We start from the raw sequence: 115343 nt of genomic DNA, 5'->3' as shown, positions 1-115343 counted from the left end.
CTTGTATTTAAAAGAACTGCCTGTAGATGAACTGAAAATTGACCGTGAGTTTATCCGCAATTTGAGCGTCGGTTCTAAAGAAGAAATTATTTTAGAAAGTATTATTCACTTGGCAATTCGACTGGGTTTAACGGTCACTGCAGAAGGTGTAGAGACAGAACAACAAGCAGAAATTTTAAAACGTTTAGGTTGCCAACAGTTGCAGGGATATTTGTTAGGAATGCCGATGCCAGTGGCACAGCTTGAAGAAAGCATGAAAATGAAAGTTGAATAAAGTCATTTGTAGTCTGATCGCATTGCCAATGAGTGAGAAAAAAAGACAGAGAAATGCTTTATATCGTCGATAAAAACAGGTCGTCATCCAATGTAAAACATCAAGACACACCACGCTAAGATTTTGACTCAACCCGATGTGGTTGATTATTTTTAATGGTCAATCTGATACAATATCGCCAATTTTCCATATTGATCAGATCTGATCTTTTGCACTGCGAGTTTTGCAGTAGGTGTCTTTCATGAGTTTTAAAGAAGAATTAGCGACACAGGTCGCTCAGCGACGTACTTTCGCTATTATTTCCCACCCCGATGCCGGTAAAACCACAATGACAGAAAAACTGTTGTTATGGGGACAGGCGATTCAGGTTGCAGGTATGGTAAAAAGCCGTAAATCTGATCGTGCGGCAACGTCTGACTGGATGGAAATGGAAAAAGAACGTGGTATTTCGATCACCACTTCTGTTATGCAGTTCCCGTTTAAAGACAAGATGATTAACTTGCTCGACACCCCAGGGCATGAAGACTTTTCTGAAGATACCTACCGTACATTAACCGCTGTTGACTCTGCGCTTATGGTGATTGATGGTGCAAAAGGTGTCGAAGACCGTACGATCAAATTGATGGAAGTGTGTCGTATGCGCGACACGCCGATTATTTCATTCGTCAACAAAATGGACCGTGAAATTCGTGAGCCATTAGAACTGCTTGATGAAATCGAAAACGTTTTAAAAATTAAATGTGTTCCGATTACTTGGCCACTGGGCACAGGTCGTGACTTTGCCGGTGTATTTAACCTACTCGAAGAAAAATTCTACGTTTATAAGGCAGGTTTCGGTTCAACTATTACGGATATTGAAGTCCGTGATGGCTATGACTATGCAGATTTGCGTGAAAAAGTCGGCGAACTCGCTTGGGCTGCATTTGAAGAATCATTGGAATTGGTTCAAATGGCCAATGAACCTTTAGACCGTGATGAATTTTTGGCAGGTCGTCAAACGCCAGTGTTGTTTGGTACGGCACTCGGTAACTTTGGTGTAGACCATGTTTTGGATGCATTTAGTCAATATGCGCCTGAACCTAAAGCACATCCAACTCAAGACCGTAAAGTTGAAGCGACTGAAGAAGGCTTCACTGGTTTCGTCTTTAAAATTCAAGCCAATATGGATCCAAAACACCGTGACCGTATTGCATTCATGCGTATCTGTTCAGGTAAGTATGAAAAAGGCTTAAAAATGAAACATGTGCGTCTAGGTAAAGATGTGCGTATTAGTGATGCTTTAACGTTCCTTGCTGGTGACCGTCAGCACCTTGAAGAAGCATGGCCGGGCGACATTATCGGTTTGCATAACCATGGTACGATTCAGATCGGCGATACCTTCACTTCGGGTGAAGATTTACACTTTACCGGTATTCCTCACTTCGCCCCTGAAATGTTCCGTCGCGTGCGTTTAAAAGATCCTTTGAAGTCAAAACAGCTACAAAAAGGCTTAAAAGAACTTTCAGAAGAAGGGGCGACTCAGGTCTTTATGCCGCAAAACAGTAATGACTTAATCGTGGGTGCTGTGGGTGTGCTTCAGTTTGAAGTGGTGGCATATCGTCTGAAAGAAGAATACAAAGTGGATTGTATTTATGAGCCTGTAAGTATCAATACCGTACGTTGGGTATCGTGTGATGACGAGAAAAAATTCAACGAATTTAAGAAAAAAGCACACGACCAATTGTCTGTCGATGGCGGTGGTCATTTAACTTATCTTGCACCAAGTCGTGTGAATTTACAGTTAATGCAAGAACGTTATCCGGATATTGTGTTCAGTAATACACGTGAACACTAAGTTGTTCTTTTACAGAAATAAAACAGCTTCTTCGTGAAGCTGTTTTATTTTGTGGTAGAGTTTTTAAATCCATACATTACGCAATCATTTGGTCGTTTAGGACATCATGAAAAAATTCAAGGATGCTACAGTTTTTGCACTTTTGGGGAGTGTTTTGCTGCTCAGTGCATGTGATTCAGGAAAAGAAAACAAAGCGACAAAGCCGGCCGACGGTGGTGCTTCTGAAGCGGCTGTGATTAATCCAGATGTTTTGCCTTATTTAAATATCCAAGAGCAAGCCGCAAAAATCGCCAAACCGTTTTGTGAAAATAAAAGTTGTATTGATTTAGAGATACAAACCATTCAGACCGTAGATACGTGGTTGAATGGTTGGATTGAAAAAAATCAGGCCAGCGTCGTACAAGATCAGATTGCATTAAAGCAAAATATGAATCTCCAACAAGCCGTCGATGCGTATGTGAAAAAATCAGATGCTTGGCAGGCAGAGTTTAAAACCAATAAAGCCTATGAATTGGCCATGTACACACGAGTTCCATATCAACGGAATCAATATGTGTTGCTGCAAATCGGTGTTGATACCAAACAGGAAAATATCACGGTCAAAGAGCGTTATTATTTTTTTGTGGCAGACCGCCGTGCGAAAAAGAATCTTAAACCTTTAGATATTATTGAAGCAAAGCAACAGCAAAATATGGATGCTATTGTGCAGCAAGCCTATAGCAAATGGTTAGATGAACAAGAGGTAGATGTCAAAAAATCGGCACCGAAAAAACTCTATTGGGGCCAAGCAGATTGGTTCTTTGATCAAGAAGGCGTTGGTTTGCATTACCGTACAGATGAAATTGTCAAAGATGGTAAACAACTGGATATTTATCTCAGCAAAGCGCAAACACAACAAGTATTGAAAGCTGACGTTTATCAGCATATGTTCTAATCAACGAAAGTATTTAATTTGATAAGATATTTACCAAAATAAATATCAATTATTCAAAATGAAAGGTTGAAGCAATGGTGCAAAAAAATAAAATTTGGGCAAGCTCAATATTGGCAGTTTCTGTTGCATTCACGGCGTGTCAGCCACAACAAGCTGAACCTGAAAAAAAGCCGGATCAAGCAAAAACTGAACAGCCAGATTTGAGTGCAAAACTGATTGGTGATGCGGAAAAATTACAACTGAATTTACCTGAATGTGATGGCGGGGTTTGTCCTGAAATTTCAGTTGAACGCTTAAACAGTAATCAAGCCTTTATTGATGAATTTATTGATGCGGAAATTCTAAAACAGTTAGGCGAAATTCTATCTGTATCGCCTTTAGAAGATAAAACGCTGAGTACTGATGCTCCCGCTGCAAGTGAAGTTGCTGCAGCGTCTGAAGCAAAATCTGCTTTGGCAAAGGTTGAAACGCCCAAATTAAAATTGGAAAAAGCCACGCAGCCTTACATGCAAGCGTTCTTAAATTTAGATAAAGAGTTGAAATCTTTAAGTGCCAATCAGCAAATCAGTTTGATGATTAAACCTAAAATATTAAATGCTGAAAAACCCTTGGCAACAGTGGTTTTAAATACCAGTTCATATTTAGGTGGAGCGCATGGTTCTTCTGCACAGCAATATTACAACTTTGATTTAAGCACTCAAAAATTGGTGCAGCTCAACGACATATTATTGCCAAATCAACGTGCTGAGCTTGAAAAGCGGGGCTATGAAGTATTTAAAACTTGGGTGAAAGATGCCAAGTTGGCAGACAATATTCAAGAATACGAACAGATTTGGAAATTTAAACTGTCTGATAATTTTTATCTGAGTCAGCAAGGTTTAATTTTGCAATATGCCGAATATGAAATTGGGCCGTATGTGGTGGGTTTACCACGTTTGACCATTCCTTATGATCAATTGCAAAGTGTATTGAAAAAGCAATATCTACCTCCAGTTGAAGCTGCTGAAGCCTCAGCCGCAAAAGCAAATTAATTAGTTCAATGACTTACTCACTGTTTGATACGCATACGCATTTTGATGTTCCCGATTTTGACGCTGATCGGGAACAGTTGGCGTATGCTGCCAAACAGGCGGGTGTCGATGCGTTAGTATTGATTGGTTTTGTACAGTCACGTTTTCAAGATTTGCTGCATACTCAAGAGTTTTTAGCTCGTTTATCCAATGTTCCAAAAAGCTATTTAGCTCCCGGCTTACATCCGTTTTATATTGAGCAACATCGTACAGAACATTTGCTCGATGTGGAGCAGATGCTAAAGCAGCATGATTGTGTTGCTGTCGGTGAAATAGGTTTAGATACCTTTTTGAAACAGCATAAACAGCCCGAACTTTTTCAAAAGCAGCAGCAGTATTTTTCTACACAACTTGAGTTAGCACAGCAGTTTGATAAACCGATATTGCTGCATATTCGCAAATCCCATGCGGAGGTGCTTTCGATGTTGAAAAAGCATCAATTTAAGCTCGGTGGTATTGCACATGCATTTAGTGGTGGTGTTGAAGAAGCGAAGGCATTTACCAAGCTAGGTTTTAAAATTGGTGTAACAGGGCAAATCACTAATCCCAATGCAAAAAAATTACATCAAGTGGTTCAGACTTTGGGTGTAGATCATTTGGTCTTAGAAACTGACTGTCCAGATATGACACCCTTATGTTGTCAGCATTCGACGGAAGGGCGTACCCGTAATACGCCGGTCAATTTGCCCTATGTATTGCAGGGGCTAGCTCAGAGCTTAAACCGTACTGAATCTGAGATTGCACAGATCTTATGGACTAATTCATTACAAGCATTGCATCTGGACGCTTAAGCGGCAACAAATATTGACGCCGCTTGATTGAATCTGATTTTATTCGCATCGTGCATGCAATGATGGTTTTCTAAAAAAAAGGCGCATTATGCAATTTCTAAAATGCTTTAGACTTGGCATTATGCTGTTAAATTATTTTGAGTGAGTTTCACATGGCACAAGGACTATTGGCTGGCAAACGCTTTTTAATCGCGGGTATTGCAAGTAAGTTATCAATCGCATTTGGTATTGCGCAAGCTTTACATCGCGAAGGTGCAGAACTGGCTTTTACATATCCAAATGAAAAATTAAAAAAACGTGTAGATGATTTTGCTGAACAATTTGGTTCAACTTTAGTTTTCCCATGTGATGTCGCAGTGGACGCTGAAATAGATACCGCTTTTGCTGAACTTGCTAAACATTGGGATGGTCTAGACGGTGTTGTGCATTCAATTGGTTTTGCACCGGCGCATACTTTAGATGGCGATTTCACTGATATTACAGACCGTGAAGGTTTTAAAATTGCTCACGACATCAGTGCATATAGCTTTATTGCGATGGCTCGTGCGGCAAAACCTTTATTGGCTGCACGTCAAGGTTGCTTATTGACGCTGACTTACCAAGGTTCTGAACGCGTAATGCCAAACTATAACGTTATGGGTATGGCAAAAGCGTCACTAGAAGCAGGCGTACGTTATTTGGCAACAAGTCTTGGCGCTGAAGGTATTCGTGTAAATGCGATTTCAGCAGGTCCGATTCGTACCTTAGCGGCTTCAGGGATTAAATCTTTCCGTAAAATGTTAGACCTAAATGAAAAAGTCGCACCACTTAAACGCAATGTCACCATTGAAGATGTCGGTAATGCAGCATTGTTCCTTTGCTCGCCTTGGGCAAATGGTATTACAGGTGAAATTTTGTATGTTGATGCTGGCTTTAATACTGTAGGTATGAGCGCTGATCTAATGGCAGATGCTGAGTAATTCTCTTTAAGTTCCCTCTCCCTTTGGGAGAGGGCTAGGGTGAGGGAATAAAAACCTCTCCCCTTGGAAACAGTGTTTCTCATCTCCTGGAAGGAGAGGGAATAAATAAAGCATAAAAAAGACCGCAAAAGCGGTCTTTTTTAGATTTGAAGATAAGCGATTAAGCTTGGCCTTCAGCAGCAGTTTGCGCACGTTGCAAATTCGCTTCGAATTCAGCATCGAAGTTAATTGGTGTAAGCAATAATTGTGGGAAGCTGCCTTTAGTAACCATATCGTTCACAGCTTCACGTAGGAATGGGAACAAGATATTTGGGCAGTAAGCACCAAGAATGTAAGGAAGACGTTCTTCTTCAACGCTATCGATTAGGAAGATACCTGCTTGAGTAACGTCAACGATAAATGCAGTGTCACCCGCATTGTTCGCTTGAACGACAACTTTCAGTGAAACTTCGAAGTGTGTTGGATCAACTTTTTCTGCAGAAGAAGAAAGGTTGATATTTAGTTCAGGCTGCCATTCTTTAGTAAATACTTGAGCCCCAGGTACTTCGAAAGAAATATCTTTAGTATAAATACGCTCTAATGCCAATTGTGGTTGAGCTTGTTGTTCTTCACTCATTGTTTATTCCTTAATATGAGGTGACGATTTATGTTTAAAATTAAGATAGCATGCCGTCGAGTTTGCCTTCACGCTCTAAAGCATAAAGTTGGTCAAAACCGCCAATAAACTGATCATTAATAAAAATTTGAGGAACGGTACGGTGGTTGGTGCGTTGCATCAATTCAACACGTACTTCAGGCGCTTCATTTGATAAATTAATTTCTTTATAAGCCACGCCTTTACGCTCTAGGAGCTGTTTTGCACGAATGCAGTAAGGACATACAGTTGTTGAATAAATCGTAACTTCAGCCATGTTAATCTCCTAAGAAGCGCTTATTTGCTTTTAACTAGAGGTAAGCCTTGAGCTTTCCAGTTGCTAATGCCGCCGTCTAAACGGTATGCATCTGCATGACCGACTTGTTGCAATGCAGAACCTGCCACTTGACCAAGGTTACATACAAAAACCAACGGGCGATCAGAAGTTTTTAACTCTTCAATGTGTTTTGTAATTTGGCTATATGGAATATTACGGCTACCGCTAATATGACCTTCGCGGAAGTCTTTCGCATCACGTAAATCAATCAATTGAGCATTTTTAGCTTTAACTAAAATCCCTAAAGATTGAGGTGAAATTTTGCGACCATTACGCTGGCCTTCAAGAATAAAGAACAGCACGACTAATACAGCCAGCGTTCCAAATAAGAAGGGGTGATTCCCCATAAATTCGAACCAACGTTCCACAATTCACCTAACTACAATTTTAAATTGCCAAGAGTATAGCCCATAAATATGGTGATCAAAATCACCCCTTCAAGGGCATGAACAGAATAAAAATTAATTTTTTTGCTGCGCTTCCGTGATTTCGTCGATCAGACGTAAATAACTGTCTAATCGGCGCGGCAAAATTTCGCCATTTTGAGCCGCCATTCTAAGCGCACATTGCTTTTCGTGTTTATGCGTACAGTTACGGAACTGACAATAACCCAAATGTGATTCGATCTCAGGGAAACCTTGCTGAACTTTTTCCAATTCTAGGTGCCATAAACCAAATTCACGGATTCCTGGTGAATCAATCAATGCAGAACCTTCACCAAACGCAATTAAGCGCGTAGAGGTGGTGGTGTGCTGACCGAGCGCGGAGTTTTCCGAAATAATATTGGTTTTTTGCGCAGCATCCGGAACAATGGCATTAATTAAAGTGCTCTTACCAACCCCAGACTGACCTACAAATGCGACAGTTTCACCAGAAAGCCGAGCAGAAAGTGTGCTTAAGTCACCATCGGATTGGGTTTGCATGACTTCATAGCCCAAGTCACGATATTCTTGTAATAGCGTTAAGATCGGATCGTTGTCTTTAAGTAAGTCTGATTTATTTAAGACCAATAAAGCTGGAATATCGGCATCTGCACAGGCCACCAAATAGCGGTCAATCAGGCCTGGTGCTGGCTCAGGAAGCGGTGCAAATACAATCACAATCAGGCTGACATTGGCTGCGACAGGTTTCACTTTGTGATAACGGTCAGGGCGTGTCAGTAAAGATTGGCGTGGATGAATCGCGGTAATAATCCCTAAACCTGTAATCGGGTCAGCTTGCCATTTGACACGGTCACCCGTCACCAATAATTCGAGATTGGTACGGGTATGGCAGCGCCAAACACTGCCTAATTCGATGGGTTTCCAATGGGGTTCAGGTTCACCTGCTTGCACAATGGGTTTTTCAGGATGTTGGTCGGGTGTAGACAGCGCTTGAACTTCAAGTTGACGACCATAATGTTGGACGACCAAGCCTTCCAAATCTGCAGAAGTATCGATTTCTTCCTGACGAGATTTATGTTGCTTCTGAATGCGACGTTGCTGCTGTTCAGTCAGTCGGCGCTTACGAATTAAAGCCATTCATATCCTAAAAAACCATGAAAACTAGATGGCAAAAATAGCATGAAAGCAGGGTCTATTTACAGCGCAAGCCCAATAAATTTGCTACTATGTTCATTTTTACAGCCTAATAAGATTGCACATTTATGAGCAGCACACCTGATACACGCCTGATTTGGATTGACCTTGAAATGACAGGTTTAGATACAGATAACGACCAGATTATTGAAGTTGCAACAATTGTGACGGATGATAATTTAAATATTCTGGCGGAAGGGCCTGTGCTTGCGGTACATCAGTCTGATCGTGTGCTCAATGCAATGGATGAGTGGAACACTCGCCAACATGGTCAATCAGGTCTGATCGAACGTGTACGTCGTAGTAAATTGACAGCACAAGATGCTGAACAGCAAACTTTAGAATTTTTGAAAAAATGGGTGAATCCAAAATCATCACCAATGTGTGGTAACTCAATTTGCCAAGATCGTCGTTTCTTGCATCGTTTAATGCCTGAAATGGAACAATACTTCCACTACCGTAATCTCGATGTATCATCAGTGAAAGAATTGGCGAAACGCTGGCGCCCAGAGATTATGGGTGGCTTGAAGAAAAATGCCTCGCATTTAGCAATGGATGATATCCGTGACTCGATTGCAGAGCTTAAATACTACCGTGAATATTTCTTTATTATGAATAAAGACTAAGGTTATAAGATCGAAAAAGAGGCGAAAGCCTCTTTTTTTTATCCAAGATATTTTCTCTATCGTTGATAGATGTTGGCTTGATGAATCTCGAGAAAACTTGCAGGCTGAGCCAAATCAGTGAAGCCAAATTGACGATATAAACCATGTGCATCCGCCGTTGCAAGTAACATGCGTCTTAGATCTGCGGCGCCACATTTTTCAAATAAAGTACTCACAATTAATTTTGAATAGCCTTTGCCTCGATGCTCATCGGCGACATAAATATCGGCTAAATAAGCAAAAGTTGCATAATCCGTAATGGCACGACCAAAACCGATGAGTTCATCATCGAGAAGTAAGGCTACGGCCAAAGAGTTTTCAATCGCTTTTTTCACCACATGTTTTGGAATATCTTTTGACCAATAGGTATGGCTTAAAAAGCGATGCACGGTGTCTAAATCCATTTCATTTTTGTCATCGGTAATTTTTAAATTATTTGGCAGAGGATGGATGTCCATGGCAATACACACTTGAGTTTGAGATCTATGGTTATACTTTTTAAAGCAGACCTCCGTTTGCTGTAAATGTTTATTTTGATGGATTTAGACCTGATGCGAATGCCGCTCTGTTGCGCTGACTGCTGAATTGCGTTTTATCAAAGAAAATAAGTAGCAAATTTGCTAAAATGGCGGTTGATTTAACACTGCCTCCAAACCTATGACTGAACTGCTCCAAGATGATGAATATGACCGCCGTTTTGCTGGCGTAGCCAAAATATATAGTGATGAAAGTTTTCATCATTATGAAAAAAGTCATGTCATGGTGATAGGGATTGGTGGTGTAGGCTCATGGGCGGTCGAAGCTTTAGCGCGTACTGGTATTGGTGAGCTGACCTTGGTCGATATGGATGTCGTTGCTGCATCGAATATTAATCGACAATTGCCTGCCATGAGCACGACATTGGGACATGAAAAAATTGAAGTGATGGCAGAGCGATGCCGTGCGATCAATCCCCGAATCAAAATAAATTTGATTGATGATTATCTCACACCTGAAAATGTGAAAGAAATATTAGCCGGCAATCCCGATTTAATTTTAGATTGTATTGATGACGTGAAAGCGAAATTCGCCCTCATGTTACATTGTCGTTTTAATAAAATTCCGTTGATTGTCTCGGGTGGTGCAGGCGGTAAACTCGATCCGCTGAAAATCCGAGTCGCGGATTTATCTAAAACTGAGCAAGACCCGATGTTAGCGAAATTGCGTACACAATTACGCGGCAAAGGCATTTGTAAAAAGCCGAAAGAAAAGTTTGGGATTACCTGTGTTTATTCGATTGATAATCCATTTTCCAGTGCTGATGTTTGTCCAAGTGCGGGCTTACGTTGTGGTGGATATGGTTCAGCAGTAGTCGTGACGTCCAGCTTTGCGATGGTGGCTGTGTCAGAGGTGCTCAAAAAACTTGATGCAAAACGAGCAAAAGCATGACAGCTATCTCATTTTGAAAAAAATAAAGCACCGAATTCGGTGCTTTTTTTGTATATAGAATTAAAATCAGACACAATGTTGGAATAATTAAAATATTGATTTTTTTGGGGCGAGTATGTGGTTTTTACTGATACTAATTTTGGGGATGGGAGCACTTGCGTTTTGGATGTGGAAAAGACCCGATCCAGTAAAACGCGATCAGGCTAAAGCGGTTGGGCATGACTTGTGGATAGACCAATTAGATGCACAGCTGAAATTTGCAGAACGTTTAATGCTTGATGCACCAACCGACTATGCGCGTGCCTATGAGTTGTATCAAAATTTGGCCAAACAGCATGAAATTCCACAGGCCTATGTCGCTATGGGACAGATGCATTTACAAGGTTTAGGCCGAGAAGTCAGTGTGGAAAATGCGCTGGCTTTATTGGAAAAAGCCAATAGTTTAGGCAGCGATGATGCTGCATATGTATTGGGGCAAGTTGAAGAAGGTATCTATGGCGGTGTACCCAATCTTGAAAAAGCGCAATACTGGTATCGACATGCGATTTCACGCGGTCATTTGGATGCACAATATCGACTCGCCGAACTAAACCCAGAAGATCAGACACATGCCGAGCAGCAACATTTAGATTTGTTGCAAAAAAATGCGGACAATGGACATGCCAATTCACAGTATCAATTGGCACAGTTCTATTTAAAACAAGCCACGCCAAATATTACTCTGGGATTGGAATATTTACTGAAAGCTGCCCAACAAGACCATATAGCGGCTATTCAGCAATTGCAGCAGTTCTATGCTCAAGGAAAGTATCTTGCACAAAATGATGAAAAGTCATTGCAATATTTAAAGCGAGGATTGCTACTCGGGCACCAGCAGCAGTTGTATGAATATTATCAAGCAGTATTGATGGGTAAAATCGACGTCGATCAGCGTCAGCGGGTTTATCATGATCTTTTGCAGCAGGCCAAAGAGCACAAAGTTGCAGCAGCCAGCCGATTATTAGGCATTGCACATTTTCATGGTTGGTATTTGGAGAAGCAGGAAACTTTAGGTTTTCGCTTTCTGACCGAAGCTGCTCAACTTAAAGATGCTGATGCAATTAGTCTTATTGCAGCGCTGTATTTTGAAAAGTATTTGGTTAGTGATGATCCGCAAAAAGCATTTGAGTTATATCAAACAGCGTATCAATTCAAACCATTATTCATTAACCAAGTTGGTTTGGCCCTATGCTATCTACACGGCGTCGGTGTTGAGCGAAATATCAAGCAAGCGCAGCAACTTTTAGTTGAAGCGGCAAGACACTTAAATGATATGTCCATTACTTGTGTCGCCGATCAGAATTATGTGATTGGACGTTTTTATGCATTGCCAGAATATCCTTTACCACATCGTGATCAGTGTCTGAGTTATCTGGAAAAAGCCGCAGAACAAGGTTCGCAGGATGCTGCTTGGTATCTCTACCGTTTAGCCGTGGACAATATCTTGCCTGATCTACAGTTTGATGAAGCTCAAAGCCAGCGGGCATTGTTGAAAGCGGCAAAATTAGGTCATCCTGATGCACTCACGCAACTAGGTCTAGTTAATTTAAAAGGACAATGGGGAACACAAGATTTCCAACAAGCATTGCAGTATTTCTCGCAAGCGGCAGCATTGGGTAATGTGACTGCCTTGTACCAACTTGGTGAAATGTCAGAACATGGTTTAGGTGTACAGCAAGATTTAACCCAAGCGCATAGCTATTATGCACAAGCGGCTCAGGGGATGAGTGCTGCGGCGTTAACGCGATTGGGCTATTTATATATTCATGGCATGGGCGTAGAGCGTGATCTTAAAATTGCACAGCAATATTTGGAAAAAGCGGCCTTGCAAGGCTATGTCGAAGCACAAGAACAATTGGAGAATATTCACGCATTTTTAAATACTAATTAATCGTGATGCAAGGCAGTAAGGTGGTATGAAGAGACCTGAAGTTTAGTTTGATGGTCTCTACATTTTTTTAATGCAGAAATAAATAGAGTAAAAATAACATAAAGAATTGATGTAGAAATTTGAATTTTTACTTACATAAAACCCAAAAAAGCAGGCAGATTATGCCTAGAAAAATATGAGTTTTCTTGATTAAATACCGCCGTATTTTATAAAAAATCGATTTTTGATAATAAACATGCTGAACAATATTTATTCTGCACTTGAGAAATTGGGCATTAGTCCACAAAAACGTGCCTTGCATATTCAATTTTCCAATACCACGCTGAATGAACAAGTATTCTTGCAACGTATTGATGGGGAACATGCCTTAAGTGAAGGTTTGAATGTTCAGCTCATCTGTCTCTCAACTTCTGCCACCTTAGAACTCAAACAATTTATTGGTACACAAGTCGCAATCGATCAGGTAACCGATGCGGGTCAACTTTTTCGTATTACCGGGATCATTACAGAAGCATTTCAAGGCCAAAGTGATGGTGCATTAACGCTATATAAGTTGACCTTAGAAGATGCAACGGCATTGTGGCATAAGCGTCGTAATAGCCGTGTGTTTATGAATAAATCGGTCAAAGATGTGGTCGAGATTATTTTTAAGGAATGGCAAAAAAAGAGCCCACTTTTTGCAGCGAGCTTAAGTTTGGACTTAAGTGGCTTAAAAAAAGAGTATGACGTTCGACCATTCATGATGCAAAGTAATGAAACCGACTATGATTTTATTACTCGCTTACTACGCAGTGAAGGCATTCATTGGTTGGTTGATGAAGCTCAATCTTTTGTAACATCGTCTGCGGCACCCATCGCAGCCCAAAAGCTACGTTTGATTGATGATAATAGTCAATATCAAGCTTTGGAGCGACGTAATATCCGTTTTCATCGCAGTAGTGCGACTGAAAAAAATGACAGTATGACCAGTTTTATCGGTCAGCGCAGTCTGCAACCGACGTCGGTACATGTACAACGATGGCAAGCGGATGTGCTTGAACAGGACGAGGGTGGTGGTGCAGTACAAAGCAAGCACCTACATAGTCAAAATCAAGATAATGCGAGCTTAAGCTTAGAGCAGGCATGGCATGTGAGCCCTGCATGGATGCAAGATCTGAATGGTGAAGATGCTGCAACTGCCTCTAATAGTGCTCAAGTTGAACGTCTCAATCAAAATTTTAGTGATTATTATGCAGCTCAAGCCAAACAATTTATTGCTAAAAGTACCGTGCGTGATACACAAGTTGGTTATTGGTTCAAATTGGATGAGCATCCAGAGATTGACCAGCATCGTGGTGCAGATCAAGAGTTTTTGATTTTATCCAAGTCTTTTTATAACCAAAATAATTTACCCAAAGACTTAACCGATCAAGTTACACAACTGATCCATCAAAGTCAGTGGCAAGTCAAACAAAGCGATACGGATGAACGCCAAGCCAATACCTTGGCTTTGCAACGTCGAAATATTACGACCGTTCCTGAATTTAATCCACTTACACATCGACCAGTAACACATCCGCAGCGTGCCAAAGTTGTGGGGCCTGCCGGTGAAGAAATTCATGTTGATGAATGGGGGCGGATAAAAGTCCGTTTTCTGTTTACCCGTTCTGATGATCATGGCCATGATGGAGGTGCAGGTGCCAATAACAACGATACTGACTCGGCTTGGGTTGATGTACTGACGCCTTGGGCCGGCGAAGGTTATGGCGCACGCTTCTTACCTCGCATTGGTGAAATAGTCGTCGTTGATTTCTTTGATGGCAACATTGACCGACCTTTTGTCGTGGGTCGTATTCATGAAGCGCAGCGTAGTCCCACTAAATTTGACAATAAAGGACAATTACCCGATACCAAAAAACTTGCGGGAATTCGTTCCAAAGAAGTGGCGGGAGAGGGTTTTGGTCAATTACGCTTTGATGACACCACGGGGCAAATTAGTACCCAGCTGCAAAGTAGTCATGGTGCGAGCCAACTGAACCTCGGTAAGCTCAGTCATCCAAAAGATAAAGCAGAAAGTGAAGATCGGGGTGAAGGTTTTGAGCTGCGGACCGATCAATGGGGGGCGCTACGAGCTGGACAAGGTTTATTGGTGTCGACTTATAAACAGGAAAAGGCCAATGGTGAACATTTAGATGCAGAGATTGCAAGAACACAGCTGGAGACGAGTCATAGTAATAGTAAGTCTTTAAGTGATATTGCAAAACAACAAAAAACAGATGAAATTGAATCTGTTGAACAGCTAAAAGCTTTTGCCAGTGAAATAGAAAAAGATATCGCTAAATTTAAAAAAGCCATTCTTTTACTTAACTCAGTGGATGGTATTGCACTGAGTACACCGGAGGATATTCATTTATCAGCAACAGGCATGATCAACCAAATTGCCGGTGATAGCATTAACCTGAGTACGCAAAAAAATATTGTGGGCCAAGCACTGGGCAAAGTCAGTTTATTTGCAGCACAAGGTGGCATTAAAGCCATTGCAGCGCAAAGCAAAATTGAAATTCAAGCACAGTCAGATGCACTGGATATCTTGGCGAAGCAAGGTATTACCATTTCTTCGACTGAAGATAAAATTGAAATCAGTAGTCCCAAAGAAATCGTGATTACGGGTGCATCTTCCCAAATTACTTTAAATGGCTCAGGCATTCTTTCCAAAACAGGCGGAAAGTTTGAAGTGAATGCGGGGCAGCATCTATTTAAACCAGCATCGAGTGCTAGCAAGTCTGCACAACTTCCTGCTTCTAATCCGATGAAAGGGGCCTTAGAGCTGCTCAAGAGCTATGGTGGTCAAGATTTCTTTAGCGGAACTGGATTTAAAGTGATTGATGCTTTGGGCAAGCAAGTTACAGGAAAATTAGACGGCAATGGCTTTGCTCAAGTAACGGGTATTGCACCAGGACCAGCTAAAGTTGAGTTTGACAAAGATCCTCGAAGTGCTTGGGATTCAGCGAGTCATTTTAAGCGTGACTATCAATGGGCAGAAAACGTTGTACCAGGCGCTTCAGACTTGATTCAGAATGCACTCGGGTCGTTGGGGCAAAATTTAACTTCACAGCTTAAAGATAACTTATTCAATTTAAATGCAGATTCTTTAAAAAATATCGGAAAAAATGCATTAAAAGATCTAGGTGGACAGGCATTAAATCAATTTAAAGACCAAGTCACCAACTCTGCACTATCTGCAATTTCATCGAAACTCAACTTGGGACTTTCTGCTTCACAAATGGCAAGTTTGGGTCAGGGTGCACAAGGCTTATCCAGCGTATTAGGTGGAAGTGGAATGAGTAACGGCATCGTTTCTGGGTCAACTGCTGCCGCAGTTCAGAACTCACAAGCAACCATTGATAAGGATATAGTGGGCCGTAAAATTTCTTATTCCACACGCGCATTGACTTATACGGAAACCATTCGAGAAGGCTCTGCAACGCCTACGAATGTGACAGCTGCACCAGTCGCAGTGCCTAAAGTGCCTGAAATAAAAGTAGCGGAAGCTGCACCAGAAAAAGCGATACCTGTCCTTGCCAGTGACGATGATTGGGTAGATAGGAAGCAATATTCAAGTCCTTATCTCACTTATAGCGAAACTACACGACCGAAAAAGAACAATGGTTAGCGTTTGCTAAAGCTAGCGCCAAACACAGTTTTAAATATTTAGAATTTGAGTAATAGGTTTTTACATGACAACTGATCAAAATGTTCAACAAGAACAACAGACAATAAATAAGCCAGCCGTAGAATTGGCAATTTTCAATTTAGAGAGTGTGACGCATACTGAAGATCATAAGTTTATAGCACATCAAATTCAGGATTATTTAAAAGCGTGTGGAAATACCAGCCTTGAGCAGCTAAAAGCTAATGCAAATGTTCCGACTGTAGCGAATATCTTTGCATTATCTGGGGCAGTTTTAGACTTGTTATTATTTGCCACCGAGCAAGAACAAGGGGATGCCGCTGTACAAAAAATAGCAGTGCTGAGTATGAACCTGATAGGTTTGTATTTAGAACCCAAAGCCGAAGCTCATGTACGAATGGCTTTACGTCCTTTATTGGGACTCATGGCTGAATGTTTATATCCGCAAAATGGTAAAGTCAAAGAAGCCGATATCCGTCGCATGTCTTTGCATTTAAATGCACAAATGGCAGGAGATTTAGAAAAGTTTCTGACTGAAACACAGGCCAAACTACCTAGCCTGCTTTCAGGTGCGACAAATTTAGGAACATCAATATTAAACACTTTTGCAGCACCTATTCAGTCGGGGCTGGTTTCACCGACTATTAGCTTTGGTGCAAGTGCTGAAAAACGAGATCCGGCAGAACAATTTAGCAATTGGGCAAAACCGCTGATTGATTTAAGTAAAACAAGCGCACTTGCCAATATGCTACCTAAAATAAGGAAAGAACAAACAGGCACGCTGCTACAAACTCAAGCAACTCAGGCATTGAGTTCATTTCCAAATGAAATTCAACGTCAAGCTAACGCAAGTCTAAAATACAGTTTGGCATGGCTAATTCAAGAAACCTTAAAAGCCATTAAAACTCAAGGTAACAAAGCCAATGCCAGTGTGCCGATTAATCAAACTGGGGAACATGAGCAGCACACCACAGGGGATACTTTAGAGTTTTTAGCTTTACAGGCTGACGCATTGAATGATTCGACTTGTTCGATTCCAAATGAGGATGCTACACCTAGTGATTCAGCAACTGATAACAGTATTAGTTATGCTATAGGTGCTGAACGGGTCAATCACACCGATTTTAATTTACCTAAAGTGGGTTTTAGCTTTAGCCGTCAATATAATTCGCAAATGCATGAGTTTGATGGCAGCATGATAGGCGCTCGTTGGATGATGCCTTTTTCGAATGTCATCATCCAAAATAGAAACGGCTATTTGTTTATTGATAGTAATGGGCGCAAGCATCAGCTACCAGATTCAATTACCTATGAAGCATACACGGTGCCTTATGAAGGCTTTACGGTAGAACCTTTAGAAAATGAAGATTTGCTACTAAACTTTGGTTCAGCGTGGAGTTTCCATTTTCACAGCTTTAATGGCGGAAAACACTATCAGTTGATTCAGCAATTCAATGAAGAAACAGATGAAAAAGTTGCCTTAAGTTATCTGTTGTTTGAACAGCAAGCTTATCTGCAAAGTATTGATTTTCAATTAAAGCGTGGCAAGCATCAACTCAAGTTTGCCTTTAATGATCAAGTAAAAGTTATCGCTGCTTTTGTGGATGAACAGGCAGAGCCAGTGTCACGTTATGAATATGATGTGCAAGGCAATTTAATAAAGGCGATTGATCAAAATGGTCACTTGCGCAGCTATGAATATAATGATGCGCATCAACTGACCCGTTATACCGACCGTACAGGGCGTGGGCAAAATATCCGCTATGAGTCAAAAGAAGCGAATGCCAAAGCCATAGCGGAATGGGCAGATGACGGCAGCTTTAAGACTCGTTTGGAGTGGCATCCGAGACTGCGCCAAGTTGCTGTCTATGATGCTTATAATGTGCCAACCTATTACTATTTTGATTTAGATGGTTTTACCTATCGCACACGCTTAGCCGATGGCCGTGAAAAATGGCTATCGCGTGACAGTCAAAAACGGATTACCCGTCAAATTGATTTTGCAGGCCTAGAAACAGAACAAGTTTATAACGATCAAAATCAGCTGATTAAAATTGTACAGCCAAATGGCGGCATCATCCGTTTTGCCTATGATGAAGCAGGGAATTTGACGGAAACCAAAGATCCTGAAGGTCATATCTGGAAAAAAGAATATGATGCAGACGGTAATGTAACAAAGGAAATTAATCCTTTAGGTCATAGCACGCAATATAAATACAACAACGATAATCAAGTTGTAGAAGTCATTGATGCCAAAGGCGGCGTTAAAAAAATGCAATACAATGATTTGGGGCAAATGACCGCATATAGCGATTGTTCAGGTAAAGAAAGCGCATGGGAATACGATGAAGAAGGCGCACTGACGGCCCAGCAATCTGCTGATGCGCAGCAAGTAACATATATCTACAGCTCAGAAGGTAAAGACAAAGGCCAGCTTAGAGCAATTGTTTATCCTGATGGTTTAAAGGAACAATTTGAGCATGATGAAGAAGGGCGCTTGCTGAAGCATACGGATACCAAAGGTTTAAGCACGCAATACCGTTATAATGCTGTTGGTCTACTTGAACGGCGTATAGATGCGAATCTCCACCAAATTGACTATCAGTGGGATAAGCAAGGTCGAATTCAAAAGCTGACAAATCAAAACCATGCAGAGTATTTATTTGAATATAACCGTTATGGCCAATTGGCGCGTGAACAGGCCTTCGATGGCGAAGAAAAGCATTATAGTTACAATGACAATGGACAGCTGTTTCAAATACGTCAACCGAATATCCTGACCCAATTGGGTTATCATGCAGACGGTTCAATTGCTTCAAAAACCTATACGCATGTGCAAACACGACACAGTCAAACTGAAGAATTTGAATACAATCTAAATAATCAACTCAGCCAAGCGACAAATAAAGAAAGCAAAATCAACTTTTATCGAAATCCGCTCGGGCAGTTGGTACGCGAACATCAGCACTATAACGTGCCAAATTTAAAGCCGCTGACTGCAGTGTTGCGTTACGAATACGATGAGTTGGGCAACTTAAGCAAGACTATCCGCCCAGATGGACAAGTCCAAACCAATCTGACATATGGTTCAGGGCATATCTATGGCATCGCCTTTAACCAACAAGATATGGTGGCATTCCAACGTGATGATTTACACCGTGAAACTGCGCGGATGCTCGCCAATGGATTGGTTCAAACCAAAAATTATAATGATGTGGGTTTACTCAGTTCGCAGCTGATTCAGCCAGAGCACGAGACTTTAGGGCGAGTACAGCATCAGGCGGAACGGCAGTATTATTATGATCAAAATTATCTACTCACGCAGGTGAACGACAGCCGTTTAGGCAAGCTGAATTATCAATATGATGCGGTTGGCCGTTTGATACAGAGTCAAAGTGTGCATAAAACGGAAAGCTTTGCTTTTGACCCTGCGGGGAATTTAATTGACCCGATTGCCACGCAGGCGTCTCAAGTCAAAAGTAATTTGATTGCTCAATATAAGGGTAAAAACTATAAATACGATGCGCAAGGCAATGTGATTGAAAGCAGCCATGCAGGTAAAACATTAAAATTGACTTGGGATAACCTGAATAGATTGATTCGTAGCGATCATCAGGGGCAGGTGACTGAATATGGTTATGATGTGTTTGGCCGACGCTTGTTTAAGAAAAACCAAAATGCGCAAATCCTGACTTTATTTGGCTGGGATGGTGACCTGATGATTTGGGAGTCACAGCAATCTAATAAAGCGGAACAAAACTACACCAAGCATTATGTCTATGAACCACAGAGTTTTGTGCCATTACTACAAACGGGCTATACAGGTTTTATCAAGCTTTTAGAAACCCCTGACTATGCTCAATTTCAGCATGAAGATTATTCGGTTTATAAAGATCCGCTATGGAAAACGGAAACACGAAAAAATAAAGCTGAATTGGAGCGGGTGCTTTTTTATCACTGTGACCAAGTTGGTACACCACAAACGCTTAGTAATGAGCGAGGTGAATGTATTTGGGAAATTAAGCAGAATGTATGGGGTGACGCTTTAGAAATAAAGGCTTCTCATAATTTACTTGAGCAAAGCAATCTTCGCTTCCAAGGGCAATATTATGATGGAGAGACTGGCTTACATTATAACCGTTACCGTTATTATGAGCCGCATAGTGCAAGGTATGTGAGTAAAGATCCGATTGGACTAGCTGGCGGACTTAATAATTTAGCTTATGTAAGTGATCCGAATCAGTGGGTAGATCCGATGGGGTTGGCGAAAGTATTTATTCATCCCGATGGGACATATTCCGATAGGTATGTGCCTGGAAGTAAGGGTTTAAATTCTGAAGCTCAGGAATACATTGCCAAACTTAACCAACGTTCAAGTACACAAGCTATATCTAAAAATAATTCATCATCTTATAAATCATCAGATTATAGTAATCAAGCTAGTCAAGATTATCGTAATGCTATACAACAAAATATAGTAGCATTTGAAACTTTGGATCGTGGAACTAAGCAACTTGCGCAAATATATACTCAAAAGAACACTCAACCATATGTCTATCAAGTTTCATCCAAACCTAGTTTTGTGGAACGTATAAATGAGCAAGCAAAAAGTAATGCTCAAATGTATCCTAGTAGAAGGACGGAACCATATAAAAAGCAGAATTCTACTTTTGGAGAGGATCCACGTAGAAAAGGGTGCCAATGTAAAATTTATGATTATCTAGCCTGTGGTGGCGGTCTTCTTGGCCATAACGTAACTTTAGTTAAAAATCTATGGGCAGATGAGTCAGAAGGATGGTATTTAGCTGGATCCAAAGGAGCATTAATTACACAAACAGTGCCTAAATCACCTAAAGATTTAGTGGGTGCTAGTTGTTCGGCTGGGATTATTCATAATTTAGATAAAGCTGTAATAGATAGATTTGGTATGAAAGATCTTACACATGAAGTCGTAAATGGCGCTTCGGCATCATTTGGGGCAATAGTTGGTCCAGGTGTTGGCGTTGGATTAAATTACGTAGTACCGATGTTGACTAAAAAAAGTCCTGCATATGGAGCTAAATCAGTTGAATTAGTTATAGGCACAGTAGGTGTAAACGCAGATATTGGTATTACTTCGAAGATGTCGCGAGAGTCTTATGATTAAAAAAATTAATATTGTATATTTCTTTATTTTGTTGGTTTTAATTGGCTGTACATCACAGCATGATAAAAAGCATGATTTATCTAAAAGTCCAAAAAATATTTATTTTACTCAGCAGGCAGAATTATTGTTTGGGAGCGTTTTACTCAATAAAATGAGCTTCTCATCTTACAGTTCGGATAAAGTTTCATATATTATTTATAGTAATAATTTTAAAATTGAAAATTTTAATAAGGATAAGAATCAGTTGTTAAAAAACAATTCATGGGAGTTTTATAAGAAAATAAATTCAAGTTATATATATTGTAATGGAGTCGATGAATTAGAAATAATTACTCCTATGAGTATTTATGGTAATGAAAAGCTACATACAGGTTCTACTGGTATGCAGTTAGAGGATGAATGGAATATTTTGTTTTCACATCCAAAAAATTCTACAACTTATGAATGTAATAGGCGTTAAAATAAGAAAAAATTGGGAGCAAGGTAAAATATTAAGATTTAATTGGGTGGTACTCATATAACGCCAATAAAATCACTAAACCCTGACTTTATTCGGCTAGGACGGGGACTTGATGATTTGGGAGTCACAACAATCAAATAGCAAAAACCCTGAAAATAATGAAAACTACACTAAGCATTATGTCTATGAACCAAAGAGCTTTGTGCCACTACTGCAAACGGGCTATACAGGTTTTATCAAGCTTTTAGAAACTCCTGACTATGTCCAATTTAAGCATGAGGATTATTCGGTGTATAAAGATCTGATTTGGAAAACGGAAACTAGAAAGAACAAAGCTGAGTTGGAACGAGTTGCCTTTTACCACTGTGATCAAGTGGGTATGCCGCAAACATTGACTAATGACTTAGTGAGTGTGTTTGGGAAATTAAACAGGATACTTGGGGCACAGCTTTATCAATTGAGGTTTCAAGTAGCTTGCTTGATCAAACCAATATCCGATTCCAAGGACAATATTACGATAGTGAAACAGGATTGCATTATAACCGATATCGTTATTATGAGCCACATAGTGCAAGGTATGTGAGTAAAGATCCGATTGGGTTGTTTGGTGGGTTAAATAATTCAATTTATGTGAGCGATCCGAATCAATGGGTCGATTCGATGGGGTTGATGGCACAAGGGGAAAGGGAAAAAGTTGCTGCGAATAATGCGTTAGTTGAAAAGCATGCAGCTGAAAGATTCGCTCAACAAAAAGCTGCTTGGCAAGTTTCAAAAATAAAAGATGCAAGATCCAAACAACAAAATAGACCAAGTACTGGAATATTGGGTGCATTATTGCCAGGAACTATGTCAAGTGTTGCGAAAAATAAGCAAGATGCAAATGTTTTAAGAAATCAGCAAGGAATGAGAAATGTAGGTACAGTTGGAGCTGCCGCCGCTACTTTACCATATGGAGTTACAGTAATTAGTGGCGGTTTTGGAGCAGGTGCAAAGGCACCAATAATGGGTGCTGTTGGTTCTGCTGCAGTAGACGGTGGTTTTCAAACATTTGATAGTGTTAGATGTAAATGCAATGCCTATAATTATAAGCGAACTCTTGGTGTAGCTGGTGTGGGAGCATTAGCAGGAGGAGTTGGCGCAAATCTTGCAAAAGCAAATGGAGTAGAATATGTTACAGCTATGAATTTCTATAAAAATACTACAAATACTATTGGAAAAAGAATATTTTATGGTCAAACAGCAGTAAAATCTATTACAACAAAGCCTATTAAAGAGAATCCGAGTCTAAAGTTAGATGAACCACAGTACAGTAAATAATAAAGGAAGTACTTTTATATGTTCAATATAATTATTGAAATTGTGTTAGGTACATTTATATCTAATCTGAAAGCAGATAATCATCCCTATTTGTTTTGTTTTATAAAGGGGGTTTTACTGGGGTTGACAGGATTTTTTTTAGCCGTTATTTATAATTATTTTAATGATGATTATATAATGCCTTTTAATGATCTAATGTTTTTCTTTTTAATAACTCAAACGATAGGTATTGTAGTTTCAGTAATTTTTCTTATAATTGAATATTTGTTTCCAGATAAAAAAAACGAAGACTTTTAAAATATTTTAGGTGTAGGTGTTTGAAAAATATGTGTATTAAATTTACCAAAAAAATGTGATTGAAACCAGCCAAATAAGCAGAAACCTTAATCGCTTAATCCAAAGTGATCACAATAGTCAAATCACCATTTATGGTTATGATATATTTGGAAGACGAATATCTGAACAAAGTCAAATAGTTAATCAAAATTAAGTGGAACACAGCCTGACATTATTTGGTTGGGATAGTGATTTGACGATTTTCGAGTCGCAACATTACACTCAAAGCAATAATAAAATACAAGAGAACTTACAGCATACAAGTTACACCAAGCATTATTTTTTGAACCAAATAGTTTTACCATTTTTTCAAACAGGCTATGCAGGTTTTATTAAGTAGATTGAAACCTCAGACTATTCACGTTTCCAAACAGAACCTTATTCAATTTTATAAAGACCCGATATGGAAAACCGAAAAGAGAAAAAACAGAGCTGAATGGCTTTGTTGCACAAAGCTGTTCTTGAGGGCTTTTTCAGCGATATAATTTTCAAATGAAGAAGCCTACATACAAAATCTACCGCACAACCAATTGGCCCGCATATAACCGAGCACTCATGAGTCGCAGAAATATTGCCATTTGGTTTGATTCTGCTACGCAATGGTATGCGCCATCAAAAGGCAAACAAGGGCGAAATCAAACCTACTCCGACGCAGCCATCCAATGCTGCTTAATGATTAAATCCTTATTTCGTCTGTCTTTACGTATGGTTACTGGCTTTGTGCAAAGTCTGATTAAACTTTGCGGATTAAATTGGATAGCTCCAGATTACACCACGCTTTGTAGAAGACAAAAGCATATTGATATTGTAATCAGCTACCAAAAAAGTAGCGATGGGCTGCATCTACTCATAGACTCTACAGGCATGAAGTTTCTAGGTGAGGGCGAATGGAAGCGCAAGAAACATGGACCTGAATATCGTCGCCAATGGCGTAAACTTCATATTGGTATAGATGCTAAAACCCTACAAATACGAGCAGTTCAGCTTACAACCAATAATGTCAGTGATTCACAGGTACTGGAAGATTTACTTGCTCAAATCCCTTTAGATGAACAAATCGATTCTGTCTATACAGATGGTGCTTATGACACAAAACGATGCCGTCAGGTCATTGCAGATCGGCAAGCGCATGCGGTGATTCCACCTAGAAAAAATGCGAAACCATGGAAAGATATAAAGAGTAGCTCGCTAGAGCGAAATGAATTACTTCGAACAGTTACACGTTTAGGCAGGACACTATGGAAAAAATGGTCAGGCTATCATCGGCGAAGTTTGGTTGAAACTAAGATGTACTGCATTAAATTATTAGGAGATAAACTCAGTGCAAGGAGTTTAGATAGCCAAGTGAATGAGATTCATGCACGTGTAGCAGTGCTCAACAGATTTACGGAATTAGGTCGACCACTTACCCAGGTTACGCCTTAAATTTGGCTCAATTAGGGGCGCTTTGCATTTCAAATCTTTGTGCAACAAAGCCATTCGAAATATGAATATGTGGTTGATGAGGCTGGAAGTTTAAAAAGAAACAAAATTATTGACTATGCTCGATCTTTCTTTTTCTTTTATTATCTTATTTCATTATTAGGTAATCTATTTATTCACGTGTTTAATAGAAATTATTCTTTTAAAAATGATCATGATGCTCGTGAGGTTGAAGGTGTTAGCTTAAATTCAACTAAATTTGGACTCACTCACTATTTAATATGTATTCTATGCGCTTATATAGGGTTATTGTGTTTTACTTCGTTTATTGAATTTATTATGCAAACACGAGGTCGTGGGTTTGATAATTATTTGAAGTTTTGGAATTTTCTATAATAAAAAGCCCTTTCGGGCTTTTTATTATATTAATCAAGGCAACTGCTGAATCGGACTACCGCCTAATGCCTGCATCAAGGTCACATAAGCATTGTATTGACTCTGCTTGGTTTGAACCAAGGACAAACGTGCATTACGTGTGGTCTCCTGTGCATCAAGCAAGTTTTTCAACGCAATTGCACCATTACGATAACGCACTTCAGTCAAACGCTCAGTCTTTTCTGCAAGCTGCACATTACGCTCTTGCAAAGCAACTTGTTGACTTAACTCAGTACGATTGGATAGCGCATTTTCCACATCGGCAAAAGCTTGATACAAGGTCTGACGATATTGAATAATAGATTTTTCATAATCTAAATCGCTAATCGCAAGGTCTTTCTTCATATCGTTATATTGCAAGAAAGGTAAGCTTAAACTTGCACCCAAAGCCAAAGCGGGGTTTTGCAATAAGTTACTCAAAGACGTACTGCTCGAGCCTAAACTGCCAGTCAAACTAATCGAAGGGTAGTAACTGGCTTTCGTTGCATCTTTATTTGCCAAAGCTTTACGTAATCTTAATTCGCTCGCTTGTAAATCTGGACGGCGAGACAACAACTCGGCTGGTAAACCCGCTGCAATCGTCGGTAATGCAATTCGAGGTAGGCGCTGCGGCTCTGAAATATTCAGTTGTTGCACAGGTTGATGCAATAACACAGCCAATGCAGTACGTGTTTCCACTTTTTGTTGGTCAATTTGGCTTAAGGTTGCTTTTTGACTTTGGACCGACTGTTCCGCTTGGGTTAGATCTAAACCTGACACAGCGCCAGCTTTATATTGCACCTTGACCAAGTCATAGGTTTTTTGCGTACTGGCTAAGTTTTGCTGCGCAATACTGTAGCGCTCATTTAAATAACCGAGCTGCCAATATAGATTAGCTGTTGTTGCAATCAAGCTTTGGGCCGTGGCTTGCAGGTCTTGTTCAGTCGCTAAAGCTTCCCACTTTGCTGCCTTAGTCTGGCTGGCCAAGCGACCAAATAAATCTACTTCATAACTAACGCCACCGCTGAGTGATACACCTTTTGATGAGTCATCACCTGAGTTAAGGTCAAAGCTATGTCCAGTAGAGACACTTGAACTCACGCGTGGCCCTTGTTTATTTTCAGCCAAACCTGCTTGTAGTCGAGCTTGCTGTAAATTAATACCTGCTACAGCAAGGTCTGTATTGGCCGCTAAAACTTGATTCACCAACTGGTTTAATTGAGCATCATTAAACAATGTCCACCATTGGTCAGCATAAGTATCTGCATGAACTTGCTGACTCATGGCTTTCGCATTTTGAAATTGCGTCGGGATTTGTGTTGCAGGGGCTTCATAAGGCGTCTTAACCACAGCGGCACAGCCGACTAAGCTAGTTCCGAGAATGAAGGCACTTGCAAGTTTAGTTAAGGTCATTTGCATCATTATTTCCTTATTCGCGAGAAAGCGCATCGACAGGGTTAAGCTGTGCGGCATTACGTGCAGGAATAAAGCCAAACACAATACCAATCATACTTGAGCAGACAAATGCAGCAATGATAGACGTCGTTGAATAGGCCATTTGGAATGTTCCACCGGCAAAATGACTAATCAATTGTCCAATACCTAAAGATAATAAAACCCCAAGCACACCGCCTAAGATACACACCAACACCGCCTCAATCAGGAACTGCTGTAAAATATCACTTTGACGGGCACCCACGGCCATACGCACACCAATTTCTTGAGTACGCTCAGTCACAGAAACCAACATAATGTTCATGACCCCGATACCACCGACGATCAATGAAATCACCGCAATCGCAGACACCAATAAGGTCATTGTTGCAGTGGTTTGTTGAATGGTTTCACGGATACTATCGGAGTTTTGTGTAAAGACATCTTGCGCGCCATGACGTTGCACCAACAAGTTCAATATGGCGTTCTCAGCCGCAGCACTTGGGTATTCATCTTTTACGCGGACAATGATGCTGCGTACATTCGACTGACCTAACATACGACTCATGACCGTTGAATAGGGCAAATACACATTCAGGCTATCTGAGTTACCCATCATGCTTTTTTGTTCTTCGATCACGCCAATGATACGGCTCGGCACACTGCCTAATAAAATGACTTGACCCACAGGGTTGGTGCCATCGGCAAAGAAGGTATTTTTAGTATTACTATCAATCACCACATCTTGCGCTTGCTCAGTCACGCTTTCTTTATCAAAAGGCTGACCCGAAGCGAAGTTCATTCCTTTGACATAGAAGAAATCTTCACTCACGCCATTCACTGTGGTCGACGCTTCTGTATCTTTAAAACGTGCTGTAACAGATGAATTAACCGAAGGACTAACGCCATCGACATAAGGTTGCTCAGCAAGGGCTGTCGCATCGGCTGGAACCAATGTTTTTACTTGGGAGGATCTGGAATTATCACCAAAGCCTCGACCTTGATACACCGTGATGGTATTGGTACCTAAACTGCTGATATTTTCTAAAATTTGCTTTTGTGAACCATTCCCAAGAGCCACAACAGAAACCACAGAAGCGATACCAATAATGATCCCGAGCATGGTTAAAAATGTACGCATCCGGTGTGCATTCATGGCAAGGATCGCCATACGGAAGGCTTCACCAAGGCGGTCAACGGCTGAGCGCCAGCTCGAGGTTTTTTTCTGGGTATTTGGAACGAGTTGTTGCTTTTCTAAAGGTTCATCATCTGTTTCAGGCACATTGGGCAGATCTGAGATGATATTACCGTCAGAAATTTCAATAATTCGAGTCGCATTTTTTGCAACATTATGGTCGTGCGTGACCAAAATAATGGTATGACCTTTGGCATTGAGTTCGCGCAAAATCCGCATCACTTCAATACCACTATTCTTATCCAATGCACCGGTGGGTTCATCGGCAAGAATAACATCGCCACCATTCATGAGGGCACGCGCAATCGACACACGTTGTTGCTGACCACCCGAGAGTTGGCTCGGACGGTTTTGGGTTTTTTCACCCAGTCCTAAGTCAGTCAGCAGTTGCTTGGCACGTGCATTGCGTTCGGTTGCATCTGCACCGGCATAGATTGCAGGAACTTCGACGTTACCTGCAGCATTCAAATCACCGAGTAAGTGATAGCGTTGGAAAATAAAGCCAAAATATTCACGGCGTAACTGTGCCAGTTCATCTGGTTCAAGTTCACGGGTTTCACGCCCTTTGACTTTGTAGCTGCCATTGGTTGGCTTATCAAGGCACCCCAAAATGTTCATGAGAGTTGATTTACCAGAACCGGACTGACCTACAATTGCTACCAGTTCACCTGGGTAAATCTCAAGATTGACCCCTTTTAGAATCTGGACTGTGCTTTCACCGGCAGGGAATTCACGAGTCAGATTCTTGACCTCGAGTAGAGGCGTCTGATTTTGACTCATCATTACATTCTCATTGGGCCGACAGCACCACCACGGTTGCTGCGTTTCGCTGAATCATTAGAGGTATCTGAACCGTCGGCAATTACGACTTTGTCACCTTGTTTTAGGCCACGGATCACTTGTGCGGTCACACGGTTATTTAAACCAAGTAATACAGGTTGAGGTTGTGCAGAACCGTCCGCTTGCAATACACGTACCATAGCAACGCTCGCTTTACCTTGTTTGACCAATGCTTTTTCAGCTTCGGTTAGTTCTAAACGTTTAGGACGGTTTGGATTATCTTTATTCGATTTAGCTTCTGCGTTGGTATTTTTATCAGCAGATTGACCATTTGCAGATGCATTATTACGGCTACGTTGTGGACGGTTCGAGGTTTGAACGGCTGCGGCAGGTACAGTCAAGACATTCTTGGCTTCATCTAAAATGATATACACCTGAGCAGTCATATCGATACGCAATTTACCGTCTTCATTTGGGACATCAAATAATGCATTGTAGTAAACCGCAGTACTTGAAGACGAAGAGGTATTGTTGTTACTTTCGGTGTTAATTGAGTTCGGCGCAGGTTCAACTTGGCGCAGGGTAGCATAGTGTTTTGTTTCACTGTCACCCAAGGTTGTAAAATAAACGTTTTGACCTTCTTGGACTTTCATCACATCGGCTTCAGAAATTTCAGCTTTAATGGTCATGGTGTCGAGTTTTGCCAATTTCACAATGGTTGGCGCACTTTGGTTGGCATTTACGGTTTGGCCTTCTTCAGTCACAATCGCCACGATGGTTCCATCCATAGGTGCAACAATTTGTGTATAGCCTAAGTCTTCTTTTGCAGTCGCTAAAGTTAAACGTGATTGTTCGATTTGTGCATTAATGGCTGCAATATCAGCTTGCGCAGTTTTATAACTTGCTAGCGCAGATTCAAGTTCTGCACGACTAGTCGCGTCTTGAGCGTACATTGCTTGTTGACGATTATATTCAGCTTGGACTTTTGCAAGATTTGCTTGTTTAACTGCCAATTGCGCTTGTTGGTTTTTGATGCTAGCTTCTGCAGTTTTTAAATCATTTTCCTGACGTACCGAGTCAATACGGGCAATCAGCTGACCTTGTTTAACTTCATCGCCGAGCTGCACATACATCTTTTTCACCTGACCAGAAACCTGTGCACCAACACTCACCATTTTGGTTGCTTCAAGTACACCTGTTGCAAGCACAGAGTTTTCAATGTCACCACGACTCACTTCAGCAGTAATATATTGCGGCTGAGTTTCTTTAGGTTTTAGGAAATGCCATGCAGTGACAGCGATTGCCAAAGCAACGATGATGGCTACGATCAATTTTGCTGGTTTTATTTTTGTCATGATTGGCAGTTAAAAGTTTATAAAGATGATTGAATTATAAGATTTAAATACGGATAAATTGTGAACTTTTTGAACAAATAGTAATGATAATTATTCTTTTATACTGCAATGCAAGTTATTACAGCCTTTTATTAGACTAGAAGAGTCTGCGCCCACACAAGCTGGCAATAGCTTGTTGTACCAAGTGCTCAGGATTTTCATGACCTAAACCTTTTATTGACGCGTCTAAACGAAGTAATAGGGCAGGCCAAGTCAAAAAATCGTTCGCATTTAAACGGCGTAACGCTTGTTGATACAGCCCGACTTTGGTTTTCCAAATACCAATTTGCAAGGCATTTTGTGGCTGCTCAAACAGTTGCATCAGCAAACGCATTTCCTTACTGATACTCCATAAAATCAGCGACATCGGCTCGCCTGAAGCGATTAAGTATTGAAAAATTTTAATTGATTGCGCCAAATTGCCTTGCAGCATGGCATCATTTAAATCATAGGTGGTGTAGCGTGACTGATCTTGTAAGCAAGAGTACAGATGATCAATCTGAATCATCTCTGCTTCAGGAAAAGTATCTGCGACACGCATTAAACTATTTTTTGCCGCCAGTAAATTGTGCTCATGATGCTGTTCTAGCCATTGCCAAGCATCATTGGCGAGTTGAATGCCAAGCTTTTGTGCTTCAACGGCCAAAATTTGCTGACGATCTTTAGGGTAGTTTGCAGTCAGTGCAACATTGACTCCATTTGCATCAATGGTTTGGAAAAAACTGGTCTTTAAACTCGCACTGTCTTGCTTCGGCATGACCACGAGCAGCAAGTTACTTTCATTTTGCTGCAAATAGCTTTTTAACAGTTTTAGTCCATTGGCATCGGGTTTAATGCTGCCATGTGCCTCAATTGCCAGTTGACTGGAAAATAATGACAAGCTATTTAAAGCATTAAAGACATTTTTCCAATCAGCAGCAGAGCTAATGTCATACCGTTGACGCTCGATTTCTCTAGCGTTCCAACTCTTACGAAATGCATCGAGGAGATTTTGTTCAAGTAATGGCTCTTGACCATGTAGCACCCAGGCACCTTGCGCTTCGTCTACACGTTTTAATGCCTGAAGATAGTCAAGTTTCATGGATGGTTCTTACTCAGCTTTGGTCGGTGCAGTTAGTGGATTCGCTTTTGGTAAGCGGTTTGATGAAATTTGGCGCACGATCTGTTGTGCAATGTCATCAATAATCACTTGTTTTAAATATTTTTCTTCTTGGTCATCAGTGTTCACGGTTGCTACGTCGTATTGGTAGCTACGTGTTGCCATCAATGTACGTGGTTCTGTCACAGGGTTACCTTGAGCATCTTCAATTTGGAATGTCACATTCAAGCGCAGTAAAGTTTCAACCAATTTACCATTGAGTTCTAAACGTCGTGGAGTGTAATCCAACACATGTAAGACATAGGCATTTTGATTATTGCTCAATTGCACGCCTGCAGAACCTAAATAAATCGCTAACTTTTCATGTAAATCATCCGTATCTTCAGGAAGTGCCAATCGCATATTGGAATAGGCTACAGGTACAGCAGCAGGGTTGGTGCCTTTTAAATGAAAACCACAACCGACCATGCCTGCGCTCAGGCCCATAGTTAATACAATTGCAGCAACACGTTGAACCAAGTGCATAAAGTGTCCTCTGTTTCCCGAAGGGATAATGTTGAAATCCTGTGTGGATTGTAAAGTCAAAGCCCGTTGACTCGCAACGGGCTTTGTTTGGGAATTGTGAAATCCTTTTGTTCCCTCTCCTCATAGGAGAGGGTTAGGGAGAGGTTAATTACCCTCATCCCAACCTTCTCCCAAAGGGAGAAGGAAATATAAGGAATTTAAACCACCAAATTCACTAATTTATTCGGCACAACAATCTCTTTCTTGGTTGGACCAGTCAAGAATTGCTGAACTTCAGGTAATGCTTTTGCTTGTGCCAAAATGTCATCTTTAGAGGCATCGACAGACACTTCTAATTTGCCACGAAGTTTACCGTTCACTTGCACTACAATCGTCTGTGTATTGCGAGTCAGCGCAGATTCGTCTACAGCAGGGAAGCGTGCTGATGTTAATTCGATACCAAACTCAGCCAATAAGGTTTGGCTTAAATGTGGTGCAAAAGGAGCAAGTAAAGTTAGAAGGGTAATGATTGATTCACGTGCAACGGCAACGTCATTGTCATCTTTGGCTTCAAACTTATTGTTTGCATTCAAAAGTTCCATCATCGCAGCAATTGCGGTGTTGAAGGCGTGACGACGTGCAATGTCATCACCCACTTTTTGAATGGTTTCGTGTGTTTTACGACGCAAGTCTTGTGCAGCGGTAGATAGTGTCGCTTTGTCGATGTTTGCAGCAGAGTTGCCTTGTTCAAGGAAACCAGATGCTAGGCGCCATACACGTTTTAAGAAACGGTTTGCACCTTCAACACCTGCGTCAGACCATTCTAGTGATTGATCTGGTGGTGCCGCGAACATCATGAATACACGTGCAGTATCTGCGCCGTATTGATCAATAATCGCTTGCGGGTCGATACCGTTATTTTTCGATTTCGACATTTTTTCTTGACCGCCAACCACGACATCTTGACCATCACCTTGATATTTCGCAGAAATGATACGGCCTTTTTCATCACGTTCTAAATCGATGTCAGCAGGGTTAAACCAAGTCTTCTTACCTGAATCAGCTTCACGGTAGTACGTATCAGCCAACACCATACCTTGTGTTAAAAGGTTAGTGAATGGTTCGTTACCTTGAACGACGCCTTCATCACGCATCAATTTGTGGAAGAAGCGTGCATAAAGTAAATGAAGAATTGCGTGTTCAACACCACCGATGTATTGGTTCACAGGTAACCAAGTTTGACCCGCTTCAGGTTTCACCATACCGTCAGTGAAATCTGGAGATGCATAGCGTGCATAGTACCAAGATGATTCTACAAAGGTATCCAATGTATCTGTTTCACGACGAGCATCGCCACCACAGCATGGGCAAGTGGTTTCATAGAACTCAGGCATTTTGTTGAGTGGATTGCCTGAACCGTCTGGAACCACGTCCGTTGGCAATACAACTGGAAGTTGTTCTTCAGGTACTGGAACCTGACCACATTTTTCACAGTTGATCATAGGAATTGGACAACCCCAATAACGCTGACGAGAAACACCCCAGTCACGTAAACGGAATTGAACTTTTACATTTGCAAGCTTTTGAGGCTCAAGTTTTGCAAGGAATGCATCGAATGCGCCTTGGAAATCTAAACCGTCAAATTCGCCTGAATTCACCAGTTTGCCTTCTTTAGAACCGTACCATTCTTGCCAAGTGGTTGCGTCAAAGTCTGCATCGTCTGCACCTTTGGCATCAATCACTTGCTTGATGGTTAAGCCATATTTGTTGGCAAATTCGAAGTCACGTTCATCGTGTGAAGGCACTGCCATCACCGCACCTGAACCGTAAGACATCAAGACGTAGTTTGCGATCCAAACAGGAACTTCTTCACCTGTAACTGGGTGCTTCACAGAAAGACCAGTTGCCATGCCTTTCTTTTCAGCAGTCGCAAGATCAGCTTCTGCAACAGAACCCATACGGCATTCTTCAATAAATGCAGCAAGCTCTGGGTTGTTTTCCGCAGCTTTAAGTGCCAGTGGATGCTCTGCTGCAACCGCAACATAAGTCACACCCATGAGTGTGTCAGCACGAGTGGTAAATACAGTTAAACCATCTGTATAAACGTCTGGATTCGCTGAAGGGAAGGTAATTTCCATACCCTGTGAGCGACCAATCCAGTTACGTTGCATGGTTAAAACTTGCTGTGGCCAGCCGTCTTTTAATGTTTCTAAATCGTCAAGTAATTCTTGCGCATAGTCAGTGATGCGGAAGTAGTACATTGGAATATCACGTTTTTCGACCAATGCACCAGAACGCCAGCCACGACCATTTTCAACTTGTTCGTTTGCTAAAACAGTTTGGTCTACTGGGTCCCAGTTCACTGTTGAAAGCTTACGGTAAATTAAACCTTTTTTATAAAGCTGTACGAATAACCATTGTTCCCAGCGGTAGTATTCAGGTGTGCAAGTTGCAAATTCACGATCCCAATCTACAGACAAACCAAGCTTTTTCAACTGGTCACGCATGTAGGCAATGTTTTCAAAAGTCCATTTTGCAGGAGCGACTTGATGTGCAATTGCCGCGTTTTCAGCAGGCAAACCGAAAGCATCCCAACCCATGGGTTGTAGCACAGTTTCACCTTGTAAACGGTGGAAACGGCTGATCACATCACCAATGGTGTAGTTACGCACATGACCCATATGCAGTTTGCCACTTGGATAAGGGAACATAGAGAGGATATAACGACGTGGTCCTTCTACTTGGTCGGCAACTTTAAAGGCTTTGCGATTTTCCCAGTCTTGTTGGACTGTAGGTTCAATCGCACTGGCTTGATATTCAGGGTCAATGTGAGTAGTCATAAACGTAAATAGAAATAACGGTTAAAAAGTTTGTGCTACAGCATAGCGCAAAATACGCCTAGAGTGAATTTTGCGATGCTGTGTAGATGTAAATAATTTAAGTCAAAATTGCAGACTTTGGCGTAAATTATTGTGGTGCGGAGGCTACGGCTTGACCTTGGCGGAGCGCTGCATTGGCTTCGCGTTGTTGTTCCGCCAGTTGCTCATTTTGTTCATTCGACTGTTCGGCTTCACGTGAAACCTCTTCTTGGTTTTTTGCTGGAGTTGATTGCGTAGTCGTTGTTGCACCATAGGTATTCACTTTACCTTTACGCTGCGCATTTTTTGGCGGTGGCGTGGTGGTGTAATGCGTTGAACCTTTTGCATCCACCCACTTGTAATATTCTTTCGCTGAAAGGTCCAAACTGGTCAGGCAAAATGCCATGCTAGATAAAATACAGGCAGTGCGAGCAATCGTCGTCTTCATCATAAATTCAGTCCCAAAGTTAGAGTGATCATGCAAAATTATGCTGAAAATTTTGCGCTTTTTTGACAGCAGAATCTATGCATTTTTTAGCACAAAGGATAAAAGGGGCATCGTGTGGGATGAATAACTTTGTGAATGATGAATTGGGGGATTTATAAGCAATCAAAATATTGTGTTTTTATCATTTAATCCATGCCTTAAGTTGAAAGTGAGGCAATTGAATTAAAAATCCACAGCAATTCATTTAATTTATTTATTAGATTTATAAAAGTATTTTATTAAATACATGCTAACTGGTTATAAATAAACAAACTACAAAGAATGCAAAGAACGGGAGTGTGCTTAAAAAATAAACGGTCTGTAAGTAATCAGAAAAAAGCCCATTTTTAAACTTGACTTTAATGGTTGAAACTACAAAAATGCTGTCTTTAGTTTTATATGCCTTAGATCGATCACCCTTCGAATGAGTGCATTTTAGCAATGGACTTCTTCTCTAGCCGAGAGGTTGAACAAAGCCAACAAAATATGTTTATCCCAACATGTTTTAGACCCCATATTGCTCAAACAGCAAGCAGGTCAGATTTTTTTCTTATTGCTATGAAAACTATGAAATTTGTGTGCTATAACAGAGCACACAGTTAATGAATTAACCACGACAAATGCCCTCCATTTGTGCGTGAAAAAAGATTAGGGTGAATCACGTTGGAACTTTTATCTGGTGGTGAAATGCTTGTTCGCGCTTTAGCGGACGAAGGCGTTGAACATGTTTTTGGATACCCAGGCGGCGCAGTACTGCATATTTATGATGCGCTATTTCAACAAGAAAAAATCAATCATTACCTAGTGCGCCACGAGCAAGCTGCTGGTCATATGGCTGATGCTTACTCACGTGTCACAGGTAAAACAGGTGTCGTATTGGTGACATCTGGTCCTGGTGCAACAAATACCGTAACTCCAATTGCAACTGCCTATATGGACTCAATCCCAATGGTGATTTTGTCAGGTCAGGTTGCAAGCCATCTTATCGGTGAGGATGCGTTCCAAGAAACGGATATGGTCGGTATTTCGCGCCCAATCGTAAAACACAGCTTCCAAGTACGTCATGCAAGCGAAATCCCTTCGATTATTAAGAAGGCATTTTATATCGCTTCAAGTGGCCGTCCGGGTCCTGTTGTTGTTGATATTCCAAAGGATGCGACGAATCCTGCAGAGAAATTTGCTTACGAATATCCTGAAAAAGTGAAAATGCGTTCGTATCAACCGCCGCATCGTGGTCACTCTGGTCAAATTCGTAAAGCAATTGATGAATTGATTCATGCTAAACGCCCAATTATTTATTCAGGCGGTGGTGTGGTTCAAGGCAACGCTTCTGCACAGTTGACAGAACTTGCACATTTATTGGGTTATCCAGTAACCAGTACTTTAATGGGTCTTGGTGCGTATCCGGGCAATGATGAACAGTTCATCGGTATGTTGGGTATGCATGGTACTTATGAAGCCAATATGACGATGCACAATGCAGATGTGATTTTGTGTGTAGGTGCGCGCTTCGATGACCGTGTAACCAATAACCCAGCGAAATTCTGTCCAAATGCGAAAGTCATTCATATTGATATTGACCCAGCAACGATTTCAAAAACAATTATGGCGCACATCCCAATTGTGGGTGCAGTAGAGCCTGTATTGACTGAAATGTTGGCGCAATTAAAACAATTGAATGTGTCTAAACCAAATCCTGAAGATATCGGGGCTTGGTGGAAACAAATCAATGAATGGCGCCAAGTTCATGGTTTGAACTATGACAAACCAACTGATGGTTCGATGAAGCCACAGCAAGTTGTTGAAGCGTTGGATAAAATTACCAATAGTCAAGCCATCATTACTTCAGACGTTGGTCAACACCAAATGTTTGGTGCGCTTTACTACAAATACACACGTCCACGTCAATGGATCAACTCAGGTGGTCTAGGAACCATGGGTGTAGGTTTGCCATATGCTATGGCAGCTAAACTTGCCTTCCCAGATCAGCAAGTAGTGTGTATTACTGGCGAAGCATCGATTCAGATGTGTATCCAAGAACTATCTACATGTAAGCAATATGGCTTGAATGTAAAAATTCTATGCTTGAATAACCGTGCATTAGGTATGGTTAAGCAATGGCAAGACATGAACTACGAAGGTCGTCACTCAAGCTCGTATGTTGAGTCACTTCCAGACTTCCCTAAATTAATGGAGGCGTATGGTCATGTAGGTATTCAAATTGACCATGCAGATGAACTCGAGTCGAAGCTTGCTGAAGCGATGGCGATCAATGACAAGTGCGTGTTTATTAACGTGATGGTTGACCGTTCAGAGCATGTATATCCAATGTTGGTTGCTGGCCAGTCAATGAAAGATATGTGGTTAGGCAAAGGAGAGCGCACACAATGAGACATATTATCTCTGTACTTGTAGAAAACGAAGCAGGTGCGCTTTCACGTTTGGTAGGTTTATTCTCTCAGCGTGGTTATAACATTGAGACATTAAACGTAGCGCCAACAGAAGATCCGACGCTTTCGCGTTTGACTTTAACCACGTATGGCGATGAGCATAAAATTGAACAAATCACCAAACAACTCAACAAGCTTGTCGAAGTTGTTAAAGTTGTTGATTTGTCTGAAGGTGCTCATATTGAACGTGAATTGATGTTAATTAAAGTCAAAGCACTTGGTTCAGCGCGCGCAGAAATTAAACGTACTGCGGATATTTTCCGTGGACAAATCGTAGACGTAACACCAACGACATATACCATTCAAATCGCAGGTACAACTGAAAAGATAGATGGTTTTATTGATGCCTTAGCTGAAAATACAATTCTAGAAGTTGTACGTTCAGGTGTTTCAGGTATCGCACGTGGCGAAAAAGTTTTAACTATCTAATTTTATATTTTCACCTCACTCCTATGGGTGAGGTACTTGAAACGTGAATAATCAAACAGAATCACGTTATCAAGTTAAAGGAAACAAAAGCATTTTAGCGGAGACAGCAATGCAAATTTTTTACGATAAAGACACAGACTTATCTATCATCCAAGGCAAAAAAGTAGCAATCATTGGTTATGGTTCACAAGGCCATGCTCATGCGCTTAACCTTAAGGATTCAGGCGTTGATGTAACTGTAGGTCTACGTGCTGGTTCTACTTCTTGGAAAAAAGCTGAAAATGCTGGTCTTAAAGTTTCAGAAGTTCCTGCTGCTGTAGCTCAAGCTGACTTAGTTATGATTTTGACTCCAGATGAGTTCCAATCACAACTATACCGTGACGTAATTGAGCCAAACATCAAGCAAGGTGCAACGCTAGCATTTGCTCATGGTTTCTCTGTTCTTTATAACCAAGTTGTTCCACGTGCTGACCTTGACGTAATCATGGTTGCTCCAAAAGCGCCTGGTCATACTGTACGTTCAGAATTCCAACGTGGTTCAGGTGTACCTGATCTTATCGCTGTTCACCAAGATGCTTCTGGTAATGCACGTAACGTTGCGCTTTCTTACGCTTCAGGTGTTGGTGGTGGCCGTACTGGTATTATCGAAACTTCATTCCGTGAAGAAACTGAAACTGACCTTTTCGGTGAGCAAGCAGTTCTTTGTGGTGGTGCTGTTGAATTGGTTAAAATGGGTTTCGAAACTCTTGTTGAAGCTGGTTATGCACCAGAAATGGCTTACTTCGAATGTCTACACGAACTTAAATTGATCGTTGACTTAATGTTCGAAGGCGGTATCGCGGACATGAACTACTCAGTATCAAACAATGCTGAATATGGCGAATACGTAACTGGTGTTGAAGTAATCAACGAACAGTCTCGTGAAGCTATGCGTAATGCACTTAAACGTATTCAATCTGGTGAATACGCGAAGATGTTCATCCAAGAAGGTGCGTTGAACTATCCTTCTATGACTGCTCGTCGTCGTCAAAACGCGGCGCATGGTATCGAAGTAACTGGTAACAAGTTGCGTGCGATGATGCCTTGGATCCAAGCGAACAAAATCGTTGATAAAGAGAAAAACTAATTTTTTGAATCAATTGATTTGAATACGAAGACCCACTCATTTTGAGTGGGTTTTTTAATATCTAAAGTTACTTGCCTTAAAAATAGAAAAGCATACTTTTCTATTTTTGCGTACCTTGGATCCAAGTGAACAAAATCGTAGACAAAGAAAAGAACTAAGTTCTGATATCTAAGTCAAAAAAGCCCTTGTTTTTAACAGGGGCTTTTTTATCCCTTATAAAAGACGGCATCAAGGCTACGTGCCTCAAATGATGTAAGCGATACTTACATCATTTTCGCGCCTTGGATCCAAGCGAACAAAATCATTGATAAAGAGAAAAACTAATTTCTTGAATCAATTTATTTGAATACGAAGACCTACTCATTTTGAGTAGGTTTTTTAATATCTAAAGTTACGTGCCTTAAAAATAGAAGAGCATACTTTTCTATTTTTGCGTACCTTGGATTCAAGCGAACAAAATCGTAGACGAAGAAAAGAGCTAATTTCTAAGCCAAAAGGCCCCTGATTTTAACAGGGGCTTTTTTTTCCTCATAGAAGAGAAAATCAAGGCTGCGTGCCTCAAATGATGTAAGCGATGCCTACATCATTTTCGCGCCTTAGATCTAAGCGGACAAAATCGTAAATGTATATATCATCAATATTATTCCACTAATTTCAATTAAGAGTAGTCCAGTAATTTCAATTCAGTGTGATCTATTAGGTTCACAAAAAAAGCGAGATTCTAAAATTCTCGCTTTAATGTTAGTTTTGAAGCAGCTTTAATGATTTTAAAAACAAAATCTCTAGGTTTTTCACATTTAGAAGATTTTAATGACCCATTTGAATGCACTGGTTTTGGTTTTTATGATTCGGATGTACCGACATCCTTAGCAATAGGGGCATTCCGTAATCAGTTTTCTAGAAAGTATGTGATTTAAAGTTTGACTAGAACCGCTTTAAATCCACTCATGTGGTCACATTATGGGGATAGTTACAAAGGTGTTGTGATCGGAATTGACACATGCAAAGCAGGCCTTGAAGATGGTGATCAATTTATTATTCCTTCAACAAAAGGGGAGTTGAGATATTTAAAAACAGCGCCGAAGCAGGCCAATGTGGCAAGTGTTGAAAAATTAATGTCGGTAGGAAATTCAAATATTTTAAATTGGGATAATGAAGAGGTTTTAATAAAGCATAGTTTGCTTTATACAATGCAGGAATGGGCATATGAAGAGGAAGTACGTATTGTAAAAATATTAGCGATGCTCAATTCGGGTATCACTTTTCTACAAAAACACATGCATATATCAATGACCAACTTTGGCAAAGAGTCCAATTGCAAACGCGTCCAATTTATACATTAAAATTGCCTGAAGAAGCCTTTGTTGAAGTATATGTTGGGAAAAATGCATATATTGATCTTAGAAGAAAGCAAGAGCTTGTGAAGCCCGTAATTGATCATAAGGTAGATCAGTTTGAATTGCTGAAAGATCTATGTATTGAATCTAATATTGGTTTGAAATGCATTTCATTAGATTTGGAAACATGGTCTTTAAAAGTGAATCAAATTTAATTTGATGGTTTTGAGTCATGGGTGGTTTCAAAACTCCTATATTTGTGTCAGCTGTGTTGAATTTAGGTTGTGATAGAGTAGGCATTATTCATGCTGCATGGAGTGTGTAATTGCAATGAAAATATCAAAACTCTCTCTTTTACTCGCTCTTTGTCTACCAGTGGTGAGTTTTGCACAAGATGCTGAGATAGCACAACCTGAGTTAAAGCCTTTACCTGAGGTTCGGATATCCATGCAGCGGATGCTTCGTTCGACTGAAGGGCGCTATTTCTTAGATTTGTATGCTGGCATTTGGAATCCGCATGGGACTTTAACTGATCTACAAGAACCAAAACAAATTAACTTTAAAGGGACTCAAAAAGCTGATTTTATTGACATGAATTCAGTCAATGTTGTGACTGAACAAAGTGCTGCAACAGCTTATCGATTGGCAGGAACCTTGAATGCCAATACAGGCTCGTTTAAAGCTGAACTGATGGAAAAAACGGCATCACCATCTACAAGTTATCTACAGTTTGAACCTGCATTTAAAGCAGTAGATAAACCTATCCTGCTGTTTAAGTTTTATGGGGTGCAATCCGCAGACCAACCTTATGGGAAGTCTCTAAAACGCGTAGATGTGATTAATAAATCAAATGGCAAAGTTTTGCAGTCGTTACAAGGCTTTAATGCCTTTGGGAATAGTATGGGATTCTTAGATGTAAACTTTGATGGATACTATGATGTTGTACTTTCAGATACCTCTGATGGTCGAAAAATAGAAGATAAGCGATTTATTTATTGGATGTACAATCCTAAAACGAAGAATTTTCAACGTTCACCGCAATTGGAGAAAATTGCTGGCTTCCCAAAATTAAAAGGAGAGTTGCAGCAGATCGACTTTGGATCAGGTCAAATCTTTCGAGTCGATCAAGGATTGCTTTATCCAGTCAGTGAGTAAGTTAAATTTTTTTAAAAGCCCCATAACTTGGGGCTTTTTTTATTTATAGAATTTTCTAAAGAAGAATTCAGGCAGTTTTAAAAGAGGTAGTCCGTATTTTGAATAAAAAAGCAAAGTAAAATGAGTGTTGAAAGAGAGGCGGTGAATTTCTATATATGTGATAATTCACGTAATAAATGAGATTCTAAAAATTTGAAAAACAAAAACTGAAATCTCAAGAAAGAAAATATGATTTACAAAAGCTTAACATTGGAAACTAAGACGTGTTTCAAAACCTGTAATTAATACAAAGGCTCAGTATTTGGTGACGTAATTCTTGTATTGCGTTTCAAAAGACATACCTGAAAGTAGTGATTATATATTTAAGATTCTATTTAAAATTTAAATTTAATCGGTCTTTACTATTAATGTAGTTGAATATTCACGTAATATTGTTTTGTTTGAAAATTATTTTGAACTATTTCACAAATATTTGGTGAAATATGTAACAGCCTATATTATTTTTAATGTTACTAAATTTAATAAAAACAATAAGATATAATATACCAAAAAATAGGGATATGAAAAAAATCCCCAAAATTTGGGATAAAGAGAAAAATTAAATGAAAATATAAAAATTAAAAATATTTAATATATTACAAACACATAATTTAAATATTTGTAAAAAATAATATTACATGAATATTCGTGTGAAATTTCCATATTAGGTTCTTTTTTTCTCAACATGATTAAGAATGAATCAGCACCTAGGGAAAGTAAGATTAATTAGTTTTTCTTAAAAATATCCTTTGATGCACATACTAATAAATCTCATATGAGAATGGAGAAGTGAAATGTCTACATCTAAAATTTTAACCGCAGTACTATCTGCAACATTGTTCGTAGCACTTCCAGCAACATCTGCAATCGCTGGTGGTAAAAAAGAATCTAAACAATGTGGCGGTGCGCCGTGTGAAGGCGAAATCGACATCGAGTTACAGATTCTGAAAGCATGTGAGCTTTTGGTAGGTAAAGACATCAAACTCGTTGAAGACAGTTATACAGGTGCTAGTAGCTTTCAAGTTACAACAAACACTCCATATACACTGAATTTATCTACAATGAATGCAGGCACAAGTGCAGATACTTTTGTAAAACATGAAACGACTACTGATAAAGTAGCTACAAAAATCACGACTACAAAAGGTGGTGTGAATTATCCAATCGGCTCTACACCTGTAGCTGGTATGAGTGTTGATAACTTCACAGTATCTGTTGCTCCAAAAACTGCAATTTCAGCGACTCAACGTGCTGGTACATACAAAGATACTTTATATATCAAAGTAGCTTACTAATCCAAATTTAGGGAGTTGATTCTACACAGTTAGGGTCAACTTCTTTTTATTTTGAATTGATAATAATATTTAAATGTACTGGGGTGAGTATATGAAAAGTTTATTCAAAGTCGTTTCATTAAGTTTAATGACTTGCTTATTGAGTGCTCAAATATTTGCAGGTATTTCAATTAGCCCTGTGCAATTATATTTAACCGATAAATCTAAACAACGCAGTGCGACATTTACTTTGGAATCGAAAGGGGATGATGAGACACCACGTATTTTTGAAGCTAAAGCATTTAAATGGACTCAAAATGCTGCAGGTGAAGATATTCTTTCACCTGAATCCAATATTATTATCAATCCGAAAAATTTCATTCTAAAACCAAAATCAAAACAAATGGTTCGTGTGGGTTTTACTCAATCTGTAGAGAGTATGAATCTACAACAAGAAGAAGCATGGCGTATTATTTATACTGAGCTACCTCAAGTGACGAACTCTGAATCGAAAATTGCACTGTTATTAAGTATTAATGTGCCATTTTTTGTCGGCAAACAAGAACCAGCTTATTTAAAATTTATTGCCAAAAAAATGAATGGTCGCACCATTATTCAGGTTGAAAATTTAGCAAAATCACACATTCAAATCCAAAAACTTTATGTCATCGATAAAAGCAAGAAAACAGTCGCTGAATCTTCCGATATGAAATATTTATTGGCATTAGGTAAAAACCAATACGACATCGGGAATGTTTCTTTACAAGGCGCTAGTAATTATAAAGTCGTTGTGGAAACAGATAAAGGTGACACTCCTTTGGAGTTTAATTTAGTTGAGTAGTGGCTATGAACAGAATTACATTGCTTCTATATTGTATTTTATGTGCTAATTCTGCTAATGCAGAAGCCGTTGATATGCCTGATGATTTGTTTCCAACCAGTATTTGGGTAAACGAAGTAGACCGCAAGAGCGAAGTATTATTACTGACTGAAAATAACAAGTTTTATATAGAGTGCGCAGATCTTGATAAGCTGCAAATCAAAGTAGAAATTCTGAAACGACATGCAACTAAAAATTCATTTTGTTTGGTAACGGATCAAGATATTCAGTCTGGATTTGATCCTCAATTGCAAGCCGTCAAAATTAATCTTCCATCAAAATATTTCTTTGGGCTAGAAACTGATACCTTAATCAGCCAGCCGATGCCTGCAAATTTTGGTGCATTTCTTAATTATGAAATGCATTTTGAAAATAATACTCAACATAATAATTTTGGTGTGCTACCTGAACTGGGCGTGTTTAAAGACAATTGGATTTTAAGAAATAATGCCTTTTATCGAAATAATAAAGGGGATGATTATCGTGAAGAAAAATTCGTCAGGTTAAATAGTAGTCTTGAGTTTGATTTTTCTAAAAGTGCGACCAAACTGATTATTGGTGATACGACCTCTGCATATAGTGCATTAATTCATGGTGTGCGATTTGGTGGTTTGAGTTTTGGTACAGACTATACATCACGTCCAGATTTCGTGTATTGGAATATTCCAAGTCTAAAAGGTAGTGCGGTTTTACCTTCGACTGTTGATTTATATATTGATGGCGTAAATATTTATCAGAAAAAGATTTCACCTGGAGATTATAACTTACAAACAGGTGCCAATATTGAAAGTGCCGGTACAGCGCAAATGGTTGTACAAGATGTATTGGGGAATACTACTGTTAGAAGCTTCCCGGTATTAATTAGTAGTAAATTGCTTAAAGAAGATTTAAATGATTACAACATATCATTAGGGAAACTACGCTTCAGTTATGACGAAGAAAATAGTGATTATCGCGATTTTTTTAGTTCAGCCTATTGGCGTAGAGGTGTCACCAGTCGTACCACGTTGGGTGCAAGTGCAACCTATAGTGACAAAGTAAAAAATGCAGGACTGCTATGGACGCAAGCGGTCAATCGATGGTTTGTTTTAGACAGTATTTTTTTAGGCAGTAAAACCGATAATGACGATGGCTATTCTGCTGGTTTGGCTATCAGTCGTAATTTCGGGAAACTCAATTTTGGTGTGAGTTCACGCTACGCTACAAATGATTATCGGGCGTTGGGCTATGAAGATAATCATATTTTTCCAAAATTTGAAAATATGGCGTATTTAAGTTTTGCTAATTTTCCATTCTTTCAAAATTTAAACCTGAACTATATCGAACAAACCCAGTATGAATCTAATGATCCTTTATTTGAATTAGAGGATCGCAAAATGCTTACAGTGGGTGTGAGTCGCGAAATTACACAGAATTTAATGTATACCGCCAATTATTTTAAAGAATTTGGTGATAGCGATGACTCAGGTGCCTTTATTACATTTTCTTATAATTTTGGTGGTGGTAAACGTATTCAGGCTGATGTAGGTATCAATAAATCCGGCAGTGTACGTTTCATCCAAAATGCATTTGGTGAATATGGTGCAAATTATGCGCTCGGTGTGGATTATCGTAATGATGAAACGGTATTAAATGCCTATGGTGGTTTGTCCACTAATGTTGGTGATTTAACCTTGAGTCATCTCTATAGTGAAAATGATTCAACAACACAGGTTGGCTACCGTGGTGCTATGGTGTGGTTGGGCGGTCAATACGCATTGACCAGTTTTGTAGATAATGCCTTTGCTTTAGTGAATGTTGGTGGTCGTGAAGATATTGATGTCATGCGATCAATGTCTCCAGTCGCGAAAACCAATAAAAAAGGCTATGCCTTTGTACACGATATCGTTCCTTATATTAATTACGATATTTCATTCGATGAAAATCAATTGCCGATCGAAAGCAAAGTTCCAAATGCTGCACATCGTTTAGTTGCGTTAAGACAGCGTGGTTATAACATTAATTTTTCAGTATTTGATACACAACAAATATTGGTCAAAATATTGGATGAACAAGGTCATCAATTTGTGGCTGGAAGTGAGGTTGCAATTGATACCCCAGAAGCTGATGTTTATCCAGTGGGTTCAGATGGCACGGTGATGTTATATGGTTTGGTTGAAGGCTACTACAAGTTGACGGTGAGGACCAGTGGTGGTCGATCTTGCCAAACAGCATTAACAGTGCCGAAAAAGGTAGAAAACCAAACTCCTGAATTAATTACATTGCAGTGTAAATAAAGGAGTATTTCCAATGAAAAGTATTTTACTCATCTCAGCAGCGTTATTTAGTTCAATAACATTTGCAGCACCGAGTCGCTGTGAAATGGGACGAATCAGTGAAACCAATATGCGCTTGGCGAATTACTATAATAGTCAAGCGGCGAGTTCATTTAGTGTCGATTGTTCCGGTAAATACCGCATACGCTTTAATAGCCGAAATTTGCAGGATACTTCGGGCAGTAGTTTTGTGACGAATGGCCCGATTAAGCTCAAAACACGGATGACTGTTTCTGGTGCGATGGAAAATCTGTGGAATGTTTCTACCGAGCAAGGCGCTGGCAAAAATAACTATGTGATCGCTGTGCGCTTGGTGGAGCGAGTGAATGCAACGACACCTGCAGGAGTCTACCGCGATACGGTCTTTGTAAATATGGTGTTTTGAGAGGCTTAGCGATCGATTTTTTTCATGGCTAAGGTGATTATATGTTAAATGCTGAATTTATACCGTTAGATTGAAGCTTGAGGATAGATATTTAGGTGAATCTTGGGCTTCAATCTAAGAAGCTTAATTTTCTGCTATGCGTATAAAGTCAGAAATGAAGGAAATTTGATTTCAGCATATGCTTCCCCGATAACAACTTTAGACACCGTTTTAATCAGTTATTTGATGAGCTCGATATACACGCTAAATGGTCAGTTCCTGCGAAATGGGAAGTGGATGTTACTCCATTGGAATGTCTAAGCTTACAGCGTGTAGCCGAAGAAGCATTAACCAATATTGTGAAGCATAGTCATGCGACCGTGGTGCAGATCCGAATTTATTATGAAAACACGGCATTGGTAATGGAAGTAGAAGACAATGGCGTGGGGTTTGATGTGGATCTGGTCAATCAAGCCGGTTTGAGTGTGGGGCTTCGTAGTATGAGTGGGCGTTTAGAGCTGATGAACGCAGATATGCAAAACACTTCTCGTGTGGGTCAGACGATTTTAAAAGTGATTAAAAATTACGGATAAATCATGATTTTGTAGAAGAAATTAGTCAATTTTTTCAATAAACTGTCATCAAATAATCATCAAAATGAAAAAAACTGCTGCTTAAACTGTGACTATACATTTATAAGAAGCATGTAAGATCATGACAGAATCGGCTATCAATTTAGGGCATATGCAGGATGAACCTGCACGCTTTCAATTTCAATTTAAGCATATGCAATCACGAATGGATGTGCAAACGGTCTCAACTTTAATCCGTCCAGGTCTAAAAATCGCCATTGTTACAGATACGTGGGCGCCAGAAATTAATGGTGTTGCACATTCTTTATTGCAGTTGTGTAAAGGCTTGCAGCAACAAGGCAACTCAATTTTTTTAATACGTCCTGAACAGTCCGAAAGTTGTCATGATTTCAGACCTGATCAAGAGTGTTTGGTTCGAGCGCAGTCGATTCCTAAATATTCAGGTTTACAATTTGGCTGGCCGCAACTAATTAAACTGAGTAAAGCTTTAAAAAAAGCCCAAGTCGACATTGTGCATATAGTCACTGAAGGGCCTTTGGGTTTTGCCATACTTCAATTGGCGCGTTCTTTACACATCCCTGTGTCTAGTGGTTTTCACTCGGCCTTTCATGACTTTAGTCGTTTCTTTGATTTAGCGTTTTTAATGAAGCCTGTACAACATTATTTACGATGGTTTCATAACAATACTCAACTCACCTGTGTCCCGAGCCAAGATACTGCGGATGCCTTGCATCGATTAGGTTTTAGTTGTCCATTGGTGGTGGTGGGGCGAGGTGTGGACCATAGTCGATTTTCTCCCTCACATTATCGAGCAGAACTGAGACAACAGTGGCAAGCAGATGAACATACCCGCGTGATGCTCTATGTCGGTCGGCTATCTCCTGAAAAAGAGGTGGATGTTTTAATTTCAGCCTATCGTTCGATGTTGGCCATGGATGCACGAACGAAATTGGTCATTGTGGGGGATGGGCCAGATCTTGAACGATTAATGCAACTGGCAAAATCCCTAGATGTTATTTTTATGGGAAGTTTAAGTGGTCAGGCTTTATCGGAAGCCTATGCCAGTGCGGATGTTTTTGTTTTCGCAAGTCAGGTTGAGACCTTTGGTAATGTGGTTTTGGAGGCAATGGCCAGCGGATTGCCGGTGATTGCATATAATGCCGCATGTGCCCAACTGCACGTGAGAAATCAGCAAACGGGATGGTTATGTCACTTATCTCGAACCGATGAATTTATTCGTCTCATGCAGCAATTGCCGCAACGGGCTAAATTAAAAACCATGGGCATCGAGGCGGCAAAAGACGCTGCTAAAATCGGATGGCAATATCCCGTACAGCAATTTGAGCAAGCGCTATATCGCGTGGTGGATCAAGCCATGATGAGCCAATGGAGCTAGCGCTATTGGTTATATAGAGTAGTTGTGAATCCTCATAACCAATATTCATTGAACTGTCATCAAAGCATCATTGCACTGTCAAAAAGAGAACCTAAGCTGAGTCGAACACAGATCTCAACTTGTAAAAATAACAACACAAATCTAGCTCAACCCCAACACAGTCAGGCTTTGACTGTAGATAGGAGATTAGCGATGAATTTTAAAAATGCAAAAACAAGAATACTGCACCTCGATTTAAAAGGCTGTATTTATCTCAATCATTTTTCACATCAACAAGTTGTCGCTGACATATTTAAAATGGTGAGTCGACTTGGTGATGGTGTGTTTTGGTATGTCATGTTGGCGACGGTCTGGATCGTGCAGGGCATGTCTTACAGTGTACAAATCGTCTATGTATTACTGGGTGGTTTCGTCGGCACCTCGATCTATAAACTCCTCAAAAAGAAAACTGTGCGCCCAAGACCGTACCAAGTGCATCAAGTGATTCGCTTAGGTGAACGCCCTCTAGATCATTTTAGTTTTCCATCGGGGCATACTCTACATGCGGTCATGGCAACAACAGTGCTGGGCTATATTCAACCCATGTTGTTGGTCTTAATGTTGCCCTTTAGCTTATTGGTGGCATTATCCCGCATGATCTTAGGATTGCATTACCCGAGTGATGTTGCCGTCGGTGCTGCAATAGGCGCTGCAGTGGGTGCCGCAATTATTCTCTGTGCACCACTTTTAGGTTTGGTTTTATAGTTTGATGTGGAGATCTTAATTGCAAAATCTGGTAATAAAAAAATTAAAAGGGTTTATCACGTCCAATTGCTGAAATTTGTTAAAGTAAGCCATCATTCTATAGACGATGTTAGGAAGACCCATGGGTTTACGCTGGACAGATACCATTGATATCGCAATTGAGCTGTATGAAGCTCACCCTGATGTTGATCCGCAATGGATTCGATTTACTGACCTACATGCATGGGTATGTGCATTGCCAAATTTCACTGATGACCCAGAAAAGTCGACTGAAGGTCTGCTTGAGGGAATTCAGATGGCCTGGATTGATGAGGCAAGTTAATCCCTACATCGAAAAAAGCAATTTTTTTGTATAGCAAAAGCAGAAAATAGCGCATTATTCGGTATAATGCGGCAAATTTTTCACGTCAAATTGACTTAAGGAGCCTCTCATGGCTATTGAACGTACTTTATCTATCGTTAAACCAGACGCAGTTGCTAAAAACCACATCGGGGACATCTTTGCTCGTTTCGAAAAAGCTGGTCTTCAAATCGTTGCAACTAAAATGAAACACTTGACTCAAGCTGAAGCTGAAGGCTTCTATGCTGAGCACAAAGAACGTGGTTTCTTTGGTGACCTAGTTGCATTCATGACTTCTGGTCCAGTTGTAGTTTCAGTTCTTGAAGGCGAAAACGCAGTTCTTGCTCACCGTGAAATCCTTGGCGCAACTAACCCTAAAGAAGCTGCTCCTGGTACTATCCGTGCAGACTTCGCTGTAAGCATCGACGAAAACGCTGCTCACGGTTCTGACTCTGTAGCATCTGCTGATCGTGAAGTTAACTACTTCTTCGCTCAAACTGAGATCGCTCCACGTACTCGTTAATTCGAAGTATTCAAACCAGATAAGTGGTATACTGCTTGTCTGGTTTTTTTATTCTCTGAATAATTCTTTGCTCAATAACTGAGCTTCTCCTTTGATCTTTAGACATGGTTTAGGTAATTACACATGAGTACTGAAGTAGTCGCTACATCAGCTGTTTCTGATGCACAGCAACAATCTCCATCCGCTCCTACGCAGCAAAATACTGTGAAGAAAGTGAATTTACTGGGCATGTCACGTCCACAAATGGAAAAATTCTTCGAAGATATGGGGGAGAAAAAGTTCCGTGCTGGGCAGGTGATGAAATGGATTCATCAGTTCTTCGTGACTGATTTTGCTGAAATGACCAATATTTCTGGCAAATTGCGTGAAAAACTAGAAAAGATTTGTGAAATTAAAGCGCCTGAAGTGGTGCATAAAAATTACTCAAAAGACGGTACTCGTAAATGGGTGTTCCGTGTAGGTGATGGTGCAGGTTCATTGGTTGAAACTGTACTCATTCCAGCAGAAGATAAAACCGGCGCACGTAAGACCTTGTGTATTTCGTCACAAGTAGGCTGTGCACTGGACTGTTCATTCTGTTCAACTGGTAAACAAGGTTTCCAACGTGACTTGAGCCAAGCTGAAATTATTGGACAGCTTTGGATGGCGAACTTCTCTTATATGGAAGATGTGCCAGTTGCTGATCGTGAACGTTCAGTGACCAACGTGGTGATGATGGGTATGGGTGAGCCACTATTGAACTATGATGCCGTATTGAATTCAATGCGTATCATGCTGGATGACTTTGCGTATGGCATGTCGAAGCGCCGTGTGACTTTATCAACCTCAGGTGTGGTACCTAAAATTGACCAATTGGCACAAGACATTGATGTAGCCTTGGCCATTTCACTCCACGCACCAAATGATGAATTACGCAACGAACTTGTTCCGATCAATAAAAAATATCCGTTGGAACAGTTGATTGCAGCGTGTCAGCGTTATATCGCCAAAGATGGTAATGAAAGTTCTCGTAAACACGTGACTATCGAATACGTGATGTTAGATGGTGTAAATGACCATCCTGAACATGCACAGCAAATGTTAAAGCTGTTGAAAAACCTCCCAAGCAAAATTAATTTAATTCCGTTTAACCCGTTCCCGCATGCGCCATACGGTCGTTCAAGCCGTAACCGTATTATTTCTTTCCAAAAAACTTTGTCTGATGCCGGTTTTGTGTGTACGATTCGTCAGACACGTGGTGATGATATCGACGCTGCGTGTGGACAACTCGTGGGGCAAGTTGCTGACCGTACTCGTCGTGCGGAGCAATGGAAAAAGAAAGTTGCGCAGCAAAATGAGATACTGCGCTCACAAGGATAATAAAGAGGCAGCCAATTGAAAAAGTTAACGTATAAGTTCACTTTCGTTTCAGCTTTATGTGCATCGGTTTTGGCATTAACAGCATGTCAAACGCCTGAGATTGGGAAAAAAGACCCAGAGAAAGCCGTAAAAATCAGAACGCAATTGGCTGTTGAACACCTGAAAGCAGGGGATTTGGACTCTGCTAAACGCGCATTAGATCAGGCTTTAGAGGTGGATTCTCGTGATTCTCAGGCCAATATGATGATGGGTGTCTTACTACAGCGAGAAGGCAGCCCAGCCAACTTAGAAAAAGCAGATAGTTATTTTAAGCGTGCAATTTCAGCAGACTCAAAAAATTCTCAAGCACGTAACAACTACGGTACGTATTTATACCAAGTTGAGCGCTATAATGATGCGATTGAACAGTTCAGCATCGCAGGTTCAACTTTAGGTTATGATCAACGTTTCAAAGCATTGGAAAATTTAGGTCGAATTTACCTGAAAGTGGGTGATGTGGCGAATGCTGAAAAATCATTCAAACAAGCTTTGCAGGCTAATCGTGATTCTTATGTTTCAATGTTAGAGTTGTCTGAAATCTTTTATTTGAATCAGCAGTTCCCTGCTGCTACACAAATGTATGAACAATTTGTACGTGCAGTAGGACAAAAAAATCAGGGTGCGCGTGCACTCTGGATTGGCATTCGAACAGCGCGTGCCAATGGCGACAATTTGGGTATGCAAGTACTGGTCAACCAGTTACGTGCTTTGTTCCCAGAAAGTCCTGAATACCAACGCTATTTGCAATTACAGTACAGTACTGAGGCCGTATGGAAGTAAATCCTAATTCACCGCAATCGAATGGTTCGAGCGTAGCTCCAAATGCATTAGGAAATGTACAACGCCCAGGTGAGTATTTACGTCAAGTACGTATTACGCAAAAACTGGAACTTGAAGCTGTCGCATCAGAACTCAATATTCCATTAAAAACACTGACTGCACTTGAGCAAGATGATTATAAGTCATTGCCTGAAGCGACCTTTATTAAAGGTTACTACCGCACTTATGCCAAATATTTAAAAGTTGATGCAACCAATATCATTCAACGTTTTGATGATATTTATGCTAACGATACGGGTTTGTTGCCAAATCACGCGTTAAACAATTCACCGATTAAAATTATGGGTAAATTACCCGGTTCTAACCGTGACCGTAATCGTAAATGGATCAAACGTGGTCTGATTGCATTGGCGGTGTTGGTAGTCATTGGTGCGATCGTGGCGGCGATTCAGGGCATGACCTCGGGCAGCGATAATGAAGACGCTGTGACCAATGATGTCGCTTCAGAAGTTCAAGTCCTCGACATGAATGGCGGAAATGCAGCGGTTAGTGGCGATCAATTGACATTGACCTTTAGTAGCCCGACTTCAGTACATATTGTTGATTCGACGGGTAAAGTTTTGGCGACAGGTCGTCAAGCATCGACGCTCAACTTAAACGGTGAAACACCATTCCAAATTCGTTTGGATGATGCAACAGCAGTGTCATTAAGCTTAAATAATGAAAATATTTCATTGTCACCATATACCGTAAACGGCAAAGCAGATTTCCGTTTATCACGTTAAGGGACAACAGAGCAGACTGAACAATGATTGAAAATCCAATTAAGCGCCGTCCAACGCGTAAAATTAAAGTAGGTTCGGTGTATGTCGGTGGTGATGCGCCGATCAGCATCCAAAGTATGACCAATACTGAAACCTGTGATGTCGAAGCGACCGTGGCACAGATTCAGCGCTGTGTAGACGTCGGTGCGGACATCATGCGTGTTTCTGTACCAAGTATGGAAGCTGCAGAAGCTTTTGGTGAAATTCGTAAACGTGTGCAAGTGCCACTGGTTGCCGATATTCACTTTGATTATAAAATTGCTTTACGTGTTGCAGACCTTGGTGCAGATTGTTTGCGTATTAACCCGGGTAATATTGGTTCTGAAGCCAAAATCCGTGAAGTGGTTGCTGCTGCACAACATAATGACATCTCTATGCGTATTGGTGTCAATGCAGGTTCGCTCGAAAAAGATATTCAAAAGAAATATGGTGAGCCTACAGGTCAGGCCTTGCTTGAATCTGCAATGCGCCATATTGATATTTTAGACCGTTTAAATTTCCATGAATTTAAAGTGTCAGTCAAAGCATCGAATGTATTCCTGACGATGGATGCGTACCGTTTGTTGTCTAAACAAATTGATAACCCATTACACTTAGGTGTGACTGAAGCAGGTGTCTACCGCACGGGTTCAGTCAAATCTGCTATCGCTTTAGGTGGTTTGTTGATGGAAGGCATTGGTGACACCATGCGTATTTCATTGGCAGCAGAGCCTGAAGAAGAAATCAAAATTGGCTTTGATATTTTAAAATCATTGGGCTTACGTTCAAACGGCATTAACTTTATTGCATGCCCAAGTTGTTCACGCCAAGAGTTCAATGTCATCAAAGTCATGCAAACATTGGAAGAGCGTTTAGAAGATATTCGTACCCCAATGGATGTATCGGTGATTGGTTGTAAAGTAAATGGTCCGGGTGAAGCCAAAGAAGCCGATATTGGTGTAGTAGGTGCAAGTCCGCGTTCACTGGTGTATCGTAATGGCGAAAAGAGCCATTTAATTGACACAAATCAGTTGGTTGACGAAATCGAAGCGATGGTTCGTCAACGTGTTAGCGATCTTGAAGACGCTAAAGCTAAAGAGATTATTCGCACAAGTTTTTCTGAGTAGATCATGAGTTCAATCGTCGCAATCAAAGGTTTTAATGACATTCTCCCTACGCAAAGTCCTGCATGGAGACGTCTAGAACAGCATCTATCTAGCCTGATGGATGCTTATGGTTATCAGCAAATTCGCTTGCCGATTGTGGAGCAGACTCATCTGTTCAAACGTTCTATTGGTGATGCAACGGATATCGTTGAAAAAGAAATGTACACATTCTTAGACAAAGGTAATCCGCCTGAGTCTTTGACTTTGCGTCCAGAAGGAACAGCAGGGTGTGTACGTGCAATGCTTGAACATAACTTACTTCGTGGTGCTACACCGCGTGTATGGTATGTCGGCCCAATGTTCCGCTATGAAAAACCACAAAAAGGTCGCTACCGTCAGTTCCATCAATTTGGCGTAGAAACCTTTGGTGTTGCAACACCAGATCAAGATGCAGAATTGATTTTAATGACTGCGCGTTTGTGGAAACGCATGGGCGTTGCAGATAAAGTTCAATTAGAACTCAATACCTTAGGTGAGTCTGATGAACGTGCAGCTTATCGTGCAGCATTGGTTGAATTCCTAGAGTCACATAAAAATGACTTAGATGAAGATTCACAGCGTCGTCTAACCACGAATCCACTGCGTATTTTGGATTCTAAAGATGCAAAAACACAAAGCATTTTGGAAAATGCGCCAAAACTTCACGACTTTATGGGTGAAGAAACGTTGGCTCACTTTGCTCAATTGCAGCAGTATTTGACTGACGCTGGGATTGGTTTTGTGATCAATCAAAAATTGGTTCGTGGTCTCGACTACTACAACAAAACGGTCTTTGAATGGACAACTACACACTTAGGTTCTCAAGGAACGGTATGTGCTGGTGGTCGTTATGATGGTTTAGTGGGTCAGCTAAAAGGTAAAGCAGACCAGTCGGTGCCTGCTGTTGGTTTTGCAATGGGTATGGAGCGTTTGCTTCTTCTACTTGAACAAGTGGAAGATAATACCCCAGTGCGTGACTGTGAGCTATTCTTGGTTTCAGATCCTGTAACTCAAGGTAAGGCATTGGTACTTGCTGAACAAATTCGTGATCAACTTGAAGCAGCGGGTAGCAACATTCGCTTAAAAGTTGGTTCACAAGGTTCAATGAAATCGCAAATGAAAAAAGCTGACCAATCGGGTGCTTTATTTGCTGTGATTTACGGTGAACGTGAGCAAGCAGCTGGGCAAGTGCTGGTAAAAGAGCTAGCCATTGCAGAACAACACGAAGTGAATGTGGCAGACTTTGTTGCCTTCATTATCGAAAAAATTTCTTCAAAATAATCCCTATAACATAAGGAAAAAGGTAATTTCATGAGCGCATTGAGTGAAGAAGAACAACTTGATAATTTAAAATCGTTTGCTAAAAAATATGGCTCTGCCATTGTTAGCGGCATTTTAATTGCGTTGATTGCCTTTTTCGGATGGGAATACTGGCAGAAGAAAACTTTGGCTGAATCGCAAATGCAAACAGCCAAAGTCCAGCAGTTAATGGATGATGCTCAGTCGGCGACGGGTGACGCTTTTACACAACTTTCTGCGACTGCAGATAAAATTGTAAAAGAAGCGCCAGATTCGCCACAAGCCATCCAAACTCAGTTGCTTATGGCAAAATTGGCGTATGATAAAGCCGATTATGCCAATGCTGAGAAAGCTTTGAAAAAAGTTGAAAATTCAAAAGTTGATGATGCAGGCTTAATTCAATTGGTGAAATTACGTTTGGCGTATGCACAATTGGCGCAAAAGAAATTTGATGAAGCATTAAAAACCTTAGAAGCAGTTAAAGAACCTGCTTTTCAAGCGACTGCAGATGAAGCCCGTGGCGACGTCTATGTTGCGAAAAATGATATCGAAAATGCAAAGAAAGTCTATCAAAGTGCATGGGATGCTTTGGTTGAGCGACAAGAAGAACGTCAAATTTTACAAATTAAACTCGAAAGTGTAGGCGTTTTAGTTGATGATCCTGAAATTGAACGTCCGATTATAGATACACAAGTGGAAGCAACTGAATGAATAGAAAATACAAAATTACCTGTGCGCTGACAGTTTTAACACTTGCTTTGGCTGGTTGTGCAAATAAAGGAAAAGTAGAAAAAGTAAAACCAAATCCTTTACCAAAATTGGAACAGGCAAAAACTTTAGCACCTGTATTTTCAAACAGTGTGGCTTCAACTGAAGAAGCTGATCCGCTGCGTTTACGTATGGATGCAGATAATGGCGTTGTTTTTAGCGTAAATCCTAATGGTGAAGTTCAAGCCTACAAAGGCAAAGAGCGTTTATGGCAGAAGAAAATCTCTAAACAAGGTTTGACTGCAGGTGTAGAAGCAGCTGACGGAATTGTGGTTGTTGGTAATGCAAAAGGTCAATTATTTGCATTAGATCAGGCAACAGGTGAACAAAAGTGGACTGCGCAATTAACCGGCGCGTTACTTTCACCGTCGTTGATTCAAGCAGGTCGCGTTATTTCAGTTACCAATGATGGTACGGTATACGCAAACGATGTGGCAACGGGTCAACAAACTTGGACCTATAACTTGCCAAATGTGCAGTTTAGTTTACGTGGTATGGCAGCACCGGTATCACTCGATGCGCGTCATGTTCTCATCGCTTCTTCAAATGCCTATATCTATGTGATTGATGCATTGAGCGGTATTCCGAAAATGCAGCGTCGTGTTGCAGTGTCAGACGGTCGTTCAGATGTACAACGTCTCATTGATATTGACGGTGAACCGACTGTAGCAGGTCAATTTTTAATTACCACCAGTTACCAAGGCCAAGTGACAGCGCTTGATCTTGCCTCACAACAAGTGATCTGGAGCAATGATGCGAGCAGCATTCAGCGTCCTGAAGTTGCGGGCAATGGTGTCTTTGTGACACAAACTGATGGTAAAATTGTGGCTTATGAAATTACCACTGGTCAAACATTGTGGGAAAATGACCAATTGCTTAATCGTAATTTGAGTAACCCAGTGATGTTAGGTCAAGACCTTGTGGTTGGTGATCTGGATGGTGTACTTCACTTAATCAACCCAGCGACAGGTGAGTTGGTTGGTCGTTCTAAAACCAGTGGTGAAGTACGTTCACTACGTGTAATTGACAATCAATTATATGTGTCGACACGTAAGGGTGCATTAAGCATTTGGCAGAACCGTTAATTTTTCTGCGGCTTATGTTAAAATAAGCCAAACCGTATTTTTAACGCGGGGGATTGAATCATCAATGCCCCGTGTTTTTATTTATTTTAGGCATTTATCCTATTTCCATTCTTCCTAAGCTTTCTGATGTTCAGACCAGACCAAACTGGCTGATCTGGAATAAAGGTTAATCTATGAAACCCGTAATTGCGCTCATTGGTCGTCCGAACGTCGGAAAATCAACGTTGTTTAACCAGATAACCAAGAGCCGTGATGCTCTCGTTGCTGACTTTGCCGGTCTGACTCGTGACCGTAAATATGGTGACGCGACTTATCAAAATAAATCTTTCATCGTCGTTGATACTGGGGGTATTGGCGAAACTGAAGGTGGTATCGATTCGTACATGGCAGAACAGTCAAAAACTGCCATCAATGAAGCAGATATTATTGTCTTCGTGGTCGATGCGCGCGCAGGCCTATTGGCATCTGATGAGCAAATTGCACGTGACTTACGTACGCTAGGTAAAAAAGTTTATCTTGTTGCCAACAAAGTTGATGGTGTTCATGCCGAGGCAGCTTTAGTTGAATTCTTTAAATTGGGTATGGGTGAACCACTTCAAGTGGCTGCCAGCCATGGTCGTGGTGTTCAGCAAATGCTTGAAGAAGTGTTAGCTGAAGTGCCTGAAGATGAAAGTGAAGAACAACACGATAAAGACACAGGCTTACGTTTAGCGATTATTGGTCGTCCAAACGTGGGTAAATCGACTTTAGTGAACCGTTTGTTGGGTGAAGACCGTGTGGTTGCATTTGACCAGCCGGGTACTACACGTGACTCAATTTATATTCCATTTGAACGTGACGGTCGTAAATACACATTAATCGATACTGCGGGTGTACGTCGTAAAGGTAAAGTGGACGAAATGATCGAGAAATTCTCGATTGTGAAAACTTTACAAGCGATGAAAGATGCGCATGTTGTGGTTATTGTTGTCGATGCACGTGAAGGGATCGTTGAGCAAGACTTGCATTTGATCGGTTATGCGCTTGAAGCAGGCCGTGCGATGGTGATTGCCATCAACAAATGGGACAACATGTCTGACTACGACCGTAAACAGTGTAAATTAGATGTTGAACGTCGTTTTGACTTTATTCCATGGGCAAAAATTCACTTAATTTCTGCACTTCACGGTACAGGTGTTGGTGATCTTTATCCATCGATCCACCGTGCTTATGATTCTTCGCATTTGAAAGTATCACCTGCGAAAATCACTCAGATCTTGAATGATGCAACTGATGCGCACCAACCACCAATGGTTCAAGGTCGTCGTATCAAAATGCGTTATGCACATATGGGCGGACAAAATCCACCGACGATTGTGATTCATGGTAACAAGGTCGATAAAACGCCAAATGACTATCGTCGTTACCTAGAAAACGTGTTCCGTAAAGTTTATAAACTTGAAGGTACGCCAGTCAAAATTGAATTTAAAACATCTGATAACCCATTTGAAGGTCGTAAATCCCAAATCGATGAGCGTACGGCTGCACGTAAACGCCGTTATGTTCAGAAGTTCAAAAAAGCGGAAAAGAAATTCAAACGCTAAGTTTGGATAAGAAAAAAAAAGCCTGCAGATATGCAGGCTTTTTTATTTCACTTTATTTATCTAAAAAGATGTGAAAATTAGTTTTTGCACTTTTTAGCTTGGCGGTAAATATCAATATTATCGAGGTTGGCTTGAGCAACTTCCATGGCTTGCTGTGCGCTGCTGCTATCCTGTTGTGTATTTTTATTGCCAGAAAAAGCCGTCGCAAATTGTCCCATACGGGCCGCTGTTTCTGATTGACTTGAAAATGCGGATAGCGCGTTGCCAGCAAGACCAGCCCATTTTGAAACTTGATTATTTTGCTGTGCAGACGCTTGGCTTAATGCCAGTTGCGATGCTTCCAATGTGCGTTCGAAAGTTTTACGTTCAACGCTCAGATCAGTGCAATCTAAGGTTTTTAAATAACTGGTGGTATAAACACTATTGTTGATTTGGTTAGCTTGATTGAAATTTGAGGCATAGCCACGGTCTGCTTGAGCTACAGCATTGGCAGCTTCTTGACGGCTTTGATTCATACGCGCTTCAGCTTGGTCCATGATCGCCCCATTTTTGGCACCCATTACTGCAACAGCTGCATCTAATAAACCTGCTTGGGCGAAACATGGTAGGACACAAAGTGAACTGATTAACGTGATTTTTCTTAGCATGTGGTTTACCCCGAGTTTTAAATTAAAGTTATAAGAATCTAGAGTATTTTATCTAATTAAAGATGTATTTGAAATATTTATTATACTTAAGTATTTGAATATATTTATAATATTAAGTATTTCTTAAGTGGTTTGAAATATTTTTAAACTGAGTTTTAAAATCTCGATAAGTCAAAGGACCGATGCGCTCATCTGTATTGTGGTGTATTTTGTGTCGGAGAGTCGCATAAAATATAGCGTCATGGACGTAGTGTAAAAGATATTGGATCAATAACTTATGGCGAAAATTCAGCTTGAATATAGTGCAATTACTGACTTCTTTGTGGAGCCGCATGGCTTGAGTCGTCAAGAGGTAATTGCCGTGCGTAAACAAGCCATTTACCAATATCGCAATCAATTACTTGGGCAGCGGCTAAATAGGTCAGTTGAAAATTCAGATTTTTCAAAGTCTGCATTTGGTAAGCCTTTTCTTCCTGATTTTCCACACTTTCATTTTAATCATAGTCATAGCCAGCAGCATTATGTTTTGGCCAGCAGTGAAAAAATCGCCAATATTGGTGTGGATATTGAAGATTTAAATCGAAAAGTTCGTTTTGAAGCGATGGCTCAACACAGCTTTCATCCCGAAGAATTGCTTAATTGGGAGAGCTGTGAGCATGATCCTGATTTTTGGTTTAAAGTTTGGACCACCAAAGAGGCGGTACTTAAAGCATCAGGTTTAGGGATTCGAGTGAACCTGAATGAACTGAATACACAGTGTCATCCTGAGCAGAATGGTGGGATGTGTAGTCATCCCGCAATTGGCACTTTTGCTTATCAGAATATTCAACTGCCGCATGTCATGTTGACGGTGGCATGGCAAAGTGAACAATCTTGCCGAGGCTTTCATTTGCCGAAAATTGAGTTGAGTGTCTTATAAATCGGTATGAAATAGAAATTATCATGAAAAAAAAGCCCTGTTCTGGCTGAACAGGGCTTTTTTTAAATCAATCTAAACTGGCTTTAGATTAGATTTTGCATTTTTTAGAACCTTGATAGATACCAATGTTGTCGATGTTTGCTTGAGCAGCAGATTTATTCGCTTGTTGAAGTTCAAGGTTGCCTGCTTCTGAAGTATCTTGCTCACCAGCCAAGCTGTTTGCAATGTTGCTTGCACGAGCAGCTTTTTCAGAGTTACCACCGAAAGCAGCAAGAGCGCCACCCGCTAAACCAGCAAATTTGCTCAATGATTTGCCTGGCGCTTGAGCAGATGCTTGGATGTTTGCAATGTTTTTGTCAGCAGCTTCTAAAGAGCGCTTAGCATTCGCTTTTTCAACAGCAAGAGTTGCACAATCCATCGCTTTTAATTCTGAAGATGCGAATTGAGTTGTAGCAAAAGCAGAAATTGAAATAGAAGTAACAGTTGCAAGAACAAGTAATTTTTTCATGAAATAATTCACTTTTATTGTTAGAAAATAAACGCCCGAAAGTAATGGGCGGGTGAATATTATTCAAAAAAAAGAATTTTGTCCTGTTAAAATGTGACAATTGTGTAACTTTGTGTAATTTGCGTACAAATATGATTGCAAAATTAAATGATTAGTAACACGTTACTATTTGGGTTTTTGTGCAATCCAAATATTACTTAAGCGGTTGACAAATTGCGGGCTAAACTTCGATAAATTAAATAAAAATTTAGCTTTCATCCCCACAGGTGTATGTGTGGCCATTAAGACCGAATCCCGTTTTTGTACCAAGGCATAAATTTGCTGAGCGACATCGCTCGGTTGAAGATTGACGCCCATTTTCTTAATACTTTGTGCATCCATGTCTTGCACCATCGCGGTTTGAACAAATAAAGGCATCACATCTAAAACGCGAATATTGTATTTTTGCCATTCAATATCTAAGCTTTCAGTGAGCCCACGTACAGCAAATTTAGATGTGGCATAACTGGCTAAATCTGCTTGTCCATAAATAGCTGAAGCCGAAGAGAGGTTAATCACACGAGCAAATTTGCTTTGTTGTAAATAGGGGAATGCCGCATAGCAACCGTTTATCACCCCTTTGACATTGATATCAATCGTTCGGTGGTGTGCAGACAGTTCCGTATGTTCAAAGCTGCCTGAATACAGAATTCCGGCATTATTGACTAAGATATTCAGCTGACCTGCCCAAGCAACAAATTCAGCTAAAGCGCTTTGCCATTGCTCTGGTTGTGTCACATCTAAAAGCCCAGCTTTGGCATGGCTACCGAGTTCAGCAGCTAATGAGGTGACTTGAGATTGGTTGATGTCGTAAAGCCCAACTTTATAGCCTTGTTGTATGAACAGTCGTGCAATTGCTGCGCCAATCCCTTGTCCTGCACCGCTAATAAAAATACTTTGCATGTTATGCTTCCCTGAATTGAGTTGCTCATTCCCTGAGTGAATTTTGAGCATATCAAATTCTGTAATCGAAACAATGTACTGATGAGTAAATAGCTGGAGTTCACATGGAACAATTATTAGCAGTGATGAAAGAATTACGTGAAAAATGTCCATGGGATCAAAAGCAAACCCCAGAAAGTTTGACTCGTTATGCCATCGAAGAAGCCTATGAAGTGGAAGCGGCAGTTCGTTCAGGTCAGAGTGATGATGTACGAGATGAACTGGGGGATTTGTTGCTGCAAGTGGTTTTTCAGTCGCAGATGTATAGCGAACAAGGCGCATTTGATTTTCAAGATGTGGTGCAAGCCATTACAGATAAATTAATTCGCCGTCATCCCCATGTGTTTCAGGCAGAGCAATTCTCAGCACTCAATGCGGATGATGTGGCAACACTATGGAAACAGATTAAACAACAAGAAAAAGCAGGGAAATCAGTATCTAGATTAGATGAAGTTAAACATGCTCCTGCATTAGGCCAAGCAGATGAAATCCAAAAAAATGTGGCGAAAATTGGCTTTGATTTTCCAGATATTGAAGGGGCTTATGGCAAGCTTGAGGAAGAGCTAGGGGAGTTAAAAGAGGCCTTAGCAGGCAAAAAATCCGACGAAATATTTGATGAATTTGGTGATTGCTTATTTTCTCTAGTGAATGTTGGACGTAAGATTGGCATCTCAAGTGAGATGGCACTGTTAAGTACCATTCATAAATTTAGAAGCCGTTTTGCTTATATTGAAGCACAGGCCACATTACAACAAAAACATGTAGAAGACTTGTCCCTGACTGAAATGGATCAGTTGTGGGAACAGGCAAAACAACAATTAAAACAACAGGCTAAATATGTACCACACCCTAAAGAATAAATACTTTACACAACTACTTGTCTTGGTTTTGAGTTTAATGGCAAATTTGACTTATGCTCAAAGCCCTTCGGGCTACGCGGAATGGAAAGCCATGCAACAAGCTCAAGATCAACAATTAAAAAAGCAATCTGAGGCCTCGAAGTCCAAAGTGGCAACTGCACCGAGCAATGCCAATTATTATTTGTCACGACCCACCACCCAACAAAATAGTCGAACAGATCAGGTACGTTTAAATACAGCCTCAGTCGATGAACTGCAAACATTACATGGAATTGGTCAGAAAAAAGCAGAAGCAATTGTGCAATATCGCAAAAGTAATGGCTTATTTAAAAGCATTGATGATATTCAACAAGTTAAGGGAATCGGTCCTGCGCTGTTTGCTAAAAATAAAGCAAAATTGGCACTTTAAGTGAAGTGTAAAAAAAAGAATTAGGTTAAGCTCAGCTTGAGCATCGAGATAATCAAATTGCCCTTTGATTGTGTTAGAGATATCATTAGCGACATCTTAAGAATTTTACGTTCAGACGTAGGAGACAGCGTCTTTTGCAAACTTTGCGCGCGTCCAAATGTGGTTTATCAACCGCACAATTACCTTCTTCCATTTTAGATGTGATTGATGCCTTAACTAAGGCAGGCTATGAAGCTTATATCGTGGGTGGCAGTGTCCGCGACCTAATGTTGGGTCATGCACCTAAAGATTTTGATGCCGTAACTAATGCGACACCAGCTCAGGTGAAAGAAGTCTTCGGGCGACGTTGCCGAATTATTGGTCGTCGTTTTGAGCTGGCGCATGTCTACTCAGGACGTGAACTGATCGAAGTTGCGACCTTCCGTGCGCCGCCTAAAAAAGCCGTGACTTCTGCTGCGGGCATGATTTTACGTGATAATAATTGGGGTACGATTGAGCAAGACTTTGCACGTCGTGACTTCTCGATCAATGCAATGTATTATCAACCACGCAAAGGTGAAGTGCTAGATTTTTGTCATGCAGTAGATGACATTAAGCATAAAACCTTGCGTTTATTGGGTGATCCACAATTACGTTTTGAAGAAGATCCTGTGCGGATGCTTCGGACTTTACGTTTTGCAGCCAAATTAAACTTTAATATTGATGAAAAAATTCTGGATGTCTTTACTCCAGAACTTACTCAATTGCTGCGTGATGTGTCTCCACATCGTTTATACGATGAGTCACAAAAACTCTTTACTATGGGGCATCTCAATCGCGTCTTACCGATGCTGATCGATTTTGGTATTTGGTATCAATTATTTGCAGATATCAAACCGGTTGTAACGCCATTTATTGAGTTGGCTGCAAAAAATACCGATCAACGTATTTCGATTGGGAAAACCATTAACCCTGCATTTTTCTATGCCGTGTTATTGTGGATTCCGTTCCAAGAACGTTGTACGTTCTATCTAAACAAAGGTGTAGTTCCTGCTGAAGCACGTGCTCAAGCTGGTTTAGATGTATTGAAACGTCAGGCTACACGAACCATTATTCCACGCTTTGCAGAAACATTTATTCGTGAAGTTTGGGAAATGCAAACCCGTTTGCTGAATCCAAAACCACAACAAATTGAAGCACTATCAGGTCATGCGCGTTTCCGTGCAGGCTTTGACTTCTTGCTTCTGCGTGAAAAATCGGGCGATACAAGCACGCAAGGTATGGGCCAGTGGTGGGATGCTTATCAGCAGATGAGCACTGACGAAAAAGAACTGGCAATTAGCCAATACAATCGTCAACGTGCCAAGAGTCGTCGTAAAGCGGCGCATGAAGATGTGGAAGCCAAAACTTCTACTCATCAGCAAGTTGAAATTGAACCGCTGGTGAATGAACCAGAAAGCAGAAGTCGCCGTCAACGTAAGCCTAAATCACATGCCAACAGTCCAGCGACAGTGTCAATCGTGGCAGCGTCAGCCAGTGGTGAAATTGGTGCAGATCATCCGATTTTAAAACGTAAACGTGTGAAACGAGATTTGACTCAGGTTATTTTTGGGCCAACACAATGACGCTGACATATATTGGTTTAGGCAGTAATTTAGGTGATTCTCTACAGATCCTCAGTGAAGCGGTGCATAAACTTGCGACACTCGGTACAGTGAAAGTCTCACAACTGTACCAAAGTCCGCCAATGGGTCCACAAGATCAGCCGAATTATTTAAATGCAGCGGTTGCATTAGAAACGGATCTAGCACCTTTGGCCTTGTTGGATGAATTGCAACGCTTTGAACAAGAGTCGGGGCGTGTACGCCTACGTCATTGGGGGGAGCGTACACTGGATTTAGATTTACTGATTTATGGTGAACAGCACATTCAAAATGAACGTTTAACGGTGCCTCATGTTGGTGTTTTAGAACGTGATTTTGTGTTGAAACCTTTGTTGGATTTAGATGAGAATCTACAGATTAAAGGACAACCATTAAAAGATTTACCTATTTTGAATAATCCAAATTTAACTGTATTGGATGCAGGAAACTGGGCCCATCTTTAATTTTTGTATGACCACTTGAGAAAGCCGTCATCTGAGGAATATTGAAATGATTAGTCTAAGTGACTTGAAAAAATTTAAAGCGGAAGGCCGCAAATTCTCCTGCCTGACTTGCTATGATGCGAGCATGGCAAAAGCAATGGAAGTTGCTGAAGTCGATAGTATTCTGATTGGTGATTCATTGGGGATGACCATTCAAGGGAATGACTCAACTTTACCTGTCACTGTTGAAGATATGGTATATCACACTGCAGCAGTGCGCCGTGGCAATAAACATGCGTTTATTTTGACTGATTTGCCATTTATGACCTATGCCACTTTGAATGACGCTTTGGTGAATTCAAAGATCGTGATGCAAGCAGGCGCACAGATGGTCAAATTGGAAGGTGGCGCATGGTTGTCAGAAACAGTTGAAGTATTGACCCGTAATGGTATTCCAGTGTGTGTGCATTTAGGGTTAACTCCGCAATCGGTTCATGTGTTTGGCGGTTATAAAGTGCAAGCACGTACACGCGAAACCGCGGATCAACTCATTGCAGATTGTAAAGCTGTGGTTGATGCAGGTGCAGCACTTTTACTTTTGGAATGTGTTCCTGCCCAAGTGGGTAAAGAAATTAGTGAATTGTTCCCAAATACACCTGTGATTGGGATCGGTGCCGGTGCAGAAACGGATGCTCAAGTCTTGGTTCAACAAGATATGTTGGGACTGACGTTTAGTCACGTGGCGAAATTTGTTCGCAACTTTATGAAAGAGCAAGCAGGGGAAACGGCAATTGTGGATGCGTTTAAGGCGTATCATGCTGCCGTATTAGATGGTAGCTTCCCTGCCAAAGAACATACATTCCAAATTGAGCTGTAAGACATGAAAACTGAAACAACGATTCAAGGTTTAAGTGCATCGCTAAATCCAGCACGTGCTGCGCGCAAAATCATTGGTTTTGTACCAACGATGGGGAACTTGCATGAAGGTCACCTTAATTTAGTTCGTGAAGCACGTAAACTGTGTGATGTCGTGGTGGTGAGTATTTTCGTTAACCCAATTCAGTTTGGTCCAAATGAAGACTTTGACAACTATCCACGTACTTTGGAACAAGATCAGCACTTATTGGCTGAAGTGGGTTGTGACATTGTGTTTGCACCGACTGTTGAACAAATGTATGGCAACAAACCGCGCTTAACCAATATTAGCGTGGGCGGCATTACCAATGATTTGTGTGGCGAACAGCGTCCGGGTCATTTTGACGGTGTTGCTGTTGTTGTGACAAAACTCTTTAATATTGTTCAACCGAATTTTGCATTCTTTGGGCAAAAAGATTACCAGCAACTTGCAGTGATTCGTCAGTTTGTACGTGACTTAAATATACCACTAGAAGTGATTGGTGTGCCGATTACTCGTGCTGAAGATGGTTTGGCATTGAGCTCACGCAATGGTTATTTGAGTGCGGAAAATCGTGCGATTGCACCAACGATTTACCAAAGCTTGAAAACGGCTGAGGCAGAATTACATGCTGGAACTCAACTTGCAGATGTGTTAGCGAATATTAAAGCAACATTGACAGCAGCGGGTTTTGTTGTGGACTATGTTGAAGCACGTACACCTGAATTACAGAAAATAGAAGAATTTGATCAAGACGTGGTGTTGTTTATTGCGGCTAAATTAGGCGCAACACGTCTTATTGATAATATGCAGGTTAAATATACTGCAGTTTAAAACGGCTATGGGGTAGCAAGCGATGAAGCGCATTTTAATTGTTACAGGACAATCTGGATCTGGAAAGTCATCTGCATTACAGATACTTGAGGATTTGGGCTATTACTGTATCGATAATTTGCCATTGGCCTTACTCCCCGAAATTGTTGAAAAACTCGATTCAGAAAATAATCTTGAACAATTGGCACTGGGTGTGGATGTCCGCAGTACACGTGCAGATTTACAAGAGTTCGATTTGGTTTTTCAACAGCTACAACGCCATGGCTCAGTCGATATTATTTATTTGACCACGCGTGATCAGGAATTGATTGCGCGATTCAGTTCATCTCGACGTCCCCATCCCTTGGCAAGTCGTTTCAAAAGTTTAAATGAGTGCATACAGGAAGAAAAATCTTTACTGTTGCCGATTCAATTACGCTCGACAGTACATATTGATACTACAGACAAGAGCGTACATGATTTAAAACATACCTTGCTGTCTAAACTTGGACAGGCAGATAATTTAATTTTGATCTTACAGTCTTTTGGCTATAAGCATGGTATTCCACTCGATGCAGATTATGTTTTTGACGTCCGTCATTTGCCCAATCCGCACTGGGATATGGAATTACGTAAGTATTCAGGATTAGATGAGCCAGTTCGTCAATTTTTACAGCAAAGTGAACAAACCAATGAAATGTTCCAAGATATTTATCATTTCTTGGATAAATGGCTGCCGGCATTTGCCGAAGGGCATCGTCATTACATGACAGTGTCGATCGGTTGTACAGGTGGGCAACACCGTTCGGTATATATCGTAGATAGACTAAAAAAAGCACTTGAGGCAAAATGGTCTATTCAGGTTCTACATAGAGAAATGAAGCACTGGTCATGATCGACACAACTGTTGACGTAATTAATAAACTGGGTTTACATGCGCGTGCATCTGGCAAGCTAATCGAAGTCACGACCAAATTTCGCTCGTCGATTCAAATTGGTAAGGGTGGAAAATTAGTAGATGCCAAAAATATTATGTCTTTGCTGATGCTTGGCGCAGGCAAGGGCACAACTTTACGCTTAGTGATTGAAGGTGCAGATGAAGAAAAAGCTTTATCTGAAATTCAAGCACTGTTTGCGGCAAAATTTTACGAGGCAGATTAAACGTGGCACGTCGACCGAACCGCTATACCGAAGAAGACTTTGAATCCTTAGAAGGACGTGCAAGTAAAACTGAGCAAAAGAAAGCTGTACAACGTATGGCTGCTTTGGGCGAGGAACTTGCAAAACTGAATCCTAAACAGATTAAAAATCTTCCTGTTGAAGAGCGTCTGATCGAAGCACTACTAGATGCACAAACAATTACTTCACATGAAGCACGACGCCGTCAGTTTCAACGTGTAGGTAAATTACTGCGTAATGAAGATGAAACCATGATTTTATCTTACTTAACCCCGCAGCAAGGTGCGAAAAAAACAGCGCAGCTTCAACGCTGGACTGAACGTATGATTGCCCAAGGTGATCCCGTCATTAAAGAGTTCATGAAAGCACATAATGCTGCTGAACATCATCCTATTCGTCAGCATATTTTGCGTATTCAACGTGATATAGCAAAAAATGTAAGCGAAGAAGAACTGACTGCGTCAAAGTTGAAATTGTTTAACTACATTCAACAAGTGGCTTTATTATCTGATAACTAATGCATGATTAGATAGCCAAGTACTTAGATAGCTCAATGATCAGAGAATTCAACATGATCTGATCATTGAAGCAAAACGTGAAGTTATAGACTTCACATCAAAAAAGCGACCTGATTAGGTCGCTTTTTTTGCTTAAATGATTGAAAAAATCATGCTTGGCTTTTGAGTTTTAACATTAACCAAATTCACCAACAGCGCGCTCTTTAGCCCATTCACGGAGAACGAACTTCTGAAGTTTACCTGTCGAGGTTTTTGGAATTTCGGTAATCACTACATCTTTAGGTACTTTGAAACGTGCAAGGTGCTGCTTACAGAATTCGATTAGTTCTTCAGGCGTTGCTTCTTTACCTGCTTTTAATTCAATAAAGGCACAAGGCACTTCTTGCCAACGAGGGTCAGGTTTTGCAACCACTGCAGCGGTCAGTACAGCAGGGTGTTGATATAGAATTTCTTCTACTTCGAGCGATGAAATGTTTTCACCCCCTGAAATGATCACATCTTTAGAGCGGTCAGTAATTTTGGCATAACCGTCAGGTTGGCAGACTGCTAAGTCGCCGGTATGGAACCAGCCACCGGCAAAGGCTTCAGCCGTTGCTTCTGGGTTTTTCAAATAACCTTTCATTACGATGTTGCCACGGAACATGATTTCACCCATGGTCTGGCCATCATGTGGAACAGGTAACATGGTTTCAGGATCAATGACTTTCATGCCATCTTGAAGCGGGTATGGCACACCTTGGCGAGAATGCAACTGTGCTTGTTCTTGAATGGAAAGATCAGACCAGCCTGCTTGCGATGCGCAAAGTGCTGATGGACCATAGGTTTCAGTCAAACCATAAACATGTGTGACATTGATGCCAATATTACGCATCCCTTCAATAATCGCTGCAGGTGGCGCTGCACCAGCAACCATCACTTCAACGCGATGGTCAAATTGTGCTTTTTTCTCTTCAGGCGTATTGATCATCATTGAAAGTACGATTGGCGCACCGCAGAAATAATCTACTTTGTGTTCTGCGATCAGTTTGAAAATCAGTTCAGGGTCGATTTTACGTAGACAAATATTGGTTCCACCATTGGCTGCCATTGTCCAAGCAAAGCACCAGCCATTACAGTGGAATAGAGGAAGCGTCCACAGATACGTTGCACGTGGCGTCATGCCGCAAGCAATGATGTTACTCGCTGCATTGATATATGCGCCGCGGTGATGATACACCACGCCTTTTGGATTCCCTGTGGTACCCGAGGTATAGCTTAAACTAATCGCATCCCATTCATCTTGAGGTAAGTGCCATTCAAAGTTGGCATCGCCTTGCGCCAACCAGTCTTCAAATTCAATTTGTCCAATCGGTTGTGCTGTGCATTCAAATTCAGCATCTGCAACATCAATGACATAAATGTCTTGATCGATCAAAGCCAAAGCTTCGGTGGCAACTTGAGCAAATTCAGGGTCAACCAACAGGACTTTGGTTTCTGCATGTTCCAGCATGAAGGCAATGGTTTTCGCATCAAGGCGTGTATTTAGCGTATTTAGTACAGCACCTGCCATCGGTACGGCAAAGTGTGCTTCAACCATAGCCGGAACGTTCGGTAATAACACAGACACGGTGTCATTTTTGCCAATGCCTAATTGTTGCAACTGATGTGCAAATTGACGACAGCGGTTATACGTTTGGCGCCATGAAATATGACGTTTGCCATGGATAATGGCATCCTGATCAGGATAAATATAAGCTGCACGCTCTAAATAACGTAGAGGCGAAAGTGCCACAAAATTTGCCGGGGTCCGTGGCAATTCATCGTATGCGCTAACCATCGTGGTACTCCAAGTCCATGTCTATTTGTTTTAAATCTGACTTAACAATAATTCAGTCCGTAGCTTCTCTGCATTTATGCTTTAGTCGAGTATTTATACTAAATTTTTAAGTGATTGAAATTGAATAAAATAAAAACAGTAAAGTGACAAAAATGAACCCTATGGTTCTCAAAATTGATTTTTTAGCATAAATAATTTAGCTGAAAAATATACAATAGTTGTTGGTTTTTTATGCTGATTTTACCGATGTTTTCGTGCGTGATCCTTTTTATTGATCAGGTTTGAATGATGCTTAACGAATAATGTAGAGCGCCTTGAATAGTCTTTGTGGGAGTATAAACGAATGATATTTTTTTAATTGATCGTTGCTTATTTGCTGTTTTATAACAATAAACTTAAATTTGAGAAGATACAGAACTTCGTATAATCTAAGTAAAAATCAAGATGGCTTGTGCATTAATATTGCAAAAGCGGAATCAAAAATAAAACAATACGGCTAAATACAATAAAAAGTATGGCGACAAGGATGAATATGACAATTCAACACGACATTGCATGGGAAAATTGGTCAGGTGCTCAGAAGTCGATCCCGAAGTCATTTATACAACCGCAAAATCTTGAGCAATTAATGGATGTGGTGCAATCCCATCCTAAGATTCGTATGGTCGGTGCAGGGCACTCATTTAGCCCTTTGGCAAAAACCACAGATACCTTAGTACGTTTAGATCATCTCAAAGGCATTCTAGATATCGATGCTGAACGCTGCCAAAGTACCGTCCAAGCTGGCACACGATTATTTGATTTGGGTGAGAAGCTCGCGTCTTTTGATCAGGCACTGATTAATCAAGGAGATATTGATCGTCAAAGTTTGGCTGGAGCTATTGCAACAGGGACGCATGGTACCGGACTCGAATTACCGTGTTTATCGGCATTGGTTACGAGGTTTGAATTATTAACCGCGCAGGGTGAATTACTACAATGCAGTGCTGAACAGAACAGCGAAATTTTCCAAGCAGGGCGTGTTTCACTCGGGAGTTTAGGCGTGCTGACGCATGTACAGCTGCAAAATCGGCCGATGTATAAACTCAAAGAACAAACGCGATTATGTCCGCAGAAAGATGTCATGCAGAATATGCAGCAATGGCAATATGCACATCGACATATTGAGTTCTGGGTATTTAGTCATGCCGATCAGGTTATTTTAAAAACCTTAGATGAGACGGAAGATGACCTTCAACCGCGGAAAGAACAGTGGTTAGATGATGACGTATTACTCAAATTTTGTGCAGAATTGACGCGAATTTTTCCACCACTGAATCCATGGCTACAAAACTTATTGGGTGTTTTTGTCAAACCTTCGATGAACGTAGATTGGTCAAGTCGAATTTTTCCTTCTGCTCGAAATACCAAATTTAATGAGATGGAATACCAGATTCCGCTGCAACACGGGATGAATTGTTTAGAAGAAATTTTGCATACCCTTCGACGACATAAGGTTCCTATGTTTTTCCCGCTAGAATATCGACTTGTACGTGGGGATGATATTTGGCTCAGTCCGTTTTATCAGCAAGATTCGGCCTCAATTTCGGTGCATCAGTTCTATAAGCAAGATTATCAAGTCATCTTTAAGCTCGTGGAGCCGATTTTTTTAAAATATGGCGGGCGTCCGCATTGGGGGAAATTGCATAGCCTAAATGCGCGGCAGCTTCAAAATGTGTACCCCAAGTGGCAGGATTTTTTAAATATTCGACAAGAATTAGATCCGAAGCAAAAGTGGCTCAGTCCAGAGCTACAGCAAATACTGATTGAATAAGCATCGTGGAACGTTAAACGTTGAAGACCAATTGAACGATATGAACAAGGGGATGGCATGGATGCATATTTTCAAAAGTTGAATTCGCTGTTAAAACAAAATGGTACGGGGATGCCCCAGTTAATCGTGGATGTTGCAGCATTAAATCACAACTTGGTGATCACTCAGCAGCAAATGCCAGAGCGTCTGCATCCGCGCTTGGTGGTGAAATCCTTGGCGTGCATGGCTCTGCTTCAACACTGTGCTACACAGCTCAAGACACAGCGTTTCATGCTATTTCATTTTGCACATCTAAAAACACTTTTCGAATCGATACCGCAAGCCGATGTGTTGTTTGGAAAACCGATGCCGATTCAGGCTTTGAACCATGCAGACAAGGCGTTTTTGCAGGCAACGCAATCGCAAGTGCAATGGCTGATTGATAGTGAACAGCGTTTAGCCCAATACCTCAAATTTGCTGAGCAGCATCAACTGTGTCTACGCATCAATATCGAAATCGATGTGGGGCTACACCGTGGAGGTCTGAAAACGATCCATGAGCTAAAGGCTGTTTTGGATGTAATCGTTCAACATCCCCAACATTTAAAATTTTCAGGATTAATGGGCTATGACGCACATGTGGCGAAGATTCCACGGCTGATCCAATCTGCTGAACAGACTTATCAACAGTCCCAGCAAAGTTATCAACAATTCAAAGCTTATGTACAACAGCGCTACCCAACCTTATGTGATGAACACACCTGTTGGAATGGTGGTGGTAGTCCTAGTTTTAGTTTTCATTGTCAGCAGAGTGTCTGTAACGAAGTCTCGTTTGGCTCGATGTTATTAAAACCTGCAGATTTTGAACTGAAAAATTTACAAGCTTTCCAAAGTGCCTTGTGGATCGCCACACCTGTGTTAAAAGTGTTGCCGCGGACTGAATTACCACAGTTAGAATGGCTCAGTCGTTGGGCAAAATATCAGGCTGTATTTATTTATGGAGGCTATTGGCGAGGGGACTATGTTTATCCTCAAGGCAGTCAGCCCCATGCGTTATATGGTCGCAGTAGTAATCAGGAGCTTGTGCAAATTCCACAGACAAGCAGCATAGACGTAGATGATTATATTTTTTTACGCCCTACCCAGAGTGAAATGATCATCCCTCAATTTGTACAGCTTTGGTTGTACCAAGCCGATCAATTCATGGCCTTTGAAACCTTCAGAGAATAAAAAAGAGCCCGTATGGACTCTTTTTAGGTTCAATTGTTTTGAAAAAAGCTCATGATTTGAAGCTTACTCAAATCCACTGTAGTGAATACCCGTGAGGTTCGACATTTCTTTTTTCCATGTGGTCAGGTCATCTTTGCAGAATTGATTCAGATGATGATGTCCGCAGGCACGAGCCATGACTTGCATCAGTTCAACGGATGCATTTAGAAAATTCGCCAGTTGTTGTGCCGATTTGTCTATTTCTAAACGACGACGTAAATGATCTTGTTGTGTGGCAATGCCGACAGAACAATCATTGGTCTGACAGGCACGCATAGCTAAACAGCCAATGGCTTGCATGGCAGAGTTTGAAATCGCGATGGCATCTGCACCTAAAGCGAGTGCCTTAATAAAGTCAGCGGGTACACGAAGTCCACCTGTGATCACTAAACTAATATCTGACCGTCCTAAACGGTCTAAATGACGACGTGCTCGTGCAAGTGCAGGAATGGTCGGTACAGAGATATTGTCACGGAATAAGGTTGGGGCTGCACCTGTTCCACCGCCACGACCATCTAAAATAATATAGTCCACACCGATGCTTAGTGCTGCGTCAATATCACGTTCAATATGCTGTGCGGAGAGTTTATAGCCGATCGGGATGCCGCCGGTTTCTGCTCGGACATATTCTGCAAATTCACGATATTGTGAAAGATGAGTCCAGTCGGGGAAAGTTGCAGGAGAAATGGCTGCGGTGCCTTCTGGTAATTTGCGCACTTCTGCAATCTTGCCAACCACTTTATGGCCTGGCAGATGTCCTCCCGTACCTGTTTTTGCAGCTTGACCGCCTTTAAAATGAAAGGCCTGACACTTTTTAACTTTTTCGATGTCATAGCCAAAACGACCCGATGCAAGTTCATAAAAATAACGTGAATTGGCCGCTTGTTCCTCAGCAAGCATTCCACCTTCACCTGAACAAATGCCTGTACCTGCAAGTTCAGCACCTGTTGCAAGGGCAACTTTGGCTTCTTGAGATAACGCACCAAAACTCATATCTGACACAAACAGGGGGATTTTGAGTTTTAAGGGTTTTTTAGCATTTGGGCCAATCACTACTTCGGTTGCTACGGGTGCATCATCTAATAATGGAATTTTCCACAGTTGTGCGGTGATCAGTTGAATGTCCTCCCATTTCGGGAGTTGATTGAAAGGCACGCCCATCGCCGCTGTCGGACCATGATGTCCAAATTTACTTAAGCCATTTCGTGCGAGTTCCAAGATCAATTTATTATGTGGTTCTTCTGGTGCGGGCGCGGAGTCAGCATATAGGCCTTGGTATTGATCACGCTTATATTGTTGAGGATTTCTTTTCTCCCACGCTTGAATTTCTTCAAGATCGACGTACACCTGATCGCCTTCCACCCATGCTTTAAACTTTTGCAAATTTTTATTCAGATAACGTGGGTTGATACCAGTTTTATAAATATAGTGCGAGCCATGCAGCCCACAGACGATTTTATCCCCTTGAATATGGGCATCAGCCATGAGGGCGCCGCGATGCTGACAGCGACCATACATGACCACGACTTGTTCTACATCATCATCTTCGAGCCGTAAGACCACAAGATCGACATTGGCTGCAAGAGCATAAGCGGGTTGGAGCGGTTTTAAACTAGACCAAGATATAAGTGAATGTGCTTGCATGATACCTGCCTACATAAAGATTTCAGTGGGTATAGGTGTTCGAAATTCGGAATAATTTTATGAATTAGAACGTGATTATTATGTTGACAGCATAAAGCGTATTTCGGCTGAAATCTGCTTGAATTATCAGGAGTCTTGTAAAAGGCAGCAGAAAAATCAACTTCCATGGGATTAGAGGTTTATTAAAGTTGGCAGGGCGTGTAAAATTTAGGTCGAATTTTATTTATCCACCGTTTTTATCTTTTGAGGGTCTCCCTCGATCATAATCTCGCGGTGACATGCTCCATTGTACGGGGCATCACTCCTTAAGGATTTTTATATGCCAATTATCACTTTGCCAAATGGCGATCAAAAAGAATTTGATCATGCCGTATCTGTGATGGAAGTTGCTCAAAGCATCGGTCCTGGTCTAGCAAAAAATACAGTTGCGGGTCGTGTAAACGATCGTTTAGTTGATGCGTCTGATTTAATTACAGAAGATGCTAGCCTACAAATTATCACGCCTAAAGATGAAGATGGTATTCACATCATTCGTCACTCTTGTGCGCACTTGGTGGGTCATGCAGTTAAGCAATTGTTCCCAGAAGCAAAGATGGTCATTGGTCCTGTCATTGAAGAAGGTTTCTACTATGACATCTGGATGCCACGTCCATTTACTTTAGATGACATGGCAGCAATCGAAGAGCGCATGAAAAAGCTCATCGACCAAGACTATGATGTCATCAAAAAAATGACTCCACGTGACGAAGTGATCAAAGAGTTCACTGCACGCGGCGAAGAATACAAATTGCGTCTGATCGAAGACATGCCTGAAGAAACTGAAATGGGCTTGTACTACCATCAAGACTACTTGGACATGTGCCGTGGTCCGCACGTTCCAAATACTAAATTCTTAAAATCGTTCAAGTTGACTAAAATCTCTGGTGCTTACTGGCGCGGTGATGCGAAAAACGAACAGCTGCAACGTATTTACGGTACAGCTTGGGCTGACAAAAAACAGTTAGCTGCGTATATCAAACGTATTGAAGAAGCTGAAAAACGCGATCACCGTAAAATTGGTAAAGCGTTAGACTTGTTCCATATGCAAGAAGAAGCGCCGGGTATGGTGTTCTGGCATCCAAACGGCTGGACGATTTACCAAGTGCTTGAACAATACATGCGTAAAGTTCAACAAGCTAATGGTTACCAAGAAATTCGTACACCGCAAGTGGTTGATTTCACGCTTTGGGAAAAATCAGGGCACGCAGCTAACTATGCTGAAAACATGTTTACGACTCACTCAGAGAACCGTAACTATGCAGTAAAACCAATGAACTGCCCATGTCACGTGCAAGTCTTCAACCAAGGTTTGAAATCTTACCGTGATCTTCCAATTCGTTTGGCTGAGTTTGGTTCATGTCACCGTAACGAACCATCGGGTTCATTACACGGCATTATGCGTGTACGTGGCTTTACACAAGATGATGCGCATATCTTCTGTACGAAAGAACAAATCGGTACTGAAGTTGCAGACTTTATTAAACTGACATTAGATGTTTATAAAGACTTCGGCTTTGAAGAAGTACAAATGAAGTTGTCGACACGTCCAGAAAAACGTGTGGGTGATGACAAACTTTGGGACATGGCAGAAAAATCTTTAGCAGATGCTTTAGATGCTGCAGGCCTAGAGTGGGAACTTCAACCGGGTGAAGGTGCATTCTACGGTCCGAAAATTGAATTCTCATTGAAAGACTGCTTAGGTCGTGTATGGCAGTGCGGTACAATTCAATGTGACTTTAACTTACCAGAACGTTTAGATGCGTCTTATGTGACTGAAGATAACGACCGTGATCAGCCTGTAATGTTGCACCGTGCAATACTTGGCAGTTTCGAGCGTTTTATTGGTATACTTATTGAACACTATGCTGGTTTCATGCCACCTTGGTTGTCTCCAATTCAAGCATGTGTGATGAACATTACCGATTCACAAGCTGAAGCATGTGAGTCAGTCGTCGCTAAACTTAAAGAAAGCGGTATCCGCGCGATTTCAGACTTGAGAAATGAGAAAATCGGCTTTAAGATTCGTGAACGTACTTTAGAGCGTATTCCTTACTTATTGGTTCTTGGGGACCGTGAAGTTGAGGAAGGTACTGTAAACGTCCGTACTCGCTCTGGAAAAAATTTGGGTACTATGTCAATTGATGCATTCGTTGACCTAGTAAAAGCAGCCGTAGCCGAACGCGGCCGGTACATTGTGGAGTAAAAGCGATTAAACAGCCTGACCGTAATCAACAGGGCGGAAAATCAAACCGTCCTGCCTTGAATGATGAAATTCGTGCAAAAGAAGTCCGTCTAGTAGACGAAAATGGCGAGCAAAAAGGGATTGTATCTCTTGCTGACGCTTTGCGTGCTGCAGAAGCAGTAGATCTTGACCTTGTTGAGATTGTTGCTAATGCTGAGCCACCAGTCTGCAAAATCATGGATTTTAATAAGCATTTGTTTGATCTAAAACAAAAGCAAAAAGAAGCGAAGAAAAAACAACATCAAGTACAGGTGAAAGAAATCAAGCTACGCCCTGGTACTGATGTTGGTGACTACAACGTTAAACTACGTGCCATTATCAAGTTCCTTGAAGAAGGCAATAAGGTAAAAATCACGCTTCGTTTCCGTGGTCGTGAAATGGCACACCAACAACTTGGTTTGGCTCAATTACAAAAAATTGAAGCTGACGTAGTTGAATACGGTGTTGTTGAACAAACACCAAAAATGGAAGGCCGTCAAATGGGTATGCTGCTTGGTCCTAAAAAGAAAAAGTAAGTATCCATTAAAAAAGCACTGCATTTGCAGTGCTTTTTTTTTGTCTAGATGTCGGGTTTTAAATTCCAATGTTGCTAAAGGGCAGCAAGAATGTCTGCTGAGTGGTGATTAGAAAATAGTGCGAAATTAATCAGCGCAAATTTATGCCTTAGGGTACTAAATAGGCTCTTTTGAATAAAGACAAATTCAATTGTGCAGTAACGGTTATTAAATCGTTGTTCCGAATCTAGTGTATCGAAATGCTTTAACTTGCGCTTGATGTAGGTATAAGGTGGATCATACTTTTGATTGAATTGACTATGTGAAATCTCTTTACGTAAAATCTGCCATGATATGGGGATGTTCAGCACGCTGTAATAGATCTTTGTCTTGCTAATATTGAGTCGTATATTCCATGTCACAAAAGCAATGAGAAAAAAGCATAGTGCATAGAAATAGAACGTAGGATTATTTTTTGCAAGATACGCCAAAATTTAAAAAGAGTAGATGAACAGCTTGTAAGCCAGACCCACCAAGGATTCATTAAAAACACCTATGGGTAAGATTAAGTTGAGAATAGATAAAAAACGAAACATATAAATTGGAATCGAGACACTATATTCTTGAGATGGCATGATTTTTTATTCTTGTTTGTCATGTTTTGAATCTAACTAATTTTCTTAATATAAAAAAGACCCCGAAGGGTCTTTTTTTTATGAGGGTTTACTCAGCGATATTTTCTTGGACAGGACTTTCTATCAATGCCTTTTTGCCAATTGGAATTTGGCGTGGTAGTTTTTCTTCAGGAATAATACGCTGTAAGTCCACTGTCAATAAACCATTTTCATATAGGGCTTGTTGCACTTCTATATGTTCATCTAAGCGTAAAGACAGTTTAAATGTACGACGAGCAATGCCTTTATGCAGAAATTCCACAGTTGTATCTTGCGCTTCAGTTGGTTTACCTGAAATGCTTAGCACTTGATTTTCTAAGTTTAGCGAAAGTTCATCTTCTGTAAAACCTGCGGTTGCCACCACAATGCGATAGCTATTTTCAGCCGTTTTTTCAATATTGTATGGCGGGTAATTTGGAGTGTCGCTTTGCATGGCATAATCAAATAAATCGTTGAAACGATCAAAACCAATGCTACGACGGAAAAGTGGGTTAAGATTTAAACTACTCATAATTAGAACTCTCTTTAATAAGCAAAGTTGTAACAATAAGAAATGTTCAGTGATGCTTGGCATCCACTGTTCACTAACAAGATCGTTTGATCCTTGTACATGTATCAATATCGGTCTGTGCTGATTTTTTTCAAGGGATTTTTATAAAAAAATTATATTTTTTGAATTTTTGTACCTTAAATGATTTTAAAAGCAAAGTGATAATTCACATTTTAACGTTACTTTTCAGAAAAACTGACAAGCTTTCACTGGATTAAACATGTTATACATAAAGCAAAATGAGATTGCCTTACTGAAAATTAAAAAGGAATATAGATGATTGATCTCTACTATTGGGGTACACCCAATGGACATAAAATTACCATCGCTTTAGAAGAAATGGGTTTGGAATACCAAATTTTTCCGATTAATATCTTGGAAAATGATCAATTTCAGCCAGACTTTTTGAGAATTTCTCCGAACAATAAAATCCCTGCAATCGTGGATCAGAATGGCCCACGAGGAGAGTCAATTTCAGTTTTTGAGTCTGGTGCGATTCTGCAATATCTTGGACGTAAAACAGGTTTGTTTTATCCAGAAGATGAGTTTGAGCGCGTTGAAGTTGAACAATGGTTGATGTGGCAAATGGGTGGTTTTGGGCCCATGTTAGGACAAAATCATCATTTTAGTCGTTTTGCACCTGAACGTATTCCGTATGCAACTGAACGTTATGTAAATGAATCTAAACGCTTATATAAAGTTTTGAACCATCAGTTGATTGGTCAAAAATTTGTGGCTGGAGAGTATTCGATTGCAGATATGGCTATTCTGCCTTGGGCACTGCGTCATGAATGGCAGCAAATTCAGCTGGAAGATTATCCATACGTGAAAGACTATATCGATCGACTGACGGCCCGTCCAGCGGTACAAAAAGCCTTAGCAATACACGTTTAAAAAAAGAGCATGGAAACATGCTCTTTTTTTTATGGAATGAATAGAAGCTTTTTCCACCAAGGTCTTTGGTTTTCTTTCAGGGTCTTGAGTGAGAAGGGTTGTAAGGCAACAAAGGGGGAGGCTACACCATTTTCGATATAAGGTTTGAACTTGGCACGTAAAAGTGACTGCTCAACCCGCTTATCAATGTGTGTAAGTCCAGAGCTTTTGATTAATTCAGCTTTTTGAACTTCGCCGGTGGCTAAAACATACAATTTAAAACTAAGGTCACGATTTTGATTGCCCAGATCGTCATTGTTGAAGTTAAAGATAGGTCGCTTTTGCCAAATCATTTGATCTTGTGTAATCAGGTGTTCTTTGGCAACTTCAGAAGGACTTTGTGCATATAAAGCGGTCAAAATTTGTAATAACACGATAAAACTTAAGCAAAGAATTTTTTTCATAAAGTGAGTTAAAATTATTCAATATTTGCGTGGCAGATTAGAAGTCTCATGTATAAAAGTAAAGTGCGGAAAGACTCACCTTAAGATTTTAGATAGGACGGAAGAAAATTCTAACGCTGTGTTAGAATGCGGCGCTGCCGAAAAGAACGCGTTGTTGACGGCTTAGTTGGACGATTTTGCGATGAAAGACTTTTTCTTAAATTTTACCCGTATTGTTGAAAATAACCCAAAAATCTATTGGAGTATTATTTTTGGTATTGCAGGCTGCTTAGTGCTATTTGTCGCTGAAATTGTGCATGTTCAAAATATTCTTGCAGATTTACATACCAAAGATCAAAACTTGATGCGAGCTGCGATTGAACCGATTTCTTCACAATATAAATGGTCGAGAATCGTTGTAATTGTTGCAGCAGTGCTTTGGTCAAATTTTGAATATTTGAGGTCGAAGAAAAAATTAGGTCTCTAAGCATTCGTTTCGATGTGGTCGTTTTTAGTTTTATTCTTCGCGGCATTTGGGGCTGCGACCTTACTTCCTTTACAGTCCGAAGCCGTATTGCTCGGCTTGTTGAGCTATGGTCAACATAATCCATGGCTGCTGATTGTGGTGGCCAGTATTGGTAATATTCTCGGTTCTTGTATGAATTGGTGGCTCGGTTTAAAAGTAGAACATTATAAAAATAAAACATGGTTTCCCGTGTCAGAGCTGAAAATGCAGCAGGCACAGGGCATTTATCACAAATATGGCTATTGGTCTTTGCTACTGAGTTGGCTGCCGATGATTGGAGACCCAATTACTTTAATCGCGGGTTTAATGAAAGAAAATTTCTGGCGATTTGTGTTCATGGTGACCGTAGCGAAAACCGGGCGTTATCTCTGTATTTATCTTATATTTTTAGGTTTCTTCTGAGATAAAACAGGGCATTGAAACATTCAATCCCTGCTTGAAATGTTGAATCTATTACTTATTTACAGCCATTTACTTTAAATTGAATTTCATCTTTAAAGTTCGACTTTTTATAGATCCAAAGGGTGCTCGCAGTACGTTTAACCGAGATCTGACTATTTCTTAGTGCTTCAACGACTTTCTGATCGAGTACATAAATGCCAGAGCCTTGCTTGATCTTGACCTTTTTTACTTGTCCGTGTTTATCCACTTTAAAGTTAAATGTGACTTTACGATCATGCTGTTTCAACTCATGACTAGTGAGATCTAATTTTGGTTGAGATACATATTGGAATGGCGTTTTCTTATCTGCACTTTGTGCCTTCCAAACTTTTGAATCAAAGTTGAAATCACATTCAGGCGTATTGCCTTTAACTCTCAAATTAAACGCTTGATAGCCAATAATGGCTTTGGCTTCACCATTTTCTAAATGTGGTTTGACTTTAGCTTTTTTGACAGCAGAAATTAAGATTCGGTCGAGTTGATCGACACCTGTACTTTCTTCAACACTTGCATCGGTAATTGTGCCTTTTGCATTTGCTGTAACACGAATAATGGCCGCGCGGTCACGTTGCTTGAGGTCTTCATTGGCATATACCGGTTTTGGAAAAACCGACCAATTTAAACGCGTGGTTAAATGTGCAGGAGCAACTTCAATATTCTGTGCCGGAAGTTGATGGGTTTTGGTTGAAGCACTAAACGCTGTAGAAAATGGAGCGCAGGCCAAAAGGGTTAAGCACAGATATTGTTTCATAAGTCTATTCTAAGATCACAAAGTGAGTGATGAATGCGTCGATATTGCTGCGCAGTATTTCCTGTATTGGAAATACTGGCAAGGTTTAAATGGAAAATATGCCATTATTTTTTTGACTGATGGGTAATGTCGATCCCAAACAAATCACGTGTTTTTGCCCAACTGATCGCAACTACAGCCATGGTCATACAGCCACCAAAAAGTGTCGCCATGATCGTGCCCATATATTTTGCTGCAAGTCCCGATTCAAAAGCTCCAAGTTCATTACTACTGGAGACAAACATGCCATTGACCGCGGCTACACGGCCACGCATATTTTCGGGCGGGTAGAGCTGTAAAATGGTTTGGCGAACTACTACAGAGATGCTGTCACATGCGCCGGTCATTGCTAGTGCAAAGAGTGATAACCAAAGATGGCTGGAAAATGCGAATAAAATGGTAAATACACCAAAACCTGCTACAGCCAATAACATATTACGCCATGCATGATGGGTTGGAGGGAATTTGGTTAGTGCAATCATGGTGATGAGTGCGCCAATAGACGGAGCTGCCCGTAAGTAGCCTAAACCTTCAGGCCCCACTTTTAAAATATCTTCAGCAAAAATCGGTAAGAGGGCAATCACGCCACCAAAAAGCACAGAAACCAAATCGAGTGAAATCGCCCAAAGGACAATTTTGGTTTTCCAGATAAAACGAAAACCTTCACTTAAACTATCTTTTAAATTGTCAGATTCAATTTTAGGGAAACTGCGTTTACTGAGCAGATTAATAAGGACGAAGCAGAGCATTAGTAGTGCTGCAACACTGAGCAAACTTGTTTCACGGCCTAAAAATGCCAACATGAAACCGCCGAGCATTGGCCCAATAATTACCCCACTTTGCCAACCAATCGTTGTCCATGTTGCACCATTGGCATAGAGCTCCCGCGGGATTAAAAAAGGTTTAAGCGACGTTGCCGAGGGATTATAGAAACCACGGATCGTTCCAAGCCCAAAAATGACCGCATAAATACCCCAAGACAGTTGGGTGACATCAATTTGGCCGAGACCATATTGGTGAAATAACCCCCAAAGAATCAGTGGCATCGGTACAGAAAAAAACAGACAAATTTTCATAATGGTCTGTTTATTGAAACGATCTGCAAAGTATCCTCCCCACAAAGAGAGAGCAATAAAAGGAATTGCTTCGGCTAAACCAATTAAGCCCAGTGTTAGCGGGTCTTTAGTGATTTGATACAGTGAGTAAGCAACAATAATTTCTTGAATCAAAATGGCTAAGGTCAGACAAAATTGATTAAGCGTAACAATCGAGAAATCCCGATAACGTAGGGCTGCAAAAGCATCCTGTGCAGGTTTCATAATGGACATTAATAGTTGGCGTGCCGACATTATATAAGCCTTATTGGGTATCGCTTATAAAATCATCGGAAAATCTATATCAGAAAATTAATTAAGTTCGATATTCGGTAGAAAGATTCGCTTTTGTTTTGAGCAAAGATGCTTTAGAATACTCGCTCCCTTACCTGCAGGGCGTCTTTGCAATGGTGCAGACGTGCCGAACAGGTGTTCAAAAGAGGTTCTTATGCCTAAGATGAAAACTCGCCGTGGTGCAGCTAAACGCTTCAAGCCAACTGCAAACGGTTTTAAACGTCACCAAGCGTTCAAACGACACATTTTGACCAAAAAATCTGCTAAGCGTATCCGTCAATTACGCGGCTGTGTAATGGTTCACGTAAGTGACGTTGCTTCAGTTCGCCGTATGTGCCCATACATCTAAGGAGATTATAAATGGCTCGTGTTAAACGTGGTGTACAGGCTCATCGCCGTCATAAAAAAATTCTTGCTCGTGCTAAAGGTTACTACGGCGCTCGTTCACGCGTATATCGCGTAGCGTTCCAAGCAGTAATCAAAGCAGGTCAATATGCTTACCGTGACCGTCGTCAAAAGAAACGTCAATTCCGTGCTCTATGGATTGCGCGTATCAATGCTGGTGCTCGTCAAAATGGTTTGTCGTACAGCCGTATGATTGCTGGCTTGAAAAAAGCTCAAGTGATTATCGACCGTCGCGTACTTGCTGACATCGCTATGCATGACGCAGTTGCGTTTGCTGCTTTAGCTTCTAAAGCTAAAGATGCATTAGCTGCATAAGTCTTTATGACTTAAAAAAAGACCGCTTTTAGCGGTCTTTTTTTATGGACGAATTTGATTAGACATCTTATTTTTTCGACCATATGGCTAAAAACACAATGATGCCAATTGTGATTGCGGCAAATTTTATAAACTCAAATTGTTTAAAAAGTAAATAAAAGCCATAAAGTAAAGCGAATAGCATGGCAAAAATTAAAACTAAAGAAAAAAATACAACCCATGGTTTTTCAGGCTCTTTATCTGTTGAAGTGTTGGTGGCGGAAAGAGCTTGATCAGATGTTGATTTGAAATAATTAACTTTGGGGTATTTTTTCTGTAGTTGTTTGAGTAAAGCTTTCTCTTCATCATTGACTAAATTTTCGCGGTTGAAATGATTGGCTGTATAGCACGTGACATCTACATGGTGTTCTGACAGTTTGTACTCATAATCCAATAGTTGTGCATATTCTTCGGTTGTAAATAAATGGATCGGTGAGCTTTCGTTTTTTACGTGTTTTAAATTTTGGATAGCAGCTTCGATTGAATTGAGCATTTCAAGCAGACTTAATCCAACTTGAGGTGAAGCTTGAGGATTCTCCAAAAGAGGGAGTGAGTCATCCAGAAGGCCATAATAATACAAATTATGGATTAGTTTAAATTGAGGCTGAATGTGGGTAGAAAACGGATGTTCAAATAAATCCAGTTGAATGCTATTTACTAAACTGCTCCAACTCGATTTTTTATCAAAGCAAAAGCATTCGTTCCGCTGTAGTTGATTGAGCTCAATTAATGTAAACAGTCCGAATGCGTCATGAAATTGTGTGGAACTTGCACCCCAAAACTCCCGAGGATCACCAATAGGGCTGATATCTAAAATTTTCGTTTCAGATTGGATTTGAACCAGTGCAAAGGCTTGATTTAAATTGTTGTGGAAAACAGCAAGAGGGTAGTTGGTTTTTACAAAGTCAAAATGAGGATGTTGATTAAGTTTTGCATGCTCAAAAAGAAGATCAAATGGATAAAGTGAGCATGTTCTAATCCGCTTTTCAGCCATATACATGATCAAATGATCAACTGAGTCATGTAGTAATGCATTGGTTTTAAAATCGCGAATCAAGAAAATGTCGCAAGCTTGGCCGCACCATGGGTGCAAAATCTCGTCATAGTAAATTTTCTGGTTAAAAAAGCGTTGAGCGTTATATTGCAAACCAAGAATAAATTGCTCGTAATGATCTATCATAATGAAGCATTTTTTTATTTTTCAATTGTAAGCTATCTTAGCTTTAATTTGACTTAAAAGGTAACTGCTTGATGCGCAAACAGTATCACTTCCGCCAAGTAGGCGACGATACGTATATTTGGGATGTGCATCACTTAGTAAAACTCAGTCAAAATTTCAAGGTTCAGCAAATTCCTGTAAGTGACATTCAAGAGTTGAACGAAGCTTATTGGTTTCCAAAATCTGCTCCGACCACACAGCAAATTATTGAGCATCTGGAATTGGTAAATGCTGCGGACTTAAGTTATCCCATTATTTTATGTGCCAGTGGTCGAGTGATGGATGGTATGCATCGAGTCGCAAAAGCATGCATAACCAGTCAGTCGCATATATTAGCCGTTCAATTTGAACAAACCCCAAAGCCTGACTTTATCAATATCGATGCGGATCTTTTGGATTATCATGAAGAATAAAAGTTAACCTACAGATCCAATGCTGTTATCTTGGAGTAGATTCACCAGACTCAAGTAGATCGTCATGGCAATGAAAAGAATAAATGTAGTCGGTACATCGGCCACTGGAAAATCAACCTTTTCCAGAGCTTTGGCGGACAAATTAGGACTAAATTATATAGAACTGGATAATCTATTTTGGCTAGATGATTGGCAGGAGTGTCCTGACGAAATCTTTTTTGCACGTATCGGAGCTGAAATTGCTAAAGCGAAAAATGGTTATGTTATTGATGGCAATTATACTCGGGCGATTCCTGTTAAATGGTCTGAAATAGATACGGTGATATGGTTAGACCTTCCGTTTCCAGTCAATTTATACCGCTCTGTAAGGCGCGCATTTTCTCGGGCTAAGTCCAAACAAGAACTTTGGCCAGATTCAAATAATCAGGAAAGTTTGTGGCGGATGTTTGGTCGAGATTCCATTGTCTGGTGGATGATTAAAACCCATAAAACGAATCGTGAAAAATATCTACAGATGATGAATGCACCTGAATATCAACATATTCAATGGATTCGTTTAAAGTCTGCAAATGCAGTTGATGCATTTTTAGAACAATTGGACTCTTATGTTTTTGATGTTTAAGTTTTGATGTTTTATCAATAAAAAGTGCAGTTAAGTTACAGAAATAATCTTTATACCGCGCTTTGCGACATGCCTAATGTATGGATAGAAAAGAACAAAAGGAAAATAAAATGTTGGCTGAAATAGTTGGTATGGGTCAAGGTAGCATTACTGTAGAGCTCGAAATGATTCCCCGCAAAGGTGAGGCAGTCAAAATCATGTATGGTGCAGATGCAGAGCTTGAGGGGGAAGTAGTCTCTGTCAGTCATTATATTAATCAACATGCCGATCAGCATCGCGTTCGATTAGAAATTCGTCCGTTTAATTATTTAACTACCTCATAATTTTGAGGTCTTTCATACATAAGCATGTTCATAAAAAAGCCCTTCCATGAGAAGGGCTTTTTAGTGTTGATCACATTTATACAGTTAAAGTCCGAAGTAATAAGCCAATAAGCAAATCACTACCGTAATAATAATTAAGGTAATCACTCCACCTGCACCGGGTTTATGGGTTGGATTTGGCGTGTGTGCATGCTGAGGATTTGATTTTCTTTGCTCAGTTTTAAATCCATCCAGAGGAGAGCTTTCGACCAGAGGAGTTAAACGTGCAGTTTTATAGTGATTGGCGACTTTTACAATAAATTTAGCCGTTAAATCTTCAGTTTTTTGAGCAAAATGGCGCAAATTTAACTGTTCTTCAGGTGTATAGATGCTGCCATCTGCATGATAGGGATGCTGAATTTTAGATTGAATGTGGCGGTTTAATGCATCTAAGCGATGTAAGCTGTCATGTGCGAAATCTGCTTGTGCATCCGTTGGCAAGAGTGCGAGTTTTGTAGATTCATTCGATTCGCTGCTTAGATCAGGCTGCGTACCATAATAAGGTGTGCCCAACACCTCCGGCTCAATAAAACCTTCCGCAGGTTTTTGTAAAAATAATTCTGCTTCAGTGAAGTTGTGAATATCATCCCATTTTGGTAACTGCATATCCGCTTCGATGCGTTTAATGAGTTTATGGTTCAGCTCATAGCGCCAAAAGGTTTCGCGACGTATTTGTAGTTGTTGGGATGCCGGTGCTTCATAGTCATTTTCTGCGTTATACCACTCGGCAAGTTCTTTACCAAAAATCCATGCCTGCTTTTTATTTTGTTCATGGCTCACAATAAAATGGGCAAAGGGCAGGAGTTCAACGTTAGCATTCGGATTTTGTTCATCATTCAGCAAGCTAGAGCTATGTAAACTTAAGCGTTGTACTCCTTGTTTTTTTAAGCCTTCTAGCCAAATTTGGAAATGTTGAGCCAATAAATGCTGTGATAGCAAATCACGAAAATGGAAACTGTGCTGATCAAAAATGTGGTGATTTAACCAACGTTGAAAACTTAAACCTTGGTTGAGAAATTCATTGCCATAAGTGACGAGTGTGAGCTGTTGTTTCCAGATTGGATCGAGTGCCATAAAGATTGGATCCCATTGATATTGTGTTTATCTTATACTTTTTTTAAAACTTGATGCTAATGCAATTTTAACTTGTGAATGCGCTTCATCATAACGGCTAAAAACTGTTAGAATAAGGGGTTTATATTATTTTTTTAAATTGTTGCTTTGAGAGTTACTATGTCACTGGAAGCCCTGACCACTGAAGCGCTCGCTGCGATTGCAGCAGCAGAGGACCTTGCTACACTCGACCAAGTGCGAGTGCAATTTACAGGGAAGAAAAGCCAGCTCGCGGAACAATCGAAGTCGCTTGGTAAAATGGACCCAGAAGAACGTAAAGTTTTTGGTGCTCAAATTCATGCCGTTCGTGAATCGATTACTGGCGCACTGACTGCTCGTCAAGCTGAATTACAAAAAGCTGCATTAGAACAAAAGCTTGCTAGCGAAACGATTGATATTACTTTACCCGGCCGTGGTCAAACGGTCGGTAGTATTCACCCTGTGACTCAAGTTCAAGAACGTATTTGCCAATTCTTTACCAAAGCTGGTTTTACCGTTGCAACTGGTCCTGAAGTTGAAGATGATTATCACAACTTTGAAGCATTGAACATTCCGGGTCATCACCCTGCACGTGCGATGCACGACACTTTCTATTTTGATGCGAATCATTTACTTCGTACGCATACCTCAGGCGTGCAAATTCGTACGATGGAAACTCAGCAGCCTCCAATCCGTGTTGTGTGCCCTGGTCGTGTTTACCGCTGTGACTCAGATCAAACGCATTCTCCAATGTTCCATCAAATCGAAGGTTTGTATGTGGCTGAAAATACCAGCTTTGCAGAACTTAAAGGTTTGTTAGTGAACTTGTTAAATGAATTCTTTGAAAAAGATTTGAAAGTACGTTTCCGTCCATCTTATTTCCCATTTACAGAGCCAAGTGCGGAAGTGGATATCATGGATGAACGTGGTAAATGGTTGGAAGTTTTGGGCTGCGGTATGGTGCATCCAAACGTTTTACAAGCCGCTGGCATTGACCCAGAAAAATACAAAGGCTTTGCCTTCGGTTTAGGTGTAGAACGTTTTGCAATGTTGCGTTATGGCATTAATGACCTACGTATGTTCTACCAAAATGATGTGCGTTTCTTACGCCAATTTGCTTAAACAGTTTTATACCTCTCCCTAACCTCTCCTAAAAGGAGAGGGGTTGTCCATCATGACTTAGGGTTCGTCCTCTTTCTTTAAAGGGGCGCTAGAGGGGATTAGAAATTTAGAATTAATAGGTTTTTATACAATGAAAATTAGCGAAAATTGGTTGCGTACATGGGTTAACCCAGCCATTGATAGCGATACACTTTCTGACCAACTGACCATGTTAGGTTTAGAAGTTGATGATTTATCTCCTGCTGCAAAACCATTTACTGGTGTAGTAGTCGGTGAAGTTTTAACAGTGGTTCAACATCCCGATGCGGACCGTTTACGTGTCACTACTGTAAACATCGGTTCAGGCGAGCCGTTACAAATCGTTTGTGGAGCTCCAAACGTACGTGTAGGCATGAAAGCTCCTGTAGCAACCATTGGTGCAGTACTTCCGGGCGATTTCAAAATTAAAAAAGGCAAGCTTCGTGGTGTTGAATCACAAGGCATGCTGTGCGGTGCGTCTGAAATTGATCTTGAAGATAAAATCGACGGTCTATTAGAGCTTCCTGCAGATGCTCCTGTAGGCACAAATATTCGTGAATATTTAGATCTTGATGACAATGTAATTGATATTAGCATCACGCCAAACCGTGGTGACTGTTTCAGTATTCGTGGTATTGCACGTGAAATTGGTGTGATTAATCAACTCCCTGTGACTGCCCCTGAAATTAAAGAAGTTGCTGCAACAATTACTGATGAGAAGAAAGTTGTTGTTGAAACTGATGGTTGCCCACGCTATTTAGGTCGAGTGATCAAAAACGTTAATACCAAAGCACCAACTCCTGAGTGGATGGAGCGTGCATTAGCTCGTGCAGGCATTCGTCAGCACAGTATTTTGGTCGATATTACCAACTACGTTTTAATGGAATTGGGTCAACCTTTACATGCATTCGATGGCGGTAAAGTTGAAGGTTCTGTTCGTGTACGCCAAGCAACAGCAGCAGAAAAATTAACGTTGTTGAATGAACAAGAAGTTGAATTATCTGAAAACGTGATGGTGATTGCGGATGATCAAAAAGCTTTGGCGATTGCAGGAATCATGGGTGGCCTAAGTTCAGCGGTTTCTGATGATACCACTGAAATTTTCCTTGAGTCGGCGTTCTTTGATCAACTCTATATCGCAGGTCGTGCACGTAGTTTTGGTTTGCATACTGATGCATCTCAGCGTTATGAACGCGGTGTAGACTTTGAATTGCCGATGACGGCAATGCACCGTGCTTCTCAACTTATCGCTGATTTAGCTGGTGGTGAGTTTGGTCCAATTACTGTTGCTGAAAAAGTAGAGCTATTACCAAAACGTGAAGCCATTGAACTGAACCAAGCGCAAGTCGATCAACTGCTTGGTTATAAAGTTGAATCTGCATTTATTACCGATGCTTTAACGCGTTTGGGTTGCAATGTCACTGTGAAAGCAGAAGGTGAGTGGACAGTTGTACCGCCATCACACCGCTTTGATATGGCGATTTATCAAGACCTCATCGAAGAAGTGGCACGTATTCACGGTTACGACAATATTCAAATCAGCTTGCCAGTGATTGATGTCAAACTGGCGAAATACCAAGACCAATTTGAATTGGTTCAGTTACGTCAAACTGCAGTGGCTTTGGGTTATCAAGAAGCAATTAGCTTTAGCTTTGCTGATGCGAAACTTGAGAAACAATTGAATCCACAGGTTCAACCACTAGCGCTTGCAAACCCGATTTCTAGTGATCTTGCAGTGATGCGTTCAACCTTATTATCAAGTTTGATCCCATGTGTGCAATACAACGTGAACCGTCAGCAAAACCGTGTGCGTTTCTATGAGCTTGGTCTACGTTTTGATTATCAAGGTGCGAACAGCATTCATGATCTTAAACAGATCCCAACATTTGCACTGGTTGCAACAGGTTCACGTACGACTGAATCTTGGCATGGTAAAGCACAGCCTATGGATTTCTTTGACTTTAAAGGCGATGTAGAGGAGATTTTAAATTCTGCACGTTTAAATGTTGAATATGTACGTTCAGAGCGTACCTGGTTACATCCAGGTCAATCTGCTGAAATCTTAGTCAATGGTCAATCAATTGGCTACTTAGGTCGTTTACACCCATCTTTAGAAGATGAGTTGGATTTGGCGACTACTTGGGTCGCTGAATTAGATCAATCGGCTGTTTTGCAAACTTATGTATCTAATTTTACAGAATTATCACGTTTTCCGTCGGTTCGACGTGATATTGCGCTTTTAATTAGTGATAAGATTAATGTTAGTGAAATTCAGCAACTTATCGAAAAAACCGGCGGTGAGCTTTTAGACGCAGTTTGGTTATTCGATGTGTACACTGGTCAAGGTGTCGAAGAAGGCAAGCGCTCATTGGCATTTGCAATTCAATGGCAACATCCAACACGTACATTAGAAGATGCTGAAATCAAAACCGGTATGGATAACATACTTCAGGTGTTGGAAAACACTTACCAGGCGACATTGAGGGCTTCATGACAGCATTAACAAAAGCAGAAATGGCTGATCATTTAAGTGAGCTCACGAGTTTAAACCGTCGTGAAGCAAAACAAATGGTCGAGTTATTCTTCGATGAGATTAGCCAAGCGCTAATCTCTGGGGAACAAGTTAAACTCTCAGGTTTCGGTAACTTCGAGTTGCGTGATAAACGTCAACGCCCAGGCCGTAACCCGAAAACGGGTGAAGAAATTCCGATTTCTGCCCGTCGTGTAGTGACCTTCCGTGCGGGACAAAAATTCCGTCAACGTGTTGGAAATGAGCAGATCAATTGATCTGCTTTTTTTTTCCTTTGATTTAGGAGGTCCAGTTTTAATCATCTATCACACAAGTCATGTTAAAGAATATTCGTTTTAAAGTGAGACGATATATTTGAGTTGAGTTGTCGTAAAGATTGATTGTGGCTTTCTTTGAGCTAAATCTTCAGTTTTTATTTTTCAATAAGCATGGGTTTAGTATTTTGAATTTTAGCTATTTTTATTAACAAAGGTTTAAAGTTTGAGGCAATAAAAAAGAGAGCCAAAGGGCTCTCTTTTTGTGCTGAATAATCGGTTGGATTATTGAGCTTCAGAAGCAGCAGCAGTAGCTTCAGAAGCAGCAGCAGTAGCTTCAGATGCAGCAGCAGTAGCTTCAGATGCAGCAGCAGAAGCTTCAACAGCAGCAGCGTCAGACGCAGCAACTACTTCAGAAGCAGCAGCTTCAGATGCAGCAGCAGGAGCAGCTTCTTCAGTTTTTTTAGCACAACCAACGAAAGCTAAAGTAGTAGCAACTGCAGCAGCAATAGCGATTTTTTTGAATAACATGGCATCACTCTCTAAAATATGAGATTAAAAAATAACCTGCGTTAGTCTGTTGTGTGCTTTTATTATGCCTAATTTGAATAGGTATTAAAAATGCATAGAGCAGTCTAACTGGTCTGCGTGTATGCTATCACTGAGTATTTTGAAATGCTACTAGTGACTTTGAAAAAACCGTTAAAAATAGGTGAAAAACGGCCATTTTTTAACAGAAAATAACAATTAAGAGAAAGTTTTATATTGGCTAAATAGCAAATAAACTACTAAAAAGAATAGGGTTTTTTAAAATATATTTTTTATAATCAGAAGCTTGAAAATAAGTTTACATGGAAATCCATCAAATGTTTCTTTGTGTAACCAAAGTCAACCAAATAAAAAGGCCATCGTTATAGATGGCCTTTTCAGTCAAACATTCAACTTAGTTGGATGCTTTACGTTTCATTTGATCAAAGAAATCATCATTGGTTTTGGTTTCTTTCATGCGATCAAGCAAGAATTCCATCGCTGCAAGTTCGTCTTGTGTATGAAGCAATTTACGTAAAATCCAAACTTTACGTAGGTTATCTTCAGACATCAAACGCTCTTCACGACGTGTACCTGATTTTTTGATATTCATCGCAGGGAACACGCGTTTTTCAGCAATACGACGGTCTAGGGTAATTTCTTGGTTACCTGTACCTTTGAATTCTTCGTAGATCACTTCATCCATCTTACTGCCAGTTTCAATCAACGCAGTTGAGATAATTGTCAGTGAACCACCTTCTTCGATATTACGTGCTGCACCGAAGAAACGTTTTGGACGTTCTAAAGCATGGGCATCCACACCACCAGTAAGAACTTTACCAGATGACGGAATCACGGTGTTGTAAGCACGTGCTAAACGAGTAATTGAGTCAAGCAAAATCACTACATCTTTTTTGTGTTCTACAAGACGTTTCGCTTTTTCAATTACCATCTCTGCAACTTGTACGTGACGAGCTGGTGATTCATCGAATGTTGAAGCAACTACTTCACCACGAACAGTACGTTCCATTTCTGTTACTTCTTCAGGACGTTCGTCAATCAGAAGGACAATCAAGAAACATTCAGGATTGTTACGAACAATCGACTGAGCGATGTTTTGTAACAACATGGTTTTACCCGCTTTTGGCGGTGCAACGATAATTGAACGTTGACCTTTACCAATCGGAGCAACCAAGTCAACCACACGCGCAGTTAAGTCTTCTGTTGTACCATTACCTAATTCCATTACCAATTGTTCGGTTGGAAATAAAGGTGTTAAGTTTTCGAAAAGAATCTTATTACGTGAGTTTTCGGGTGTGTCGTAGTTAATTTGATTAACTTTTAATAATGCAAAGTAACGTTCGCCTTCTTTAGGTGGACGAATCGTACCTGTAATAGTGTCACCAGTACGAAGGTTGAAGCGACGGATTTGTGATGGGCTCACATAGATATCGTCAGGGCCGGCTAGGTAAGAACCCGCTGCAGAGCGTAAGAAACCAAAGCCGTCCGACAGAATTTCTAGAACGCCATCACCAAAAATCTCTTCGCCGTTCATTGCGTGGCGCTTTAAGATGGCAAAAATAATATCTTGCTTGCGGTTACGAGCCATTCCTTCGAGGCCCATAAACTCGGCAATCTTGATGAGTTCGCCAATCGGTTTTTTCTTGAGTTCGGTTAAGTTCATAGGTGGTCAGATAGAATCTAAAATTCTGAGGTACAGGTTGGAAAAGGGAGCAACAAATGTGCCGCGATCATGCAAGAAACGATAGCAATTGGTTTGCACAAAACAATTCAGAGATCTGATTCGTTATATGAAGAGAGATGTGAAAAACAATTCTGTTGCCGAGCGGCATTTTATGTGTTGTGTTGTAAGAAAATGACAGGATTTGAGATCCTTAATTTCTTGAGTAAACAATATAAGAGAGAACACAGCATTTGTCAATTTATCATCCAAAAAAATACGCTGTGTAAAACAGCGTATTTTCGATTGTTTTTATCGAAAAAATATTAGATATTTTCTTCGATGAAAGCTGTCAATTTAGATTTTGGTGCTGCACCGACTTGGGTTGCTACAACTTCGCCGTTTTTAAACATTAATAATGCAGGAATGTTACGGATGTTGTAGTTTACAGCTGTTTGTTCGCAAGAAGTTACGTCTACTTTAACGATTTTAACTTTGCCTTCAAACTCAGTTGAAAGTACTTCAAGTACAGGTGCAATGGCTTTACAAGGAGCACACCAACCTGCCCAGAAATCTACAAGTACAGGAGTATCAGACTCTAGTACATCGGCTTGGAAGTTTTCATCAGTTGTATTTACGATATTGCCAGACATGGATTTTGCTCCGGAATTAATTTTTAAGTTGACTCTATGTTTATAAGTATTACATAGCCAACTATAACAATGTAGGGGGTTATGTAAATTTTCGACCTGAATGGTGAGTTTGTCTAATGGATGATCACGATGCCGATGATCGTGTATGACTATCATTGCTTCAGATAAAAAATCGATAAGTTCCGCCCGAACTACTCATAAATGGCTTTTAAATTACATGTATGTGAATTAATCTAAGCACAATTCTGAACAGGTTTTTTTGAATAATGTCTGATTTTTTGATTGATGAAGAATTACTTGCTGCTATCGATATGGGATCGAACAGCTTCCACTTGGCTATCGCACGCGTAGACCATGGTGAAGTGAAAAAAGTTGCATCAATGTCAGAAAAAGTACAGCTTGCCGCAGGTCTAGATGAAAATAAAAATTTGACTGAAGCCGCACAGCAACGAGGATTAGCCTGCCTAGCACGTTTTGTGGGACGTTTAAATCCTGTCCAAGCCAACCGTTTACGTATTGTAGCGACCAATGCCTTGCGCCAAGCAAAAAATGGTCATGAATTTATTCAAAAAGCCGCTGAAATTTTACCCAAGCCGATTGAAATTATTGCTGGTCGTGAAGAAGCCCGTCTTATTTATTTAGGGGTTTCACATACCATGGCAAATAGTGGTCGCCGTCTAGTGATTGATATCGGTGGTGGCTCAACAGAGCTGATTATTGGTGAAGAGTTTGAACCGATTCATACAGAATCTGTGCAAATGGGCTGTGTCGCTTTTACCAAAGCGTTTTTTGCTGATGGTGAAATTAACCTGAAAAGTTTTGATAAAGCGGTAAATGCTGCTCGCAAGGAAATCGCAGGCATTGCCAACACTTATAAAGCTGCGGGCTGGGATACTGTTGTCGGTTCAAGTGGCACGATCAAAGCGTGTCGTCAGATTTGTGTCAATATGGGCTGGAGCAACGATCAGGAAGAACTGACACGTGATGGTTTATTTAAACTCAAAGATAAATTGCTTAAATATAAGCATGTCAATGAAATGGAATTTGATGGTCTAAAAGAAGACCGTCGAGCAGTTTTGCCAGCCGGCATTGCCATTTTGTATGCAGTCTTTGATGTGCTGAATATCGATAAATTGGTTTATTCTGATGGCGCGTTACGTGAAGGCGTGATGTACGACCTATTGGGACGTTTCCAACATGAAGATGTTCGTGACCGTTCTGTACATGCGTTGATGGGGCGCTACAACGCAGATATGAAACAAGCTGAACGTGTGGTAAATACCGCTCAACAACTGTTTAATGGTGTGGCGACCGCACTGAATTTGACCAGTGATGACAGTGATTTACTGCGTCGTGCAGCGTATTTGCATGAAATTGGCTTAGCGATCAGTCATAGTGGATACCATCGTCATGGTGCTTATTTACTGCAACATTCGGATATTCCGGGTTTCTCACAAATTGATCAAAATCATTTGTCGCATTTAGTGGCGCATCATCGTCGTAAGTTACGCAGTGATGCACGTGTTGATGTGATGAAAGTCGGTGGTAACAAACTTGTTTACTTATGTCTATTGCTTCGTTTAGCAGTTTTATTAAATCATAGTCGCAGCGATGAGATGCTTCCTGCCATTGAATTAAGCGTGGACAATGCGCAACAATGGCAACTTAGTGTTTCTGGTGATGCCAAACAGTGGCCTTTGTTGGTTGCAGACTTGCATGATGAGCAACTGCAATTTAAGCATTGGGATATTGAACTGAATATCCAGTCGGAACAATTTATCAATTAACAGACCAGTTAAGTTAGGGATAATGATCGACCTATGAAAAATAAAGCAGCTCAATCTAAAGCCTGGACTACGGTTCAGATCGCACGTCATCCTGAACGTCCGCAGTTTTTGGATTATGTTGGCGAAATTTTTACAGAGTTCGATGCTTTGCATGGTGACCGCCTATTTGGTGATGACGGCGCGATGATTGGTGGTTTGGCTCGTTTAGATGGTCAGCCTGTGATGATTGTAGGTCAGCACCGTGGTCGTAGTACACGTGAAAAATTACAACATAATTTTGGTATGAGTAACCCCGAAGGTTACCGTAAAGCACAGCGTTTATTGGATATGGCCGAGCGTTTTAATCTGCCAGTCTTTACCTTTATTGATACCATGGGTGCGTACCCAGGTGTGGGTGCAGAAGAGCGTGGTCAGGCCGAAGCAATTGCAACTAGTTTGGCTCAGCTGTCTTCACTTAAAGTGCCTGTAGTAGCAACGGTATTGGGTGAAGGAGGTTCGGGTGGTGCGCTCGGTATTGGCGTAGCTGACCGTGTGATTATGCTATCTCACAGTATTTATTCAGTAATTTCACCTGAAGGCTGTGCATCTATTTTGTGGAAAACTGCAGAAAAAGCAGAACAAGCAAGTGAAGCATTGGCATTGACGGCAGATAAATTGCAGAAGATGGGCATTGTAGAATACGTGGTGGACGAAGCGGAAGGCGCACATTTAAACCCTGAAAAAGTCATGCAGGATTTGAAAGTGGTCTTGAAGCAAGCTCTAGAAGAACTGCAACCAATGGATGCAAACGAACGATGCGAAGCGCGTTATCAGCGTTTAATGAAGTTTGGCAGCGACAATTTAGGGCTGACTGCTTAAGTCAAATTCAGGCGCTGCCTGAACAAAGCCGATTTTTAATAGGATGTAGTGGTGGCATGGATTCCATGTTGCTGCTGCATCTTATGTCGTTTTTGTGCCCTGAAAAAATACGGGTGATTTATATTGATCACCAACTACAAGCGTGTAGTCATGCTTGGGGCGAGTTTGTACACGCTCAGTGTGCAGCGTTAAATCTCCCATTCATTATACAGAAAGTCCAGGTTGCGCAAGGTAACCTTGAAAATCAAGCACGCTCGGCCCGCTATCAAGCCTTTGCCCAACATTTACAAGCAGATGAAATATTAGTACTCGCGCATCATCAGCAAGATCAAGCCGAGACACTGATATTGCGCCTACTTTCAGGTGCCGGTGTCCATGGCCTTGCTGCCATGAAAAAATTCGATGTACGTGAAGATTTTACATTATGGCGTCCGCTATTAGATCTTTCACGTGAGCAAATTTGCCAATGGGCAGCACAGCTGCATGTGCAAAATATTCAAGACCTCACCAATTTTGATACCGACTATGACCGTGCGTGGAGTCGTGAAATTTTGTGGCCACTACTCAGTGAGCGATTTCCTAAAATGCAGCAAGCTCTGAGCCGAACCAGTTACTTGATGCAAGATGCTGATGAAATTTTATATGAGGTGTTGCAGCAAGATTTAGCGGCCTGTGGTTCATCGCAAATGTTATCTTTGGCTGCTTTACAACAGCTCAGTCAGGCACGTCAGCGTCAGTTGTTATCGCACTGGATGAAAGGTGAGGGGCAATATCGTCCAAGTTTTGAAATGGTACAGCGTTTATTTTCAGAAGTGATTGGCTCACGCGAAGACTCGCAAGCGGCATTACACTGGAATGGATTTTATTATCTGCGCTTTCAACAGCAACTTCATCGGATTGCCAAAGCGGAATATCTGCCAACTGAACCCATTCAAGAGGTTGAGGTTGTAACTTGTGTTGCAGGTCAGTGCCTCAAGTTGCCTGCAGGACATTTCGTGATTCAACCCTCAGAGGTTGGCTTATCACCTGAATTATTGGGGCAGCAACTGCAGATACGCCCACGCCTTGGCGGCGAAAAAATTCATTTATATGGTCGTGTCGGAAGTTGGCCGTTGAAAAAAGCCATTCAGCAGGCGCAAATTTTTCCATGGCAGCGTCATACTATTCAAATATTAAGCCGAGATAATGTTATGCTAGGCGTCTTTACGCCTCAGGGCTTTTGGTTGGCGCAGTCTGAATTTTGTACTCAAGCTGGCTGGCAACCAACATTATCTCTTAACGCTAAATCTGCAATATCGGATCTTCAATCATGAGCGCAATTCTAAATTGTAATATCAGTTTCATTGGTGGCGGCAACATGGCACAGGCTTTAATTGGTGGCCTAATTGCACGTGGTGTCCCGACTACACGTATTACAGTTTCAGATCCCGTAGAAAAAGTACGTGAGCTTTTGGCTGAAAAAGATTTGCATGTGACCGATGATAATGTTGCGGCAATTCGAGATGCTGACATTGTTCTTTTTGCAGTTAAACCTCAGGTGTTGGCAAAAGTTTTGGCACCATTACAAGGTTTGCTAGAAGGGAAGTTGGTGATTTCAATTGTTGCAGGTGCAGAAATTGCAACGATTTCAAAACTATCAGGCACAGAGCGTATTGTTCGTGTCATGCCAAATACACCGGCTTTAGTTCAAACCGGTGCGCATGGTTTATATGCAGGTGAAGCGGTTTCAGCTGAAGATCGTGATCTTGCAAGTCAAGTTTTGGCTTCAACGGGTTTAACACTTTGGGTAAACTCAGAAGCGCAAATTGATGCGGTAACAGCTGTTTCTGGCTCAGGTCCTGCATACTTTTTCTATATGATGGAAAGTATGATCCGTGCAGGGAAAAACATGGGTTTGGATGAAAAAGTGGCTACAGCACTAACCTTACAAACTGCATTGGGCGCTGCACAAATGGCGATTACCAGTGCCAACAGTCCTGCGGAGTTGCGTAAAAATGTAACCTCTCCAAACGGTACAACACAAGCTGCGATTGAAGTATTTGATCATGCTCAAATTTCACAAAATATTCAGGCCGCTTTAGCCGCAGCGCAAAAGCGTAGCCAAGAGTTAGCACAAGAGTTAAGCGAAAGCACCAAATAATTCGATTTGATTTAGGAAAGTTCAAGTATGGGCTCTGCTCAAATTTTTGGAATCATTATTAACGTTGCAATTTTGCTCGTATTTTTCCGTTTTTTAATGCAGCTTGCTGCCGTGAGTCCATATAACCCTGTGGTTTTGGCAACAGCAAAAGCAACAAAAATTGTCGATATCTTTAGCCGAATTTTCCCAACTTTGGCCAAAGGTCGAGTGAATACCGCAGCATTGGTGTTGGTGGTGATTCTGTATTTGTTAAAAATGTTTGGTTTGATGTATTTGTCAGGTGTGGCGGTGAATAGTCCATTCCATTTGATCATTATGACCTTTGTGACCATGATTCAGGATTTAATCCGTTTCTGTCGTTACTTAATTTTTGCATCGATTATTTTGAGTTGGGTCGTGATGTTTAGTCAGTCACGTTCGCCTTATATTGAAGTGGTTCAAGAGCTGGCAGAACCGCTACTTGCACCATTCCGTCGTATCCTTCCAAATATGGGGATGATTGACTTGTCACCAATTTTTGCGATTTTGGCATTGTTGGTTGCGGAAACCATTATGAAGCAAGTCGCAATTGCATTATTGACTGGTCTTTAATCTGAGCTAAGACGAGTTAAATTAAAAAGGACGCCGAGGCGTCCTTTTTTTGTGGATTTAATATGAGGTGTAAAACAAGATATTTATACTAACTAATAAACATCTCACCTCCATCCAACCTTCCTCCTAGAGGGAGAAAGGCGTAAATGAACGTGAATGAATTAGTGTGCTTCGTCCCAGTTATTACCTTGACCGACTTCCACAATCAGTGGAACGGAAATTTTCAACACAGATTGCATCACTTCAGTCAGTTGGGCAGACAGTTCATCGGCAATTGCAGTATCAACTTCAAACACCAATTCATCGTGTACTTGCAGTAACATTTTGGCTTGATCTTTCGGTAAGATTTTATCGACTGCAATCATGGCCAGTTTAATGATATCCGCCGCAGAACCTTGTAGCGGCGCATTAATCGCTGCGCGTTCAGCGCCTTGTTTCACCATTTTGTTGCTCGCCATAATGTCCGGTGTATACAGACGACGACCTAAAATAGTTTCCACAAAACCTTGTTCACGTGCGACTTGGCGAGTACGTTCCATATATTCCAAAACACCAGGGTAGCGTTGGAAGTATTTACCAATATAGTTACGTGACTCTTCACGAGTGAAACCTAGCTGACGAGTCAAACCAAATTCAGACATACCATAGAGCAGACCGAAGTTCACCGCTTTGGCTTGACGACGTTGGTTGCTAGTCACTTCGTCGAGTGGAATGCCCAAAACTTCTGCCGCAGTACGTTTATGTACATCTTGCCCATGATTGAAGGCATCGACCAATGCATGATCTTGCGAGAAATGCGCCATTAAACGTAATTCGATTTGCGAATAATCGGCTGCCAATAAAATGCGACCTTCAGGTGCAATAAAGGCTTTACGGATTTGACGTCCAATATCTTCACGGACAGGAATGTTCTGTAAGTTTGGATCGGTAGATGACAAACGACCTGTAGCCGTTAAAGCTTGGTGGTAACTGGTATGCACACGATGTGTGTCATTATTCACTTGCTTTAATAGACCGTCGGTATAGGTGCTTTTCAGTTTAGAGAGACCACGATATTCCAAAATTAAATCAGTAATCGGATGATCGATTTTTTCTAACACACTTTCACTGGTGCTGTACTGACCTGTAGAAGTTTTCTTACCGCCTTTTAAACCTAATTTATCAAACAGAATCTCACCCACTTGTTTTGGTGAGCTGACATTGAAGCTTTGACCCGCAAGATCGGTAATTTCTGTTTCTAAATTTTGAATGGTATTGGCAAATTCCACACCGAGTTGGTCGAGAAAGTTCATATCTAGCTCAATGCCGTTTTCTTCCATAGAGGTTAGAACACGAGCAACAGGCATTTCAATATTGTGCAAAATATTGATCAGCTCCGGGTGAGCTTGTAACTTCTTATCGAGTACTTCATATAGACGATAGGTCACATGGGCATCTTCTGCGGCATAATGGGCTGCCGTTTCAAGCTCAATTTGGTTAAAGGTCTTTTGTTTTGCACCTTTGCCGGCCACTTGTTCGAACGTCGTTGTGAGATGACTTAAATACAAACGTGCGACGTCATCCATCCCATGACGTGTAGCCACAGAGTTAAGGACATAAGAGGCCAACATAGTATCGAAATACCAACCTGCCAAATGAATGCCATGATTTTCTAAGACATGTGCATCATATTTGAGATGATGACCAATTTTTTGTACGTCATTATCTTCAAGTAAAGGTTTGAGTTGATTCAAGATCGTGTCGCGATCAAGTTGTTTCGGCGCACCTTCATAATCATGCGCAAGCGGCACGTAATAGGCATCCTGTGCATCTAAAGCTACTGAGAAACCCACAATCTGTGCCACGCGGTAATCGAGGCTTGTGGTTTCAGTATCAAAGGCAAAACGCTTTTCAGTGCTCAGACGTTTAAATAACACATCCCAATCTTCTTGAGTCAATACCGTGTGATAACGTGCTTCACCAAGTAAGTCATCAACACTGGTTTTGTCCGCTTGATCTTCAACTTCAGGTGCATTGGCTACAGTCGCCGTGGTGTTAATGGCTTTGGCTGCTTGTTTGTAGGTTGCACCATTGGGGTTGTTCGGATGATCTAATGACTGCAGTTGGTTACGGAATTCTAGTTCCGTATATAAATCACGCAGTGCTGGAATATTTGGATCGGCAAGTTTCAAATCTTCGTATTTAAGACCCATGTCGAGGTCACAAACAATACTCGCCAGTTGGTGGTCAAGAGCAATCCCTTCGATATTGTCTTTAATGTTTTGACCGACTTTACCTTTAATACTGTCGACATTTTCTAAAATGCCGCCAATCGAGCCGTACTCGGTTAAAAGTTTCGCTGCCGTTTTTGCGCCAACACCGGGTACACCACGGATACCATCAGAGGCATCGCCCATCAGCGTGAGGTAGTCAATGATTTGATTCGGCCACACCCCAAATTTTTCAAAAACACCTTGAACGTCCATAGGTTTGTCTTTGAAGCTGTCTTCTAAAGTGACACGCTCAGTAACGAGCTGTGCCATGTCTTTGTCACCGGTGGAGATCAAAACTTGATGACCGGCTGCTTCAGCGCGCTTGGCTAATGTACCGATAATGTCATCGGCTTCGGCGCCCGGTAGCATGTGCAGGGGAATGCCCAGTGCACGAATTAAAGCGTGAAGATATGGAATTTGTTGTGATAATTCTTCCGGCATCGCAGGACGGTCACCTTTATAGATCGGGGACAATTCATGACGGAAGGTTGGTTCAGGTGTATCGAAAATAACGGCCATGTGCGTCGGTTGGATACGACGCATTAATTTTTGGATGGCAGAAATGGCACCTCGGATTGCATTGGTATGCAAACCGGTTGAAGTGGTTAATGGTGGCAGTGCATGGTAAGCACGAAATAAAAAGTATGAGCCATCGACCAAGACAAATGGTGGCATTGATAATTTCCTAATCCTAAAAACGGTTTTATTGTACGTGATTTTTTGCCCGTACGCTGAGTCTAGATTGTATATGTAACTTACCGAATCACTGATGAATAGTTTTAATCCATCCGTCAGGCTCATGTATCATCAAAACATTCAGGAAAATGACGAAGCAGGTATGCTGAAACAGAATAATGAAATCAAGATGATTTGGTTGATGACGCTGATCTTGGTAGGGATCGGGGCATGGTACTTAGATGTCCGAATCCTGAGTTATATCAGTGGCATCGGTTTTATGCTCAGTGTGATGAATTATGTCGATGATTTACAGCACGGCGCTGATGCACTGAGTTCATCAAAACAACCATTTCAAGTGACATCAAAGGTTCCGTTATATATTGCATCGTTATTAACGGTCGTTGGACTGTTAACAGAATTGGGATACTTGGTTGCGATCGGGATTGGTCTGTGGGTCTATTTTTTTCTGCGTTGGCTGAAACGATTAGAACGTCAGCTGCATCTATTGCAAGGACGTGCGCTTCAGTCGCAATCGGGTCATGTGGCTACTTCAATATCAGCGTCGACAATAGACCGTCCTGAAAATTTTGATTCTGACAATACACCATCTGTACATCCCGCGACGGCAGTTGGTACAGCTAGACATCAGGCATCATTCAATTCAATGCCTTCTAATACACCATCCAAGTCTGCGCCAAATCTATCTAGTCAAATTCAGCAATGGCTTTTCCAAGGCAATCCCGTGTTAAAAGTGGCGGTACTGGTCTTGGTGATTGGCGTGGTGCTCTTACTTAGATTTGCCACAGAGCATTGGCAACTAAGCTTGGCCATGAAACTGCTGATCGTGAGTTTGAGCAGTGCAGGTGTTGTCGGACTGGGTTTTTGGCTGCAAACCAAAAATCGCAGTTTTGCCTTAGCGCTAGAAGGTCTAGGTCTTGCAGCGCTGTTTTTGACTTTATTTTTTGCCTATTACAATGCCGTCATTCCGGGCTTTGGCATAGCTTGTCTACTATATGCTGCACTTATGGCATTGACGATTTGGCTCAGTTTGAAACAACAGTCAGTTGAACTGGCAATCATGGCAATGCTGATCGCCTATCTTGCTCCATTTACCTTGCCTGTTCGTGATGCAACAGCAACGGAATTCATCGCCTATTATCTTGTGATTAATATTGCTGTTGCGGTCATGAGTACATTAAGACCGTGGAAATATCTAAATCAAATCGCTTTTTTGATGACGGTGATTATGGGTGGTGGATATGCTTTTTACCACGGATACACCACCGAACGTCAGATGATGAGCGTGCTGGTTTTAGTCCACGCTGCGATTTTTATCTGGCTAGGTTTTCGTTTTAGCCAGTTATTGGCGAAACAGGATCTTGCGCATTTTCAGCTTAAACCTGCCTTGGATATTGCACTGATTTTTGCTGCACCAGTGCTTGCTTATCTGGCATTGTATTTGATGTATTTTGAGGAAACGGTATGGCAGGCGGGGTGTAGCTTGCTATTCGCAGCGCTTTTTGCCGTACTGTATAGCATCAGTAAACGTAGTGCTGTGATCCCACTGATTGCACAAAGTTATTTGAGTTTGACCTTAATATTCTTGGCATTGATTCCACCGATAGTATTGAAAGAGCAGTGGAGTGTGGTTGGTTGGGCAGTTGAAGGTGCGTTGATATTTATATATGCCCTATACAAGCAGTCCAATATCAGCCGTTATTTAGGCATGGCGCTCTTGGTGATGGCGGGTTGTTCAAGTCTGTATTATTTGGTTCAACTGCCACATTTCCCTGCACAGATGTATTGGGGCGTGTGTTTGAGCTATTTGGCGGCCATTATCGTGACACATGCTATTCCTGCATTTCATAAACAGCTTTCAAGTTCGAGTATTGCCTTTCAATGTGTGCAAATGCTCTCAGCAACCACCATGTTCATCATGTTGCTCTTAGATTGGTTGCAGACTAGCCATCAATTAGCCTTGAGTCTATTGATCGTTAGTGTGGCTTATCTGGTGGTGAATGAAGGCTTGTTAAAACGAAACGCTTCGTGGAGTTGGTCCATCATTAAGTGGACGGGTCTAGTGCCTGTTTATGTGATGGGGCTGTACCAAGTTATTTCAGTGAGTGAGAACGGTCAGTTACTTTGGTATTCAACGATGGCGCAGATTTATTTTGCATTCGCTGGGCTGAGCTTGACGCTGCTTTGGCTACGACCATTACTCGGTGTGCGTGAAGAGAAAGAATGGGTCAGTTTCGGAATTTTGAGCAGCTTGGCGTGGACCAGTCTGACGCTGATACCCAGTATGCCGTATATCAGTGTGGTAATTTTGCCGCTGATATTTTGTGCATGGTGTTATTGGCAAGCGCAGCAACCGGCCTGGAAAATGTTTTGGCAAGCGCGTAGCAGTTTGTTTTTGGCTTTAAGTTGGATCATTAGTTCGCAATTATTTAGTCAGCAGGCCTTTGTGGGATATGTCTTGCCGATACTGAATCCTTTTGATGCAGTGAGTTTGCTGTTGTTAGCGGCTTTTTTATGGATGTTGAATCAACAGTTAAAAGCTGGTTTAGATCGTAGCTTGGCTGCCGTGTTGAGTGTCCTAGGGCTACTTTGGTTAAGTAGCTATGTTGTGCTACGTGCCTTACATATGTATCTGGATACACCTTATAACAGTTTAGATATTTGGAGCGATGCGACCGTTCAACTAAGTTTTACCGTGCTGTGGGTGTTATTGGCTTTAGTGAGTATGCGCTTTGCCACTCAGCGTCAATTACGTTCAGTTTGGCTGCTCGGCGGCAGTATTTTGGTCTTGGTCACTTTGAAATTGGTCTTGCTGGATTTATCTCATGTCGGCACACTCATGCGAGTGATTTCATTTATGGCGGCAGGTTTTGCCATGCTTTTGATTGCCTATATTGCCCCCATGCCGAATGACAAGGTTGAACCATGATGAAATTCTTAAAGGTACGAGATCACTAAGCTATACAGGTCGATGGCTATAAAAGTACATGATAAAACAAACCCTGCACATTTGAAGATATGCAGGGCCTTTCATATCAAGTCGATAGACCATTATTTGAGTTGAGGCTCTCGTTGGATTTCCTGTGTATTGGCATATTGATCGACGTCAGCATCGCTTGCTTGTGTAGAAAGCGGGTGGTCAACAAAACCCATTTTCGGTACAGGAATTTCAATTTTATTTTCGACAAAAGCATTTCGAATCCGTTCCTGCATTTCATCACGGACTTTCAGGAAATTCTCTCTTTGACACCAAATAGCAAAAAGCAGCTCAATGGAAGATTCACGAAAGGCAGTGACGGTCACGGCAGGTTTAGGATCGGCCAAGACCAATGGATATTTACTAACGGCATCTAATAAAACTTCACGGACTTTGATGATGTCTTCATGAAAGTTAATTGCAAGGGTAATAGGAATTCGCCGTATTGGAAACTTAGACAGGTTATGTACAGGTGCCCGAATCAGTTGTTCATTCGGCAAACGGACATAGACATTGTCCTGCGTGAGTAATTTGACCGACAGTAAATCAATCGAGATTACTTCACCTTCAATGGTATGCCCGCGAATCAGTGTCAATTGAATGGTATCACCAACCTCAAAAGACCCTTCACCGATCAAGAACATCCCGCTGATCAGGTTGGATGCGGACGTTTGCGAGGCAAAACCCAGTGCAACCGTTAAAATACCTGCTGCACCCAAGAAGACGCTGAGTTTAAAGCCGGCTTCTTTTAAACTGGCCATCACAAAGATTAAAAAAATGAAATAGAAAATCCCGCGACGCCAAACCAACTGCTGATGGGCATTGAAACGCATACCTACAGTGCGGATAAAGGTGTTTGAGATAAAACGGGCAATCAGAAAGCCGATGACTGCCAGTAAAACAGCCACCAATAATTCCGTCAGCCGATCGGTATTGAGATTGGCGACCATTCCTTTTAGGCTGCTGGTGATTTCTGTCGAAATATTTAAATCTGCCATGGCTTGCCCTTAGAAAAATGAATCAAACATATTGAACAGCACATTGGCTGACTCGCGTGGCGGATGCAGATAAATTACGTCACCCGCTTGTGGCGGTGTACGGTTTTCAATTTTGACCCGCGGCGGTTTGTCATGACCTTCATGGACGACCCGAATTTGTGAAGTCCATAAACGTCCCGTACTTTCACTATAAAATAATGGCAAAGCCGGTACGGGGACATTCATACGGTCAAAACGAATCTGTTGATTACTCACGTTATGAAACTCAATAGGGGTTACTGCACGAAAAGCACGAGGTTTGAGTTGTTTAAGTTCTGTACGACCATCAACTGCTGTGGCATAGCAAATTTCACCCATTCGATGATTCGGACCAAACCAGGTATCTTTTGGTAGAATCACAGGTATGTCAAACAAGGGTTCTCTAAGACCTTCGACAAAACCAGCAATCCAAAGCGGTGTGCTGATATATAGCGTTCCGCGCTGTCCAGCTGGAATATAAATCGGATCGACTGGTTTAATCACCACAGACCGATCGGCCAAACGTGGCATAATTTGAATTTTGTCATGTGTCTGGCGGAACATATAACGTTCCATTTTAATCGGTTGTGGAAAACCAAATTCAGGGTCTTGAATTGGATGCCATTGTTGCTCATAGTCAAACTGAAAGGTCGGGCGATGATATTCCATACGCCACTCTTGCATGCCGCGCGTCACCCGAAACAATAAAGACCCAAACTGCCAACTGCGCGGGTGATTCAGTTCAAATTGATATTCCCCCCACCATTTACGTTTTGGGGATTCCTTTTCAGTCAAATCATTTTCTAATGGCAATGCGTATATCCCTTGTCCTGATAAATCCTAAAAACAGACTTCACGCTGTCAGATGCTTAGAGTACACTCAAAACAACTTTTTTCATCATTATAATGCGTGATGCAAGTACTTAAACAATTACAAATACCATATAGTTTTGCCAAACGTCATGGCGTATTGCTTCGATATGAGGGTGATCAAGCTTTTATTGTGCGTCGTGACAGCACGCCACTGTTGGCTTTACAAGAAGCACGTCGCTTTTTAGGGCATCCTGCACAATATCAATTATGTAGTGAGCAAGAATTTAATCAATTACTCAGTGCAAGCTTTGCCGGAGACACCGGTGAGTCTCAACAAGTTGCAGCGGGTCTGGAAGATCATCCTGATTTACTCAGCCTTGCAGACTCTGTGCCAGAAGCTGAAGATTTGATGGATCAGGAGGATGATGCACCGATTGTACGGTTAATCAATGCCTTATTGTCGGAAGCAATTCGTGTTGGAGCCTCCGATATTCATATCGAATCTTTTGAAAAAAAGCTGTCTGTCCGCTTACGTGTCGATGGTCAGTTACGTGAAATTGTCCAGCCACGTCGTGAACTTGCGCCATTGTTGGTGTCACGGATCAAAGTCATGGCCAAACTCGATATTGCAGAAAAGCGAATTCCACAAGATGGTCGTATTTCACTGCGTTTGGCGGGCCGTGAAGTCGATGTGCGTGTATCAACTTTACCGTCTTCGTATGGTGAGCGTGTGGTGATGCGTTTACTCGATAAACAAGCTGGGCGTTTAAACATGACCCATTTGGGCTTGATGCAGCATGACTATGATCGATTGAAACAACTGGTACATCGTCCGCATGGCATTATTTTGGTTACGGGACCAACGGGTTCGGGTAAAACCACCACCTTATATGCGGCATTGTCTGATCTAAATGATGGTTCAAAAAATATTTTGACTGCGGAAGATCCAATTGAGTATCAACTTGAAGGGATCGGGCAGACACAGGTCAATACCAAAGTGGATATGACCTTTGCTCGTGCATTAAAAGCCATGCTTCGACAAGACCCAGATGTGGTGATGGTCGGGGAGATTCGTGATTTAGAAACTGCTGAAATTGCAGTACAAGCGTCATTAACAGGCCATTTGGTACTTTCAACGCTGCATACCAATACAGCAATCGGTGCAGTGACCCGTCTTAAAGACATGGGGATTGAACCCTTTCTACTGTCAAGCTCACTGATCGGTGTGGTGGCACAGCGTTTGGTTCGAACCTTGTGCCGTCATTGTGCGACTTGGCATGATGCCGATGATTTTGAAAAAGACTTATTTAGGCATCTCGATGCATCGGCCGAATTAAAATTGCCACAACCTAAAGGCTGCGAACAATGCTCGCATACTGGATTTACAGGGCGTACCGCAATTTATGAAATCGTTCCAATTGATGAGCAAACACGTCGCCTCATCCATGGTAATGCTGCTGAGTTTGAGTTAGAAAATCATGTACGTGCAAATGCGGGTTCAATTCGTGATGATGGATTGCGTAAAGTTTTGGCAGGTAAAACCACGATTGAAGAAGTGCTCAGAGTGACGAATGAAGCGGCTGAATAGTAAGTGTGAAATATAAATAAAGCCCCGAAGCCTGTGTAAGGATTCGGGGCTTTGCTTTAGTTAATCTTTTCAAAATGAATTACAGCATCATATGCTTTGTCTGTCAGAGTGAGGTGAGTTTCATCACTGAGTTTCATTTCAATGCTATTACTCTCTTTATATTTCAGAACATCATTATTCACTTCAGCCATACTGGATGAAGCACTAGAAGTGCGCTCAGTATTATTTTTATCGAGCCAAAATTCGTCTTTAATTTGGTAGTCATCGCCTTGTTTGCTAATGGAAAGTTTGCGTAGGCTCTCCGTGTCAGGTGTTTGTTTCCATTCCCCTGAAAAATCAGGCGCAGGTGTTTGGCTACATGCGGCTAAGGCCAAGCTTAGAAAAAGCATCGAAAAGTATGTTTTCATTGTAAAGTCCTGAAAATGATTTTAAATTTTTATGGATGTATAGTTAATTATAGTTTGAATATTAAACATTTTTTAAATTTTATTCATTATTCTTTCTATCGAATGTCTCATGATTTTTTATTTCTAATTGGCTTTGTTGCACAAAGATTTCATAACTATATGATTTTAAAGATTTTGATTATTTTTTGATCCAGAATTAAATTTATTTAAATCAGATGCTTACATATTTATGCAACAAAGCCTTTCTAATTTGAACTAAAAACAGCCCAAAAATATGGGCTGTACAGTCTTTCACTTACCACAAACTGACAATTTTCTTCATCAATTCAGCACGAATGGGCGCGGTTGGGTTACCTGCATTGCGCTGCGTTTCATTTTCATAAAACTTTTGCCAAGTTTGAACCATCTCTAAATTGACATCTTGAGTTTTAAGCTTTTCAACGTCAGCTTTGCTGATATTGGCTAGGCGCGCTGCTGCACCTTCTGAGCCTGTACCCCAACCAATGATGCCTTGACCATAGGCAGGTAAAGACATGTTGTTCGGTGTTGGCGGTAGCGCAAGCCGTTGAATATCTGGATTGACCAAGGATTTAATTTGAGGACGGACTTTTTCAGACAGGGTTAATTCGGCAAAACTTAGTGTGGATGCGCTGAGTAGCAACGTACTGATAAGGAGAGGTTTAAGCATCATAGATCAACAAATGAATGTAAATAAGAATCGTTATATATTTTAGCAAGGTTTTGGCAACTGAATATGAATATTTAAATGTATTGGAAATGGATAAGATTTTATTTTGAGCTCAGCTGTAGATGTGTAGAAGTAAAAAAGCTCAAAGCACTATTTTATAAGAATTAAAACAGTGCTTTGTATAGATAGGTACAAATGGATTTAAGTCAAAACATTTAAAGTGACATTAATATTGTTTCGGGTCGCATTTGAATAGGGGCACACAATATGTGCAGCATCGACCAATTTCTGTGCCTCGCTTGCATCCATACCCTCAAGATGAATATTAAGCGTCACTTCGATACCAAATCCTGTTGGAATAGGGCCGATACCAACATCACCCTCGACGTAGGCAGCAGGGGTAATCGAAATTTTATCTCGGTTAGACACAAATTTCATTGCACCTAAAAAACAGGCTGAATAACCAGCGGCGAAGAGTTGTTCGGGATTTGTACCATTACCTGTACCCCCCATAATTTTCGGCACCGCCAATTGAACATCTAAATGCCCATCGGACGTCGTTGCACGACCATCACGACCACCAGTGGCTTTTGCATGGGCTGTATAAACTGCTTTTTCTAAAGTCATTTTTCTAATCCCTCAGATGATGGTTCAAAATCATATCGTGGGGGATTTTGTTTAAATAATATTCAGTTTTTTTGTAATTTTATACAGAGTGAAAATCAATATTGAACCAAAACACGGTGCTGCATCAGTGGCATTGATGCGCGAATCTGTTGCTGCTCGTCTAAGTCGAAAGGAACTGTGAGTAGTTGAGCGCCTTCTTCTGCGGTGATTGCTAAAATTTGACCGCGGCTGTTGCTTGCTCCAGCATGCCCCCAAGTTTGACGCTTTTCACCATGCCAACCTTGTTGTGCGGCACCTAATACAGCACATTGACTATCCATGGCACGAGCTTGCAGTAACAACTGCCAGTGCATTTCACCCGTGGTATAAGTAAAAGCTGCAGGCGCCGTTAAAATATTTGCACCTTGGCTACGAAGTTTCAAAGCCAGTTCAGGAAAGCGCAAGTCGTAGCACACCATCAGGCCAATATTGCCAAAAGGTGTTGTTGCAACTACGGTTTCAGTACCAGGTTCAAAGAATTTTGATTCTTGATAGCCACCGACAGCGTCACCAACTTGCACATCAAATAAATGAATTTTGTCATAACGTGCTTCGGTACGTTCAGGGCTGATACACAGGCTGACAGTACGGACACGGCCATCTTGAATGATTGAACCATCTGGACGATAAGGGCATGGGAGTGTGCCCGCAACAATCCAAAGTTGATAACGATGTGCGAGTTGTTCTAGTCGCTGCTGAATACTTTCAAATTGCGCCGCGGTTTCGCGTTGTTTACCTGCGGCAAAACAGACAAAATTTTCAGGAAATACAATGAGACTCGCACCTTGAGCCTGACTTTGTTGCATCAATGATTCGATCACTTTGAAGTTATCTTCAATGTCATTTTGAGAATTCATTTGTGCAACGGAAAGTAAAGTCATGCGAAGAGGGTCTCTGCTGTGATTAACCTAAATTAGACATTTTGCTGCTTGGGTTGCTCTAGATTGTCCTGCTCTTTTTGCAGTTGTTTGACCAAAGGCTCAAACATATTTTGGTTGCTATCATTTAGTTTCATCAGCGTTTTGTGTGCATCTAAAACCGTATTCAGCATATTGCTATGGGTAATGTGTTCTTCCATAAGTGCGCGAGTGCATACACTTGGATCACCACAATAATTCAAAATAACAAACACCTGACCTAAACCCATGCTATTGGCAAGCGTTGTGATATCAGAGTTTGTAGACAACATTACCGCTTGGATATGGTGAACTTGTTTGAGCTTCAAACCCAGTTTCGCCAAAATGCCAAGGACAGTACTATCGATAAATGTCGTTTGGGTTAAATCAACGATTGCACCGACGACATTTTGTTGCTGTTCAATTTTGTTTAATAACTTGTCTAGACTAATACAAGATTGGGCACGCACTTCGCCAATAAGCTTAAAAATATGCGTTCCGTTCAAGCTTGCATATTCAACATGACCTGTTGACATATAAATGCCATTTGCAGAGAAGGATAGTAAATTATCCCATAGGGGCACAGCTTACTCAAGTAGCCGAGTATGATCAGAAAGTCGTATTCGGTTTAAGTAGTTGATTTCGTGATTAATTGATTCGACGTAAACTTAGGATGGCAATATCGTCGGCAACATGGTCTGGTGCTTGAAATGATTGATTTTGCAAGTGATAAACCAATTGACCTAGCTGTTCATTCAATCCACCGTCAAAAGGTTCTAGTGCGCCATCCGAGCAAATTACAAAGCGTGAATAACGATTTAAGGTAAATTCAAACTCTTCAACTTCTAGGTCTTCAGTTAAGCCAAGTGGAAAGCTACTGGTATTTAAAATTCGTGCGGGAAGACCGGGTTCAAATAAAATGGCCGGCGGATAATGGCCTGCACTAGACCATTTCAAGACATGCGTATCGAGATTAAGTATTCCCGCAATCATGGTAATGTGCTTTTCAATATTTTCTTGAACCAACATGCCATTGAGCTTTTTGATGAGTTCTCTCGGGGTTTTTGAACGACCGTGGAAAGCAGCCATCCATGAGGTTAGTAAACTACTCGTTACCCCATGACCAGATACATCTGCGAGATAAAACATGATTTCTTTATCGCTGATTTTCCAGTAATCGTACCAATCACCGGATAAATAGGCTGAAGGCTGGAAGAATGTTTCAATTTTATAGTTGTGGAGTTCAATCGGGTTGGGCAGTAAACGTTTTTGCAAATCTGCAGCAGAAGGGAGATCACGGCTATCTTGATTGCGTTTGTATTGCGCATCAATTTTAGTGAGTGCCACCTGAAGGTTAGTTGGGATATGATCCCAAACCCATCCTGCTAAAGCGCCTTGTTGCCACGCTTGAGCCAATGCAGCACCTTCATGCTCAAAAGCAAGCACAATAGTAGGAAGTGTCCATTGGTGATTTAAAAAGTCGGCAACATCAGCAATTGCAATGATCGTTGGATCATACAAGTCTAGATCTTCAATGTTAATCATTTGTACGCTAGGAAGCGCATCAAGTACCTGATCTAAATATGGAATATCACGAGTAGGTTGAATGAAATACATAAAGAATTAGATGAATCCTTCGATAGACAATAAGTGTACTATAGCAAGCTAATGATGGCTGGAGGGAAAAACCACACCAGCCAATTGAAAAATTTTATTTATTCAGTTGTTACCGTGTCGGTATCATCTGAAATGCTATCATCAATGAAATCGGTAGAATCATCAGATGAAACGTCTACTGAATTATCTTCAGATTCATCAATATCGTCATTTTCTTCATCAATAAATAGGTTTTCTTCAGCGATACCTTTTTTCTCAGCAATAGAATAGTTCAGGCGTTGCAAATAAATATCACGAATTTGAGCGTATTTATCGCCTTGCAATACACCTTCGATATCCAGTAATTGAGCGCGAGTATCGATTCCACGTAAAGTTTGCTCAGACCAATACGCCACATCATGACCATCAAGCATATATTTCTGTGGACGTCCTTGACTATCTACAGCAAGCCCCACAGTTTGACGCAATGTGCTTGGACCAAGCACTGGTAAAACAATATAAGGACCAGAAGGAATACCGTAATAACCTAAAGTCGCGCCAAAGTTTTCATCTTCGGTTTCTAAGCCTAGACGACTCGCAGGGTCAGCAAAGCCTAAAGTTGTCAGTGTATTAACAGTAAAACGCCCCAGACTTTTTGCGGCACGTGTCGGTCGACCTTGGATGAGTTGGTTAAATGCATTCCAAGGTTCGCCCAAATTTTTACGGAATAAACGATACGATTCACGTATATCCTTAGGGGTTTTTGCTACATATTGCACAGCAACAGGGCGGGCAATATGGACATCTAAATAATCATTAAATGCGTAAACTTTCCGGTTGATCGGTTGGAAAGGGTCTTTATCTTCTTCTGATTGTGCTGCATTGGCATTTACAGATAATTTTTTTGCAACTTCAGATGACTTGACCATCGCAGCATGCGCAAGTTGTTGTGTTTTTGATTTATTGGCAGCTTCTGAGTCTTGAGCAACAGGTGCTGAAGCCTCGTCATTTGCAAATACAGGTGTTGTTACGACAAGTGACAATAATCCTGCATATAAAAAAGAAGTTTGGCGCATATATAGTCCTGACGCTTTTAGCGCGGCAAAATGTTTGCCGTATAATAAGTAAAAACGTTCAAATAATCTTGATTTATTACTATTAAACCAAATTTGATCAAAATATGAATGAAAAAATGTAATTTGAGCGAAAAATGTGCGCTCAAAATAATTATTTAAAAAAAGGTGTTGCGTTGGATCAGAAATGCTGTAGAATGCACATCCATCGGCGGTGATGAAGATTAAAACTTCTGATAAAACAATAACTTGGTTGAATTGATTAAGTTCGGTTTTATTTGATAAGTTTAAAAATAATTTGAATTACCAGTTGACTCTTTAGAAATAAAGAGTAATATAGCCGACCTAGCTTGCTGGTGACGAACCAACAAGAAGATCATTAAGAGATTATGAAGAACAACTTGTGTGGATTTTTACTGATTGATTGATCGAAATTATTTTCATTGATTGATGGTAGAAATTACTCGAAGTTTATTTGAGCAAATTTTTGTCAGTA

105 protein-coding genes and 1 pseudogene (1 of these 106 running past the window's edge) are annotated in these 115343 nt (G+C 40.9%); 70 read left to right on the top strand and 36 right to left on the bottom strand.

Translation table 11 applies throughout. From position 1 onward, the window contains the following. The 6 genes from FTU13_RS12705 to FTU13_RS12680 form a co-directional block, all read left to right on the top strand. Window positions 1-274 carry the end of an EAL domain-containing protein gene (locus FTU13_RS12705; RefSeq protein ID WP_180128430.1) on the top strand. Its footprint begins 1793 nt before the window's first position, so only the last 274 of its 2067 coding nucleotides appear in the window; the start codon falls outside the window, past its left edge; it ends in the stop codon at window positions 272-274. 241 nt (window positions 275-515) lie between these two features. Next, window positions 516-2108, top strand: coding sequence for a peptide chain release factor 3 (locus FTU13_RS12700; protein WP_180084687.1), 1593 nt, complete (start codon window positions 516-518; stop codon window positions 2106-2108). Window positions 2109-2214: 106 nt separating this feature from the next. Next, window positions 2215-3042 (top strand): hypothetical protein, encoded by an 828-nt coding sequence (locus FTU13_RS12695; protein WP_180128432.1) that lies wholly within the window; start codon window positions 2215-2217, stop codon window positions 3040-3042. A 74-nt stretch (window positions 3043-3116) separates the two neighbouring features. Then, window positions 3117-4073, top strand: coding sequence for an RsiV family protein (locus FTU13_RS12690; RefSeq protein ID WP_180128434.1), 957 nt, complete (start codon window positions 3117-3119; stop codon window positions 4071-4073). A gap of 8 nt (window positions 4074-4081) precedes the next feature. Continuing rightward, window positions 4082-4903: a TatD family hydrolase gene (locus FTU13_RS12685; RefSeq protein ID WP_180128436.1), complete on the top strand. Its 822-nt coding sequence runs from the start codon at window positions 4082-4084 to the stop codon at window positions 4901-4903. Window positions 4904-5055: 152 nt separating this feature from the next. Beyond that, complete coding sequence (locus tag FTU13_RS12680; protein WP_078189642.1) at window positions 5056-5862, top strand: enoyl-ACP reductase; 807 nt, start codon at window positions 5056-5058, stop codon at window positions 5860-5862. A 160-nt stretch (window positions 5863-6022) separates the two neighbouring features. On the opposite strand, the gene secB is transcribed toward FTU13_RS12680, so the two are convergent. The 4 genes from secB to rsgA form a co-directional block, all read right to left on the bottom strand. Further along, window positions 6023-6478, bottom strand: coding sequence for a protein-export chaperone SecB (gene secB / locus FTU13_RS12675; protein WP_078189641.1), 456 nt, complete (start codon window positions 6476-6478; stop codon window positions 6023-6025). Window positions 6479-6518: 40 nt separating this feature from the next. Continuing rightward, window positions 6519-6773 carry a glutaredoxin 3 gene (gene grxC, locus FTU13_RS12670; RefSeq protein ID WP_078189640.1) on the bottom strand — a complete coding sequence of 85 codons (255 nt, stop codon included), beginning with the start codon at window positions 6771-6773 and terminating at the stop codon, window positions 6519-6521. A 20-nt stretch (window positions 6774-6793) separates the two neighbouring features. Beyond that, window positions 6794-7201 carry a rhodanese-like domain-containing protein gene (locus FTU13_RS12665; protein ID WP_078189639.1) on the bottom strand — a complete coding sequence of 136 codons (408 nt, stop codon included), beginning with the start codon at window positions 7199-7201 and terminating at the stop codon, window positions 6794-6796. 93 nt (window positions 7202-7294) lie between these two features. Further along, complete coding sequence (rsgA, locus tag FTU13_RS12660) at window positions 7295-8353, bottom strand: ribosome small subunit-dependent GTPase A (RefSeq protein WP_078192688.1); 1059 nt, start codon at window positions 8351-8353, stop codon at window positions 7295-7297. A 125-nt stretch (window positions 8354-8478) separates the two neighbouring features. Between rsgA and orn the strand changes: the two genes are divergently transcribed. Further along, the gene (orn, locus tag FTU13_RS12655) at window positions 8479-9036 is read left to right on the top strand and encodes an oligoribonuclease (protein WP_067763591.1); all 558 of its coding nucleotides are present in this window, start codon (window positions 8479-8481) and stop codon (window positions 9034-9036) included. 56 nt (window positions 9037-9092) lie between these two features. On the opposite strand, the gene FTU13_RS12650 is transcribed toward orn, so the two are convergent. Beyond that, complete coding sequence (locus tag FTU13_RS12650; RefSeq protein WP_180128438.1) at window positions 9093-9533, bottom strand: GNAT family N-acetyltransferase; 441 nt, start codon at window positions 9531-9533, stop codon at window positions 9093-9095. 199 nt (window positions 9534-9732) lie between these two features. Here FTU13_RS12650 and FTU13_RS12645 point away from each other — a divergent pair, with 199 nt between their 5' ends. From FTU13_RS12645 to FTU13_RS12610, 8 genes and pseudogenes are all read left to right on the top strand, one after another. Beyond that, a complete protein-coding gene (locus FTU13_RS12645; protein ID WP_078192686.1) occupies window positions 9733-10503 on the top strand; it encodes a ThiF family adenylyltransferase in 771 nt (256 codons plus the stop codon). A gap of 115 nt (window positions 10504-10618) precedes the next feature. Continuing rightward, window positions 10619-12433 carry a tetratricopeptide repeat protein gene (locus FTU13_RS12640; RefSeq protein WP_180128440.1) on the top strand — a complete coding sequence of 605 codons (1815 nt, stop codon included), beginning with the start codon at window positions 10619-10621 and terminating at the stop codon, window positions 12431-12433. Between the two features lie 235 nt (window positions 12434-12668). Then, window positions 12669-16085, top strand: a complete 3417-nt coding sequence (locus tag FTU13_RS12635) for a type VI secretion system Vgr family protein (RefSeq protein WP_180128442.1) — start codon at window positions 12669-12671, stop codon at window positions 16083-16085. A 64-nt stretch (window positions 16086-16149) separates the two neighbouring features. Continuing rightward, complete coding sequence (locus tag FTU13_RS12630; RefSeq protein ID WP_180128444.1) at window positions 16150-21249, top strand: RHS repeat-associated core domain-containing protein; 5100 nt, start codon at window positions 16150-16152, stop codon at window positions 21247-21249. Continuing rightward, window positions 21242-21709 (top strand): hypothetical protein, encoded by a 468-nt coding sequence (locus tag FTU13_RS12625; RefSeq protein ID WP_180128446.1) that lies wholly within the window; start codon window positions 21242-21244, stop codon window positions 21707-21709. The genes FTU13_RS12630 and FTU13_RS12625 overlap by 8 nt, the downstream gene beginning before the upstream one ends. 82 nt (window positions 21710-21791) lie before the next feature. Further along, a pseudogene (locus tag FTU13_RS17595) lies at window positions 21792-22382 on the top strand (RHS repeat domain-containing protein); the annotation flags it as partial. 662 nt (window positions 22383-23044) lie between these two features. Beyond that, window positions 23045-23323, top strand: a complete 279-nt coding sequence (locus FTU13_RS12615) for a hypothetical protein (protein WP_180036263.1) — start codon at window positions 23045-23047, stop codon at window positions 23321-23323. A 531-nt stretch (window positions 23324-23854) separates the two neighbouring features. After that, a complete protein-coding gene (locus FTU13_RS12610) occupies window positions 23855-24787 on the top strand; it encodes an IS5 family transposase (RefSeq protein ID WP_180128448.1) in 933 nt (310 codons plus the stop codon). A 426-nt stretch (window positions 24788-25213) separates the two neighbouring features. Here the strand turns inward: FTU13_RS12610 and FTU13_RS12605 are convergent, their stop codons facing one another. The 7 genes from FTU13_RS12605 to FTU13_RS12575 all read right to left on the bottom strand — a co-directional run bounded on the left by FTU13_RS12605 (window position 25214) and on the right by FTU13_RS12575 (window position 34913). Then, entirely contained in the window at window positions 25214-26617 is a 1404-nt protein-coding gene (locus tag FTU13_RS12605; RefSeq protein ID WP_180128450.1) for an efflux transporter outer membrane subunit, read from the bottom strand. 10 nt (window positions 26618-26627) lie between these two features. Beyond that, on the bottom strand, window positions 26628-28607 hold the full coding sequence (locus FTU13_RS12600; protein WP_180128494.1) for a MacB family efflux pump subunit: 1980 nt from the start codon (window positions 28605-28607) through the stop codon (window positions 26628-26630). A 2-nt stretch (window positions 28608-28609) separates the two neighbouring features. Then, window positions 28610-29962: a MacA family efflux pump subunit gene (locus tag FTU13_RS12595; RefSeq protein WP_180128452.1), complete on the bottom strand. Its 1353-nt coding sequence runs from the start codon at window positions 29960-29962 to the stop codon at window positions 28610-28612. A 136-nt stretch (window positions 29963-30098) separates the two neighbouring features. Next, a complete protein-coding gene (gene holA, locus FTU13_RS12590; RefSeq protein ID WP_180109003.1) occupies window positions 30099-31082 on the bottom strand; it encodes a DNA polymerase III subunit delta in 984 nt (327 codons plus the stop codon). Between the two features lie 9 nt (window positions 31083-31091). Beyond that, entirely contained in the window at window positions 31092-31625 is a 534-nt protein-coding gene (lptE, locus tag FTU13_RS12585; RefSeq protein ID WP_078192675.1) for an LPS assembly lipoprotein LptE, read from the bottom strand. 197 nt (window positions 31626-31822) lie between these two features. After that, on the bottom strand, window positions 31823-34444 hold the full coding sequence (leuS, locus tag FTU13_RS12580; RefSeq protein WP_180128453.1) for a leucine--tRNA ligase: 2622 nt from the start codon (window positions 34442-34444) through the stop codon (window positions 31823-31825). A 127-nt stretch (window positions 34445-34571) separates the two neighbouring features. Beyond that, window positions 34572-34913 carry a DUF4124 domain-containing protein gene (locus FTU13_RS12575; RefSeq protein WP_249708160.1) on the bottom strand — a complete coding sequence of 114 codons (342 nt, stop codon included), beginning with the start codon at window positions 34911-34913 and terminating at the stop codon, window positions 34572-34574. Window positions 34914-35612: 699 nt separating this feature from the next. Here FTU13_RS12575 and FTU13_RS12570 point away from each other — a divergent pair. From FTU13_RS12570 to der, 23 genes are all read left to right on the top strand, one after another. After that, window positions 35613-37340, top strand: a complete 1728-nt coding sequence (locus FTU13_RS12570) for an acetolactate synthase 3 large subunit (RefSeq protein ID WP_078192673.1) — start codon at window positions 35613-35615, stop codon at window positions 37338-37340. Further along, window positions 37337-37828 carry an acetolactate synthase small subunit gene (ilvN, locus tag FTU13_RS12565; RefSeq protein ID WP_078189625.1) on the top strand — a complete coding sequence of 164 codons (492 nt, stop codon included), beginning with the start codon at window positions 37337-37339 and terminating at the stop codon, window positions 37826-37828. Before FTU13_RS12570 ends, ilvN begins: the two co-directional genes overlap by 4 nt. 109 nt (window positions 37829-37937) lie before the next feature. Beyond that, window positions 37938-38954: a ketol-acid reductoisomerase gene (gene ilvC, locus FTU13_RS12560; protein WP_078192867.1), complete on the top strand. Its 1017-nt coding sequence runs from the start codon at window positions 37938-37940 to the stop codon at window positions 38952-38954. Window positions 38955-39901: 947 nt separating this feature from the next. Continuing rightward, window positions 39902-40297, top strand: a complete 396-nt coding sequence (locus FTU13_RS12555) for a DUF2971 domain-containing protein (protein WP_180161117.1) — start codon at window positions 39902-39904, stop codon at window positions 40295-40297. After that, window positions 40270-40506: a hypothetical protein gene (locus FTU13_RS12550; RefSeq protein WP_180128457.1), complete on the top strand. Its 237-nt coding sequence runs from the start codon at window positions 40270-40272 to the stop codon at window positions 40504-40506. The genes FTU13_RS12555 and FTU13_RS12550 overlap by 28 nt, the downstream gene beginning before the upstream one ends. A 115-nt stretch (window positions 40507-40621) precedes the next feature. After that, entirely contained in the window at window positions 40622-41446 is an 825-nt protein-coding gene (locus FTU13_RS12545) for a hypothetical protein (RefSeq protein WP_257226757.1), read from the top strand. 833 nt (window positions 41447-42279) lie between these two features. Then, window positions 42280-42780 (top strand): hypothetical protein, encoded by a 501-nt coding sequence (locus FTU13_RS12540; RefSeq protein ID WP_078192670.1) that lies wholly within the window; start codon window positions 42280-42282, stop codon window positions 42778-42780. A gap of 91 nt (window positions 42781-42871) precedes the next feature. Continuing rightward, window positions 42872-43600, top strand: a complete 729-nt coding sequence (locus FTU13_RS12535; RefSeq protein ID WP_180128459.1) for a molecular chaperone — start codon at window positions 42872-42874, stop codon at window positions 43598-43600. Window positions 43601-43605: 5 nt separating this feature from the next. After that, window positions 43606-45915, top strand: coding sequence for a fimbria/pilus outer membrane usher protein (locus FTU13_RS12530; protein WP_180128460.1), 2310 nt, complete (start codon window positions 43606-43608; stop codon window positions 45913-45915). A 13-nt stretch (window positions 45916-45928) separates the two neighbouring features. Continuing rightward, window positions 45929-46339 (top strand): hypothetical protein, encoded by a 411-nt coding sequence (locus FTU13_RS12525; RefSeq protein WP_180128461.1) that lies wholly within the window; start codon window positions 45929-45931, stop codon window positions 46337-46339. Window positions 46340-46611: 272 nt separating this feature from the next. After that, complete coding sequence (locus tag FTU13_RS12520) at window positions 46612-46911, top strand: ATP-binding protein (protein WP_180128462.1); 300 nt, start codon at window positions 46612-46614, stop codon at window positions 46909-46911. A 118-nt stretch (window positions 46912-47029) separates the two neighbouring features. Beyond that, window positions 47030-48307, top strand: coding sequence for a glycosyltransferase family 4 protein (locus FTU13_RS12515; RefSeq protein WP_373423901.1), 1278 nt, complete (start codon window positions 47030-47032; stop codon window positions 48305-48307). A gap of 192 nt (window positions 48308-48499) precedes the next feature. Further along, complete coding sequence (locus tag FTU13_RS12510; protein WP_180128464.1) at window positions 48500-49051, top strand: phosphatase PAP2 family protein; 552 nt, start codon at window positions 48500-48502, stop codon at window positions 49049-49051. A gap of 121 nt (window positions 49052-49172) precedes the next feature. After that, window positions 49173-49373: a Fe-S cluster assembly protein IscX gene (gene iscX, locus FTU13_RS12505; RefSeq protein WP_078189615.1), complete on the top strand. Its 201-nt coding sequence runs from the start codon at window positions 49173-49175 to the stop codon at window positions 49371-49373. A gap of 109 nt (window positions 49374-49482) precedes the next feature. Then, a complete protein-coding gene (ndk, locus tag FTU13_RS12500) occupies window positions 49483-49914 on the top strand; it encodes a nucleoside-diphosphate kinase (RefSeq protein ID WP_078189614.1) in 432 nt (143 codons plus the stop codon). Between the two features lie 123 nt (window positions 49915-50037). Further along, on the top strand, window positions 50038-51273 hold the full coding sequence (rlmN, locus tag FTU13_RS12495; RefSeq protein WP_180128465.1) for a 23S rRNA (adenine(2503)-C(2))-methyltransferase RlmN: 1236 nt from the start codon (window positions 50038-50040) through the stop codon (window positions 51271-51273). A 15-nt stretch (window positions 51274-51288) separates the two neighbouring features. After that, entirely contained in the window at window positions 51289-52092 is an 804-nt protein-coding gene (gene pilW / locus FTU13_RS12490; RefSeq protein ID WP_078189612.1) for a type IV pilus biogenesis/stability protein PilW, read from the top strand. Then, a complete protein-coding gene (locus FTU13_RS12485) occupies window positions 52083-52877 on the top strand; it encodes a RodZ domain-containing protein (protein WP_180115845.1) in 795 nt (264 codons plus the stop codon). Before pilW ends, FTU13_RS12485 begins: the two co-directional genes overlap by 10 nt. Before the next feature lie 23 nt (window positions 52878-52900). Then, window positions 52901-54022, top strand: a complete 1122-nt coding sequence (gene ispG, locus FTU13_RS12480; protein ID WP_078192661.1) for a flavodoxin-dependent (E)-4-hydroxy-3-methylbut-2-enyl-diphosphate synthase — start codon at window positions 52901-52903, stop codon at window positions 54020-54022. A gap of 3 nt (window positions 54023-54025) precedes the next feature. After that, window positions 54026-55321 (top strand): histidine--tRNA ligase, encoded by a 1296-nt coding sequence (hisS, locus tag FTU13_RS12475; RefSeq protein ID WP_180128466.1) that lies wholly within the window; start codon window positions 54026-54028, stop codon window positions 55319-55321. A gap of 30 nt (window positions 55322-55351) precedes the next feature. Continuing rightward, entirely contained in the window at window positions 55352-56050 is a 699-nt protein-coding gene (locus FTU13_RS12470) for a tetratricopeptide repeat protein (RefSeq protein WP_078192660.1), read from the top strand. Beyond that, window positions 56047-57192 (top strand): outer membrane protein assembly factor BamB, encoded by a 1146-nt coding sequence (bamB, locus tag FTU13_RS12465; protein WP_078189607.1) that lies wholly within the window; start codon window positions 56047-56049, stop codon window positions 57190-57192. Before FTU13_RS12470 ends, bamB begins: the two co-directional genes overlap by 4 nt. A gap of 173 nt (window positions 57193-57365) precedes the next feature. Then, window positions 57366-58775, top strand: a complete 1410-nt coding sequence (gene der, locus FTU13_RS12460) for a ribosome biogenesis GTPase Der (RefSeq protein ID WP_078189606.1) — start codon at window positions 57366-57368, stop codon at window positions 58773-58775. A gap of 77 nt (window positions 58776-58852) precedes the next feature. Here der and FTU13_RS12455 read toward each other — a convergent pair whose 3' ends face one another. Then, complete coding sequence (locus FTU13_RS12455) at window positions 58853-59422, bottom strand: hypothetical protein (RefSeq protein ID WP_180128467.1); 570 nt, start codon at window positions 59420-59422, stop codon at window positions 58853-58855. A gap of 277 nt (window positions 59423-59699) precedes the next feature. Here FTU13_RS12455 and FTU13_RS12450 point away from each other — a divergent pair, with 277 nt between their 5' ends. Continuing rightward, entirely contained in the window at window positions 59700-60341 is a 642-nt protein-coding gene (locus FTU13_RS12450; RefSeq protein ID WP_180128469.1) for a 4'-phosphopantetheinyl transferase superfamily protein, read from the top strand. A gap of 88 nt (window positions 60342-60429) precedes the next feature. On the opposite strand, the gene FTU13_RS12445 is transcribed toward FTU13_RS12450, so the two are convergent. Together FTU13_RS12445 and FTU13_RS12440 are read right to left on the bottom strand one after the other, a co-directional pair. Continuing rightward, on the bottom strand, window positions 60430-60849 hold the full coding sequence (locus FTU13_RS12445; protein ID WP_180089863.1) for a hypothetical protein: 420 nt from the start codon (window positions 60847-60849) through the stop codon (window positions 60430-60432). Window positions 60850-61014: 165 nt separating this feature from the next. Continuing rightward, window positions 61015-61791 carry an SDR family oxidoreductase gene (locus FTU13_RS12440; protein ID WP_180128470.1) on the bottom strand — a complete coding sequence of 259 codons (777 nt, stop codon included), beginning with the start codon at window positions 61789-61791 and terminating at the stop codon, window positions 61015-61017. Window positions 61792-61895: 104 nt separating this feature from the next. Between FTU13_RS12440 and mazG the strand changes: the two genes are divergently transcribed. From mazG to yjgA, 9 genes are all read left to right on the top strand, one after another. After that, window positions 61896-62690: a nucleoside triphosphate pyrophosphohydrolase gene (gene mazG / locus FTU13_RS12435; protein WP_180128471.1), complete on the top strand. Its 795-nt coding sequence runs from the start codon at window positions 61896-61898 to the stop codon at window positions 62688-62690. Window positions 62691-62727: 37 nt separating this feature from the next. Then, window positions 62728-63099: a ComEA family DNA-binding protein gene (locus tag FTU13_RS12430; protein ID WP_257226758.1), complete on the top strand. Its 372-nt coding sequence runs from the start codon at window positions 62728-62730 to the stop codon at window positions 63097-63099. A gap of 134 nt (window positions 63100-63233) precedes the next feature. Continuing rightward, on the top strand, window positions 63234-64703 hold the full coding sequence (gene pcnB, locus FTU13_RS12425; protein ID WP_180128473.1) for a polynucleotide adenylyltransferase PcnB: 1470 nt from the start codon (window positions 63234-63236) through the stop codon (window positions 64701-64703). Next, window positions 64700-65185, top strand: coding sequence for a 2-amino-4-hydroxy-6-hydroxymethyldihydropteridine diphosphokinase (gene folK / locus FTU13_RS12420; RefSeq protein WP_180005386.1), 486 nt, complete (start codon window positions 64700-64702; stop codon window positions 65183-65185). Before pcnB ends, folK begins: the two co-directional genes overlap by 4 nt. 46 nt (window positions 65186-65231) lie before the next feature. Continuing rightward, window positions 65232-66041, top strand: a complete 810-nt coding sequence (gene panB, locus FTU13_RS12415) for a 3-methyl-2-oxobutanoate hydroxymethyltransferase (protein ID WP_180128474.1) — start codon at window positions 65232-65234, stop codon at window positions 66039-66041. Between the two features lie 3 nt (window positions 66042-66044). Next, complete coding sequence (panC, locus tag FTU13_RS12410) at window positions 66045-66893, top strand: pantoate--beta-alanine ligase (RefSeq protein ID WP_078192648.1); 849 nt, start codon at window positions 66045-66047, stop codon at window positions 66891-66893. A 22-nt stretch (window positions 66894-66915) separates the two neighbouring features. Further along, window positions 66916-67767 (top strand): RNase adapter RapZ, encoded by an 852-nt coding sequence (gene rapZ / locus FTU13_RS12405; protein WP_180011688.1) that lies wholly within the window; start codon window positions 66916-66918, stop codon window positions 67765-67767. Beyond that, the gene (locus FTU13_RS12400) at window positions 67764-68033 is read left to right on the top strand and encodes an HPr family phosphocarrier protein (protein ID WP_067763492.1); all 270 of its coding nucleotides are present in this window, start codon (window positions 67764-67766) and stop codon (window positions 68031-68033) included. The genes rapZ and FTU13_RS12400 overlap by 4 nt, the downstream gene beginning before the upstream one ends. A gap of 2 nt (window positions 68034-68035) precedes the next feature. Continuing rightward, window positions 68036-68569, top strand: coding sequence for a ribosome biogenesis factor YjgA (yjgA, locus tag FTU13_RS12395; RefSeq protein ID WP_078189593.1), 534 nt, complete (start codon window positions 68036-68038; stop codon window positions 68567-68569). 175 nt (window positions 68570-68744) lie between these two features. On the opposite strand, the gene FTU13_RS12390 is transcribed toward yjgA, so the two are convergent. Next, complete coding sequence (locus FTU13_RS12390) at window positions 68745-70385, bottom strand: acyl-CoA synthetase (RefSeq protein WP_180128475.1); 1641 nt, start codon at window positions 70383-70385, stop codon at window positions 68745-68747. A 532-nt stretch (window positions 70386-70917) separates the two neighbouring features. Here FTU13_RS12390 and FTU13_RS12385 point away from each other — a divergent pair. Further along, complete coding sequence (locus FTU13_RS12385) at window positions 70918-72198, top strand: D-arabinono-1,4-lactone oxidase (protein WP_180128495.1); 1281 nt, start codon at window positions 70918-70920, stop codon at window positions 72196-72198. 57 nt (window positions 72199-72255) lie between these two features. Beyond that, window positions 72256-73407, top strand: a complete 1152-nt coding sequence (locus FTU13_RS12380) for an alanine racemase (protein ID WP_180128476.1) — start codon at window positions 72256-72258, stop codon at window positions 73405-73407. 63 nt (window positions 73408-73470) lie between these two features. Here the strand turns inward: FTU13_RS12380 and FTU13_RS12375 are convergent, their stop codons facing one another. Then, the gene (locus tag FTU13_RS12375) at window positions 73471-75090 is read right to left on the bottom strand and encodes a glutamate synthase-related protein (protein ID WP_180128477.1); all 1620 of its coding nucleotides are present in this window, start codon (window positions 75088-75090) and stop codon (window positions 73471-73473) included. Window positions 75091-75409: 319 nt separating this feature from the next. On the opposite strand from FTU13_RS12375, the gene thrS reads away from it, so the two are divergent. After that, window positions 75410-77332 (top strand): threonine--tRNA ligase, encoded by a 1923-nt coding sequence (gene thrS, locus FTU13_RS12370; protein WP_078189589.1) that lies wholly within the window; start codon window positions 75410-75412, stop codon window positions 77330-77332. Between the two features lie 5 nt (window positions 77333-77337). Then, complete coding sequence (infC, locus tag FTU13_RS12365) at window positions 77338-77886, top strand: translation initiation factor IF-3 (protein ID WP_180026032.1); 549 nt, start codon at window positions 77338-77340, stop codon at window positions 77884-77886. A gap of 702 nt (window positions 77887-78588) precedes the next feature. Here infC and FTU13_RS12360 read toward each other — a convergent pair. Then, window positions 78589-79050 carry an Hsp20 family protein gene (locus FTU13_RS12360; RefSeq protein WP_078192642.1) on the bottom strand — a complete coding sequence of 154 codons (462 nt, stop codon included), beginning with the start codon at window positions 79048-79050 and terminating at the stop codon, window positions 78589-78591. A gap of 315 nt (window positions 79051-79365) precedes the next feature. Here FTU13_RS12360 and FTU13_RS12355 point away from each other — a divergent pair, with 315 nt between their 5' ends. Continuing rightward, entirely contained in the window at window positions 79366-79983 is a 618-nt protein-coding gene (locus tag FTU13_RS12355) for a glutathione S-transferase N-terminal domain-containing protein (RefSeq protein WP_168378472.1), read from the top strand. A 29-nt stretch (window positions 79984-80012) separates the two neighbouring features. Here FTU13_RS12355 and FTU13_RS12350 read toward each other — a convergent pair whose 3' ends face one another. Next, a complete protein-coding gene (locus FTU13_RS12350) occupies window positions 80013-80396 on the bottom strand; it encodes an energy transducer TonB (protein WP_180128478.1) in 384 nt (127 codons plus the stop codon). A gap of 211 nt (window positions 80397-80607) precedes the next feature. Between FTU13_RS12350 and FTU13_RS12345 the strand changes: the two genes are divergently transcribed. Both FTU13_RS12345 and FTU13_RS12340 read left to right on the top strand, forming a co-directional pair. Continuing rightward, entirely contained in the window at window positions 80608-80892 is a 285-nt protein-coding gene (locus FTU13_RS12345; protein ID WP_180161116.1) for a hypothetical protein, read from the top strand. Window positions 80893-80904: 12 nt separating this feature from the next. Continuing rightward, on the top strand, window positions 80905-81333 hold the full coding sequence (locus FTU13_RS12340; RefSeq protein WP_180161115.1) for a YqaA family protein: 429 nt from the start codon (window positions 80905-80907) through the stop codon (window positions 81331-81333). Between the two features lie 55 nt (window positions 81334-81388). Here the strand turns inward: FTU13_RS12340 and FTU13_RS12335 are convergent, their stop codons facing one another. After that, the gene (locus tag FTU13_RS12335) at window positions 81389-82123 is read right to left on the bottom strand and encodes an energy transducer TonB (protein WP_180161114.1); all 735 of its coding nucleotides are present in this window, start codon (window positions 82121-82123) and stop codon (window positions 81389-81391) included. 104 nt (window positions 82124-82227) lie between these two features. After that, window positions 82228-83481, bottom strand: coding sequence for an MFS transporter (locus FTU13_RS12330; RefSeq protein ID WP_180161119.1), 1254 nt, complete (start codon window positions 83479-83481; stop codon window positions 82228-82230). A gap of 223 nt (window positions 83482-83704) precedes the next feature. Here FTU13_RS12330 and rpmI point away from each other — a divergent pair, with 223 nt between their 5' ends. Together rpmI and rplT are read left to right on the top strand one after the other, a co-directional pair. Further along, complete coding sequence (gene rpmI / locus FTU13_RS12325) at window positions 83705-83899, top strand: 50S ribosomal protein L35 (RefSeq protein ID WP_065994397.1); 195 nt, start codon at window positions 83705-83707, stop codon at window positions 83897-83899. 11 nt (window positions 83900-83910) lie between these two features. Continuing rightward, a complete protein-coding gene (gene rplT, locus FTU13_RS12320) occupies window positions 83911-84270 on the top strand; it encodes a 50S ribosomal protein L20 (protein ID WP_004647525.1) in 360 nt (119 codons plus the stop codon). Between the two features lie 67 nt (window positions 84271-84337). Here the strand turns inward: rplT and FTU13_RS12315 are convergent, their stop codons facing one another. Next, window positions 84338-85303, bottom strand: coding sequence for a hypothetical protein (locus FTU13_RS12315; protein WP_180128480.1), 966 nt, complete (start codon window positions 85301-85303; stop codon window positions 84338-84340). Between the two features lie 257 nt (window positions 85304-85560). On the opposite strand from FTU13_RS12315, the gene FTU13_RS12310 reads away from it, so the two are divergent. The 3 genes from FTU13_RS12310 (at window position 85561) to FTU13_RS12300 (ending at window position 86886) form a co-directional block, all read left to right on the top strand. Next, window positions 85561-85941 (top strand): hypothetical protein, encoded by a 381-nt coding sequence (locus FTU13_RS12310; RefSeq protein WP_180128481.1) that lies wholly within the window; start codon window positions 85561-85563, stop codon window positions 85939-85941. A 70-nt stretch (window positions 85942-86011) separates the two neighbouring features. Then, window positions 86012-86563: an adenylate kinase gene (locus FTU13_RS12305; protein ID WP_180128482.1), complete on the top strand. Its 552-nt coding sequence runs from the start codon at window positions 86012-86014 to the stop codon at window positions 86561-86563. 110 nt (window positions 86564-86673) lie between these two features. Next, window positions 86674-86886 carry a hypothetical protein gene (locus FTU13_RS12300; protein WP_111884721.1) on the top strand — a complete coding sequence of 71 codons (213 nt, stop codon included), beginning with the start codon at window positions 86674-86676 and terminating at the stop codon, window positions 86884-86886. 84 nt (window positions 86887-86970) lie between these two features. Here the strand turns inward: FTU13_RS12300 and FTU13_RS12295 are convergent, their stop codons facing one another. Further along, a complete protein-coding gene (locus tag FTU13_RS12295; protein ID WP_180128483.1) occupies window positions 86971-87999 on the bottom strand; it encodes a hypothetical protein in 1029 nt (342 codons plus the stop codon). Window positions 88000-88158: 159 nt separating this feature from the next. Between FTU13_RS12295 and pheS the strand changes: the two genes are divergently transcribed. The 3 genes from pheS (at window position 88159) to FTU13_RS12280 (ending at window position 91944) form a co-directional block, all read left to right on the top strand. After that, window positions 88159-89139, top strand: coding sequence for a phenylalanine--tRNA ligase subunit alpha (pheS, locus tag FTU13_RS12290; protein ID WP_180128484.1), 981 nt, complete (start codon window positions 88159-88161; stop codon window positions 89137-89139). Window positions 89140-89269: 130 nt separating this feature from the next. After that, entirely contained in the window at window positions 89270-91651 is a 2382-nt protein-coding gene (gene pheT / locus FTU13_RS12285; protein WP_180128485.1) for a phenylalanine--tRNA ligase subunit beta, read from the top strand. Continuing rightward, on the top strand, window positions 91648-91944 hold the full coding sequence (locus FTU13_RS12280) for an integration host factor subunit alpha (RefSeq protein ID WP_004783565.1): 297 nt from the start codon (window positions 91648-91650) through the stop codon (window positions 91942-91944). Before pheT ends, FTU13_RS12280 begins: the two co-directional genes overlap by 4 nt. A gap of 282 nt (window positions 91945-92226) precedes the next feature. Here the strand turns inward: FTU13_RS12280 and FTU13_RS12275 are convergent, their stop codons facing one another. The 3 genes from FTU13_RS12275 to trxA all read right to left on the bottom strand — a co-directional run bounded on the left by FTU13_RS12275 (window position 92227) and on the right by trxA (window position 94803). Then, window positions 92227-92472, bottom strand: a complete 246-nt coding sequence (locus FTU13_RS12275; protein ID WP_078192631.1) for a hypothetical protein — start codon at window positions 92470-92472, stop codon at window positions 92227-92229. Window positions 92473-92884: 412 nt separating this feature from the next. Beyond that, window positions 92885-94153 carry a transcription termination factor Rho gene (gene rho, locus FTU13_RS12270; protein WP_067731074.1) on the bottom strand — a complete coding sequence of 423 codons (1269 nt, stop codon included), beginning with the start codon at window positions 94151-94153 and terminating at the stop codon, window positions 92885-92887. A gap of 323 nt (window positions 94154-94476) precedes the next feature. Continuing rightward, window positions 94477-94803, bottom strand: a complete 327-nt coding sequence (trxA, locus tag FTU13_RS12265; RefSeq protein WP_078192629.1) for a thioredoxin — start codon at window positions 94801-94803, stop codon at window positions 94477-94479. Between the two features lie 266 nt (window positions 94804-95069). Here trxA and ppx point away from each other — a divergent pair, with 266 nt between their 5' ends. From ppx to FTU13_RS12240, 5 genes are read left to right on the top strand one after another with little or no spacing between them, the layout of a single operon-like run. Then, on the top strand, window positions 95070-96590 hold the full coding sequence (gene ppx, locus FTU13_RS12260; RefSeq protein WP_180090282.1) for an exopolyphosphatase: 1521 nt from the start codon (window positions 95070-95072) through the stop codon (window positions 96588-96590). Window positions 96591-96623: 33 nt separating this feature from the next. Continuing rightward, complete coding sequence (locus FTU13_RS12255) at window positions 96624-97448, top strand: acetyl-CoA carboxylase carboxyltransferase subunit alpha (protein ID WP_078189570.1); 825 nt, start codon at window positions 96624-96626, stop codon at window positions 97446-97448. After that, the gene (gene tilS, locus FTU13_RS12250; RefSeq protein WP_180102568.1) at window positions 97385-98761 is read left to right on the top strand and encodes a tRNA lysidine(34) synthetase TilS; all 1377 of its coding nucleotides are present in this window, start codon (window positions 97385-97387) and stop codon (window positions 98759-98761) included. Before FTU13_RS12255 ends, tilS begins: the two co-directional genes overlap by 64 nt. Continuing rightward, window positions 98758-99588, top strand: a complete 831-nt coding sequence (gene proC / locus FTU13_RS12245) for a pyrroline-5-carboxylate reductase (RefSeq protein WP_111884714.1) — start codon at window positions 98758-98760, stop codon at window positions 99586-99588. The genes tilS and proC overlap by 4 nt, the downstream gene beginning before the upstream one ends. Window positions 99589-99615: 27 nt before the next feature. After that, window positions 99616-100179, top strand: a complete 564-nt coding sequence (locus FTU13_RS12240) for a YggT family protein (RefSeq protein ID WP_078189567.1) — start codon at window positions 99616-99618, stop codon at window positions 100177-100179. 161 nt (window positions 100180-100340) lie between these two features. Here the strand turns inward: FTU13_RS12240 and polA are convergent, their stop codons facing one another. Next, window positions 100341-103106 (bottom strand): DNA polymerase I, encoded by a 2766-nt coding sequence (polA, locus tag FTU13_RS12235; protein WP_180128486.1) that lies wholly within the window; start codon window positions 103104-103106, stop codon window positions 100341-100343. A 163-nt stretch (window positions 103107-103269) separates the two neighbouring features. Between polA and FTU13_RS12230 the strand changes: the two genes are divergently transcribed. Further along, entirely contained in the window at window positions 103270-106056 is a 2787-nt protein-coding gene (locus tag FTU13_RS12230) for a DUF2339 domain-containing protein (RefSeq protein ID WP_180128497.1), read from the top strand. 122 nt (window positions 106057-106178) lie between these two features. On the opposite strand, the gene FTU13_RS12225 is transcribed toward FTU13_RS12230, so the two are convergent. Both FTU13_RS12225 and FTU13_RS12220 read right to left on the bottom strand, forming a co-directional pair. After that, the gene (locus FTU13_RS12225) at window positions 106179-107102 is read right to left on the bottom strand and encodes a mechanosensitive ion channel family protein (protein WP_180005042.1); all 924 of its coding nucleotides are present in this window, start codon (window positions 107100-107102) and stop codon (window positions 106179-106181) included. A 9-nt stretch (window positions 107103-107111) separates the two neighbouring features. Then, the gene (locus FTU13_RS12220; protein ID WP_078192622.1) at window positions 107112-107933 is read right to left on the bottom strand and encodes a hypothetical protein; all 822 of its coding nucleotides are present in this window, start codon (window positions 107931-107933) and stop codon (window positions 107112-107114) included. A gap of 100 nt (window positions 107934-108033) precedes the next feature. On the opposite strand from FTU13_RS12220, the gene gspE reads away from it, so the two are divergent. Further along, complete coding sequence (gspE, locus tag FTU13_RS12215) at window positions 108034-109521, top strand: type II secretion system ATPase GspE (RefSeq protein WP_180128487.1); 1488 nt, start codon at window positions 108034-108036, stop codon at window positions 109519-109521. A gap of 56 nt (window positions 109522-109577) precedes the next feature. Here gspE and FTU13_RS12210 read toward each other — a convergent pair whose 3' ends face one another. The 7 genes from FTU13_RS12210 to FTU13_RS12180 all read right to left on the bottom strand — a co-directional run bounded on the left by FTU13_RS12210 (window position 109578) and on the right by FTU13_RS12180 (window position 114850). After that, entirely contained in the window at window positions 109578-109928 is a 351-nt protein-coding gene (locus FTU13_RS12210; RefSeq protein ID WP_180128488.1) for a hypothetical protein, read from the bottom strand. Between the two features lie 295 nt (window positions 109929-110223). Further along, a complete protein-coding gene (locus tag FTU13_RS12205; protein ID WP_180128489.1) occupies window positions 110224-110616 on the bottom strand; it encodes a DUF4951 domain-containing protein in 393 nt (130 codons plus the stop codon). 201 nt (window positions 110617-110817) lie between these two features. Next, window positions 110818-111243, bottom strand: a complete 426-nt coding sequence (locus FTU13_RS12200; RefSeq protein WP_111884709.1) for an organic hydroperoxide resistance protein — start codon at window positions 111241-111243, stop codon at window positions 110818-110820. A gap of 95 nt (window positions 111244-111338) precedes the next feature. Beyond that, window positions 111339-112163 carry a carbon-nitrogen hydrolase family protein gene (locus FTU13_RS12195; protein ID WP_180011795.1) on the bottom strand — a complete coding sequence of 275 codons (825 nt, stop codon included), beginning with the start codon at window positions 112161-112163 and terminating at the stop codon, window positions 111339-111341. A 32-nt stretch (window positions 112164-112195) separates the two neighbouring features. Continuing rightward, window positions 112196-112714: an anti-anti-sigma factor GigB gene (gene gigB, locus FTU13_RS12190; RefSeq protein WP_078189558.1), complete on the bottom strand. Its 519-nt coding sequence runs from the start codon at window positions 112712-112714 to the stop codon at window positions 112196-112198. Window positions 112715-112826: 112 nt separating this feature from the next. Continuing rightward, the gene (gene gigA, locus FTU13_RS12185) at window positions 112827-113795 is read right to left on the bottom strand and encodes an RsbU family protein phosphatase GigA (RefSeq protein ID WP_078192616.1); all 969 of its coding nucleotides are present in this window, start codon (window positions 113793-113795) and stop codon (window positions 112827-112829) included. Between the two features lie 98 nt (window positions 113796-113893). Next, the gene (locus tag FTU13_RS12180) at window positions 113894-114850 is read right to left on the bottom strand and encodes a VacJ family lipoprotein (protein WP_180128490.1); all 957 of its coding nucleotides are present in this window, start codon (window positions 114848-114850) and stop codon (window positions 113894-113896) included. Window positions 114851-115343: the final 493 nt, after the last annotated feature.

It is taken from the genome of Acinetobacter sp. YH12064, assembly GCF_013419735.1.
GTDB classification, from domain to species: Bacteria; Pseudomonadota; Gammaproteobacteria; order Pseudomonadales; family Moraxellaceae; genus Acinetobacter; species Acinetobacter amyesii.
This window is presented reverse-complemented; position numbering and strand designations above follow the sequence as displayed.

What these genes read in the sequence shown, in the direction of transcription:
- proC (WP_111884714.1), top strand. Translation starts at nt 98,758, where the DNA reads ATGAGCGCAATTCTAAATTGTAATATCAGTTTCATTGGTGGCGGCAAC.
- rlmN (WP_180128465.1), top strand. Translation starts at nt 50,038, where the DNA reads ATGAGTACTGAAGTAGTCGCTACATCAGCTGTTTCTGATGCACAGCAA.
- FTU13_RS12640 (WP_180128440.1), top strand. Translation starts at nt 10,619, where the DNA reads ATGTGGTTTTTACTGATACTAATTTTGGGGATGGGAGCACTTGCGTTT.
- FTU13_RS12355 (WP_168378472.1), top strand. Translation starts at nt 79,366, where the DNA reads ATGATTGATCTCTACTATTGGGGTACACCCAATGGACATAAAATTACC.
- FTU13_RS12340 (WP_180161115.1), top strand. Translation starts at nt 80,905, where the DNA reads ATGTGGTCGTTTTTAGTTTTATTCTTCGCGGCATTTGGGGCTGCGACC.
- FTU13_RS12275 (WP_078192631.1), bottom strand. Translation starts at nt 92,472, where the DNA reads ATGTTATTCAAAAAAATCGCTATTGCTGCTGCAGTTGCTACTACTTTA.
- FTU13_RS12195 (WP_180011795.1), bottom strand. Translation starts at nt 112,163, where the DNA reads ATGACTTTACTTTCCGTTGCACAAATGAATTCTCAAAATGACATTGAA.
- FTU13_RS12255 (WP_078189570.1), top strand. Translation starts at nt 96,624, where the DNA reads ATGAAAAATAAAGCAGCTCAATCTAAAGCCTGGACTACGGTTCAGATC.
- FTU13_RS12360 (WP_078192642.1), bottom strand. Translation starts at nt 79,050, where the DNA reads ATGAGTAGTTTAAATCTTAACCCACTTTTCCGTCGTAGCATTGGTTTT.
- FTU13_RS12455 (WP_180128467.1), bottom strand. Translation starts at nt 59,422, where the DNA reads ATGCTAAGAAAAATCACGTTAATCAGTTCACTTTGTGTCCTACCATGT.
- hisS (WP_180128466.1), top strand. Translation starts at nt 54,026, where the DNA reads ATGAGTTCAATCGTCGCAATCAAAGGTTTTAATGACATTCTCCCTACG.
- mazG (WP_180128471.1), top strand. Translation starts at nt 61,896, where the DNA reads ATGGAACAATTATTAGCAGTGATGAAAGAATTACGTGAAAAATGTCCA.
- FTU13_RS12240 (WP_078189567.1), top strand. Translation starts at nt 99,616, where the DNA reads ATGGGCTCTGCTCAAATTTTTGGAATCATTATTAACGTTGCAATTTTG.
- FTU13_RS12305 (WP_180128482.1), top strand. Translation starts at nt 86,012, where the DNA reads ATGAAAAGAATAAATGTAGTCGGTACATCGGCCACTGGAAAATCAACC.
- FTU13_RS12615 (WP_180036263.1), top strand. Translation starts at nt 23,045, where the DNA reads ATGTTCAATATAATTATTGAAATTGTGTTAGGTACATTTATATCTAAT.
- rapZ (WP_180011688.1), top strand. Translation starts at nt 66,916, where the DNA reads ATGAAGCGCATTTTAATTGTTACAGGACAATCTGGATCTGGAAAGTCA.
- orn (WP_067763591.1), top strand. Translation starts at nt 8,479, where the DNA reads ATGAGCAGCACACCTGATACACGCCTGATTTGGATTGACCTTGAAATG.
- gspE (WP_180128487.1), top strand. Translation starts at nt 108,034, where the DNA reads ATGCAAGTACTTAAACAATTACAAATACCATATAGTTTTGCCAAACGT.
- tilS (WP_180102568.1), top strand. Translation starts at nt 97,385, where the DNA reads ATGCGAAGCGCGTTATCAGCGTTTAATGAAGTTTGGCAGCGACAATTT.
- lptE (WP_078192675.1), bottom strand. Translation starts at nt 31,625, where the DNA reads ATGCACTTGGTTCAACGTGTTGCTGCAATTGTATTAACTATGGGCCTG.
- FTU13_RS12510 (WP_180128464.1), top strand. Translation starts at nt 48,500, where the DNA reads ATGAATTTTAAAAATGCAAAAACAAGAATACTGCACCTCGATTTAAAA.
- FTU13_RS12690 (WP_180128434.1), top strand. Translation starts at nt 3,117, where the DNA reads ATGGTGCAAAAAAATAAAATTTGGGCAAGCTCAATATTGGCAGTTTCT.
- FTU13_RS12695 (WP_180128432.1), top strand. Translation starts at nt 2,215, where the DNA reads ATGAAAAAATTCAAGGATGCTACAGTTTTTGCACTTTTGGGGAGTGTT.
- FTU13_RS12630 (WP_180128444.1), top strand. Translation starts at nt 16,150, where the DNA reads ATGACAACTGATCAAAATGTTCAACAAGAACAACAGACAATAAATAAG.
- FTU13_RS12530 (WP_180128460.1), top strand. Translation starts at nt 43,606, where the DNA reads ATGAACAGAATTACATTGCTTCTATATTGTATTTTATGTGCTAATTCT.
- ilvN (WP_078189625.1), top strand. Translation starts at nt 37,337, where the DNA reads ATGAGACATATTATCTCTGTACTTGTAGAAAACGAAGCAGGTGCGCTT.
- FTU13_RS12400 (WP_067763492.1), top strand. Translation starts at nt 67,764, where the DNA reads ATGATCGACACAACTGTTGACGTAATTAATAAACTGGGTTTACATGCG.
- FTU13_RS12280 (WP_004783565.1), top strand. Translation starts at nt 91,648, where the DNA reads ATGACAGCATTAACAAAAGCAGAAATGGCTGATCATTTAAGTGAGCTC.
- ndk (WP_078189614.1), top strand. Translation starts at nt 49,483, where the DNA reads ATGGCTATTGAACGTACTTTATCTATCGTTAAACCAGACGCAGTTGCT.
- gigA (WP_078192616.1), bottom strand. Translation starts at nt 113,795, where the DNA reads ATGTATTTCATTCAACCTACTCGTGATATTCCATATTTAGATCAGGTA.
- pheS (WP_180128484.1), top strand. Translation starts at nt 88,159, where the DNA reads ATGTCACTGGAAGCCCTGACCACTGAAGCGCTCGCTGCGATTGCAGCA.
- iscX (WP_078189615.1), top strand. Translation starts at nt 49,173, where the DNA reads ATGGGTTTACGCTGGACAGATACCATTGATATCGCAATTGAGCTGTAT.
- der (WP_078189606.1), top strand. Translation starts at nt 57,366, where the DNA reads ATGAAACCCGTAATTGCGCTCATTGGTCGTCCGAACGTCGGAAAATCA.
- FTU13_RS12180 (WP_180128490.1), bottom strand. Translation starts at nt 114,850, where the DNA reads ATGCGCCAAACTTCTTTTTTATATGCAGGATTATTGTCACTTGTCGTA.
- panB (WP_180128474.1), top strand. Translation starts at nt 65,232, where the DNA reads ATGATTAGTCTAAGTGACTTGAAAAAATTTAAAGCGGAAGGCCGCAAA.
- FTU13_RS12380 (WP_180128476.1), top strand. Translation starts at nt 72,256, where the DNA reads ATGGATGCATATTTTCAAAAGTTGAATTCGCTGTTAAAACAAAATGGT.
- FTU13_RS12295 (WP_180128483.1), bottom strand. Translation starts at nt 87,999, where the DNA reads ATGGCACTCGATCCAATCTGGAAACAACAGCTCACACTCGTCACTTAT.
- FTU13_RS12485 (WP_180115845.1), top strand. Translation starts at nt 52,083, where the DNA reads ATGGAAGTAAATCCTAATTCACCGCAATCGAATGGTTCGAGCGTAGCT.
- FTU13_RS12390 (WP_180128475.1), bottom strand. Translation starts at nt 70,385, where the DNA reads ATGGTTAGCGCATACGATGAATTGCCACGGACCCCGGCAAATTTTGTG.
- FTU13_RS12205 (WP_180128489.1), bottom strand. Translation starts at nt 110,616, where the DNA reads ATGCTTAAACCTCTCCTTATCAGTACGTTGCTACTCAGCGCATCCACA.
- ilvC (WP_078192867.1), top strand. Translation starts at nt 37,938, where the DNA reads ATGCAAATTTTTTACGATAAAGACACAGACTTATCTATCATCCAAGGC.
- rho (WP_067731074.1), bottom strand. Translation starts at nt 94,153, where the DNA reads ATGAACTTAACCGAACTCAAGAAAAAACCGATTGGCGAACTCATCAAG.
- FTU13_RS12210 (WP_180128488.1), bottom strand. Translation starts at nt 109,928, where the DNA reads ATGAAAACATACTTTTCGATGCTTTTTCTAAGCTTGGCCTTAGCCGCA.
- FTU13_RS12385 (WP_180128495.1), top strand. Translation starts at nt 70,918, where the DNA reads ATGACAATTCAACACGACATTGCATGGGAAAATTGGTCAGGTGCTCAG.
- holA (WP_180109003.1), bottom strand. Translation starts at nt 31,082, where the DNA reads ATGAAACTTGACTATCTTCAGGCATTAAAACGTGTAGACGAAGCGCAA.
- FTU13_RS12310 (WP_180128481.1), top strand. Translation starts at nt 85,561, where the DNA reads ATGCGCAAACAGTATCACTTCCGCCAAGTAGGCGACGATACGTATATT.
- FTU13_RS12610 (WP_180128448.1), top strand. Translation starts at nt 23,855, where the DNA reads ATGAAGAAGCCTACATACAAAATCTACCGCACAACCAATTGGCCCGCA.
- FTU13_RS12230 (WP_180128497.1), top strand. Translation starts at nt 103,270, where the DNA reads ATGCTGAAACAGAATAATGAAATCAAGATGATTTGGTTGATGACGCTG.
- grxC (WP_078189640.1), bottom strand. Translation starts at nt 6,773, where the DNA reads ATGGCTGAAGTTACGATTTATTCAACAACTGTATGTCCTTACTGCATT.
- panC (WP_078192648.1), top strand. Translation starts at nt 66,045, where the DNA reads ATGAAAACTGAAACAACGATTCAAGGTTTAAGTGCATCGCTAAATCCA.
- FTU13_RS12625 (WP_180128446.1), top strand. Translation starts at nt 21,242, where the DNA reads ATGATTAAAAAAATTAATATTGTATATTTCTTTATTTTGTTGGTTTTA.
- FTU13_RS12525 (WP_180128461.1), top strand. Translation starts at nt 45,929, where the DNA reads ATGAAAAGTATTTTACTCATCTCAGCAGCGTTATTTAGTTCAATAACA.
- FTU13_RS12545 (WP_257226757.1), top strand. Translation starts at nt 40,622, where the DNA reads ATGAAAATATCAAAACTCTCTCTTTTACTCGCTCTTTGTCTACCAGTG.
- FTU13_RS12345 (WP_180161116.1), top strand. Translation starts at nt 80,608, where the DNA reads ATGAAAGACTTTTTCTTAAATTTTACCCGTATTGTTGAAAATAACCCA.
- FTU13_RS12595 (WP_180128452.1), bottom strand. Translation starts at nt 29,962, where the DNA reads ATGACAAAAATAAAACCAGCAAAATTGATCGTAGCCATCATCGTTGCT.
- rsgA (WP_078192688.1), bottom strand. Translation starts at nt 8,353, where the DNA reads ATGGCTTTAATTCGTAAGCGCCGACTGACTGAACAGCAGCAACGTCGC.
- FTU13_RS12535 (WP_180128459.1), top strand. Translation starts at nt 42,872, where the DNA reads ATGAAAAGTTTATTCAAAGTCGTTTCATTAAGTTTAATGACTTGCTTA.
- trxA (WP_078192629.1), bottom strand. Translation starts at nt 94,803, where the DNA reads ATGTCTGGCAATATCGTAAATACAACTGATGAAAACTTCCAAGCCGAT.
- FTU13_RS12225 (WP_180005042.1), bottom strand. Translation starts at nt 107,102, where the DNA reads ATGGCAGATTTAAATATTTCGACAGAAATCACCAGCAGCCTAAAAGGA.
- pheT (WP_180128485.1), top strand. Translation starts at nt 89,270, where the DNA reads ATGAAAATTAGCGAAAATTGGTTGCGTACATGGGTTAACCCAGCCATT.
- FTU13_RS12600 (WP_180128494.1), bottom strand. Translation starts at nt 28,607, where the DNA reads ATGAGTCAAAATCAGACGCCTCTACTCGAGGTCAAGAATCTGACTCGT.
- FTU13_RS12330 (WP_180161119.1), bottom strand. Translation starts at nt 83,481, where the DNA reads ATGAAACCTGCACAGGATGCTTTTGCAGCCCTACGTTATCGGGATTTC.
- folK (WP_180005386.1), top strand. Translation starts at nt 64,700, where the DNA reads ATGACGCTGACATATATTGGTTTAGGCAGTAATTTAGGTGATTCTCTA.
- FTU13_RS12315 (WP_180128480.1), bottom strand. Translation starts at nt 85,303, where the DNA reads ATGGCTGAAAAGCGGATTAGAACATGCTCACTTTATCCATTTGATCTT.
- FTU13_RS12430 (WP_257226758.1), top strand. Translation starts at nt 62,728, where the DNA reads ATGGCAAATTTGACTTATGCTCAAAGCCCTTCGGGCTACGCGGAATGG.
- rpmI (WP_065994397.1), top strand. Translation starts at nt 83,705, where the DNA reads ATGCCTAAGATGAAAACTCGCCGTGGTGCAGCTAAACGCTTCAAGCCA.
- thrS (WP_078189589.1), top strand. Translation starts at nt 75,410, where the DNA reads ATGCCAATTATCACTTTGCCAAATGGCGATCAAAAAGAATTTGATCAT.
- rplT (WP_004647525.1), top strand. Translation starts at nt 83,911, where the DNA reads ATGGCTCGTGTTAAACGTGGTGTACAGGCTCATCGCCGTCATAAAAAA.
- FTU13_RS12680 (WP_078189642.1), top strand. Translation starts at nt 5,056, where the DNA reads ATGGCACAAGGACTATTGGCTGGCAAACGCTTTTTAATCGCGGGTATT.
- FTU13_RS12450 (WP_180128469.1), top strand. Translation starts at nt 59,700, where the DNA reads ATGGCGAAAATTCAGCTTGAATATAGTGCAATTACTGACTTCTTTGTG.
- leuS (WP_180128453.1), bottom strand. Translation starts at nt 34,444, where the DNA reads ATGACTACTCACATTGACCCTGAATATCAAGCCAGTGCGATTGAACCT.
- FTU13_RS12440 (WP_180128470.1), bottom strand. Translation starts at nt 61,791, where the DNA reads ATGCAAAGTATTTTTATTAGCGGTGCAGGACAAGGGATTGGCGCAGCA.
- FTU13_RS12700 (WP_180084687.1), top strand. Translation starts at nt 516, where the DNA reads ATGAGTTTTAAAGAAGAATTAGCGACACAGGTCGCTCAGCGACGTACT.
- FTU13_RS12335 (WP_180161114.1), bottom strand. Translation starts at nt 82,123, where the DNA reads ATGAAACAATATCTGTGCTTAACCCTTTTGGCCTGCGCTCCATTTTCT.
- FTU13_RS12635 (WP_180128442.1), top strand. Translation starts at nt 12,669, where the DNA reads ATGCTGAACAATATTTATTCTGCACTTGAGAAATTGGGCATTAGTCCA.
- FTU13_RS12470 (WP_078192660.1), top strand. Translation starts at nt 55,352, where the DNA reads ATGAGCGCATTGAGTGAAGAAGAACAACTTGATAATTTAAAATCGTTT.
- FTU13_RS12375 (WP_180128477.1), bottom strand. Translation starts at nt 75,090, where the DNA reads ATGCAAGCACATTCACTTATATCTTGGTCTAGTTTAAAACCGCTCCAA.
- secB (WP_078189641.1), bottom strand. Translation starts at nt 6,478, where the DNA reads ATGAGTGAAGAACAACAAGCTCAACCACAATTGGCATTAGAGCGTATT.
- ispG (WP_078192661.1), top strand. Translation starts at nt 52,901, where the DNA reads ATGATTGAAAATCCAATTAAGCGCCGTCCAACGCGTAAAATTAAAGTA.
- FTU13_RS12555 (WP_180161117.1), top strand. Translation starts at nt 39,902, where the DNA reads ATGTGGTCACATTATGGGGATAGTTACAAAGGTGTTGTGATCGGAATT.
- bamB (WP_078189607.1), top strand. Translation starts at nt 56,047, where the DNA reads ATGAATAGAAAATACAAAATTACCTGTGCGCTGACAGTTTTAACACTT.
- FTU13_RS12645 (WP_078192686.1), top strand. Translation starts at nt 9,733, where the DNA reads ATGACTGAACTGCTCCAAGATGATGAATATGACCGCCGTTTTGCTGGC.
- ppx (WP_180090282.1), top strand. Translation starts at nt 95,070, where the DNA reads ATGTCTGATTTTTTGATTGATGAAGAATTACTTGCTGCTATCGATATG.
- FTU13_RS12650 (WP_180128438.1), bottom strand. Translation starts at nt 9,533, where the DNA reads ATGGACATCCATCCTCTGCCAAATAATTTAAAAATTACCGATGACAAA.
- FTU13_RS12540 (WP_078192670.1), top strand. Translation starts at nt 42,280, where the DNA reads ATGTCTACATCTAAAATTTTAACCGCAGTACTATCTGCAACATTGTTC.
- FTU13_RS12200 (WP_111884709.1), bottom strand. Translation starts at nt 111,243, where the DNA reads ATGACTTTAGAAAAAGCAGTTTATACAGCCCATGCAAAAGCCACTGGT.
- FTU13_RS12445 (WP_180089863.1), bottom strand. Translation starts at nt 60,849, where the DNA reads ATGAAAAAATTACTTGTTCTTGCAACTGTTACTTCTATTTCAATTTCT.
- FTU13_RS12685 (WP_180128436.1), top strand. Translation starts at nt 4,082, where the DNA reads ATGACTTACTCACTGTTTGATACGCATACGCATTTTGATGTTCCCGAT.
- FTU13_RS12300 (WP_111884721.1), top strand. Translation starts at nt 86,674, where the DNA reads ATGTTGGCTGAAATAGTTGGTATGGGTCAAGGTAGCATTACTGTAGAG.
- FTU13_RS12605 (WP_180128450.1), bottom strand. Translation starts at nt 26,617, where the DNA reads ATGCAAATGACCTTAACTAAACTTGCAAGTGCCTTCATTCTCGGAACT.
- polA (WP_180128486.1), bottom strand. Translation starts at nt 103,106, where the DNA reads ATGCCACCATTTGTCTTGGTCGATGGCTCATACTTTTTATTTCGTGCT.
- FTU13_RS12575 (WP_249708160.1), bottom strand. Translation starts at nt 34,913, where the DNA reads ATGATGAAGACGACGATTGCTCGCACTGCCTGTATTTTATCTAGCATG.
- gigB (WP_078189558.1), bottom strand. Translation starts at nt 112,714, where the DNA reads ATGTCAACAGGTCATGTTGAATATGCAAGCTTGAACGGAACGCATATT.